The sequence below is a fragment of the Arthrobacter antioxidans genome (genome assembly GCF_023100725.1).
Classification (GTDB): domain Bacteria; phylum Actinomycetota; class Actinomycetes; order Actinomycetales; family Micrococcaceae; genus Arthrobacter_D; species Arthrobacter_D antioxidans.
On record NZ_CP095501.1, the window covers coordinates 848,840 to 962,118 of the forward strand.

General features: G+C 70.8%; 108 protein-coding genes and 1 pseudogene (2 of these 109 running past the window's edge). 55 read left to right on the forward strand and 54 right to left on the reverse strand.

From position 1 onward, the window contains the following. The 6 genes from MWM45_RS04005 to MWM45_RS04030 all read right to left on the reverse strand — a co-directional run. Positions 1–834, reverse strand: the 5' portion of a protein-coding gene (locus MWM45_RS04005) for a PIG-L family deacetylase (protein ID WP_247828337.1). It extends 534 nt beyond the left edge of the window; 834 of the gene's 1,368 nt are visible here — the first part of the coding sequence; its start codon is at positions 832–834; the stop codon falls past the left edge of the window. Next, a complete protein-coding gene (locus MWM45_RS04010) occupies positions 828–1,967 on the reverse strand; it encodes an acyl-CoA dehydrogenase (protein WP_247828338.1) in 1,140 nt (379 codons plus the stop codon). Before MWM45_RS04010 ends, MWM45_RS04005 begins: the two co-directional genes overlap by 7 nt. Positions 1,968–2,108: 141 nt before the next feature. After that, positions 2,109–2,558: a hypothetical protein gene (locus MWM45_RS04015; protein ID WP_247828339.1), complete on the reverse strand. Its 450-nt coding sequence runs from the start codon at positions 2,556–2,558 to the stop codon at positions 2,109–2,111. 61 nt (positions 2,559–2,619) lie between these two features. Further along, positions 2,620–3,465 carry an NAD(P)-dependent oxidoreductase gene (locus MWM45_RS04020; RefSeq protein WP_247828340.1) on the reverse strand — a complete coding sequence of 282 codons (846 nt, stop codon included), beginning with the start codon at positions 3,463–3,465 and terminating at the stop codon, positions 2,620–2,622. 45 nt (positions 3,466–3,510) lie between these two features. Next, entirely contained in the window at positions 3,511–4,176 is a 666-nt protein-coding gene (locus MWM45_RS04025; protein ID WP_247828341.1) for an SDR family NAD(P)-dependent oxidoreductase, read from the reverse strand. Positions 4,177–4,230: 54 nt separating this feature from the next. Beyond that, complete coding sequence (locus MWM45_RS04030) at positions 4,231–5,370, reverse strand: ROK family transcriptional regulator (protein WP_247828342.1); 1,140 nt, start codon at positions 5,368–5,370, stop codon at positions 4,231–4,233. A gap of 205 nt (positions 5,371–5,575) precedes the next feature. Between MWM45_RS04030 and MWM45_RS04035 the strand changes: the two genes are divergently transcribed. The 5 genes from MWM45_RS04035 to MWM45_RS04055 all read left to right on the forward strand — a co-directional run bounded on the left by MWM45_RS04035 (position 5,576) and on the right by MWM45_RS04055 (position 11,213). Further along, positions 5,576–6,862, forward strand: a complete 1,287-nt coding sequence (locus tag MWM45_RS04035; protein WP_247828343.1) for an ABC transporter substrate-binding protein — start codon at positions 5,576–5,578, stop codon at positions 6,860–6,862. Between the two features lies 1 nt (position 6,863). Next, entirely contained in the window at positions 6,864–7,787 is a 924-nt protein-coding gene (locus MWM45_RS04040) for a carbohydrate ABC transporter permease (protein WP_082046195.1), read from the forward strand. Next, positions 7,787–8,686 carry a carbohydrate ABC transporter permease gene (locus tag MWM45_RS04045; protein WP_247828344.1) on the forward strand — a complete coding sequence of 300 codons (900 nt, stop codon included), beginning with the start codon at positions 7,787–7,789 and terminating at the stop codon, positions 8,684–8,686. Before MWM45_RS04040 ends, MWM45_RS04045 begins: the two co-directional genes overlap by 1 nt. A gap of 116 nt (positions 8,687–8,802) precedes the next feature. Continuing rightward, positions 8,803–10,437, forward strand: a complete 1,635-nt coding sequence (locus MWM45_RS04050; RefSeq protein WP_247829121.1) for a glycoside hydrolase family 13 protein — start codon at positions 8,803–8,805, stop codon at positions 10,435–10,437. Between the two features lie 161 nt (positions 10,438–10,598). Further along, positions 10,599–11,213, forward strand: coding sequence for a DnaJ family domain-containing protein (locus MWM45_RS04055; protein WP_247828345.1), 615 nt, complete (start codon positions 10,599–10,601; stop codon positions 11,211–11,213). Here the strand turns inward: MWM45_RS04055 and MWM45_RS04060 are convergent. The 3 genes from MWM45_RS04060 to MWM45_RS04070 all read right to left on the reverse strand — a co-directional run bounded on the left by MWM45_RS04060 (position 11,210) and on the right by MWM45_RS04070 (position 15,884). After that, positions 11,210–13,279 carry a glycosyltransferase gene (locus tag MWM45_RS04060; protein ID WP_418909726.1) on the reverse strand — a complete coding sequence of 690 codons (2,070 nt, stop codon included), beginning with the start codon at positions 13,277–13,279 and terminating at the stop codon, positions 11,210–11,212. The genes MWM45_RS04055 and MWM45_RS04060 overlap by 4 nt on opposite strands. A gap of 242 nt (positions 13,280–13,521) precedes the next feature. Then, positions 13,522–14,280 (reverse strand): response regulator, encoded by a 759-nt coding sequence (locus MWM45_RS04065; protein ID WP_247828347.1) that lies wholly within the window; start codon positions 14,278–14,280, stop codon positions 13,522–13,524. Beyond that, on the reverse strand, positions 14,277–15,884 hold the full coding sequence (locus tag MWM45_RS04070; RefSeq protein WP_247828348.1) for an ATP-binding protein: 1,608 nt from the start codon (positions 15,882–15,884) through the stop codon (positions 14,277–14,279). The genes MWM45_RS04065 and MWM45_RS04070 overlap by 4 nt, the downstream gene beginning before the upstream one ends. A gap of 195 nt (positions 15,885–16,079) precedes the next feature. On the opposite strand from MWM45_RS04070, the gene MWM45_RS04075 reads away from it, so the two are divergent. From MWM45_RS04075 to MWM45_RS04090, 4 genes are read left to right on the forward strand one after another with little or no spacing between them, the layout of a single operon-like run. Then, entirely contained in the window at positions 16,080–17,087 is a 1,008-nt protein-coding gene (locus MWM45_RS04075) for a Bug family tripartite tricarboxylate transporter substrate binding protein (protein WP_247828349.1), read from the forward strand. 3 nt (positions 17,088–17,090) lie between these two features. Then, the gene (locus MWM45_RS04080) at positions 17,091–17,630 is read left to right on the forward strand and encodes a tripartite tricarboxylate transporter TctB family protein (protein WP_247828350.1); all 540 of its coding nucleotides are present in this window, start codon (positions 17,091–17,093) and stop codon (positions 17,628–17,630) included. Beyond that, on the forward strand, positions 17,623–19,311 hold the full coding sequence (locus MWM45_RS04085) for a tripartite tricarboxylate transporter permease (protein ID WP_247828351.1): 1,689 nt from the start codon (positions 17,623–17,625) through the stop codon (positions 19,309–19,311). Before MWM45_RS04080 ends, MWM45_RS04085 begins: the two co-directional genes overlap by 8 nt. Then, a complete protein-coding gene (locus MWM45_RS04090) occupies positions 19,308–19,703 on the forward strand; it encodes a universal stress protein (RefSeq protein ID WP_043444211.1) in 396 nt (131 codons plus the stop codon). The genes MWM45_RS04085 and MWM45_RS04090 overlap by 4 nt, the downstream gene beginning before the upstream one ends. 227 nt (positions 19,704–19,930) lie before the next feature. On the opposite strand, the gene MWM45_RS04095 is transcribed toward MWM45_RS04090, so the two are convergent. After that, on the reverse strand, positions 19,931–20,494 hold the full coding sequence (locus tag MWM45_RS04095; protein WP_247828352.1) for a DUF2231 domain-containing protein: 564 nt from the start codon (positions 20,492–20,494) through the stop codon (positions 19,931–19,933). Between the two features lie 134 nt (positions 20,495–20,628). Then, positions 20,629–22,167 carry an HNH endonuclease gene (locus tag MWM45_RS04100; RefSeq protein WP_247828353.1) on the reverse strand — a complete coding sequence of 513 codons (1,539 nt, stop codon included), beginning with the start codon at positions 22,165–22,167 and terminating at the stop codon, positions 20,629–20,631. Between the two features lie 432 nt (positions 22,168–22,599). Between MWM45_RS04100 and MWM45_RS04105 the strand changes: the two genes are divergently transcribed. After that, on the forward strand, positions 22,600–23,133 hold the full coding sequence (locus MWM45_RS04105; RefSeq protein WP_247828354.1) for a GAF domain-containing protein: 534 nt from the start codon (positions 22,600–22,602) through the stop codon (positions 23,131–23,133). A gap of 36 nt (positions 23,134–23,169) precedes the next feature. On the opposite strand, the gene MWM45_RS04110 is transcribed toward MWM45_RS04105, so the two are convergent. Continuing rightward, positions 23,170–23,670 (reverse strand): VOC family protein, encoded by a 501-nt coding sequence (locus MWM45_RS04110; protein ID WP_247828355.1) that lies wholly within the window; start codon positions 23,668–23,670, stop codon positions 23,170–23,172. A gap of 16 nt (positions 23,671–23,686) precedes the next feature. Next, entirely contained in the window at positions 23,687–24,301 is a 615-nt protein-coding gene (locus MWM45_RS04115) for a phosphatase PAP2 family protein (RefSeq protein ID WP_247828356.1), read from the reverse strand. Positions 24,302–25,055: 754 nt separating this feature from the next. On the opposite strand from MWM45_RS04115, the gene MWM45_RS04120 reads away from it, so the two are divergent. Then, on the forward strand, positions 25,056–26,075 hold the full coding sequence (locus MWM45_RS04120; protein ID WP_247828357.1) for an LLM class flavin-dependent oxidoreductase: 1,020 nt from the start codon (positions 25,056–25,058) through the stop codon (positions 26,073–26,075). 105 nt (positions 26,076–26,180) lie between these two features. Next, positions 26,181–27,011 carry a GAF domain-containing protein gene (locus tag MWM45_RS04125; protein ID WP_247828358.1) on the forward strand — a complete coding sequence of 277 codons (831 nt, stop codon included), beginning with the start codon at positions 26,181–26,183 and terminating at the stop codon, positions 27,009–27,011. 18 nt (positions 27,012–27,029) lie between these two features. On the opposite strand, the gene MWM45_RS04130 is transcribed toward MWM45_RS04125, so the two are convergent. After that, positions 27,030–27,911, reverse strand: a complete 882-nt coding sequence (locus MWM45_RS04130; protein WP_247828359.1) for a hypothetical protein — start codon at positions 27,909–27,911, stop codon at positions 27,030–27,032. A 9-nt stretch (positions 27,912–27,920) separates the two neighbouring features. Next, on the reverse strand, positions 27,921–28,691 hold the full coding sequence (locus MWM45_RS04135) for a DUF429 domain-containing protein (protein ID WP_247828360.1): 771 nt from the start codon (positions 28,689–28,691) through the stop codon (positions 27,921–27,923). A 123-nt stretch (positions 28,692–28,814) separates the two neighbouring features. On the opposite strand from MWM45_RS04135, the gene MWM45_RS04140 reads away from it, so the two are divergent. Both MWM45_RS04140 and MWM45_RS04145 read left to right on the forward strand, forming a co-directional pair. Further along, the gene (locus MWM45_RS04140) at positions 28,815–29,624 is read left to right on the forward strand and encodes a hemerythrin domain-containing protein (protein ID WP_247828361.1); all 810 of its coding nucleotides are present in this window, start codon (positions 28,815–28,817) and stop codon (positions 29,622–29,624) included. Beyond that, complete coding sequence (locus MWM45_RS04145) at positions 29,624–29,779, forward strand: hypothetical protein (RefSeq protein ID WP_247828362.1); 156 nt, start codon at positions 29,624–29,626, stop codon at positions 29,777–29,779. The genes MWM45_RS04140 and MWM45_RS04145 overlap by 1 nt, the downstream gene beginning before the upstream one ends. Before the next feature lie 29 nt (positions 29,780–29,808). Here MWM45_RS04145 and MWM45_RS04150 read toward each other — a convergent pair whose 3' ends face one another. Both MWM45_RS04150 and MWM45_RS04155 read right to left on the reverse strand, forming a co-directional pair. Continuing rightward, a complete protein-coding gene (locus MWM45_RS04150; protein WP_247828363.1) occupies positions 29,809–30,036 on the reverse strand; it encodes a hypothetical protein in 228 nt (75 codons plus the stop codon). A 104-nt stretch (positions 30,037–30,140) separates the two neighbouring features. Beyond that, a complete protein-coding gene (locus MWM45_RS04155; RefSeq protein WP_247828364.1) occupies positions 30,141–30,584 on the reverse strand; it encodes a hypothetical protein in 444 nt (147 codons plus the stop codon). A gap of 73 nt (positions 30,585–30,657) precedes the next feature. Here MWM45_RS04155 and MWM45_RS04160 point away from each other — a divergent pair, with 73 nt between their 5' ends. Next, the gene (locus MWM45_RS04160) at positions 30,658–31,470 is read left to right on the forward strand and encodes an SDR family oxidoreductase (RefSeq protein ID WP_247828365.1); all 813 of its coding nucleotides are present in this window, start codon (positions 30,658–30,660) and stop codon (positions 31,468–31,470) included. 31 nt (positions 31,471–31,501) lie between these two features. Here the strand turns inward: MWM45_RS04160 and MWM45_RS04165 are convergent, their stop codons facing one another. The 3 genes from MWM45_RS04165 to MWM45_RS04175 form a co-directional block, all read right to left on the reverse strand. After that, positions 31,502–33,190 (reverse strand): amidohydrolase, encoded by a 1,689-nt coding sequence (locus tag MWM45_RS04165; protein WP_247828366.1) that lies wholly within the window; start codon positions 33,188–33,190, stop codon positions 31,502–31,504. Between the two features lie 31 nt (positions 33,191–33,221). Further along, entirely contained in the window at positions 33,222–34,196 is a 975-nt protein-coding gene (locus MWM45_RS04170; RefSeq protein WP_247828367.1) for an aldo/keto reductase, read from the reverse strand. A gap of 186 nt (positions 34,197–34,382) precedes the next feature. Further along, positions 34,383–35,051 carry a ScbR family autoregulator-binding transcription factor gene (locus tag MWM45_RS04175; protein ID WP_247828368.1) on the reverse strand — a complete coding sequence of 223 codons (669 nt, stop codon included), beginning with the start codon at positions 35,049–35,051 and terminating at the stop codon, positions 34,383–34,385. 45 nt (positions 35,052–35,096) lie between these two features. Between MWM45_RS04175 and MWM45_RS04180 the strand changes: the two genes are divergently transcribed. Then, on the forward strand, positions 35,097–36,395 hold the full coding sequence (locus tag MWM45_RS04180; protein ID WP_247828369.1) for an AI-2E family transporter: 1,299 nt from the start codon (positions 35,097–35,099) through the stop codon (positions 36,393–36,395). Further along, the gene (locus tag MWM45_RS04185; protein WP_247828370.1) at positions 36,388–37,359 is read left to right on the forward strand and encodes a D-2-hydroxyacid dehydrogenase; all 972 of its coding nucleotides are present in this window, start codon (positions 36,388–36,390) and stop codon (positions 37,357–37,359) included. The genes MWM45_RS04180 and MWM45_RS04185 overlap by 8 nt, the downstream gene beginning before the upstream one ends. 32 nt (positions 37,360–37,391) lie before the next feature. On the opposite strand, the gene MWM45_RS04190 is transcribed toward MWM45_RS04185, so the two are convergent. Beyond that, positions 37,392–37,781: a VOC family protein gene (locus tag MWM45_RS04190; protein WP_247828371.1), complete on the reverse strand. Its 390-nt coding sequence runs from the start codon at positions 37,779–37,781 to the stop codon at positions 37,392–37,394. Between the two features lie 108 nt (positions 37,782–37,889). Between MWM45_RS04190 and MWM45_RS04195 the strand changes: the two genes are divergently transcribed. Then, the gene (locus MWM45_RS04195) at positions 37,890–39,149 is read left to right on the forward strand and encodes a glycosyltransferase 87 family protein (RefSeq protein WP_247828372.1); all 1,260 of its coding nucleotides are present in this window, start codon (positions 37,890–37,892) and stop codon (positions 39,147–39,149) included. On the opposite strand, the gene MWM45_RS04200 is transcribed toward MWM45_RS04195, so the two are convergent. From MWM45_RS04200 to MWM45_RS04215, 4 genes are all read right to left on the reverse strand, one after another. Next, complete coding sequence (locus tag MWM45_RS04200; protein ID WP_247828373.1) at positions 39,136–39,981, reverse strand: SDR family oxidoreductase; 846 nt, start codon at positions 39,979–39,981, stop codon at positions 39,136–39,138. The two genes, MWM45_RS04195 and MWM45_RS04200, sit on opposite strands and share 14 nt — an antisense overlap. A 39-nt stretch (positions 39,982–40,020) precedes the next feature. Next, entirely contained in the window at positions 40,021–41,835 is a 1,815-nt protein-coding gene (glsA, locus tag MWM45_RS04205; RefSeq protein ID WP_247828374.1) for a glutaminase A, read from the reverse strand. A 47-nt stretch (positions 41,836–41,882) separates the two neighbouring features. Continuing rightward, the gene (locus tag MWM45_RS04210; protein ID WP_247828375.1) at positions 41,883–42,338 is read right to left on the reverse strand and encodes a hypothetical protein; all 456 of its coding nucleotides are present in this window, start codon (positions 42,336–42,338) and stop codon (positions 41,883–41,885) included. A 67-nt stretch (positions 42,339–42,405) separates the two neighbouring features. Next, positions 42,406–43,767 (reverse strand): APC family permease, encoded by a 1,362-nt coding sequence (locus tag MWM45_RS04215; protein WP_247829122.1) that lies wholly within the window; start codon positions 43,765–43,767, stop codon positions 42,406–42,408. Between the two features lie 262 nt (positions 43,768–44,029). On the opposite strand from MWM45_RS04215, the gene MWM45_RS04220 reads away from it, so the two are divergent. After that, complete coding sequence (locus MWM45_RS04220; protein WP_247828376.1) at positions 44,030–44,701, forward strand: pentapeptide repeat-containing protein; 672 nt, start codon at positions 44,030–44,032, stop codon at positions 44,699–44,701. Between the two features lie 24 nt (positions 44,702–44,725). Here MWM45_RS04220 and MWM45_RS04225 read toward each other — a convergent pair whose 3' ends face one another. The 3 genes from MWM45_RS04225 to MWM45_RS04235 are packed head-to-tail and all read right to left on the reverse strand — an operon-like array spanning position 44,726 to position 47,355. Next, complete coding sequence (locus tag MWM45_RS04225) at positions 44,726–45,607, reverse strand: NmrA family NAD(P)-binding protein (RefSeq protein ID WP_247828377.1); 882 nt, start codon at positions 45,605–45,607, stop codon at positions 44,726–44,728. A 40-nt stretch (positions 45,608–45,647) separates the two neighbouring features. Next, positions 45,648–46,628, reverse strand: a complete 981-nt coding sequence (locus tag MWM45_RS04230; RefSeq protein ID WP_247828378.1) for a CPBP family intramembrane glutamic endopeptidase — start codon at positions 46,626–46,628, stop codon at positions 45,648–45,650. A 4-nt stretch (positions 46,629–46,632) separates the two neighbouring features. After that, on the reverse strand, positions 46,633–47,355 hold the full coding sequence (locus MWM45_RS04235) for a YoaK family protein (RefSeq protein WP_247828379.1): 723 nt from the start codon (positions 47,353–47,355) through the stop codon (positions 46,633–46,635). 128 nt (positions 47,356–47,483) lie between these two features. Between MWM45_RS04235 and MWM45_RS04240 the strand changes: the two genes are divergently transcribed. Next, on the forward strand, positions 47,484–49,298 hold the full coding sequence (locus tag MWM45_RS04240) for a gamma-glutamyltransferase family protein (RefSeq protein WP_247828380.1): 1,815 nt from the start codon (positions 47,484–47,486) through the stop codon (positions 49,296–49,298). A gap of 35 nt (positions 49,299–49,333) precedes the next feature. Beyond that, entirely contained in the window at positions 49,334–50,095 is a 762-nt protein-coding gene (locus tag MWM45_RS04245; RefSeq protein WP_247828381.1) for a GntR family transcriptional regulator, read from the forward strand. On the opposite strand, the gene MWM45_RS04250 is transcribed toward MWM45_RS04245, so the two are convergent. Genes MWM45_RS04250 through MWM45_RS04265 form a run of 4 tightly spaced genes read right to left on the reverse strand, consistent with a single transcriptional unit; the run spans position 50,064 to position 53,333 of the window. Then, positions 50,064–51,320: a phospholipase D-like domain-containing protein gene (locus tag MWM45_RS04250; protein ID WP_247828382.1), complete on the reverse strand. Its 1,257-nt coding sequence runs from the start codon at positions 51,318–51,320 to the stop codon at positions 50,064–50,066. The two genes, MWM45_RS04245 and MWM45_RS04250, sit on opposite strands and share 32 nt — an antisense overlap. 51 nt (positions 51,321–51,371) lie before the next feature. Then, on the reverse strand, positions 51,372–52,115 hold the full coding sequence (locus MWM45_RS04255) for an MBL fold metallo-hydrolase (protein ID WP_247828383.1): 744 nt from the start codon (positions 52,113–52,115) through the stop codon (positions 51,372–51,374). A 32-nt stretch (positions 52,116–52,147) separates the two neighbouring features. Next, the gene (locus MWM45_RS04260; protein ID WP_247828384.1) at positions 52,148–52,882 is read right to left on the reverse strand and encodes an SOS response-associated peptidase; all 735 of its coding nucleotides are present in this window, start codon (positions 52,880–52,882) and stop codon (positions 52,148–52,150) included. Between the two features lie 40 nt (positions 52,883–52,922). Then, a complete protein-coding gene (locus MWM45_RS04265) occupies positions 52,923–53,333 on the reverse strand; it encodes a hypothetical protein (protein ID WP_247828385.1) in 411 nt (136 codons plus the stop codon). Positions 53,334–53,611: 278 nt separating this feature from the next. Here MWM45_RS04265 and MWM45_RS04270 point away from each other — a divergent pair, with 278 nt between their 5' ends. Continuing rightward, positions 53,612–54,481, forward strand: coding sequence for a phosphodiesterase (locus tag MWM45_RS04270; RefSeq protein ID WP_418909727.1), 870 nt, complete (start codon positions 53,612–53,614; stop codon positions 54,479–54,481). Here MWM45_RS04270 and MWM45_RS04275 read toward each other — a convergent pair. From MWM45_RS04275 to MWM45_RS04290, 4 genes are all read right to left on the reverse strand, one after another. Then, complete coding sequence (locus MWM45_RS04275) at positions 54,468–55,334, reverse strand: MSMEG_6728 family protein (protein WP_247828387.1); 867 nt, start codon at positions 55,332–55,334, stop codon at positions 54,468–54,470. The two genes, MWM45_RS04270 and MWM45_RS04275, sit on opposite strands and share 14 nt — an antisense overlap. Before the next feature lie 41 nt (positions 55,335–55,375). Beyond that, positions 55,376–56,791, reverse strand: a complete 1,416-nt coding sequence (locus MWM45_RS04280; protein WP_418909756.1) for a stealth family protein — start codon at positions 56,789–56,791, stop codon at positions 55,376–55,378. A 298-nt stretch (positions 56,792–57,089) separates the two neighbouring features. Beyond that, on the reverse strand, positions 57,090–58,283 hold the full coding sequence (locus tag MWM45_RS04285) for a glycosyltransferase family 4 protein (protein ID WP_247828388.1): 1,194 nt from the start codon (positions 58,281–58,283) through the stop codon (positions 57,090–57,092). Positions 58,284–58,379: 96 nt separating this feature from the next. Continuing rightward, entirely contained in the window at positions 58,380–59,012 is a 633-nt protein-coding gene (locus MWM45_RS04290) for a DUF1684 domain-containing protein (RefSeq protein ID WP_247828389.1), read from the reverse strand. Positions 59,013–59,084: 72 nt separating this feature from the next. On the opposite strand from MWM45_RS04290, the gene MWM45_RS04295 reads away from it, so the two are divergent. Both MWM45_RS04295 and MWM45_RS04300 read left to right on the forward strand, forming a co-directional pair. Continuing rightward, positions 59,085–59,837: a sulfite exporter TauE/SafE family protein gene (locus tag MWM45_RS04295; protein WP_247828390.1), complete on the forward strand. Its 753-nt coding sequence runs from the start codon at positions 59,085–59,087 to the stop codon at positions 59,835–59,837. Positions 59,838–59,928: 91 nt separating this feature from the next. Continuing rightward, complete coding sequence (locus MWM45_RS04300; protein WP_247828391.1) at positions 59,929–61,209, forward strand: cell division protein PerM; 1,281 nt, start codon at positions 59,929–59,931, stop codon at positions 61,207–61,209. A gap of 36 nt (positions 61,210–61,245) precedes the next feature. Here MWM45_RS04300 and MWM45_RS04305 read toward each other — a convergent pair whose 3' ends face one another. Further along, positions 61,246–61,707 (reverse strand): hypothetical protein, encoded by a 462-nt coding sequence (locus MWM45_RS04305; RefSeq protein WP_247828392.1) that lies wholly within the window; start codon positions 61,705–61,707, stop codon positions 61,246–61,248. Between the two features lie 39 nt (positions 61,708–61,746). On the opposite strand from MWM45_RS04305, the gene purN reads away from it, so the two are divergent. Both purN and MWM45_RS04315 read left to right on the forward strand, forming a co-directional pair. Beyond that, positions 61,747–62,337 (forward strand): phosphoribosylglycinamide formyltransferase, encoded by a 591-nt coding sequence (gene purN / locus MWM45_RS04310; protein WP_247828393.1) that lies wholly within the window; start codon positions 61,747–61,749, stop codon positions 62,335–62,337. A 1-nt stretch (position 62,338) separates the two neighbouring features. Continuing rightward, positions 62,339–63,355: a magnesium and cobalt transport protein CorA gene (locus tag MWM45_RS04315; RefSeq protein WP_247828394.1), complete on the forward strand. Its 1,017-nt coding sequence runs from the start codon at positions 62,339–62,341 to the stop codon at positions 63,353–63,355. 77 nt (positions 63,356–63,432) lie between these two features. On the opposite strand, the gene MWM45_RS04320 is transcribed toward MWM45_RS04315, so the two are convergent. Then, a complete protein-coding gene (locus MWM45_RS04320; RefSeq protein ID WP_247828395.1) occupies positions 63,433–66,150 on the reverse strand; it encodes an alpha-amylase family glycosyl hydrolase in 2,718 nt (905 codons plus the stop codon). A gap of 286 nt (positions 66,151–66,436) precedes the next feature. Here MWM45_RS04320 and MWM45_RS04325 point away from each other — a divergent pair, with 286 nt between their 5' ends. Then, on the forward strand, positions 66,437–66,649 hold the full coding sequence (locus MWM45_RS04325) for a hypothetical protein (protein WP_247829302.1): 213 nt from the start codon (positions 66,437–66,439) through the stop codon (positions 66,647–66,649). On the opposite strand, the gene MWM45_RS04330 is transcribed toward MWM45_RS04325, so the two are convergent. After that, a complete protein-coding gene (locus MWM45_RS04330; protein WP_247828396.1) occupies positions 66,612–67,964 on the reverse strand; it encodes an MFS transporter in 1,353 nt (450 codons plus the stop codon). The two genes, MWM45_RS04325 and MWM45_RS04330, sit on opposite strands and share 38 nt — an antisense overlap. A 150-nt stretch (positions 67,965–68,114) precedes the next feature. Between MWM45_RS04330 and purH the strand changes: the two genes are divergently transcribed. Further along, positions 68,115–69,716, forward strand: coding sequence for a bifunctional phosphoribosylaminoimidazolecarboxamide formyltransferase/IMP cyclohydrolase (purH, locus tag MWM45_RS04335; protein ID WP_247828397.1), 1,602 nt, complete (start codon positions 68,115–68,117; stop codon positions 69,714–69,716). 112 nt (positions 69,717–69,828) lie between these two features. Then, a complete protein-coding gene (locus MWM45_RS04340) occupies positions 69,829–72,051 on the forward strand; it encodes an NADP-dependent isocitrate dehydrogenase (protein WP_247828398.1) in 2,223 nt (740 codons plus the stop codon). A gap of 79 nt (positions 72,052–72,130) precedes the next feature. Here MWM45_RS04340 and MWM45_RS04345 read toward each other — a convergent pair whose 3' ends face one another. From MWM45_RS04345 to MWM45_RS04380, 8 genes are all read right to left on the reverse strand, one after another. Beyond that, positions 72,131–73,210, reverse strand: a complete 1,080-nt coding sequence (locus tag MWM45_RS04345) for a Gfo/Idh/MocA family protein (RefSeq protein ID WP_247828399.1) — start codon at positions 73,208–73,210, stop codon at positions 72,131–72,133. A 116-nt stretch (positions 73,211–73,326) separates the two neighbouring features. Then, positions 73,327–74,421 (reverse strand): substrate-binding domain-containing protein, encoded by a 1,095-nt coding sequence (locus MWM45_RS04350; RefSeq protein ID WP_418909728.1) that lies wholly within the window; start codon positions 74,419–74,421, stop codon positions 73,327–73,329. A 69-nt stretch (positions 74,422–74,490) separates the two neighbouring features. Next, entirely contained in the window at positions 74,491–75,792 is a 1,302-nt protein-coding gene (gene mmsB, locus MWM45_RS04355; RefSeq protein WP_247828401.1) for a multiple monosaccharide ABC transporter permease, read from the reverse strand. A 24-nt stretch (positions 75,793–75,816) separates the two neighbouring features. Continuing rightward, the gene (mmsA, locus tag MWM45_RS04360; protein ID WP_247828402.1) at positions 75,817–77,355 is read right to left on the reverse strand and encodes a multiple monosaccharide ABC transporter ATP-binding protein; all 1,539 of its coding nucleotides are present in this window, start codon (positions 77,353–77,355) and stop codon (positions 75,817–75,819) included. A 125-nt stretch (positions 77,356–77,480) separates the two neighbouring features. Next, positions 77,481–78,704 carry an ROK family transcriptional regulator gene (locus MWM45_RS04365; protein WP_247828403.1) on the reverse strand — a complete coding sequence of 408 codons (1,224 nt, stop codon included), beginning with the start codon at positions 78,702–78,704 and terminating at the stop codon, positions 77,481–77,483. A 32-nt stretch (positions 78,705–78,736) separates the two neighbouring features. After that, positions 78,737–79,258 (reverse strand): gamma carbonic anhydrase family protein, encoded by a 522-nt coding sequence (locus tag MWM45_RS04370; protein WP_247828404.1) that lies wholly within the window; start codon positions 79,256–79,258, stop codon positions 78,737–78,739. 41 nt (positions 79,259–79,299) lie between these two features. Further along, entirely contained in the window at positions 79,300–80,160 is an 861-nt protein-coding gene (gene purU / locus MWM45_RS04375; RefSeq protein ID WP_247828405.1) for a formyltetrahydrofolate deformylase, read from the reverse strand. Beyond that, a complete protein-coding gene (locus tag MWM45_RS04380) occupies positions 80,161–81,285 on the reverse strand; it encodes an FAD-dependent oxidoreductase (RefSeq protein WP_247829124.1) in 1,125 nt (374 codons plus the stop codon). It abuts the gene before it with no gap. Between the two features lie 307 nt (positions 81,286–81,592). Between MWM45_RS04380 and glyA the strand changes: the two genes are divergently transcribed. From glyA to MWM45_RS04405, 5 genes are all read left to right on the forward strand, one after another. After that, entirely contained in the window at positions 81,593–82,894 is a 1,302-nt protein-coding gene (gene glyA, locus MWM45_RS04385; protein WP_272496059.1) for a serine hydroxymethyltransferase, read from the forward strand. 149 nt (positions 82,895–83,043) lie between these two features. After that, a complete protein-coding gene (locus MWM45_RS04390; protein ID WP_247828406.1) occupies positions 83,044–83,937 on the forward strand; it encodes a bifunctional methylenetetrahydrofolate dehydrogenase/methenyltetrahydrofolate cyclohydrolase in 894 nt (297 codons plus the stop codon). Positions 83,938–83,990: 53 nt separating this feature from the next. Continuing rightward, entirely contained in the window at positions 83,991–84,932 is a 942-nt protein-coding gene (locus MWM45_RS04395) for an ABC transporter ATP-binding protein (RefSeq protein WP_247828407.1), read from the forward strand. Then, entirely contained in the window at positions 84,925–85,797 is an 873-nt protein-coding gene (locus MWM45_RS04400; RefSeq protein ID WP_247828408.1) for an ABC transporter permease, read from the forward strand. Before MWM45_RS04395 ends, MWM45_RS04400 begins: the two co-directional genes overlap by 8 nt. Beyond that, entirely contained in the window at positions 85,794–86,627 is an 834-nt protein-coding gene (locus MWM45_RS04405; protein ID WP_418909729.1) for an ABC transporter permease, read from the forward strand. Before MWM45_RS04400 ends, MWM45_RS04405 begins: the two co-directional genes overlap by 4 nt. A gap of 17 nt (positions 86,628–86,644) precedes the next feature. On the opposite strand, the gene MWM45_RS04410 is transcribed toward MWM45_RS04405, so the two are convergent. Both MWM45_RS04410 and MWM45_RS04415 read right to left on the reverse strand, forming a co-directional pair. Continuing rightward, positions 86,645–87,346 carry a sortase domain-containing protein gene (locus tag MWM45_RS04410; protein WP_247828409.1) on the reverse strand — a complete coding sequence of 234 codons (702 nt, stop codon included), beginning with the start codon at positions 87,344–87,346 and terminating at the stop codon, positions 86,645–86,647. A gap of 15 nt (positions 87,347–87,361) precedes the next feature. Further along, positions 87,362–88,144 carry a CHRD domain-containing protein gene (locus tag MWM45_RS04415; protein ID WP_247828410.1) on the reverse strand — a complete coding sequence of 261 codons (783 nt, stop codon included), beginning with the start codon at positions 88,142–88,144 and terminating at the stop codon, positions 87,362–87,364. 170 nt (positions 88,145–88,314) lie between these two features. Between MWM45_RS04415 and MWM45_RS04420 the strand changes: the two genes are divergently transcribed. From MWM45_RS04420 to MWM45_RS04440, 5 genes are read left to right on the forward strand one after another with little or no spacing between them, the layout of a single operon-like run. Then, positions 88,315–88,809, forward strand: coding sequence for a hypothetical protein (locus MWM45_RS04420; RefSeq protein WP_247828411.1), 495 nt, complete (start codon positions 88,315–88,317; stop codon positions 88,807–88,809). A 43-nt stretch (positions 88,810–88,852) separates the two neighbouring features. Further along, a complete protein-coding gene (locus MWM45_RS04425) occupies positions 88,853–89,686 on the forward strand; it encodes an exodeoxyribonuclease III (protein WP_418909730.1) in 834 nt (277 codons plus the stop codon). A 16-nt stretch (positions 89,687–89,702) separates the two neighbouring features. Next, positions 89,703–90,746 (forward strand): tryptophan--tRNA ligase, encoded by a 1,044-nt coding sequence (gene trpS, locus MWM45_RS04430; RefSeq protein ID WP_247828413.1) that lies wholly within the window; start codon positions 89,703–89,705, stop codon positions 90,744–90,746. 3 nt (positions 90,747–90,749) lie between these two features. After that, positions 90,750–91,349 carry a 2'-5' RNA ligase family protein gene (locus tag MWM45_RS04435; RefSeq protein ID WP_247828414.1) on the forward strand — a complete coding sequence of 200 codons (600 nt, stop codon included), beginning with the start codon at positions 90,750–90,752 and terminating at the stop codon, positions 91,347–91,349. Beyond that, positions 91,309–92,397, forward strand: a complete 1,089-nt coding sequence (locus tag MWM45_RS04440) for a YihY/virulence factor BrkB family protein (RefSeq protein ID WP_247828415.1) — start codon at positions 91,309–91,311, stop codon at positions 92,395–92,397. The genes MWM45_RS04435 and MWM45_RS04440 overlap by 41 nt, the downstream gene beginning before the upstream one ends. Positions 92,398–92,519: 122 nt before the next feature. Here MWM45_RS04440 and MWM45_RS04445 read toward each other — a convergent pair whose 3' ends face one another. From MWM45_RS04445 to sdhC, 4 genes are all read right to left on the reverse strand, one after another. After that, positions 92,520–93,308, reverse strand: a complete 789-nt coding sequence (locus MWM45_RS04445; protein WP_043444111.1) for a succinate dehydrogenase iron-sulfur subunit — start codon at positions 93,306–93,308, stop codon at positions 92,520–92,522. Then, positions 93,308–95,086, reverse strand: a complete 1,779-nt coding sequence (gene sdhA / locus MWM45_RS04450) for a succinate dehydrogenase flavoprotein subunit (protein WP_247828416.1) — start codon at positions 95,084–95,086, stop codon at positions 93,308–93,310. Before sdhA ends, MWM45_RS04445 begins: the two co-directional genes overlap by 1 nt. Before the next feature lie 90 nt (positions 95,087–95,176). Then, entirely contained in the window at positions 95,177–95,644 is a 468-nt protein-coding gene (locus MWM45_RS04455; protein WP_247828417.1) for a succinate dehydrogenase hydrophobic membrane anchor subunit, read from the reverse strand. Between the two features lie 6 nt (positions 95,645–95,650). Next, on the reverse strand, positions 95,651–96,034 hold the full coding sequence (gene sdhC, locus MWM45_RS04460; RefSeq protein ID WP_052274151.1) for a succinate dehydrogenase, cytochrome b556 subunit: 384 nt from the start codon (positions 96,032–96,034) through the stop codon (positions 95,651–95,653). A gap of 224 nt (positions 96,035–96,258) precedes the next feature. Here sdhC and MWM45_RS04465 point away from each other — a divergent pair, with 224 nt between their 5' ends. The 12 genes from MWM45_RS04465 (at position 96,259) to eno (ending at position 110,546) form a co-directional block, all read left to right on the forward strand. After that, positions 96,259–97,413 carry a mannose-1-phosphate guanylyltransferase gene (locus MWM45_RS04465; protein ID WP_247828418.1) on the forward strand — a complete coding sequence of 385 codons (1,155 nt, stop codon included), beginning with the start codon at positions 96,259–96,261 and terminating at the stop codon, positions 97,411–97,413. A gap of 134 nt (positions 97,414–97,547) precedes the next feature. Next, a complete protein-coding gene (locus tag MWM45_RS04470; RefSeq protein WP_247829127.1) occupies positions 97,548–98,696 on the forward strand; it encodes an amidohydrolase in 1,149 nt (382 codons plus the stop codon). Positions 98,697–98,946: 250 nt separating this feature from the next. Then, on the forward strand, positions 98,947–100,059 hold the full coding sequence (locus MWM45_RS04475; protein WP_247828419.1) for a BMP family lipoprotein: 1,113 nt from the start codon (positions 98,947–98,949) through the stop codon (positions 100,057–100,059). Positions 100,060–100,232: 173 nt separating this feature from the next. Further along, entirely contained in the window at positions 100,233–101,777 is a 1,545-nt protein-coding gene (locus MWM45_RS04480; protein WP_247828420.1) for an ABC transporter ATP-binding protein, read from the forward strand. Further along, a complete protein-coding gene (locus tag MWM45_RS04485; RefSeq protein WP_418909731.1) occupies positions 101,774–103,171 on the forward strand; it encodes an ABC transporter permease in 1,398 nt (465 codons plus the stop codon). The genes MWM45_RS04480 and MWM45_RS04485 overlap by 4 nt, the downstream gene beginning before the upstream one ends. Beyond that, positions 103,168–104,463: an ABC transporter permease gene (locus tag MWM45_RS04490; RefSeq protein ID WP_247828421.1), complete on the forward strand. Its 1,296-nt coding sequence runs from the start codon at positions 103,168–103,170 to the stop codon at positions 104,461–104,463. Before MWM45_RS04485 ends, MWM45_RS04490 begins: the two co-directional genes overlap by 4 nt. 11 nt (positions 104,464–104,474) lie before the next feature. Next, positions 104,475–104,882, forward strand: a complete 408-nt coding sequence (locus MWM45_RS04495; RefSeq protein ID WP_247828422.1) for a cytidine deaminase — start codon at positions 104,475–104,477, stop codon at positions 104,880–104,882. Positions 104,883–104,937: 55 nt separating this feature from the next. Further along, positions 104,938–106,224, forward strand: a complete 1,287-nt coding sequence (locus MWM45_RS04500) for a thymidine phosphorylase (protein ID WP_247828423.1) — start codon at positions 104,938–104,940, stop codon at positions 106,222–106,224. Between the two features lie 281 nt (positions 106,225–106,505). Continuing rightward, the gene (locus MWM45_RS04505) at positions 106,506–107,192 is read left to right on the forward strand and encodes a DedA family protein (RefSeq protein WP_247829129.1); all 687 of its coding nucleotides are present in this window, start codon (positions 106,506–106,508) and stop codon (positions 107,190–107,192) included. A 24-nt stretch (positions 107,193–107,216) separates the two neighbouring features. Continuing rightward, the gene (locus tag MWM45_RS04510; RefSeq protein WP_247828424.1) at positions 107,217–108,374 is read left to right on the forward strand and encodes an adenosine deaminase; all 1,158 of its coding nucleotides are present in this window, start codon (positions 107,217–107,219) and stop codon (positions 108,372–108,374) included. 8 nt (positions 108,375–108,382) lie between these two features. Next, positions 108,383–109,108, forward strand: coding sequence for a MazG nucleotide pyrophosphohydrolase domain-containing protein (locus MWM45_RS04515; protein WP_247828425.1), 726 nt, complete (start codon positions 108,383–108,385; stop codon positions 109,106–109,108). A 157-nt stretch (positions 109,109–109,265) separates the two neighbouring features. Then, positions 109,266–110,546, forward strand: coding sequence for a phosphopyruvate hydratase (eno, locus tag MWM45_RS04520; RefSeq protein WP_247828426.1), 1,281 nt, complete (start codon positions 109,266–109,268; stop codon positions 110,544–110,546). A gap of 260 nt (positions 110,547–110,806) precedes the next feature. Here eno and MWM45_RS04525 read toward each other — a convergent pair whose 3' ends face one another. Then, positions 110,807–111,103, reverse strand: coding sequence for a hypothetical protein (locus tag MWM45_RS04525; protein WP_247828427.1), 297 nt, complete (start codon positions 111,101–111,103; stop codon positions 110,807–110,809). On the opposite strand from MWM45_RS04525, the gene MWM45_RS04530 reads away from it, so the two are divergent. The 4 genes and pseudogenes from MWM45_RS04530 to MWM45_RS04545 all read left to right on the forward strand — a co-directional run. Further along, complete coding sequence (locus tag MWM45_RS04530; RefSeq protein WP_247828428.1) at positions 111,078–111,485, forward strand: FtsB family cell division protein; 408 nt, start codon at positions 111,078–111,080, stop codon at positions 111,483–111,485. The two genes, MWM45_RS04525 and MWM45_RS04530, sit on opposite strands and share 26 nt — an antisense overlap. An 89-nt stretch (positions 111,486–111,574) precedes the next feature. Further along, a pseudogene (locus tag MWM45_RS04535) lies at positions 111,575–112,072 on the forward strand (DUF501 domain-containing protein); the annotation flags it as partial. A 216-nt stretch (positions 112,073–112,288) separates the two neighbouring features. Beyond that, positions 112,289–113,233, forward strand: coding sequence for a Ppx/GppA phosphatase family protein (locus tag MWM45_RS04540; RefSeq protein ID WP_247829130.1), 945 nt, complete (start codon positions 112,289–112,291; stop codon positions 113,231–113,233). Between the two features lie 4 nt (positions 113,234–113,237). Further along, positions 113,238–113,279 carry the beginning of a S8 family serine peptidase gene (locus MWM45_RS04545; RefSeq protein WP_247828429.1) on the forward strand. The gene runs 1,407 nt beyond the window's last position, so the window shows 42 of its 1,449 coding nt (coding positions 1–42); it begins with the start codon at positions 113,238–113,240; the stop codon falls past the right edge of the window.

Below are 113,279 nucleotides of genomic sequence, written 5' to 3' on the forward strand. Positions count from 1 at the left end.
GAACCGCTCGGCGACCTCCCACGGATCCGCCCGGTCGCGGTGCAGGCGCTCGAAGGCCGATGGCACGGCGGTGACGAAGAAGGACTCGAAGCTGCGGGCGAAGTGCTCGAGGACGCCGGGTGTCAGCAGGACCTCGTCGCCCGGCGCGTCGGAGAGGGGCAGGGTCTGGGACACGTGGGTGGCGAGGGCGGAGCCCTTGCGGGCGTGGTCGTCGGCACCGAGGTGGTGCAGCGCCAGGTCGGCGAGCTGCTCCGCCTGCTCCTCCGCCGTTCCCCAGTGCCAGAGCCAGATGGGGTATTCGAGCAGCGTGATGGCGTGGTCGCCGCAGAACCGCGCAACGGCAGCACCGACGGCGTCGTGGTCGGCGTGTCCGTCGTGGCGCCACGGTGCGGCCACCAGGGTGCGGGCGGTCTCGCCGTCGCCGAGCTCGCGGGCCAGGACCGCCGCGACGTCCTCCGGCGTGATCCCGCCGTCGGGCAGGCCCTCGAAGACGAGCCGGGCGGCCGGGGCCAGGACCTGCAAGGCGCTGGTCACCTCGCTGCGCCGCAGCTCGGCGAGCTGGTGCGGTGAGTAGGTGGGCGAGGACGGGTGGGACGCCTCGCCGTCGCTGAGGACGACGACGTCGCACCGTACGCCGTCGCGCGCGAGCCGGGAGAGCAGGCCTCCGGCACCGAGCGTCTCGTCGTCCGGATGCGCGGCGACGAGGATGAACCGGGAGGGCAGCCGCCCGTCGAAGAGCTCCTCGACCTGGAGGTCGCGTGGTGCGCGGTCCTGCTCCCAGGTGCGCCAGTGGCTCTCCGGCGTCCCCTCGCCGTCGTGCGTGAAGCTCACCACGCCGCACCGTCCTGCGGCGTTCCCTCGAGCACGCGCCGGCCCAGCGAGGCGTCGTCACGCTCTGCGTGGTGCTGCCGCAGGTAGAGGTGCAGGTCGGAGACGCGGGCGGCGTGGCGCTCGTCGAAGGCCAGGGGCGCCGGGCCGAGCCCGTGGGCCGCCGCCTCGAGCACCCGTTCCGCGCAGTCGAACGCCAGGGAGCGCACGCGGGCCGCGAGCAGGGCGCCGTCCTGCCCACCGGCGCGTCCGTCGTCGACGGCGTGCGCGGCTGCGGCGAGTGCCGTCCGGGTGGCGTGCAGGGCGGCGTCCACGCGGCCGAGGTGCATGAGCGCGATCTGGTCCGGCGTGCGGTGCCGGGAGGCTGCGAGGAGGGTGCGCGCGACGCCGAGGGCGCCCCCGAACCAGCAGGCCGCGACGCCGATCCCGCCCCACGCGAAGCCGTCGCGGGTGAGGTACCAGTCGGCCTCTCCGACCGGGACGGCGACGACGGCGTCGAAGCGCACCGAGCAGCTGGTCACCGCCGCGAGTCCGTGGCTGATCCAGGCCTCGGCGGGCTCCGGCGTGACGCCCTCGGCGTGGAGATCCACGGCGAAGGCCCGGCGTCTCCCCTCGCGCACGTGGGCGGTGACGATCGCGGAGTCGAGGTGGTCGGCGAGGGAACACCAGGGTTTGGTGCCCGTGAGGGTCCAGGTGCCGTCCGGCCCCTCCGAGGCCGTGAGTGCGACGCCGGGGCCCTCCGCCGCGAACACGCCCCACGTCCCGGCGCCGTCGTGCAGGCCGGTGGATCCGGCCGCTCCGGGGGGCGGGCCCATCCCGGCCTGGTCGAGGATGGCCAGGGCGTCGAGGTGGGGTTCGACGACGCGCGCCGCGGTGAGGTCCGTGGCGGCGAGGGTGGTGAGGAGCTGCCAGGTGAGGGCCGTCCTGCCCGATCCCGGCAGGGGCACCGCGGCGCCCAGCTCTCCGGCGAGGGCCAGGGCGCCCGGGAGGGAGCCCCGCGCGGCATCGACGCGGTCGGCGAGGAAATCCAGCGGGTTGCCGGCGGTGGGGCGGGGCCCGCTGTGCTGGGGCCCGCTGGTCCGGGTCTCGGTGTGCTCCGGGGACGGAACTGCAGGGGGTCGGTCGTCGGAGCGCAACATATCCGAAGTCTACTGAGATCCCGGCAGTCACTTGCGCACCACCGCGGGGGTTGACGCCGTGGTGGTGCCGCCGACCGGGACCGGATCGGCCACGACGAGTCCATCCGGAGCCTGGACGGTCCGGGCGCTGAGGCGGGCTGCTCAGGCTTCGGGCGGCAGCGCCTCGTGGTGTGGCCGGCCCTTGGTGCGGCGCTCCTCCTTCATCTCCGCTTCGAAGAGGTGGCGCTTGCCCCCGACGAGGGAGTCACGGGCCTCCTTCTCGAAGGACTTGAACGCGGAGAAGTAGTTGTCGTCGTAGTCCTCCACGATCTGGAACGTCCATCGGCCCTCGATCACGTTGCGGCCGATGATCTCGGTGGCGAGCCGGTCCGCGATCCCGGGATGGCCGGCCTTGCGGAACAGCTCTTCGGCCTCGGAGAGGTTGAGGTCGGCCTTGCCGGTGAGGCGGTGGAACCCGTACAGGTAGCCGCGGGCGTGCTCTGCGACCTCGAGGGCTTCGGAGAGCTTGCCGAGCGCCTCGACGGTGAGGTCGGAGACGCCGTCGGGACGCTGGTGGTTGGAATCGGGACCGGGGACATCTGGGATAGCCATACCGATCACGGTACCCAGATCCACCGGCATCCGGACAGCATTTCCGGGCCGGACGGCACGGTCAGCCCAGTTCGGGCTTCGCGATCACCGCGATGTCGTCGTCGCCCGCGCCGGCGCGCTGGGCGTCGGTGAGGGACTGCAGGACTGCCGTCACCGCAGGCAGGGGATCGGGCGTGGAGCGCAGCATGAGCCGGGCGTCCTTGGCGAGCAGATCCGCGGAGAACTGGGTGTCGCCGAAGGTGCCCCCGGTGATGACCGGCCCCTTCAGCGCGGCGACGGCACCCAGCCCCGTGCCCTGCAGCAGGTCGAGGACCGCGGCGGCGTCGAGCCCGTTGGCCCTGCCGAGGCGCAGGGCCTCCACGAGCCCCTGGAGCGTGACGGCCAGGGCGAGGTTGGCGAGCAGCTTGCCGGTCGCGGCATCCCACGGCGTCGCCACGCGGCGCAGGCGCTCCGCATCACCCCACAGTGCGGCGAGCGGCTCGACGACGTCGACATCCCCGGCCGCGCCGCCGAGCAGGACCCCGAGCGTGCCTGCCCGCGCCGGGGCGAGGCTGCCGATCACGGGCCCGTGGACGTAACGGACACCGGCCGCCGCGGCGTAGTCGGCGAACTCACGGGCGTCCTCGGGGGACACCGTGGTGATGTCCAGCCAGGCGGCCTCGGCCGGGATCCCGAGCCCGGAGAGCACCACCTCGCGGACCGCGTCCGGTCCGAAGAAGACCGTCATGACGACGTCGGCGTCCTGCACCGCTGCCTGGGCCGACCCGGCCCGGGCGGCGCCGGCGTGGTGCAGGCGGTCGACGGCGCCGGCCGTCCGGTTCCAGGCCGTGACCTCGTGGCCGGCCTGCAGCAGGTGCATGCCGAGTTCGTGGCCCATGCGTCCTACGCCGAGCAGTGCGATCTTCATGGCGGTCCTCCGGGTAGCTGTCGGTGTCCCCAGGCGGGCGAGGTGTCAGTCGGCGCTGATCTGGTGGCGGAAGGTGTCCCGCCGGGCGTGGAGGCCCCAGATGACGTCCGCGAGGACGGTCGGGTCCTTCTCCGGATCACCCTCGATGATGCGGCCGCCGATGATCAGCTGCGAGACGTGGATGCCCTCCTCGCCGAGCACCTCGTGCAGCAGTTGCGCGTAGGCGGCCTGGCCGGCGAAGGCCACGGAGGTGCCGGTCACGGAACGGCCCGGCTTCACGGCCGAGCCGCCGTTGATGAAGAGGATGGTGCCCCGGTTCTCGCCGAGGAACCGCATGCCGGGCAGGACCTGGTGCACGGCGGCCACGGGGCCGTAGATGGAGAACTCCACCGGGCCCACGAGGTCCGCCGGCGTGGTCTCGAGGACGGGCCGCATGAAGTCCTTCTGCGGGAGGGGGCTGTACTGCAGCACCTCGATGGGGCCGAGGGTCTCGGTCGCCGCTTCGAGGGCGGCGGCGAGCGATTCCGGGCTCCGGACGTCCGCGGCGAAGCCACGGGCCTGGATGCCCTCCTTGCCGAGGTCCTCGGCGAGGGCGTCCATCTTGCCCTGGCTCCGGGAGATGAGGGCGACCGAGAAGCCCTCCACTCCGAAACGACGTGCCACTGCGGCGCCGAGGCCGCGTCCTGCTCCGATGATCGCGATAGTAGTCATACCCGGTGCAATTCATCAGGGTGCTGAATAATTCCGTGCCGGGCGCGGCGCGCGTCAGCGCAGGGTCCCGAGGATGGTGCGTTGGATGACGACGGCGGCGGCCCCGCGTGCCCACTGCGCGAAGTCGGTCGGCTGCCGGCGCAGCCGGACGGGGGACGCCTCCGGGTCCCGGTAGTAGTCGATCGCGGCATGCAGCGAGGGGCCGGCGGCGTCGGCGAGGTCCATGCCCTCGCCGGAGAGGATGACGAGCTCCACCATCGTCAGGTTCGCGACGGCGGACACCAGCAGGCCGAGGGCGGCACCGGCGGCCTCCACCACGCTGCCCGCCACCGGATGCCCCTGGCCCGCGAGCGCGAGGATCTCCTCGTAGGAGCGCTGCTCACCGGTGGAGGCCGCGAACTGGGAGCAGATGGCCGGGATGGTGAGGACGGCCGACGAGCAGCCGCGGTGGCCCTCCATGCAGCGCGGCCCGTTGGGATCGAGCGGATAGTGCCCCACGAGGCCCAGTCCGGCGTCCGGCGGGGCGATGACGACGTCGTTGATGACGAGCCCGTAGCCCACGCCGGCGCCGACCGTCAGGACGGCGAAGTCCTTCTCGCCGCGCCCGGCACCGAACCACTGCTCCGCGATGGTGAGGGCCACGACGTCGTTCTCGACGACGACGGGCAATCCCGTCCGCTGCTGCACGAGGTGGGCGAGGGGGACGTCGCGCCAGCCGAGGAAGGGCGCGCGCAGCACGGAGGAATCGGCGTTGACCCTGCCCCCGATGCTGATGCCGATGCCGCTGAACCGGTCGATCGCGCCGAGGCCGGCCACGGCGTCGACGATGGCGCCGACCACGTCCTCCACGGCGTGCCCCGGCAGCGCGCGCTCGCCGGCCCCGACGACGTCGGCCTTGAGGTTCGTGGCGACCGCCGAGGCGGTGTCACCGGTGAGCTTGATGCCCACGAAGCGGTGCGCGTCAGGGCTGATCTCGAGGGGCCGGACGGGGCGCCCGATCGAGGCGGCCCCGGCCTCCTCCGACTCACGGAGCACTCCCGCGTCGAGGAGCGGTTTGCTGAGCCGGGTGAGGCTGGCGACCGACAGACCGAGCCGTCTCGCGAGGTCCCCGCGGGAGATGGGGCCGTGGATCAGGACCTCGCGCGCCAGCGCCCGGGCGGGGCTGGAGGGGGCGAGCGACGTGACCGCGTCCATGGGCTTCCGTTCCGGAGGGAGTAGTTATTTCCAAAGTATAGGTAAAGGGGTAACGCGGACGCCCTCCAGTGGAGCGGCGTCGGGAAGAAACGAGTCGAAGGTGACGGTTGACACAGTTGTTATTTCTGTCGTAAAAATAACTCGTGTCGCTCGAGGGTTGTCCAGCCTGCGGCCACCCATCACACCGCACGAAGGAGAGCCTGTTGTGAAGCTTCCCCCCGGCCCCGCGCTGCGAGCCGTCCGATGCCTGGCCGGAGGGACGGCCCTGGCGCTGGTCCTGTCCGCCTGCGCCCCCCAGGACGACGTCGTCACGCTGGACTTCTTCCAGTTCAAACCCGAGGCGGTGGCGGACTTCGGTGCCATCATCGACCGGTTCGAGGCGGCGAATCCCGGCATCCGGGTGGTGCAGAACCACGTCCCCGACGCCGACACCGCGATCCGCACGCTGCTCGTGAAGGACAAGACGCCGGACGTCCTGACGCTCAACGGGAACGGGCGGTACGGCGAGCTCGCCGAGGCGTGCGTGTTCGCGGACCTCTCGGACCTCCCGGTCGTCGAGCAGGTCCGGCCGGCGGTCGGCGACATCATCGGCGACCTCGGTTCCTGCAGCGCCGACGAGGTGAACGCGGTGCCCTTCTCGAACAACGCGAGCGGCATCCTCTACAACAAGGACCTCTTCGAGCAGCACGGCGTCGAGGTCCCGACCACCTGGGACGAACTGCTGGCGGCGGCGCAGACCTTCGAGGACGCCGGCGTCACGCCGTTCTACACCACCCTCAAGGACGCCTGGACGGTGAGCCCCGCGTTCGTGAACCTCGGCGGGGCCCTCCAGCCGGAGGGCTTCTTCGACCGGCTCCGCGCCGAGGGACTGGACGTGGCATCGGGGGAGGTGTCCTTCTCCCAGGACTACCCGGAAGCCATGGAGAAGCTGACGACGCTGTACGGTTTCGGGCAGGACGGCGCCGCCAGCCGCGACTACAACGCAGGCAACGCGGCGTTCGGGGCGGGGGAGTCCGCGATGTACATGCAGGGGAGCTACGCCATCCCCGCGATCCGTGCCTCGAACCCGGACGCCAACATCGGCTCCTTCCCCTACCCGGCCACGAACTCGCCGGAGGACACCGTCGTCGTGTCCGGCGTCGACGTCGCCGTGTCGGTGGGACGCGACACCGAGCATCCCGAGGAGGCCAGGCGGTTCGTCGAGTTCCTCATGTCACCGGAGGTGGTGCAGCAGTACGCGGAGGACCAGAGCGCGTTCTCCCCCCTGGCCACCGGCGCCGAGACCACCGACCCGGCCCTGGCCGGCCTCGCGCCGTACTTCGACGACAACCGGATCATCGGGTTCATCGACCACCAGCTGCCCGCGAGCCTGCCCCTCCCGCAGTACCTGCAGGAGCTGGCCCTCGGCGGATCGGTGGAGGACTTCCTGTCCGTCATGGACCGCGAGTGGAGCAAGATCGCCGCCCGCACCATCCCCAACGAGAAGGACTGACATGAGCACCGACGTGAGCCGACCCGCCCGCCCGGGCACGCCACCTCCCGCGCTGCGGCAGGACCGGCGGGTGCCGCGGGTCTTCTACCTGATGGTCCTCCCCGCGGTGGCGCTGTTCGCCGTGTTCCACACGCTGCCGCTGCTCACGGGCATGTTCTTCAGCCTGACCAACTACGCCGGGTACGGCGAATGGTCCTTCGTGGGCCTGCAGAACTACGCCAACCTGTTCGGCGACGACCGCATCTACGGCGCCTACGGGTTCACGTTCCTGTTCGCGATCGTGTCCACGATCGCGGTGAACATCATCGCGCTCGCGGTGGCGATCGCCCTCAACGGCAGGATCCGCTTCAAGACCGGGTTCCGCGGGATCTTCTTCATCCCGAACATCCTGTCCATCCTGATCGTCGGGTACGTCTTCAACTACCTGTTCTCGAACTCGGTCCCGGCGATCGCCGAGGCCCTGGGCATCACCTCCCTGACCACGAGCATCCTCGCGAGCCCGGACACGGCCTGGATCGGCGTCGTGATCCTGTCCGTGTGGCAGGCGGCGGCGTTCAACATCATCATCTACCTCGCCGGGCTGCAGACCATCCCGACCGAGCTCTACGAGGCGGCTGCCCTCGACGGCGCCTCCCCGTGGAAGCAGTTCACCTCGATCACCTTCCCGATGATCGGCGCGTTCTTCACCATCAACATGGTGCTGAGCCTCAAGAACTTCCTGCAGGTGTTCGACCAGATCATCTCGCTGACGGCGGGCGGGCCGGGGACCTCGACCGAATCCATCTCCGTGCTGATTTACCGCGGAGGCTTCCAGGGCGGGGAGTACGGCTACCAGACCGCCAACGCCGTGATCTACCTGTTCGTGATCATCGCCATCTCATTCATCCAGCTGCGCATCCTGCAGCGCAGGGAGGCCTCGTTCTGATGACTGCCACATCGCAATCCGCGGGCCCCGTGCTCGTCGACACCCCCCGGCCCGACGACGTCGGGCCGGTCTACCGCCCCGACCGCCGCAGCGTGAACTGGTGGCTGACGGCGCTCGTCGCGGTCTGCGCCCTCACGGTGCTGATCCCGCTCTATTTCACCGTGGTGACGGCGCTGAAGACGCCGGACCAGCTCGGCGGCACGGGGTTCGGGCTGCCGACGTCGGCCCGCTGGGAGAACTTCGCCGAGGCGTGGACGCTCACGAGCTTCCCCCGGGCCCTGCTCAACACCGGGCTGGTCACCGTGGGGGCGGTGCTGCTGACGCTCCTGACCAACTCCATGGTCGCCTACGCGATCGCCCGCAACCTCCACCGGCGGTTCTTCAAGGGCCTCTACCTCTACTTCATCGCCGCCCTGTTCGTCCCGTTCCCGATCATCATGCTGCCCGTGGTGAAGCAGACCGCCATCCTCGGGCTCGACAACCAGCTGGGGCTCATCCTGCTCTACACGGTGTACGGGCTCTCGTTCAACATCTTCGTGTACGTGGCCTACATCCGGTCCATCCCCCTCGAACTCGAGGAGGCCGCGCTGACCGACGGCGCCACCACATGGACGGTCTTCTGGCGCATCATCTTCCCGCTGCTGGGCCCCATGAACGCGACCGTCGGCATCCTCACCTGCCTCTGGGCCTGGAACGACTTCATGCTGCCGCTGGTGATCCTCTCCGACCCGTCGGCGCAGACCCTGCCGCTGGCACAGTTCATCTTCCAGGGCCAGTTCAATACGAACTATTCGGTGGCATTCGCCTCCTACCTCATGGCAATGGCACCGTTGTTGATCGTGTACATCTTCGCGCAGCGCTGGGTCATCTCCGGCGTGATGCGCGGATCCTCGAAGTAGCCCCACCGACCGACCAACGAAAGGGAACCACCTTCGTGACTTCCACCGTCAATCCCGACGTCGACTCCGCCGTGGACGCCGCCACCGAGCTGCCCGCCGAGGCGCTCGCGGAGCGCATGCAGGACCCGGACTGGTGGCGCCAGGCCGCCGTCTACCAGATCTACCCCCGGAGCTTCGCCGATTCCAACGGCGACGGCATCGGCGACCTCAAGGGCATCACGTCCCGCATCCCGTACCTGAAGTCGCTCGGCGTGGACGCCGTCTGGCTCAGCCCCTTCTACCCGTCCGCGCTCGCCGACGGCGGGTACGACGTCGACGACTACCGGGACGTCGACCCCAAGCTCGGCACGCTCGAGGACTTCGACGAGATGATCGCCGCCCTGCACGCCGCGGGCATCAAGCTCGTCGCGGACATCGTCCCGAACCACACCTCCGACCGCCACGAGTGGTTCCGGGAGGCCCTCGCCTCGCCGAAGGGGTCCGCCGCCCGTGACCGCTACATCTTCCACGACGGCAAGGGCCCCGACGGCTCGGAGCCGCCGTCGGACTGGGACTCCGTGTTCGGCGGTCCCGCCTGGGAGCGCACGGAGGACGGGCAGTGGTACATGCACATCTTCGCCCGGGAGCAGCCGGACCTGAACTGGGACAACCGCGAGGTCCGCGACGACTTCCTGAAGACCCTCCGCTTCTGGTCCGACCGTGGCGTCGACGGCTTCCGCGTGGACGTGGCCCACGCCCTCACCAAGGACATGAGCGAGCCGCTGCCGTCCAAGGCCGACCTCGGCCCCGAGGGCGGGAACAACCAGGGCAAGCACCCCTTCTGGGACCGCGACGAGGTCCACGAGGTCTTCGCCGAATGGCGCCGGGTGTTCAACGAGTACACGCCGCCGCGCACCGCCGTGGCCGAGGCGTGGGTCCACGCCGACCGCCGCGCCCGCTACGCGAGCCCCGAGGGGCTCGGCCAGGCGTTCAACTTCGACCTCCTCAAGGCCGACTGGAACCCCGGCCAGTTCCGCGACATCATCACCAAGAACCTCGCCGAGGCGACCTCCTCGGGCGCATCGTCCACCTGGGTCTTCTCCAACCACGACGTCGTCCGGCATGCCACGCGCTACGGCCTGCCGCCCGCCGGCGCCGACAGCGAGGACGGCCAGGACGGCTCGGCCTGGCTCATGAGCGGCGGCCAGGAGCCCGCGCTGGACCACGCGCTCGGCGAGCGTCGGGCCCGCGCCGTCTCCCAGCTCATGCTCGCCCTGCCCGGCTCCGCCTACCTGTACCAGGGCGAGGAGCTCGGCCTGCACGAGGTCGCGGACATCCCCGACGAGCACCGGCAGGACCCCACGTTCTTCCGCAACGCGGGCGTCGACGTGGGCCGTGACGGCTGCCGCGTCCCGCTGCCGTGGACGCGCGACGGCGAGTCCTTCGGCTTCGGGTTCCAGGGTGCGCACCTGCCGCAGCCGGCGTGGTTCGGCGAGTACGCCGTCGAGGTGCAGGAGGCGGACCCCGCCTCCCACCTCAGCTTCTACCGCCGCGCGCTCGCCCTGCGCCGCGAACTGCAGGGCGAGGAGGACTTCGCGTGGGTCGACGAGCCCTCCGCCGACGTCCTCCACTTCACGCGCCCGAACGGCTGGCGCTCCGTGACCAACTTCGGGTCGACGCCGGTGGACCTGCCCGAGGGCAGGGTGCTGCTGAGCAGTTCGCCGCTCGAGGACGGCAGGCTGCCGGGCGACACGACGGCCTGGCTCGTCTAGCACGCCCTTCGTGCGGGTCGCCCTCCCGGGGGTGGCCCGCCGTCGTCGTTCCCGACTGCGGGAGTGCCGCGGCGCCCGTTCGTCCGCAGGGGAATCGGTTGCGGCCGGATTCGGCGCGTCGGAATACTGGAGGGACGGCACGGGCGAGGGAGGGCAGCGGCATGGGCGGGTCACAGGACCACGAGGAGAGGCTGCGCAAGGCAGCCCAGTACCGTGCTGCCCAGGGCGACGAGGGCGCCGCCATGGCCGAACTGGAACGCCAGAACGACGACGGCGGTGAGGCGGACGGGGAGATGGCGCCGCTGCGCCGGGGCGAGGACGAGACCAGGCGGGCCCGGCTCATCGTGGATCGCGCCGTGGCGCGCGGCGACTTCGACAACCTGGCCCTCGCGGGCAAGCCGATCCCCGGGCTGGGGGAGGCGCACGATCCGGACTGGTGGGTCAAGGGCCTGATCCAGCGCGAGAACATCACCGGCCTCGGCCCCCGCGCCATCCTGCTGCGCACGGAGGACGCCGAACTCGACGCCCGGCTCGACCGCCAGTACACCGAGCGCCAGGTCCGCGAGGTCCTGGAGGACTTCAACCACCGGGTGGTCGACGCCCGGCGCCAGCTCCTCGGCGGTCCACCCGTGATCACTCCGCTCCGCGACGTGGACGCCGAGGTGCAGCGCTGGCGCGACCGCCGGGAGGCGGCCCGCCGTGCCGCCGAGGCCCAGTCCCCGCCGGTCCAGCCCCCGACCTCGTTCTGGCGGCGTCTCTGGCGGGGCCGGAGCTAGCTCCCGGCGCCCTGCGCGGCCTGCCGGGCCTTCGCCGTGGCGATGTCCGCCTGGTAGTGCTCGTACCCGCGGTAGCGGACGGCCTCGATGACGACGCTGAAGATGACGAGGTCGAAGATCACCCACACGATGTTGACGGACGTCCCGAGGATGTCCGCCTGCCCGAGGGCCAGGCGGATGATGCCGACGACCGTCGCTCCGGCCAGCAGGCCCATCGCCCACAGCTGCGGCTTCACGAGGTCCCAGCGCAGCGTGTCGTCCTGCTGCAGGGTCTTCGGCGTCACGGCGAAGTCCAGGTCGCGGCCCAGGTAGACGTTGCCGAAGGCCGAGGTGATGGATCGGATCCAGACGGGGAACAGGGCGAGGGAGTACTGCTGGCCGCGCCACGTCCTCACGCCCTTCCCGACCACGAGGAACAGGAGCTGGTTGACCACGAGGAACGGGATCAGCCGCAGGAAGAACTCGGTGCTGATGGAGTCCACCGGGAGGATGCCGAAGAGGAGGTAGATGATGGGCGCGGCGATGTAGATGATCGCGGCGAACCCGGAGAGGTAGCTCCACATCGTGGCCCCGTACATGAGCTTCTGGGCGAACGTCAGGCCCTTCTGCGCGAACGGGTTCTCGCGGAACAGCACCTGGATGGTGCCCTGCGCCCAGCGCAGCCGCTGGGTCAGCATGGAGCTGAGGTCCTCGGGTGCGAGCCCGTCGGCGAGCTTCTCGTGATGGTAGGCGGACTCCCAGCCCAGGGAGTGCAGCCGCATGCACGTGGCCATGTCCTCGGTGACGGAGATGGTGGCCATCGGCATGACGGCCTGCGCCTCGCCGGTGCGCTCCGCGCTGACCGACTCGATGAGGACGCGGACGGCGTCGATCGCCGCGAGCGGGGACCAGGAGCGCTGGGCCAGCTGGTCGAGGGCGGTGTCGTCGACGACGGCGAGGGCGGGGGTGCTCGCCGCTGCGCCCTGCAGCCCGGGCTCCAGGCCTTCGATGCCGAGGTCGGCCAGGGAGGCCAGGTCGTCGTGGAACGCGGCGATGTCCGCGGCGACCAGGCTGCGGGTCACCGCCACGACGCGCTGCTGGAACTCGTAGGTCACCTCGGAGATGCCGTGGCCCTTCTGCAGGCGGCGGCGGACCCGGCGGAGGTCCTTCGCCACCAGGTCCAGTGCCTCGGTCACCCGCTCGTTGTCCTCGCCGAGGTTCTTCTTGGCCCTCGCGATGACCTTGTCGGAGGTCCGGAGCGCCTTGTGCAGGGCGAGTTCGATCTCCGTGACGTAGCGGGTGACCCCGAGCTGCATGAGCGCCTCACGGCGGATGATGGCGTTCGAGCCGCAGAAGAAGGCGGCGTTCCAGCCGTCCTTGCCCTGCTGGATGGGACCGTAGAAGAGCGGCGCCTGGCTTCCCAGGGGGTCCGAGTCCGGCACGTTGACGAAGACCTGCGGGGTCTGGACCAGGGCCATCTTCTCGTTGGTGAAGTACCCGAGGGTCCGGTCCAGGATGAGGGGGTCGGGGATCTGGTCCGCATCGAGGATGACGAGGAACTCGCCGTCCGTGGACATGAGCGCGTTGTTCAGGTTGCCGGCCTTGGCATGGCGGGGCATGTCCTTCCAGTCCGCCGAGCGCGTGATCCAGCCGATGCCCTCGGCCTCCGCGGCCGCCCGGACGTCGGCGCGGTTGCCGTCGTCGAGGATCCAGGTCTGGTGCGGATAGCGGATGGCCTTCGCGGCCCGCGCGGTGGTCAGGACGAGGTCCAGCGGCTCGTTGTAGGTGGTGATGAAGACGTCCACGGTGAGGCCGGCGGGTGCCTCCGGGGGTTCACGCCTCTTGAGCCTCCACACGGTGAAGCCGAACAGCAGCGAATCGATCAGGGAGTACGTCTCCGCCAGGACCAGCGGGATCGCGATCCACCAGGCGTCCCAGCTGATCGAGAAGAGCCATCGCCAGACGATGTAGTTCAGGCCGAGGACCGCCGTCACGAGCACGATGGCCCGGATCAGGAGGGTGCGGCCCCCGAAGGAGCGGTCCCGGCGTGAAGGATCCACGGAGCGATCGGTTGTCACTGTCCCCATGCGGCAGCACGTTCCACTTCTGCTTCCGTGCACGCAGGCACTGTCGGTGACTTGTGTGCGCCGGGGTGGCCGCACTGAGACGCTCACCGGGTCCCGGGGACCATGAAGCACTGGGACCAAAGTACCCGAGGACCCGCCGGGCCGGGCGGAGGTCCCTCCCATGTCGGCGTCGCGCTGGAAGCGCCGGCCCTCCGCGAGCCGCGTCCTCGGCGGTGCCGGCCGCGACTCCTCCCCGCAACCCCTCAGCCGCGGGTAGCGCCGTCCGTCCACACGTAGAACTTCTCGGGCCGGCCCGCGGACCCGTACTGCGGGACGATCCGCGCCTGCCCGCGCGAGACCAGGAACTCGAGGTAGCGACGGGCACTCACGCGGGCCATGCCGAGCCGGGCTGCGACCTCGGACGCCGACGTCCCGCGGCCCTGCCCCGCCAGGTCCAGGACGACGGCGTCGAGCGTCGGCGCGGAGAGTCCCTTCGGGGGAGCGAGCGTGGTGTTACCGGTCGGTTCCCTCGGCCCCGACAGCGCACCGCCCGCTCCCGCCGTCGTGCCGAGGAGCTGGTCGATCCGGTGCTGGTCCAGCGCCGGCGCGCTGTCCCCGGCCTGGGCGTCGAGCTCGCGCCGGTACGCCACGTAGTGGTCGAGCCGCTGGTTCAGGACCGCGGCGCCGAAGGGCTTCACGAGATAGTGCAGCACGCCGCCGGCCACCGCGGCCCGTACGGTGTCGAGCTCGCGGGCGGCGGTGATCGCCATGACGTCGAGGGGCTCGCCCGGCCGGTTCCGCAGGGCCCGGAGCACCTCGATCCCGGACATGTCCGGGAGGTGGATGTCCAGCAGCACGAGCCGGGGCTGCAGCTCCTGCACGAGGTCGAGGGCGCGGGCGCCGGTGTGCGCGGCGCCGACGACGTCGAAGGCGCCGTGGGCCAGCAGGAACCCGGTGTGGATGCCGGCGACCTCGTGGTCGTCGTCGACCACGAGGGTGGGGATCAGCGCGGGGGAGCTCACGGCACCTGCAGGGTGGGGCGGGGCACGTCGGCGAGCGACGGCGCGAGCCAGACCGTGAACTCGGCACCGCCGAGCTCGGAACAGTCGACGACGACGTGCCCGGAGCGCCGGCGCGCGATCCGGTCCACGAGCGCGAGGCCGAAGCCGCGGGTCCCGGTCCGGCCGCCGTCCTTCGTCGAGTACCCGGAGGAGAAGATGCCGGCGACGTCCTCGGGCGGGACGCCGGGACCGTTGTCGGAGACCGTGATGCGCACGCCGTCGTCGGTCGTGTCGAGGTGTACGGAGACCTGCCCCGGACCGCCGTCGGCCACGGCCTCCAGCGCGTTGTCGATCAGGATGCCGAGGATGGTGACCACGTCGGTGGTGCCGTCGGACTCCAGCGTGGAGGTGTCGTCGATGGACAGGGTGATGCCTTTCTCCGCGGCGATGGTGCTCTTGGTCATGAGCAGGCTCGCGGCGTCCGGGTCCCGGATGCCCGGGGCGATCGAGCCGGAGACCAGGGACCCGCCGTGCCCGGACCGCTGGATGAAGTCCACGGCCTGCTCGGTGCGGCCGAGCTCCAGCAGGCCGGAGATGGTGTGCATGCGGTTCGCGAACTCGTGCGCCTGCGCGCGGAGGGCCTGCGTGGCGTCGCGCTCGCCGTCGAGGTCGGTGAGCAGCTGGTAGAGCTCGGTGCGATCGCGGAGGATCATGACCCGCCCCACGCGGACGCCGTCCACGAGGGCGTCGGAGGTGCGGGCGAGCAGCACGCGCTCCCCGGAGAGCACCGTCTCGTCGGTGTCCGCGGGGTCGGTGAGGAGCCGGGCGAGGGCGGGTTCCATGACATCCGCGGCGGGGCGGCCCGTGGCGTCGTCGTCGAGACCGAGGAGCCGCTTCGCCTCGTCGTTGAGGAGCGCGATCCTGTGGTGGGCGTCGACGGCGACCAGGCCCTCGCTGATGCCGTGGATCATGGCGTCGCGCGTCTCGAGGAGGGAGGCGATCTGCTCGGGTTCGAGGCGGTAGATGCGCCGCCAGACGAGTCGCGAGATCCAGATGGCGCCGGCGGAGCCGACCAGCGCCGCGACGATCAGCCAGGCGAGCAGGCGGGGGAGGTCCTCGTAGAGGACGGCGTCCAGCTCGGACTCGAGGACACCCACCGAGGCGGTGCCGATGATGTCCCCGGCGGTGGTGCCGTCCTCGTACACGGGGACCTTGACGCGCCAGGACTCGCCGAGCGTGCCGGTCTGTGTGCCCACGAAGGTCTTCCCCGAGAGCGGGACGGAGGGATCGGTGGAGACGGCCTCGCCGATCAGCGCAGGGTTGGGGTGGGAGTACCGGATGCCCTCGGCATCGGTGACGACGACGTAGGTCACCCCCGTGGACTGGCGGATGAGGTCGGCGATCGGCTGGATGGTCGCGCTGGGGTCCTCCTGGCCGAACGCCTCGATCACGGAGGGCAGCTGTGCGACGGACTGCGCGACGCCCACCATGCGGTCCTGGTACTGCTCCCGGATCTGCAGCCGCTGCATGGTGACGGCGGTGGACCCGGCGACGGCGACGATGACGAGCACGATGGCCAGCTGCAGCAGGAAGAGCTGCGATCGAAGAGGCAGCGTCCTGATCATCCCCATAGTGTGACACGCGCCGTCGCGTCACAATCGTCTGTTTCGCCGAGCGGTCGTGACCACAAAGACCACTACGAGCACTACGACCGCATGCTTTACCGCCGCTCGGCGGGGTTCCTAGCCTGAGGTCAGCAGTGGTGACCCGCATCACATCTGGCAGTCCATCCGCAGTACCTCTCAAGGAAGAGAAGAACCATGACGATCGATCGCACAACGGCGCGCCGTTCGACCCTCACCGCCCTCGCCCTCGCCTCCGCACTCGCCCTCTCGGCCTGCGGCTCGATGACGGAGAGCACCACCGCCGGGGAGGCGGAAGGAACCATCGAGAAACTCAACATCGTGGTCCCCGCCGACCCCGGGGGAGGGTGGGACCAGACGGGCCGGGCCATGGAGACCGACCTCAAGGAGAACGAGCTCGTGGGCAACGCGTCCGTCGTCAACGTCGGCGGCGCCGGCGGCACCAACGGCCTCGCGAAGCTCGCCACCGAGACGGATCCGAACACCCTCATGGTCATGGGCTACGTCATGGTCGGCGCCGTCGAGACCAACAACGCGGCCAACCGCATCGAGGACACCACGCCGATCGCCCGCCTCACCGAGGAGCCCCTCGTGATCGTGGTGCCTGCGGATTCGCCCTACCAGACCGTGCAGGACCTGCTCGACGACATCGAGGCCAAGGGTCAGGGTGTCTCCATCACGGGTGGCTCGGCCGGCGGCGCGGACCACATCCTCGCCGGTTCCGTCCTGAAGGAAGCCGGCATCGCGCCCGAGAACCTGAACTACATCCCGTACTCGGGCGGCGGCGAGTCACTCGCCGCCCTGCTCGGCAACAAGGTCAACGTGGGCATCTCCGGCGTGGGGGAGTACGCCGAGCAGGTGAATGCCGGCAAGCTGCGCGCGCTCGCGGTGTCCGGCGAGGACGCCGCACCCCAGCTGCCCGACACCCCGACCCTCACCGAGGAGGGCATCGACCTCGTGCTGACCAACTGGCGCGGCGTCGTCGCCCCCGGCACCATCGACGACGCCCAGGCGGAGGCCCTCACGCAGCTCGTCACCGACCTGCACGCCACCGACACCTGGAAGGCCACCCTCGAGGAGAACAATTGGGCCGACGCGTTCCTGGCGGGCGAGGAGTTCGAGACCTTCCTCGACGAGGACATCGCGAGCGTCAAGACGACCCTCACCGACATCGGACTGCTGTAGACCATGAGTACCTCGGTCCAGAACGCCGGGAGCGGCACGGCCGCCGCTCCCGGGAAGCCGATCGGTGAGCTGGTCTTCGCACTCATCATCGTGAGCATCGGTGTGCTCGGTTTCGTGGCGGGCGCCGGTATCCAGACGCCGCCGTCGGCCAGTGACATCGGGCCACGGGCCTTCCCGTTCGCCGTCTCCGCGTTGCTCCTCGTGGTCGGGGCGGGCCTGGTGTTCCAGGTGCTCCGCGGTCACCGGGGTGCGGCGGACGAGGGCGAGGACGTGGACCTCGAGGCGAAGACCGACTGGCTGACCGTCGGGAAGCTCGCGGGGTTCGTGCTGCTGCACGCCTTCCTGATCGTCCCGCTCGGCTGGCCCCTCGCCGCCGCGATCCTGTTCTTCGGCGCAGCCTGGTCCCTCGGCGCCCGCCCGTGGTGGCGCAACCTGGTGACCGCCGTCGTCCTGGCCCTGGTGCTGCAGTTCGTCTTCGCCGGGCTCCTCGGTGTCTCGCTGCCCCCGGGCTTCCTCGAAGGGTTCGGTGTGTTCGGTGGATAACTTCTTCCTGCTGATGGAGGGCTTCGCCACGGCGATGCAGCCCATCTACCTGCTCTTCGCGCTCGGCGGCGTGCTCGTCGGCACGGCGGTCGGCGTCCTGCCGGGCATCGGCCCGGCCATGACCGTCGCGCTGCTCATGCCCATCACCTACAGCCTCGAGCCGACGGCGTCGATCATCGTCTTCGCCGGTATCTACTACGGCGGCATGTACGGCGGGTCCACGACCTCGATCCTGCTGAACACCCCGGGGGAGTCGTCCTCGATCGTCACGGCGCTCGAGGGCAACAAGATGGCCAAGGCCGGGCGGGGCGCGGCGGCGCTGGCGACGGCGGCGGTCGGCTCGTTCGTGGCAGGCACCATCGCCACGGTGCTGCTCAGCTTCGTGGCACCGTACGTGGCCGCGTTCGCCGTGCAGATCGGCCCCGTCGAGTACGTGGCCCTCATGGTCGTCGCGTTCCTGACGGTCGGTGCGCTCCTCGGATCCTCCGCGTTGCGCGGCCTGGCGTCCCTGGGGCTCGGCCTGTTCATCGCGCTCGTCGGCTTCGACGCGCTCACCGCCCAGCAGCGGTACACGTTCGGCAGCCCGTTCCTGGCGGACGGGATCGACGTCGTCCTCGTGGCCGTCGCGCTGTTCGCCGTCGGCGAGGCCCTCTACGTGGCCTCGCGTCTGCGCCACGGACCCATCAAGGTCATCCCGGTCACCGGGGGCTGGACCAGCTGGCTCCGCAAGGAGGATCTCCGCCGGTCCTGGAAGCCGTGGCTCCGCGGCACCCTGATCGGGTTCCCCGTGGGCACCATCCCTGCGGGCGGCGCCGATGTGGCGACGTTCCTCTCCTACGCCTCCGAGCGCAAGCTCGCGAAGGGCGAGCACAAGAAGCAGTTCGGCAAGGGTGCCATCGAGGGAGTGGCCGGTCCGGAGGCGGCGAACAACGCGGCGGCCGCCGGCGTCCTCGTCCCGCTGCTGACGCTCGGCATCCCGACGACGGCGACCGCCGCCATGATGCTCGTGGCGTTCCAGCGCTACCAGATCCCGGTGGGGCCGCAGCTCTTCGAGTCCAACAGCACGCTCGTGTGGGCGCTCATCGCGAGCCTCTACGTCGGCAACCTGATGCTGCTGGTGCTGAACCTGCCGCTCGTTGGCATCTGGGTCAAGATCCTGCAGATCCCGCGGCCCTACCTGTACGCGGGCATCCTGGTGTTCGCGGTGCTGGGTGCGTTCTCGGTGAACTTCACGCCGATCGATGTCATCATCCTGCTGATCGTGGGCATCCTCGGGTTCTTCATGCGCCGCTACGGCTATCCGATCGCGCCGATGGTGGTGGGCCTGATCCTGGGGCCCATCTTCGAGAGCCAGCTGCGGCGCTCGCTCGCGATCTCGCAGGGTGATCCGGTGGCGCTCATCCAGTCACCGGTTGCGGCGACGATCTACGTGGTCCTGATCGTCATCTTCGCGCTGTCCCTCCTGCTCAAGCGCCGTCAGCGGCAGTTCGAGGCCATGGTGGCTGCCAATGCCGACACGAGCGCCGACACCGGCGCCGACTCCGGCGTTCATGCCGCAGCCGATTCCGGCGCTCCTTCCGTCGCGCGGGGAAGCGGATCCGAGGCCGGGGTCACGAGCACCGCGCCGCCGACCTCCGCGACGCCGGCAGACCAGCCCAACCGAGAGGACACCGACCGATGAGCACGATCGTGGTGGGCTACGTGCCCAACGCCCTGGGGGAGGCTGCCGTTTCCGCGGCCGTCGAGGAGGCCGGCCGGAGGGAGGCCGACCTCGTGGTCATCAACACCACGCGCGCCGACCGCCTCGTGAACCCGGCCTACGCCGACGACGAGGACGTCTCGAAGCTCGACGCCCTGCTCCGGGCCACCGGCGTGCCGTTCTCGGTCCGCCACAGTATCTCCGAGGCCACGGCGGCCGAGGAGGTCGTGGACACGGCGGAGGAACTGGGCGCCGAGCTGATCGTGATCGGGCTGCGGCACCGGACGCCCGTGGGCAAGCTGATCATGGGCTCGACGGCGCAGACCATCCTGCTGTCGGCGCGCTGCAACGTCCTGGCGGTGAAGCTGCCCTGACGGTTGGTTCTGACGGCTGATTTCGACGGTTGATTCCGCCGGCCGATTCTGATGACACGACGACGGCGGGTTGCCCAGCCCGCCGTCGTCGCCTGCCGTCGTGCCTCGGCGGACGTCCGCGTCCGTCGTGCGGCGCTGCCGTTCACGGTGCCGGGGCTGTCCTCGCTCCTGCCGTGTCCTCTGTGCCGTGTCCTTTGTGCCGTGTCCGTCGCCATGCAACCGGACCCTCAGGATCTGTCGGCCGTGCTTCCATCGGTGGCTGATGCGGTCCGCCGGGCGGTCCCGCGATTGAGAGCGAGATGGCCGCCGAGGAACCCGGATCCTGCCACGATCACGTTCCCGGCGAGTCCAAGGCTCGTGCCCAGGGCGAAGCGTCCGCGCCTGCGGGCGATCAGCGACCCCAGGAGAAGGAAGACGGCGAGGTCCGTGCCCAGTGCGTGCACTGCAGCGATGCGGCGTTCCGCTCCTTCCATGCCCGCCCAATCACCGGCGCCCGACAGGGCCGTCGGCACGGCGGCCACCACCCCGGTTCCGACCAGGAGCGTGGCACCGCTGCGGGACTGTTCCCCGCCGGCCAGATCGAGGATGGATGCACTCAGCCAGCACCCGAGCGTCACGTCGGTGAGCAGCGGATGGATCGAGTGGCCGAGGACGCCGGTGTGGAACGGGCTGCGCCGTGCCCAGCCGATCAGCGGGCCGTACAGGACCTCCTGCGTGTGTGCCACCTTCTCCGAGAGGGGGCTCACCCCGACGGACCGGGCGAGGCGTTGCGGAAGCGGCAATCCATTCACGCTGCAGGACTATAGGCACATTCGACGCCGCGACACAGGGCCGGAAGTCCCACGGCACTGAGGAACTGAGGAACTGAGGAACTGCTCATCCGACGCGACGGGCCCGTCGGGATGCGGGGTCCACTGCGCGGTCGTCACGCGGCGAACGGGGAAAGGATGAAGTCGATCACCGAATGCACCGGCCGGGGTGTCCTCCTCGACAGGGACGTTCCAGGCGGGGGCGTTCCCGGTAGGGGTGGCGCTTTCGAGACGTACGCGTGCCCGGTGGGAGTGCGCCGTTCGATGGCGTGTCGTCCTCCGGGCAGTGGTTGCGACGACCAGCCGAGAGCCTCCTTGACGTAGTTGCAGCTCTCGCACAGTCCCTGCCCACCATCGGCGCTCGTGGAGCCGGAGAGGCGCCACGGGACGATGTGGTCGGTATGCCGGATCGGCGCGTCACAGTACGGGGTTCGGCAGGTCGCGTCCCTCGCGGCGATCAGGCGGCGGAGCCCGGGTGGAAAGAGCCGGGCCCGGGAATCCATTGCCACCAGTTCTCCGGTGTCCGGGGCGGTGTAGAGCCGCCGGAGCCACGCCTGAGCGGCGCGGTCGGAGGTGCTATCGGCCCCGCCGGTACTATCGGCCCCGCCGGTACTACCGGCCCCGCCGGCGCTGCGGCCACTGCCGGCCCCGCTGGTGCGACTGGTCTCGCCGGCGTTGCGGTCACCGCCGGCCCCACCGGCCCCGCTGGTACTACTGTCCCCGCCGCCGGCCCCACCCCCACCGGTACTGCTGGTGCCCCGACCGCTCATACGGCGGCCGGCCTTGCTGTCCTGAGAGTCCTGCGCGTCCCGGACGTCCGCCGTGTTCGCCCCCGAACCTCCCTGATTCCCGGGACAGCTCCGGAGGAGGTCCCGGGCGTACTGCGCCGGAACAGACCCGTACCCCGGCAGGTACGCCGGTTCACTGTCACCTTGCAGCAGGGTGCGGTCGGTCATGATCAGCTGCACGTCGGTCCGGACCGATCCCGCGGGTGCGCCGGTCAGGCGTTCGACGACGGCATCGGCCATCAGCTGTCCCCGTCCGCGCCCCCGATCGTCCCCGGCATTGAGCTGAGCGTCGGCATGGCGGGACAGGGCAGAGTAGGCGCTGATGGCTTCGGCGGCGGGAAGCAACGCAGTCAGGTAGGCCATGGTGTCCGGGGCAGGCCGGCAGCTGACGTAGCGCTCGGTCGCAGCCTTGCGGGCCCTGGCAACAGCGGCTTCGGGCTCCAGCCGCAGGGCGATCTTCCGCGCCCTGTTCTTCAGTCCCTGGGTCCCGACGCCTTCGAGGGCTCCCGGGTGAGCCGCCAACTCCGTGTCCATGGCGTGCCGGTTCTCGGCGCTGAGGCAGATGGTCTCACGGACGATCAGCGTTGCTCGCCACTCGTTGATGACGCCGGACTCCAGGGCCGCGAGGGTGTGGGGCATGTCGGCGACGAGCGTCCGGGCCAACCCCAGCAGTCGCGAGCCCTGGTGCGGGGACTCCCTCCTTGCCAGGGCGACTTCTGCGCCCACGCCCCGGCCGCGCTGGTCGGCCGGCATGCCGGCGGACGCCTCAGCGCGTCGTCGGGCGGTATCCAGCGCCAGGGCCGTGCGCGCCTGGTCTGCCGCCACCGCACTCTTCAGGTCCTCGAGCGCTCGTATGCGCGAGACCAACGACTCCTCGTAGCCCTCGACGGGTTCAGCGGTGTCGACGGAATCTGCAGTGCCGACAGGCCCTGCAGGGGAGGGGGCCGGCGTGGAACCACGAGCCGCGGACGGTCGAGGGGCCAGATCCGCGATCCATCCACGCACGGTGGAAGCGGTCACTGCCGGCATATAAGCGCCGGAGGAGGACTTCCCAGGCGTGGTATAGAACATGTGTTCTATTGTATTCCATATGAAATAGAACACAAGAGCGATTACCGACCCTCTGCCTCGCCTGCCAGGCTCAGGGGGGCGGGCGGCATGCAAGGAAAGGTTCGCCAAAACTTCAGGTTCGCAGTGCCGTTTGCGGCCGTCGGCTTGAGGTCGGTCAGCCAGTATGGATATATCCGTTGCTTTGGTCAACGGATGGTCTCCCACCCCCCCACTTGAGCGGACTTCTTCTTGCCCACCCCCTTAGCCCTTGTCGCACCGCTCCCACCGGAACTGCCGGCGTCGCTCACGGCCCGTGCGGCCGAACGCGAGAGGCTGCGTTCCCTTCATCGTTCGAACCTCCTCGATTCCGGCGACGAGGAACGCTTCGACCGCCTGACGCGTCACGCCCGGATCCATTTCGCGGTGGCGACGGCGATCATCTCGCTCATCGCCGAGGACCGGCAGTACCTCAAGTCCTTCGTGGGGTCCTTCCCCCGCACCGTCCCGCGGGAGGCCGCATTCTGCAATGTGACCATCGAGAGCGAGGACACGCTGGTGGTGCCCGACCTGCTAGAGGACGTGCGCTTCCAGAACAGCCCCTTCGTCGTGGGCCCGCCCTTCATCCGCTTCTATGCGGGCGTGCCGTTGCGTGGACCCGGCGGCTGGTTCGTGGGCAGTCTGTGCATCCTCGACACCGAGCCCCGGCGTCTGGGCCCCCGTGAGCTCCTGCAGCTCCGACGCCTCGCCGACCAGGCCGAGCTCGAGGTCAACAGCACGAGCTGATCGTCCGGCCGAGGACCGGGCGGGCGGGTTCCGTCCCTAGGCCGTAGGTGCGAAGAGCTCGAGCGCGATGCCGTCCGGGTCCCGGAATTCCAGGATGTGACCCATGTCGATGTCCTTCACCCCGGCGTGCTGAATACCGCGGTCGTCCAACTGCTTCACGGCGTCGTCGAGCACGTCCTTGTCCTCCACGGTGAAGGCGAGGTGGTCGAGGCCCACGCGGTTCTCGTCGAAGGCGTCGTCCGCCATCGGCCGCAGACCGAGCAGGGTGTCCCCGAGCCGGTAGATCACGCCGCCGAACAGGAAGCCGAGCTGTCCACACGTCTCCGCGTCCGCGTCCTCCGGTACCGCGAAGGCGACGGGCAGCCCGAAGAGGGCGTCGTAGAACGCGCGGGAGGCGTCGATATCGGTGACCGTGAGACGGACGTGGGCGTAGGCCGTGATGGGGATCGTCGCCGTCTTGCACGCGGGCCGGTGGGCGGGGGCGCGGGATCGGAGCTTGCGCAGCCCCGCCCACCGCCAGGCCCTGCTCGTGCTCACGGCGCAGGGGCTGCCGTCAGGGCAGGAGGAGCGCCGCGGTCACGAACGCCAGGCAGCCCACGGCGTGGCCGGCCAGGACCTGCCCGGGCGTGTGCGCGCCGAGCCGGATCCTCGACCAGCCCACCGATGATGCGAGCAGCAGGGCGAGCGCCGGACCGATGAGCGGAACAGGGGCCAGCAGGGCCAGTGCGACATACGCAGCGACAGCGGCATGCACGGAAAGCTTCCATGCGAGGTTCACCACGAGGCACAGCACCAGGCCGATGAAGACGCCACCGATCTCGCCGAAGAGTGCGGCGGGCGCGTCCAGGAGGGCCAGCAGAAGAGCTCCGGCCCCCAGGGAGAGCGCCGCCGCGACCAGGATCGGCGCGCGCTGCTCGCGGACGCTGACGTGGTGATCGGTCACGGTGCCGCGGTGCTTCAGCACGAGGATCAGCGCGAAGGGCAGGCCCACGGTGAACACTGCCGCTGTCGCAGCCTGAAGCAGGGTGACTCCGGACGTGAGCCAGGGCTGGGCGAGGAGCAGTACCCCCACGAGCACGGTCGGCGCGAAGAGCTCGGTGATGGTCCGCGCCAGGGTGAGGCTCGCCGTGCCGGTCTCGGCTGCAGGAAGCTGCTGGATCTCGGGCATCAGACGATCATACGAGCAACCGTGGACCTGGCGGCCGCGAGCGGGCCGCCGCTGCTGGGCTGCGTGCTGTCCATAGGATTCCAGGATGAGCAGGAAGCCGGAAACCATCGAGTCCGTCCAGGGCGACGTCATCGCCGTCATCGCCCAGGTCCGCGCTGTTGCTCACGTGGAGCGGGACGAGCAGCGGAGCCGTGCAGCTGACTGACTCGACGAGCTGGTCGTCGACATCAGGGGCGAACACCATCTCCGGGAAGCCGCCGCGGAGGCTTCGACCCTGGACGGAGGCATGGCGTCGTTCTCCGATGCCGGAACTGCCGGGTCGTCCTCCGCCGTCACCCGGTTGGGCACCGTGCTGCGGCACGCCCGGACCTGGTCGACCCGGGATCATGCGCCGATCGCGTTCCGCGTGACCGCGTGACCGCGTGACCGCGCATCACCCGATGGCTGCGTCGCGAGGCTCGCGGCTTCCGCTCCGACGCACCCTGGAGCGACGGCCGCGTGGACCGTGACATCACCATGAGCAGGTCGACGTACGGAGGCCGGTCGGCCGACAACGAGACCACTGCGACAGCCATGCGGGCCTCCTGCCCGGACGTGGGGACCGGGCCGTGGATCGAACATGGCACGGGCCATCCGATCGAGAGCCCCGCGTAGTCCGCAGCGGTCGAGGTGGAGGGCCGGCGTGCGCTCGGAGCCACCCGCTCCCCGGACCCCGGGCGGGAATGGGGACGTCCTCCCGAGCGCTGCACCCGGCATGACGAAAATCGGGTTCCTGTCCTTCGGCCACTACCAGGATGTGCGGGGCTCGCTCGTCCCCACCGCGCAGGAGGCCCTTGTCCAGGCCATCGAGCTGGCCGTGGCGGCCGAGGAGCTCGGCGTGGACGGCGCCTACCTGCGCGTGCACCATTTCGCACCCCAGTATTCGGCGCCCTTCCCGCTGCTCGCGGCGATGGCCGCGCGGACGAAGACCATCGAACTGGGGACCGGCGTCATCGACATGCGCTACGAGAACCCGCTCTACATGGCGGAGGAAGCCGCCGTCACCGACCTCGTCAGCAATCGCCGCCTGCAGCTCGGGATCAGTCGCGGATCTCCCGAGACCGCCCTCGACGGCTGGCGCGCCTTCGGCTATTCCCCCGCGGAGGGCTCCGACGAGGCGCGCATGGCACGCGACAAGGCGTTGCTCTTCCGTCAGGCGATCGCGGGCTCCGGGATCGCCGATCCCAACCCGCGGATGTCCGGCAGTACCGGCAGGCTCCCGATCGACCCGCTCTCGCCGGGATTGCCGGAGCGTATCTGGTGGGGGTCGGGCACAAGGGCCACGGCCCAGTGGGCGGGGGAGCAGGGGATGAACCTCATGAGCTCGACCCTTCTCACCGAGGACACGGGCGTCCCCTTCGACGAGCTGCAGGCCGAGCAGATCGCCGTCTTCCGCAAGGCATGGGCGGAGGCGGGTCACGGGTGGACCCCGAGGGTCTCCGTCAGTCGCAGTATCCTGCCGATCGTCAGCGAGACCGACGAGTACTACTTCGGTGTCCGCGCCCAGCGCGAATCACGGGATCAGGTGGGAATCCTTGACGGCGCCCGGTCCCGTTTCGGCCGCAGCTACATCGGTGCCCCCGACGTCATCGCCGCAGAGCTCGCCGCCGATGCGGCGGTGCAGGCGGCCGACACGCTTCTGGTGACCATCCCGAACCAGCTGGGTGTGGATTTCAATGCCGCGCTCCTCGGGAACATCGTGCAGCTGGTGGCTCCCGCTGCCGGATTGCGCTGAAAATGAGCCCGTACTTCTCCTCGACCCGATCCTGGGCTACCGTGTAACCATAAGCATGCTGATCTTCTTGGGGGACAGCATGACCCAGTAGCTCGAGGAGAAGCCGTGCACCAGGTCCAACTGGAGCTGATGCTCACCGCGTTGTCGGCGGGCGGCTTCTCCCCCGAGCAGGTGTGGCTCCGCTGCTGCGCGATGGGCGGACGGCTGACCGAGGCGCAGATGGTCCGCTTCCTGTACTCCGATCAGAGCCACGCCGACCCGGGCATCACCGATCTCGACCGGGACATCCTCGCGCATTCGATCAACGAGATGTTCTGGGACCGGGACCTGCCCAGCTGCGTGCCCTACGTCCTGGACTCGATGGGTAGTGCCCGGACCGCCGACGGCCCGAGCATCAGCGCCGCAGCGGCCTGGTTGCTCACCGACGCGGAGGCCGAGACCGAGCGCCTGCGCTCGCTCACCGCGAGCGGCCTGCTCGCCTCCGGTCCGGCCCCGGCGCTCGACGCCCTCGTGGTCGAGGCCCGCGATACGTTCGATGTGAGCTCGGCGAGCGTCTCCCTGATCGGCGCGGACCATCAGTTCCTCAAAGCGTCGGTGGGGCCCCTGTGTCGGCTCCTGCCCAGGCGGGAGAGCTTCTGTGACGAGGTCATCCGCACGTCCGCGCCCCTCGTCCTTCCCGATACGGTGGGCGACGAGCGTTTCCGTCACCATTCGCTGGTGGTCAGCGAGCCCTCCCTGAGGTTCTACGCGGCGTATCCGCTGCGCGGCCCCGGAGGGTGGAACATCGGGACCTTCTGCATCCTCGATCAGCACCCCCACGGCTTCTCCGCCGGCGATCGCCGCGTCCTCCACACGTTCGCGAACCGTGCGCAGCGGGAAGTCTGGACGCACCTGCCCGTCGGCGCTGCCCTGCTCGACGACGCGGACGTTTCCTGACCGGACAAGCGGACGGCGTCAGCCGTCCAGCAGCGTCCGGGCCGTCTCCTCCGCCGCTTCCGCCTCCTCCATTGAACGCGTAGCGGCTTCCGTCTCGCGGGCCAGTGCGGAGACCTGCTCGTCGGCGTCGGCCAGCTCACGACGCAGCGCACCCAGGCGTTCCTCGAGGTCCTCGATCGAGGCGCTCAGCCCCTCCCGCCGCACCCTGATGCGTTCCGTCGCCTCTGCCGCCGTCGCCAGCCGGGCCCGCGCGTCGGTGAGCGCTTCGCGTGCAGCGGCGAGCCCCGCCTCGGCCTTCTCACGCTGACGTGCGGAGGGTCTCCGCGGCGTCGTGTGCGGCTTGCCGTCGTCGTCGCCGGTTCCCCCCGCTCCCGCCGGACCGGACGCCGGCGCCGTGAAGGGGCCCGCGACGGCGCCGTCGAGGTCCACCGGATCCCAGCCGCTCGCCTGGAGGGGGCGCACGAGCCGCCCGGTCAGGACGGCGGCCGCCGCCGCGGGATCGGCGAGGGCGGCGCGCAGGGTCTGCTCGACGTCGGGGAGCGCCGCGGGACCGACGTCGTGCCCCACCTCTGCGGCGGCGTCCAGCGCCTGGCGGGCGACGGCGGCGAGGAGCCGCTGCCGCTGCTGGCCGAGCGCGTGCAGTTGGGCCCGGTCGAGGCTCGCCTGCGCTTCCTCGAGGGACGCGGCGAGCTCCAGCACCTGCTCCACCTCGCCGCGCCGACGGTCGACGAGCACGTTGACGAGCCACGCGGCCGACGACGGCTTGGGGAGCGCGCGGAGGGCGGCGGCGAGGTCCTTCTCGCCGTCCTTCGCCGCCTCCTTCGCCGCAGCGTTGCGGGCGGCCGTGAAGCGGTCGAGCGGCAGGACGTACAGGGCGCCGGCCCGTTCGGTCAGGTCCATGACCGCCTCCTACCCCTCGTCCCCGGGCCGCGCACCCTCCGGTGCGAGCTCCTCCAACCGTCCCACGGGCAGGGCGATCCAGCCCTCCCGGCGCGCCTGCTCCCGATACCCGGGCGGCACCGGATGTGTCCGGCCGAGGGCGTGAGCACGGGCGGCGAGGGCGGCGATCACGGCGTCGAAGGCGTCGTCCGAGGAGATCATGAGGTGCCGGTCGGCACTCCGGAGGTCCAGCCACGGCGCCCCTGCCAGGAGCCGGTCCAGGAGGGCCTCACGCACGCCGTGGTCGGTCTTGTATCCGCGGGTGTCGAGGCCCCAGCCCCGCAGCGTGGCGGCGGGATACACCTCCACGGCGGTCCCGCCGCCGGCACGGTCCACGGGGGTGCCGAGGGCGTCACCGATCGCGTCCAGCAGCACGGCGCAGTGCATCGCCGTGAGGCCGAGCCGGTCCGTGGCGACACTCAGCGGCCAGCGGCCCGTGATGTCACGGGTCACGCGGTCCGTCGCCCGGTAGGCCAGGCGGCGGCGCCACGCCAGGCCCTCGTCCGCACCCCCGTCCACGCGCAGGCCCTCGGCGTGGCGCGTGACGAAGGTGACGAAGTCGTCGGGCCATCCGAAGGCGCAGTCGATCCCGAGGCGGTCGACGTCGGGGGCCACCCGTGCGATTTCGGCGTCCCGGACGCCGAGGCGTACGTCCACGGTGACCGTGGGCCGGGACCAGTCGAGTACTGCGAGGGCGGTGCCCTTCGATTCTGCTGCGAGATCCACGCCGGCGGTGAGCACGCCTGATTATAGGCACCTGCGGCGGCGCCCTCCAGTGACGATCGCTCCTGCCGCGGGCAGCGGTCCGGGGGTAGAGATGGAGGGACGCCGTCCGCCACCGACCCGAGAGGTACCAGGAGACCAGTGCATCCCTCGATCGCAGACCAGACCACCGATCAGCTCGGCGGGCCGCTCAGCGTGCTCGTGCGGCAGAAGGAGGACCACATACGCCTCCACGATCTGATGGGCCGGTTGAGGGGCACCGGCGGCGAGGAACAGGCGCGGGTCCTGCTGGAGATCTACCGCCTCGTGTTCCCGCACGCCTTCGCGGAGGAATCAGTACTGTGGCCCGTGATGCGCCGCGTCCTGCCCGACGGCGACGCGCTCACCCTCCAGGTGGAACAGGAACACCAGGAGGTCAACGAGCTCGTGAGGACGCTCGAGAAGCTTCCGGCCGGCGCGCCCGGGCGCGCGGACGTCCTGGGGCGGCTCACCGAGGTGCTCGACGACGACGTCCGCGACGAGGAGGACGCCCTCCTCCCGCGGCTGCAGGCGCGGATCTCCCGCCGCGACCTGCAGGTCCTCGGCGTGCTCTGGGAGCTGGTCCGCCGGATCGCCCCCACCCGGGCCCACCCCGTGGTGGCGCGACGCCCGCCCGGGAACGTCGTCGCCGCCCTGCCGCTCTCGGCCCTCGACCGGGCCCGCGACGTCGTGGACCGGGCGCTGCCCGGCGCGCCCGGAAAGGTGACCCCGGTGCTGCACCGGGCCGGTTCGGCACTGGAACGCGCCTCACACGCCGTCGAACGGCTGCCCGTCCTGCGCTCGGGCGAGGACCCGTCCACGCGCTCCATTCCTGGCAGGCCCCCGTTCCCCTGGGGGACGGTCGTCGTGGGCGCCGCCGCTGCGGGCCTGGTGGCGGCGACCATCGGTTCACGGAGGAAGGAAGGACCCTGATGGATGCACGATGCCCCAGTTGCGGTTCCACGCTCGTCGAACTCGGCGAGGATCAGTGGCCCGCGGAAGGGCCGGTCCCACCCGGCACGCTCGCCGTGTTCCAGTGCGAGCAGAACCACAGGATCACCGTGGGGCAGACCCAGGTGCAGGCCTGACGGTGCAGGCCTGAGGGAACCGCCCGGCGTCACGCCCCCGAGGCGTCGTCGATGATGCGCGTCAGCTCGTCCCGCAGGGCCGCGGCCTCGTCCAGGGTGAGTTCGAGCTGCTGGCCCTGCTCCACCCAGCCGACACTGACCGCCGGCCGGCCCTCGCCGTCCGCCGAGGAGGTCAGGCCCACCGCGAGGGCCCGGCCGCCCGTGTGCGTGACGTCTCCGACGATCAGCTCGCCGCCGTCATCCCCTGCAACCGCCATGGCCCCTCCGCCGTCGTCCGTTCATGGTGCTCCCATGCTAGGCACGGCCGGGACAGGAGTGTCCACCCCTTCCTGCCCGGGGGCGTGCTCCCTCGGGTGCCGGACTACCCTGCGTCGGCCGGCCGGATCGCGAGATTGGGGTGCAGCAGCCCGAAGCCGTCGTCCGTGATGGCGTTGCGGTCGATGTCGTCCGGCAGCAGCACCACCGTGGCCCTGCTGTCGCGCATCACCGGGCCGGCCGTCCCGCGCTCGAGCGGCGCACATTCCAGGCCCACCCCGATGCCCTCCTCCGCGAGGAGGCACACGGTGTCCTCGCTCGCGCTGCCGGCGGTCGGCCGGGCCGCGAAGTACTCGACGCCGTCCTGCTCGGCGAGGAACCGCGTGGTCGCGAGGTCGATGCCGTCGAGGTCCGTCTGGATGGTCAGGACGTCCTGCTCCGCCTGGTCCTGCTCCAGCACGTCGAGCACGGGCCCGCCCGCGCAGCCGGCCAGCCCGAGGACCGCACCCGCGCCCGCCATCAGGACGCCGATTCTCGTGGTCGGACGCATGGATCTCCTCGGCGCAGCAGGACGATGGGTGGTGCCTCCAGCCTAGCGAAGCCGGCGCACCTAGGCTGGGGCCATGGACTCCACCTCCGCCCTGTCGGGGCGCACGTTCGTGGTCACCGGGGTGAGCCGGCGCCGGGGCATCGGCTACGCCGTCGCCTCCCGCCTCGCCGCGATGGGCGCCAACCTGTTCCTCCACCACTTCGCCCCGCACGACGACGAGCAGCCCTGGGGTGCGGACAGCATCGACGACGTCGTCGCCGGCATCCGCGGTCGGCTGCGGGACGGCGCCGGGCTCGCCCACGCGGAGATCGACCTCGCTGAGCCCGACGGCGCCGAACAGCTCATCGCGGCCGCGGCGGGAGCCCTCGGTCACCTGGACGGCCTCGTCTGCAACCATGCGAGGAGTGGGGGTGACGGGCGGCTCGGCGAGATCTCGTGGCAGGACCTGGACGCGCACTGGCAGGTCAACACGCGGTCCACCCTCCTGGCGACGAAGCACTTCGCCGACCAGCACGACGGTCGGGAGGGCGGCCGCGTCCTCTGGATGACCTCCGGCCAGGTGGCCGGCCCCATGTCCGGGGAGATCGCCTACGCGGCGTCCAAGGCCGCGCTCGCCGGGCTGACGGCGTCGGTCGCCGACGACCTCGTGGACCGGCGCATCCTGCTCAACACCGTCAACCCGGGGCCGGTGAACACCGGGTACCTGGACGAGGACACGACGGACCGCCCGTCGGAGGTGCTGCAGGGCGTCCTCGCCCACTGCCCGTCCGGGCGCTTCGGCGAGCCGGACGACCCGGCACGGCTCATCGCCTGGCTGTTGAGCGACGAGGGCCGCTGGATGGTGGGTCAGGTGCTCAGCACCGAGGGCGGGTTCCGCCGCTGGTGACCTGCCGGTGACCCGCCGGTGAGATCTCCTGCTACCGCTCGAAGACCACGCGCCCACCCACGATCGTCAGGTCCACCGCCACCGTGTGCAGGTCCGAGGCGTCGACGCCGAACGGGTCGACGGTCAGCACCGCGAGGTCCGCGGGCAGGCCTGCGCGTACCCTGCCCGCCGTGGACCGGGTGACCCGGGCGGAACCCGCCGTGTACGCGGACAGCGCCGCCTCGAGGGTCAGCGCTTCCCCCGGCACCAGGGGCGGGATGCCCGGATGGTCGGGGTGCGTCCGGTTGACCGCGACATGGATGGCCTGCCATGGATCGGCGTCGGACACGGACCAGTCGGAGCCCATGGCGAGCGGCGCCCCGCCGGACACCATCGACGCGAACGGGTACTGCCACCGCGCCCGGTCCTCGCCGATCAGGGGCACCGTGAGGGACCGCATCTGCTCGTCGCTGCAGGCCCAGAGCGCCTGCGCATTGACGGTCACCCCGAGGTCGCCGAAGCGCGGGACGTCCTCGGGATGCACCAGCTGCACGTGGGCCATGGTGTGCCGCGGACGCCAGGAGCCGTCGGGCGGCACGTGGGCCCGGGCATGCGCGACGGCGTCGAGGCCCGTCCTGACGGCGCGGTCGCCGATGGCGTGCAGGTGGAGGTCGAACCGCGCGGCCTGCAGGGCGGCGACGACGGCGTCGAGCACCTCCGGCGGCAGATAGGTGGGGCCGCGGTCGGCCTCGGTCGGGGAAGGAGCCACGCAACCGCAGCCGACGGGCTCGTAGGGGTCCAGGAGCGCAGCGGTCCGGTTCTCGGGCACGCCGTCGACCATGATCTTGGCGCTCGACGTCGGGAAACCCGCCTCCGCATTGACGCGTCGGCGCTCGCTGAAGTCCTTGATCAGGTCCGGGACGTCCTGCACGGTGAGGCCCCGGGGCACCCAGAGCGCGCCGGTCGCCCGGCCCGTCAGCCGGCCGGAGGCCGCAAGCGAGCGGTAGGCGGGCGCGGCGTCGGGATAGCCGGCGTACTCGCCGATGATGGCCTCCTGCCACCCCGTCACGCCGAGGGCGTGGAGGTGGCGCTGGCCGTGCAGGATGCCGGCCTCGACGGCGGCCCGGGTGATCGGCGGCAGCAGCCGGGCGACGAGGGCCATGGCCCCCTCGTGCAGGATGCCGCTCGCCGATCCGTCGGCGCGGCGGCCGATCCGCCCGTCCGGCGGGTCGGGGGTGCGCCCGTCGATGCCCGCCCGCCCGAGCGCCGCCGTGTTGACCCAGGCGCTGTGGTGGTCCCGGTTGATGAGGTAGACCGGCCGGTGCGGCGCGACGGCGTCGAGCACGCGGGCGTCGGGGAACCCGCCGTCGTAGTCGCCCTTGTACCAGCCGGCCCCGGTGATCCAGTCCTGCCCGTCCGTCGCGTCGGCATAGGCGGCCACGGCGCGCTGCACCCCGGCGGCCCCGCGGTGGTCCGCGAGATTGCACGCGAGGGCCTCGATGCCGCCCATGAAGGTGTGCGCGTGGGCGTCCGTGAAGCCGGGCGTGAGCAGGCGTCCCCGCAGGTCGACGACGTCGGTGCGCGGTCCGGCCGCGGCCAGGGCCTCCGCGTCCGTCCCGACCGCCGAGACGGTGCCGCCGGTGACGGCGACCGCCGTCGCGGTGGGGTGGAGGGACCGGCCGTCGAAGACGCGGCCATTGACGAGGACGAGGTCCGGGTGGACGACGAGGCGGGCGGGCATGCGGGTCAGCGGACGCTGGGGCGGACCGGCATCAGAACCCGACGAGGGGGTGGGGCACGTAGTGCTCCTCGAGGGCGAGGACCTCGGCGTCCGTCAGGTCGAGGTCGAGGGACGCGAGGGCGTCCTCGAGGTGCCGGGGCTTGCCGACCCCGACGATCGGCGCTGACACCACGGGATTGCGCGACACCCAGGCGAGGGCCACCTGGGCGCGGGTGACGCCGCGGGCCTCCGCCACGGTCCCGACGGCGTCGGCCACGCGGCGGTCGGCGTCGAGGGTGCCGTAGAGCGTCCTGCCGAACTGGTCCGATTCCGAGCGCGACGTCGTCTCGTCCCACGGACGGGTGAGCTTCCCGCGCGCGAGCGGGCTCCACGGCAGGACGCCGATGCCCTGGTCCGCGCACAGTCCGTACATCTCGCGCTCCTCCTCGCGGTTGATCAGGTTGTAGTGGTCCTGCATGGTGACGAAGCGGGTCCAGCCGTTGATGCGCTGCAGGTAGAGCGCCTTCGAGAACTGCCAGGCGAACATCGAGGACGCCCCGAGGTAGCGCACCTTGCCCGCCTTCACGGCGTCGTGCAGTGCCTCCAGGGTCTCCTCCAGGGGAGTCGCCGGATCGAACCGGTGGATCTGGTAGAGGTCCACGTAGTCGGTGCCGAGGCGGCGCAGGCTGTTGTCCAGTTCCGTCAGGATCGCCTTGCGCGAGAGCCCGGCGCCGTTCGGCCCCTCGTGCATGCGCCCGTGGACCTTGGTGGCGATCACGGTGTCCTCGCGGCGCGTGAAGTCGGCCAGCGCGCGGCCCACGATCTCCTCGCTGGAACCGTCCGAGTACACGTTGGCGGTGTCGAAGAAGTTGATGCCCGCCTCCACGGCGGCGCGGATCAGGGGGCGGCTCTGCTCTTCCGGCAGGGTCCAGGCGTGGTTGCCGCGGTCGGGGGAGCCGTAGCTCATGCAGCCGAGGGCGAGCGGGGAGATGTCGAGCCCGGTCGAGCCGAGTTTCACGTAGCGCATGCTTCACCTTTGCTGGCGGGAATGTCCCGTCAGCCTAGTTCGGGCGGCCCACGGTTGCGAAGCGCAACCGTGGGCGCCCGGGGCACGGTCCCTCGGGACCGGGCAGGGTGCTTCCCCCACGGAGACCCTGCAGTGCCAGCAGCAACAATAGCGATGATCGGCCGGAAAACAAACCGTTCGACCGGTTTATTCCGAGGGGCCGTCCCGGAACAGGGCCACGAGGTGCGGGACGCGCTCCTGCCGGTCCGGACCGACGACGCCCGGCAGGAGCATCTGCCACAGGTCGGCGAGCCGCTCGATCACGTCCGCCCGGCCCGTGAGCACGTTGGACACCATCTGCACGCCGGTGTAGGACCCGACGACCACCTGCGCGAAGGCGTCGGAGTCCAGGTCCGGCCGCAGGTCGCCGTCCTGCTGGGCCATCCGGGCCAGCTCGCCGAAGCGCGCTGCCCAGTCGACGTAGGGCCGGCGGACGTCGTGCCCGAAGGCCGACGCCTCGAAGGTCAGGCGGATCCCGGCGCGCATGACGGAGTGCTCGATCAGCTGCAGGGTGAAGCCGCGGCAGATCAGCACCATCGTCTCCAGCGCCGGTCGCCCCAGGGCCTGGACGCGCGCTCCGTCCGCCGAGGCGATCGCGTGCTGCTCCTCGATCACCGCCACCGCGAGGGCGTCCTTCGACGCGAAATGGAAGTACAGCGCGCCCTTGGTGACCTCGGCCGCGGAGGCGACGGCGGCCAGCGAGGTGTTGCCGTACCCGTGCTCCTCGAAGACGCCGGCCGCGGCGAGGATGATCGCCGAGCGGGTGGACCGGGCGCGCGCCTGTTGCCGGGCCGGGGGGAGTGTCGCTTGCCTCATGACGCAATTCTCCGGCACAACCGGGTGGTAGGGCAGGATGGCTGTGTGACACGCGAGAATCCCGAGAACGACAGCGCCCGGAGCGACACCGCCACCCCCACCGACACCCCCGCCGACACCGGACCGTCCGCCGCCGACGGCGCCCGGGGTGCCGAACCGCACGGATCCACGGTGGCCCGCCGTTTCCGCCCCCGTGCGCTCGCTGACGGACTGCGCGTCAGCGCGGTCTGGACCGCCCGGGCGCTGATCGTCCTCGCAGGCCTCGTGGTCCTCTGGTACGTCACCGGGGCGCTGTGGTCGATCGTGCTGCCCACCCTCTTCGCGCTGCTCCTCGCCTCGGTCCTCTGGCCCGTCAACCGGTTCCTGCGCAAGGGCCTGCCGAAGGTCCTGGCGGCCCTCCTGACGCTGCTCGGTTTCCTCGGGGTCGTCGTCGGCATCGGGGCGGCGACCATCCCCGCGATCGCGAGCGGCGTCACCGAACTCTCCGGCCTGGCCCGCGACAACGTCGCCGACCTCGTGGACTTCGTCGGCGGGCCGCCGCTGAACTTCGACGCGGCCAGCCTCGACGAGGTCGTCGACACCGCCCTGACCCAGCTCCAGGCGAACGTCGGGAACGTGGTCACCGGGATCACGGCGGGCCTGAGCGAGCTGACGTCCCTGACCGTCGTCGTGCTGCTGGCGCTCGTCTTCACGTTCTTCTGCCTGAAGGACGGCGACCGCTTCATGCCGTGGGCGTCCCGCTGGACGAACTCGGCCGCCTTCGGCCACGCCTCCACGATCGCCAGCGGGACCTGGAAGACGCTGTCCTCCTACATCTTCGCCCAGGCCACCGTGGCACTCGTCGATGCCCTCTTCATCGGGCTCGGCCTCGTGCTGCTGGACATCCCGCTCGCCATCCCGCTGGCCGTCCTCGTGTTCTTCTCCGCCTTCATCCCCGTGGTCGGGGCGATCGTGTCCGGGCTCGTGGCGACCCTCGTCGCCTTCCTCGCGTACGGCTGGGTGAGCGCCCTCGTGGTGCTGGGACTGGTGATCCTGGTCCAGCAGCTCGAGAGCAACTTCATCCAGCCGCTGCTGGTGGGCCGTACGCTCGAGATCCACCCCGCCGTCGTCCTCGCCTCCGTGACCGTGGGCGGCACCCTGTTCGGGCTGATCGGTGCGTTCCTCGCGGTCCCGACGACGGCGGTCGCGATCGTGGTGCTCCGCTACCTCCGCGACCTGTCCACCGAGAACCGGCCGGAGCGGGGAGCCGGGGCCGACGGCCCGCCGCAGCAGTCGCAGGGCACCGGGGTGACGACGACGGAAGCAGGACCCCTCGCGCACAGCCCCGAGCAGTCCGGTGCGTAGCCGCCCCGTGGTGGCCGTGCTCGAGGGGGCGCGGCCCGTGCGGGGGCTCGAGCGTGTCGCCGAGCTCGCCGAGGTGAGGGTGGCGCAGGCCGCCGACCTCGACCGCGCGCTCGACGGCGCCGAGGTGCTCTACCTGTGGGACTACTTCTCCGGGGCTCTGCCTGCCGCCTGGCATGCCGCCGGATCGCTGCGCTGGCTGCACGTCGCCGCGGCCGGCGTGGACAAGCTCCTGTTCCCCGGCCTCGTGGCCTCCGACGTCGTCGTCACGAACGCGCACGGCATCTTCGACCAGCCGATGGCGGAGTACGTGCTCGGCGCCATGTTGCACTCCGCGAAGGGCTTCGGCCCCCTGCGCGACCAGCAGCGGGCGGGGCAGTGGACGTGGCGTGAGGGCCGGAACATCGCCGGGACCCGGGCGCTCGTCGTGGGCACGGGCAGCATCGGCCGGCACACGGCGCGGCTCCTCCGGGCGGTCGGGGTGCGGGTCGAGGGGGTGGGCCGCACCGCCGTCGCGCACGACGACGACTTCGGCCGCATCCACGCCTCCGCCGACCTGGCGGGTGTGGTGGGTGACGTCGACTGGCTGGTCCTCGTGGCGCCCCTGACCCCGGCCACCGAGAACCTCGTGGGTGCGGAGGTCATCGGGGCGCTTCCGGCCTCGGCGGTGGTGATCAACGCGGGCCGGGGTCGGCTCGTGGACGAGGAGGCCCTCGTCCGCTCCCTCGTGGGCGGGGCGATCGCGGGCGCCGTGCTGGACACGTTCGCCGTCGAGCCGCTCCCGCCGGAGCATCCGCTGTGGTCCCTGCCCACGGTCCTCGTCACCCCGCACATGGCGAGCAACGCCGATTCCTGGCTGGACGACCTCGCCGCGCAGTTCGAGCGGAACTTCCTGCTGTGGCTGGAGGACCGGCCCCTGCCCGGCGTCGTCGACAAGGCCCTCGGCTACGTGCCCTCGAGGGGGTAGTCCCGGTCGGAGGCCCCGACCCCCGGGAGCGCCTACGCAGGCGCCTGGATGACCAGCAGCATGGTGCCCTCCGGGTCGCGGACGTAGGCCACCGTCTCACCCCACGGCATCGGCGACGGACGCAGTGGCACCTGCGCCTCCGCCTCGCGCGCGGCGTCGACGACGGCCGCGAGGTCCTCCACATAGAGGCAGACGTCGACCGCGTGGCCGGTGGCCGGCAGGGGCGTGGCGCCGTACAGGGCCGGCGACGTGCCGACCCCGAGCGCGAGCTGCCCGTCCCCGATGCGCAGCGTGACGTAGACCGGCTCACCCTCCTCGGGGAACCGGTAGATCTGGCCGGCCGCGAACACGCGTTCGTAGAACGCGCACGTGGACGCCAGGTCGCTGCAGTTGATGATCGGGAACACCTCGCGCCGTGTCATCGCCCAAGGGTATGCCCCGAGGTCCCGAGGGCGCCGGGTAGATTGGCGCGGGCCACGCGGCGGGTGAGACGATTGCCGCTGCCGCCACCCGCCGATCAGGAGCCATCCGTGCGCATCCGCCTGCCCCGTCCGGAGACCCGCAACAGCGCCCGCACGGTCTGGTTGTTCTTCGCCCTCGTCCACGCCGGATTCCTCGCGCGGCTGCTGCCCTTCATCATCGGCGGGGGGGTGCTCAGCGACGTCCGCTTCTACCGGGAGTGGGCCTACCAGGCGCTGGGTGACGGGGTGTGGCAGGGCATCGACACGGCGTGGGTCTACCCGGCCGGCGCCCTCGCCCCGATGCTCGTCGCCGCGGCGTTCGGGCCGTATCTGTACCAGCTCGCCTGGTTCGTGCTCTTCGCGGGCCTCAACGCCGTCGGTGTCGCCGCGCTGATCCGGCGGGGCACGCCGTCGTCGTACACGGCCGCCTACTGGTGGCTCACCGTGACCGCGCTCCTCGGACCCGTGGCCGTGGGCAGGATCGACGGGCTGACCGCGCCGCTGGTCATCACCGCGCTGCTGATCGTCGCCGCGCGCCCGTTCGTCGCGTCCCTCCTGCTCAGCGCCGCCACGTGGATGAAGGTGTGGCCGGCCGCGGTGGTGCTCGCGGCGCTCGTCGTCGTCCGTGAGGGACGGCTCCGGGTCCTCGCGGCGGGCGTGGCGCTCACGGCGGGCATCGCCGTCGTGGTGGCGGTGTTCGGCGACGTCCGCAACCTCACCGGCTTCCTGAGCGCGCAGGGCGCCCGCGGCATGCAGCTCGAGGCGCCGCTCAGCACGCCGGGCGTGTGGCAGGCGATCACCGGGACCTCCGGCGCCTACTTCTTCGAGGACGAGGTCATCAACACCATGGAGGTCCGCGGTGCCCTGAGCGGGCTGGTGGGGGACCTGATGTCCCCGCTGCTCGCCCTCACGGTGCTCCTGGTCGCCGTGTTCCTCGGGATCGCCCTGCACCGCGGCGCCGAGCCGGGCGCACTGCTCGCCACCGGGTCGCTGGCCCTCGTCAGCACCCTCGTGGTGTTCAACAAGGTGGGCTCACCGCAGTTCATGCTGTGGATCGCGGCGACGATCGCGGCCGGCCTCGTGCTGGACCGGGCGGCGGAGTGGCGCTACCCGGCCGTCGCGATGCTCGCCACGGCCGCCCTGACCACACTCGTCTATCCCGTGTTCTACGACGCCCTGCGCTACGACCTGAACCCCGCAGTCGCCGTCCTGCTGACCCTGCGGAACCTGCTCGTGGTGAGCATCTTCGTGTGGTCGCTCGTGCGGTTGGGGCACCTCACGGCGCGGGCGCGGTCGGCCGCGGAGGCCGCCGCACCTAGGAGTGCCTGACGCCCTGCCCGGCGAGCACCGCCCGGTAGCCCTCGCGGTAGGTCGGGTAGCCGAAGGTGAAGCCGGTCCCGCGGAGCAGGCTGCTGTCCACGCGGCGGGCACCACCACGGCCCGACGTCGGCTCGCCCGGGGGCGGGACCGGCAGGTCCAGTTCGGCGGCCAGGAAGCGCAGCACCTCGCCGAGATCCACGGGCAGTTCGTCGCTGCCGAGGTAGATCGGCGCGGGGGAGGCCACCTCGGTGACCAGGTGCACGATCGCGGCCGCGGCGTCGTCGCGGTGGATCCGGTTGGTCCACTGCGGTTCCACCGGCAGCACCGCGCTCCCGCTCCGCACCTGGTCGATCAGGCGGGTGCGGCCGGGGCCGTAGATGCCCGAGAGGCGGAGGACCGTCCCGTGGGCCGAGCCCTCGAGGAGGACCTGCTCGGCCTCCCGGACCAGCCGGGCCGTGGGGGCCGTGCTCTCCGCGGGTGACTCCTCGGTGACGAAGGCGCCGTCGAAGTCCCCGTACACCGCCGTGGAGGACACGAAGAGGATCCGCCGGGGCATGACACCGTCGCGCTCGAGTGCGGCCAGGACGTTGCGGGTGGCCTCCACGTAGGCGCTGCGGTAGGCGGCCTCCGTGCGGTCTCCCGCGGCGGTGGCGATGAGGACGACGTCGGTGTCCGCCGGGATGGTCGGCAGGTGCTGCGTCAGGTCGACGGACACGCCCTCGATCGCGGCGGGGAGGCGTCCGGCGGAGCGGCGCCAGCCGACCACGCGCTCGCCCCGTGCGGCCAGTCGCAGCCCCACCTCGGTCCCGAGATCCCCGCAGCCCGCTATCAGCACCGTCATCGCACCACTCTAGTCACGGATCCTCCAGTCACGGATCCTCTAGTCACGGATCCGCACCGCGGTCTCGCGCAGGTACAGGTCCACGCGCGTGTAGGCGTCCCGGGTGAGCGCCTTCCAGAGTTCGACGGCGAGGTTCGGGTCCTCCTTCTCGATGGCCCGGATGGCCTGGGCCGTCAGCACCTTCACGTGCACGTCCTCCAGCGCCTTGACGGTGGTCTCCTGGCGGTCGTCGCTGCCGAGCGCCAGCTCGCCGAACGTCATGCCGGCGCTCAGGGTGGTCAGCTTGAGGCGCTCGCCGGAGGGCCCGGGCACCGACGTGACGATCTTGCCGGAGAGGATGAAGTAGACGCCGCCGAAGGACTGCCCCACGCGCCGCACCACGTGGCCCTTCTCGTAGGTGCGGTCCTCCATCCGGAGCGTCAGGGCCTCGACCTCCCCGCGGGTGAGCGGGCTCAGCGCCGGGCACTGGGACACCTCGACCTTCGAGGGGAGCAGGAGGTCCCCGCCGTACCGCGTGATGAGCTCGTTCTCGCACCATTCGACGGCGGCGGTGCGCGTGTCGAAGGTGGGGACGGGCCGGTCCACGTCCTTGAAGGTCTCCGCGAGGGTGCCCTCGCCGTCGATCAGCACGAGGTCGCACCCCACCTTCGTGAGGTTCTCCCGCACCTCGCCGAGCAGGCGCAGCGAGACGTCGGCGACCTCGTCGACGCGGCGCAGGTCGAGGATCACGAAGTCGACGTCGTCGTCGAGTCCGCTCAGCTCGCGCACCATGGACTCCGTCCCCGCGAAGAGCAGGTCGCCGTTGAGTTCGATCACCCTGGCCTGGTGCGCGTGGTCGCGGAGGACGTCCATCGCCTCCTCCGTCCGCCGGATGCCCGACGGCGCGGCCAGGATGTCGTAGGTGGCGCGGATGGCGGACTTCCCGGCGCGCGCGGCCCGGACGAAGTGCAGTTCCATGTCGCGGGAGAGGCGCTGGCTCGTGGCCATGCCGCGGACGCTGCTGCCGTGCTCGTCGAGGGGCGGCGAGTAGATGGCGAGGCCCACCTGGCCCGGCAGGACGGCGATCGTCCCACCGGCCACGCCGCTCTTGGCGGGCATCCCCACCGTGCTGATCCAGGATCCGGCGTCGTCGTACATGCCGCACGTGGTCATGACGGACAGCACGCGTTCCACGGAGAGCAGGTCCAGCGCCTCGACGCCCGTGATCGGGTTGCGGCCCGAGTTCGCGAGCGTGGCGGCCATGACGGAGAGGTCCATGCAGTTGACCATCACCGAGCACTGCCGGAAGTAGTCCTCGATGACGGGCGTCGGATCCGACTCGATGATGTCGAAGGATCGCAGCAGGTAGGCGAGCGCGCGGTTGCGGTGGCCGTGGTCGAGCTCCGAGCGGAAGATCTCCTCGTCGACGCCCAGTTGGCGGCCCGCGAACTGCGAGTAGGTGCTGAGGATGCGCTTGAAGCGCGTGTTGCCGCCGCGCGACCGGACGAGGGACGTGGCCGTGAGCGCGCCCGCGTTGATCATGGCGTTGGAGGGCCGGCCGCTCCCGGGTGCGAGGGAGATCTCGTTGAACGTGTCCCCGGAGGGCTCGACGTCGACCTTCGCGTCCACGGCCTCCATGCCGAGGTCGGCTAGGGCCAGCCCGTAGGTGAAGGGCTTCGAGATGGACTGGATGGTGAATTCCTCGCGGGTGTCGCCGACCTCGTACATGTAGCCGTCCACCGTCGTCAGGCAGATCCCGAAGTTGTCGGGATCGACGTTCGCCATCGCCGGGATGGAGCTGTAGGGCTTGCCGTCCCTGAGTTCGGAGATCTCCCGGTGGATGGTCTTCAGGTAGCTCTCGATCGGCGATTCCATGCCTTCCACACTACGGGTGCGGCGACCGGCAGCCGACCGGTGGCGGATCAGCGGCCGGTGAGCGTGTGCCGGACCGAGAGCACGAAGAGCTGGACGACGGCGGTGGCCACACCGAGCATCAGCAGGATCGGGGCGGCCATGCTCACGTAGCTGAACCAGGGCGCGGCGTAGGGGCCCATCTGCCCGGCCGGGAACGTCTCGGCATACTGCTGCGCGTGGATCATCGGTGCCGCGAGGAGATAGGCGCCGAGTGCCACGAGGACGCCGGCGACACCCCAGATCCAGGGGTCGTAGGGATTGCGGGGATGCGCCGGTCCGGTGGCCCGGACGCCCGGCTCCGGCCCCACCTCCCGGATCACGGAGGTGCCGGGGCCCGGCGGTTCGGCGACGGGCGCGACGGGGGCCGGTGAGCCCGTCCCCGCGGATGCATCGGTGACACCGCCACGCTGGTAGATGCCCTCGTAGCGTGGATCGTGCGTGGACTGCGGGCCACCACCGGTCATCGGTTGTCCTCCCCCTGGATCGACGAATGCCCCCAGTAAACCATGCCCGCCGCCGCGGGCCGCGGAGTCAGCGGACCTGCCCCGGGCGGGCGGCGAGCCGCTCGAGGAGCCGTTCCTCGGCGTCGTGCCCGGGCGCGATCCCGCGGGGGATCCGCAGCAGGAAGACGAGCCCCAGGACCCACCACAGGCCGAACAGGATCCACGGCGGGGGCGTCAGTGCCGCGGGCATGCCGGGCAGGTACAGGCTGAGCAGGGCGATGCAGAGGACGACGGCGATCCAGCCGATCACCGCGCCGCCGTTGCCCGCCCCGCCGATGCGCAGCGGCCGCTCCATGGCCGGTTCGCGGCGGCGCAGGATCACGAAGACGAGCGAGACCAGGATGTAGGCGAGGACGATGCTGGGGGCGCCGGAGTCGACGAGCCAGCCGAGCATCTGCGTGCCGAAGAACGGGGCCGCGAAGGACAGCGCGCCGATGAAGATCAGGGCGTTGACCGGGGTCCGGTAGCGCGGGTGCAGCACGCCGAACCAGCGGGGGAGCATGCCGGAGCGGGCCATGGAGTACATGAGGCGGGACGCGCCGAGGAGCAGCGAGTTCCAGGAGGTGAGGATGCCCGCGATGCCGCCGGCGATGAGCACGTTGGCCATGAGGTCCGAGCCGAACATCGCGCCCATGGCGTCGGCCGTCGCGATGTCGGCGACGGCGATCTCGCCCGCCGGCATGGCGGACGAGGTGGTGAGGATGGTCATCACGTACCAGATGGTCGCGAGGATCACGGCGACGACGACGAGGCGGCCGATCTGCCGTGCGGGGATGTCCACCTCCTCCGCGGACTGCGGGATGACGTCGAAGCCGACGAACAGGAACGGCACCACGACGAGGACGGCGAAGAATCCGGCCGAGCCGCCCGTGAAGAAGGGCTCCATGTTGGCCGCCGAGCCGCCCGTGACGCTGCCGAAGACCAGGATCAGCCCGATGACGAGGAGGAACACGACCACGAAGGTCTGCGCGGCTCCCGCGATCTTCACGCCGCGGATGTTGACCAGGGTGACGACGACGGCCGCGACCGCACCGACGAGCGCCCAGGTCAGGTGCACCTCGTCGCCGGCGACCGTCCAGAGGGGAATCCTGCTGAGGCCGGGGAAGATGTACTCGGCGGTCCGCGGGAGCGCCACGGCCTCGAAGGCGACGATCGTGACGTAACCGCCGGTGATGGCCCAGGATCCCACGAAGGACCAGCGGGGTCCCATGCCGCGGAGGAGGAAGTTGTGCTCTCCGCCCGCTTTCGGCATGGCGGCGGTCAGCTCGGCGTACGTCAGGCCCACGACGCCCATGATGACGCCGCCCGTCACCATCGCGAGGACTGCCCCGCCGGTACCGGCCGAGGCGATCCAGCCACCGGTCAGGACCACCCAGCCGAAGCCGATCATCGCCCCGAACCCCAGGGCGAGGGCGTCCCAGTTGCCCAGGACCTTCAGGAGGGAGGTGTGCTCGGCCCCCGTCCCGTGCGTGCTGTCAGGTGCTCTGTCAGGTGTGCTGTCGGGTGTCGGCATGTCGGCTCCAGATCGGTTCGAGGTGGTCCAACTTTACGAGGCGGAGCGGTTCGGACGAAGTGTTGCGTCGGTGATTGGATGGAGGACCGGCCGCAGCCCGACCGGTCCGGACCTGATGCGACGACGAACGGATCCAGCCATGCCACCACGCCCCACGCGCGGCACGACGAACGCGCCACGCCTGTCCCTGCAGCCGCCCGGGGGCCTCACGCGCGTCGAGGCGCCGGAACTGCTGGACGGTGATCACCGGGAGGGTGAGCACTACGGGAAGCTGGTGCTCGACGGCGAGGACCTGTCCGGGATCACCCTGCAGGAGTGCCTGCTCGAGGCCGTGTCCCTGAACGACGCCGACCTGCGGGGCGCCCGCTTCCTCGGCTGCTCCTTCGAGGACCTCTTCGCGCCGGTCCTCCGCGCGCCGCGCAGCACCTGGCGTGAGACCTCGCTGCGCGGCACACGGTGGGGATCGGCGGAGCTGTACGACACCAGGCTCGACGGCGTCCACCTCGACGGCGGGAAGCTGGACTACGTGAACCTGCGCAGCGCCCGGCTGACGGACGTCCTCGTGAGCGGATGCATCATCGGCGAGCTCGACCTCACCGGTGCGCGGGCCACCCGCCTGGCCCTGCAGGACTGCACGATCGGCACCCTCACGCTCGACGGCGCCCGGCTGACGGACGTGGATCTCCGCACCAGCAGCTTCCGGGGCATCAACGGCCTCGACGGGCTGCGGGGCGCCACCATCGACGAGCACCAGCTGCTGATGCTGGCGCCCTTCCTCGCCGAGGGCATGGGGCTGCGGGTCGAGGCCTGAGACGGGCACTGCGCCGGGGTATCCCTAGGCGCCGGGCCGCTCCCCGCCCGGCCGTTCCCCGCCGGGCCGTTCCCAGACGGTCCGCTCCCGGTCCACGAAGGACCGGAAGGACAGCGGGTCCTGTCCCGTGACCCGCCGTACGTCGTCCGTGAGGTGCTTCGCGACGCCCAGCCGGGCGGTGGCGTGGATGACGGTGGTGGTGAGAGCCCTGGCCGTGTCCATCCCGAGATCCGCCCGGGCGTGCCGGAAGTACCCGACGATGCCGGGGTCGCGGTAGGTCACGGTTCGGCCGAGCACCTCCGACAGGGTCCGGGCCACCTCCGCGTAGGTGAGCGCCTCACGGCCCGTCGGGGACCAGGACCGCCCGCGGTGGAGGCCGGGGTCGCGGAGCACCGTGGCGGCGACGGACGCGACGTCGAGGGCGTCCACGAACGCCGTCCGGCCTGCTCCCGCCGGGACGAGGATGCGGTCGTGGTCGCGGATGTCCGCCGCGAACACGGTGCTGAGGTTCTGGTCGAAGTAGGACGGCCGGAGGAACGTCCAGGCCATGCCCGAAGCCCGGAGCCACCGCTCCAGCCGGGCGTGCGGCAGGATCGGGACCCGGTCCGCGCCCTGCACGGAGAGCAGGACCACGTGCCGCACGCCGCGGCGGCGCGCCTCCTCGAGGGACGGCACCATGTCCCGCGCGATGTTCGCCAGGTGCGGCGGCCGGACGAGGAACATCGTGGCCACGCCGTCGAAGGCCGACGGCCAGGTCTCCGGGACGCCGAAGTCGAAGGCGATTCCCCCGGGCTCCGTCCCGCGGCGGCTCGCCGGGCGGACGGGGACGCCCATGGTACGCAGGGCTGTCACCAGGGGTCGGCCCACATTGCCGGTGGCTCCGGTGACGAGGACGGGGGAGGACACATCGGGGAGCATAGCCCCTCGAGCTGTCAGTGGTCAGTGGTCAGTGGTCAGGCGTCGGGCGCGAGGGGAGGGGCGGGCCCGGGAACGGGTTCGTCGGCTCCAGCGCCGGCCGCAGGGTGACGGTCCGCGTCCGGGCGACGCCGCGGCGGTCCGCCAGACGGATGATGATCACGGCGGTGACGGCCATCGTCGCGGCGGACAGGACGAGCCCGCTCAGCGACCCCTCGGTGGAGTTCACATCCACGAGGCCGAAGGCTCCGAGGACGAAGATGGTCATGTTGTTGACCGCGTGCACCGCGATCGCAGCCTCGAGACCGCCCGTCCGCCAGGTGATCCAGCCCGCGAAGATCGCGAAGACCGCCACGTCGGCCTGTCCGAGCGGATCGTAGCCGTGGCCGAGGACGAAGAGGGGCACGGGGAGGAGGATCGCGAAGGCGGGGTGGCGGAGCCAGCTGCCGATGGCCTGCATCAGGAACCCGCGGAACACGTACTCCTCCGCGGCGGCCTGGAACGGGACGGCGAGGACGGACAGGGTCAGCAGGATCAGCAGGGTGGACGTCTCCGGGGGGAGGGGCGCCGGTTCCGCCTCCGCAGGGAAGAGCGCGCCGACCCCGAAGGAGACCGCGAGGTTCACGAGGAACACGGCCACGGAGACGCCCGCGCAGACCGCGAGCCACCGCCACCGGATCCGGCCGGCCACGGAGGAGAGCAGGCCGATCGGCCGGGGTCCCATGATCAGGGCGGCCAGGGCGAGCGCGGGGATCATCAGGATCAGGGAGACCAGGGTGAACGCGAACATCACCGGGTTGCTGAGGTCCAGCACCGACAGGGCGTCGAAGTAGGGTCCCACGCCGGCGGGTGTGAGGCTGGCGAGTGCGAGCCCCGTGACCAGGACCATGATGATGAAGACGACGTAGAACGCGCCGCCGAGCAGGGCGGTGAGGAGCGGCTTCCACCAGCGGTGCTGCGGCCACGACCGTGCCAGCCGGTGGAAAGCGAACTGCTCCTCGATCTGTTCCATGCTCCTACCGTAGTGCGGCTTCCCCGACGTTCTCCGTGTGGCCGCCCGACACGTCCTGCCGGTGACGGAGGTGGCCGAGGAGGGTGACGACGGCGGAGAGGAGCGCCGACACCGCGATGCCGAGCCAGAGGTCGACCCTCAGGGTCAGGGCGCCGACCACCGCGCCGGCCATGATCAGCGCGATCGCGGCGGCGCGCCGGGCCCAGAAGGGACTCTTCCCCCCGGCGAGGCGGGAGTCCGAGGCGAGGCCCGTGATGGTGGACGTGACGACGACGGTGGTGATCTCGGCGACCTTGAGGCGCTTGGCGGTCGCGGCCTGGACGCCCATCACGGTGGCGAGCACCGACGTCGTGATGCTGCCCAGGAGTTCGTCGGCGGCGACGTCGACCAGCGCCACGTAGACGGCGAGCGCGGTCAGGCCGACGGTCACCGTGAGGAACGTGATCGAGGTGCGGCCGGACCATCCCTCGGGTCCCTTCCGCAGCACACGGCCGGCGAGCGCGGCACCCACCATGAAGAAGACGAGGGCTAGTGCCGGCCTGAGGATCGGCAGATCGGCGCCACCCGTGAAGGCCATGCCGAGGAGCACCACGTTGCCCGTCATGTTGCCCGTGAAGACGCGATCGAGCCCCAGGTAGCCGACGGCGTCGATCACCCCGGTGGAGAAGGTCAGGATGAGCATGAGCCACAGGTGAAGGCGGTCCGTGACCACCCGGTTCTTCGTCACGACGGTGTCCTTCGGTTACGACTGTGGGCGAATGTATACGAAGCTTATCCTTGGAGTGTCGATTGTATTCAATGCGGACAGTCCCGCGACTGCGGTCGCGCCGTCGATTCCCCTCCGAAAGTGATCCGATGACGTACACACTTCCTCCCTCCTTCACCACCCGTCCCACCCTGCAGGGCACGTTCGGGATGAGCGCCTCGACGCACTGGCTGGCCACCGCCTCCGCGCAGGCCGTCCTCGAGCGCGGGGGCAACGCCTTCGACGCGGCCGTGGCCGGGGCCTTCGTCCTGCACGTCGTCGAGCCCCACCTCAACGGGCCCGGCGGCGACATGACCGGCGTCTTCGCCACCGCCCAGGCGCCCGACCGGCCGGTCGTCCTCATGGGACAGGGCCCCGCCCCGGCCGCCGCCACCCGGGAGCACTACCTCGCCGAGGGCCTCGAGCTCGTCCCCGGCGCCGGCGCCCTCGCCGCCGCCGTACCCGCCGCCGTCGACGCCTGGCTCCTCCTGCTGCGCGACCACGGGACCTGGGAGCTCGGGGACGTCCTCGCCTTCGCGATCGGGTACGCCCGTGACGGCCACCCGGTCCTCGGCCGCGTGGGGGCGACGATCGCCGCCGTGGCGGATCTCTTCACCGACCACTGGCCCACCTCCGCCGCCCTGTGGATGCCCGAGGGCAGGCCGCCGCGGGAGGGCGAGGTCATCCGGAACGAGGCGTACGCCCGCGTGCTCGGCTCCCTCGTCGACGCCGGGGCCGATCCCGCGGCGTCGACGCGAGCCGCGCGGATCGACGCCGCCCGGCGCGAGTGGCGCACCGGGCTCGTGGCGCAGGCTTCCGCCGCGTTCGTGGCGACACCGCACCGGCACTCCTCCGGGCTCGACCACGCCGGAGTCATCACCCTCGAGGACTTCGCAGGCTTCGAAGCGGGCTACGAGGAGGCCACCACCCTCGAGTTCCGCGGGTACACCATCGCGAAGACCGGGCCGTGGGGCCAGGGCCCGGCGCTGCTGCAGACCCTCGCGATCCTCGACGGGTTCGACGACGAGCGGCTCGACCCGTCCACGGCGCTCGGTGCGCACACCATCCTCGAGGCGCAGAAACTCGCCATCGCCGACCGCGAGGCCTACTACGGGGACGCCGACGTCCCGATGGAGTACCTGCTCTCCGCGGAGTACGCCGCCGAGCGGCGCGCGCTCATCGGCGACGAGGCCTCCCACGAGTTCCGACCCGGCGCCGTGCCGGGCCGCACACCCTTCACGCCGCCGCTGCGCACCGGCTACACGCCGCCCGCCCTGGTCGGCGGCGGCGGCTTCGCCGGCGTGGGCGAGCCCACGGTGTCCCGCAGCGGCGAGACGCGCGGCGACACGTGCCACATCGACGTCGTCGACGCGGCCGGCAACATGGTCTCCGCGACGCCGAGCGGAGGCTGGCTGCAGTCCTCACCGACCATCCCCGAACTCGGGTTCTGCCTCGGGTCGAGGCTCCAGATGACGTGGCTCGAGGAGGGTGCGCCGTCCACCCTGCAGCCGGGCAAGCGCCCCCGCACCACGCTCACGCCCACCCTGATCCTCAGGGACGGCAAGCCCGTCGTCGCCCTCGGCTCGCCCGGCGGCGACCAGCAGGACCAGTGGCAGCTGCTCTACATCCTGCGCACCATCGTGGGCGGGTACACGCCGCAGCAGGCCATCGACGCACCGTCCCTGCACACCACGTCGATCCCCGGCTCCTTCTGGCCGCGCACCTGGGAGCCCGGCGGCGCCGTGGTCGAGGACCGGCTGGGCGAGGACGTCGTCGCTGACCTCGAACGCCGCGGCCACGTCGTCACGCGGGCGGGGGACTGGTCGCTCGGCCGGCTCTCCGCCGTCACCCGGGACCCCGGCACCGGCGTGCTCTCCGCCGCCGCCAATCCGCGGGGAGCGCAGGGCTATGCCGCGGGACGCTGAGGCCGTGCCCGACAGCACGCCGCCGGGTGGGCCCGTTGCGGCCTGACCAGGATCCCGGGGCCCCGCAGCGCGTCCTCGACGCCGTCCGCCACGACATCATCTTCGGGGTGCTGGCACCCGGCACCCGTGTCACCGAGGCGGCGCTCGCGGCACGGTACGGCGTCTCCCGCGTGCCCGTGCGGGAGGCGCTGCGGGCGCTCGAGGCGGAGGGGTTCGTGGAGTCCCGTCCCTACGCCGGCTCCACCGTGGCGGCGATCCCGCTCGACGACGCGGAGGAGCTGTTCGCCGTGCGCGGGGTCATCGAGGCCACGATCGCGCGGCGCGCGGCCCGCCGGGCCGCCGCCCAGTTCGGCGCCGACGCGCCGGACGCCGCGTGGTGGGCCGCGCGGCGGGCGCTCACGGACATCCTCGACGACGGCGACCGCGCCGTGGCGGCGGACGCCCTCGCGGAGCTGCCGGAGCTGAACATCCGCTTCCACCTCGGGGTGGCGGAACTCAGCGGCAGCATGTCCCTGGCCGCCCTGCTCCGGCAGATCTCCGGCAAGATCGAGTGGCTGTACGCGGCCGACGTCGACCACCGGGGGAGGCAGTCCTGGGGCGAGCACCGCCTGATCATCGCGGCGGTCGACGCCGGCAACGAGGCCGAGGCCGGGCGCCTGATGGCCGGTCACGTGGACTCCTCGCAGCGCGGCTACATGGAGCGCTTCGCGGTCCCCGGGCAGGTCCGGGCTCGGTCCGGGACGGACCCCGGAGAGCCGTCCGGCGTCACAGGAACGGACGCAGCGGAGCGAGGATGATCTCGCTCGCACGGGCCACCAGATGGCGGCTGTCCCACTCCTCGCGGGTCAGTTCGCGGCTGTTGGAGGAGTCCACGGCGAAGATCTCCTCCATGGTCGCCGCGAGGTCGCGGTCGAAGATCTCGAGGTTGATCTCGTAGTTGCCCGTCAGGCTCAGGCGGTCGATGTTCGCCGTGCCGACCGTGCTCCACTCGCCGTCCACCGTGGCCGTCTTCGCGTGGATCATGGAGTTCTGGTAGAGCAGGATCCGCACGCCGGCACTGATGAGGGAGGAGTAGAACCCGCGGGACAGCCAGTCGGAGATCACGTGGTTGGAGTCCTCGGGGAGGATCACCCGGACGTCCACGCCGCGGCGGCTCGCGCGCAGCAGCGCGTCGAGGATCTGCCGGTCGGGGATGAAGTACGCGGTGGTGATGAAGATGTGCTTGTGGGCGCGGTTGATCGCATCGAGGTAGACGCCGCGGATGGGGTACACCAGCAGGGCCGGGACGTTGTTGACGGCGCGGATCCGTGGTTCCCAGTAGGTGGCGCTGAGGTCCGGCAGCTCGGGGCGCCGGGGGTTGGCCCGGAGGTTCCAGAAGCTGACGAACGCCTCGCGGAGCTCCCACACGGCCGGGCCGCGGATCTCCAGGTGCGTGTCACGCCACTTCGTCGCGTACAGCGTCCCGATGTTGTAGCCGCCCACGAACCCCACCGCACCGTCGACCACGAGGACCTTGCGGTGGTCCAGGCCCGTGCCCCGGATGTTCGTGAAGAAGATCGAGGGGCGGATGACCGGGAAGCGGTAGGCGTTGACGGCGGGGTGGAAGTCGTAGAAGAACGGGTTGACCACCAGGTTGGCGAAGCCGTCGTAGATGACGAAGACGTCCACGCCGCGATCCGCGGCCCGGTTCACGGCGTCCCGGAACCGCGCGCCGACCTCGTCGCCCTTCCAGATGTAGGTCTCCAGGAGCACCTGCTCCTTCGCGTCGTCGATCGCGGCGATCATCGCGTCGAAGAGGTCCTCGCCGTAGGTGAAGACGGTGGTCCCGGTCCCGGCGATCGTGGTGTGGAACGTGCCCGGCTGCGGGAATCCCGGGCGCTTGGTCCGCCGGCTCCTCTGGTACACGTCCACGGCGACGACCCCCACGATGACCACCGCCTGCGCCGTGATCATGGTGAGCACGCCGCGCTTCACCGTTCCGCGGGCGAAGCCCACCATCGTCTGACGCCTCAACCAGCCCATGCCGTCAGCGTATCGCGTCGCCCGGCCCGGCGATCGCGGCCGGCCCCGGGCTCAGTGCCCGCCGACCTCGAGTGCCTGCGCGACCGCCGACTCCACGCCCGCACCCCAGGGGAACCCGTGGCCCGGCAGCACCGTCCTCGCGGCGGTGGAGCGCAGCGCCTCGAGGGACCGCAGTGCCGTCCCCATGTCGGCGGTGGCGGCGCGCGCGACGACCTGCGGGCCGGGGCGGCCGGTGTAGGGGTCGAGCGTCACGAGGGCGTCGCCGCTGATGACGGCGTCGCGGTCCGGGAGGTGCAGCGCGCAGTGGCCCTTCGTGTGCCCGGGCGTGGGGACCAGGAGGGGTGAGCCGGGCAGCGCCGCGGCGGCCTCGGGGGTGAGCGGCAGGGTGTCCTGCACGCCCCTGACCGCGACGGCGCCCGCGGCGGTCATGCGCAGCAGCCCCGGCACGGCCCGCGGGTAGCGCAGCGGGTACAGGAACGGAGTCCGTTCCCGGTCGTAGCTGTAGGGGTGGGCGGCGATCCGGGCGTCGTCGGGGTGGCAGTAGACGGGGATGCCGTACCGCGAGCGCAGGTGCTCGGCGGTCCCCACGTGGTCGAAGTGCCCGTGGGTGAGCACGATGCCCCGGATGTCCTGCACGGTGCGCCCGATCCGGGCCAGTGCGGCCAGGAGGACGTTCTTCGAGCGGGGCAGCCCCGTATCGACCAGGAGGAGGCCGTCGTCGTCCTCCACGAGGTAGACGTTGGTCCTGGCATGCTCGAGGTAGTGGATCCCCGGGGCGATGTCCGTCCTGATCATGCGTCTGTTCCGTCCGTCGTCATCCTCCGACCCTAGGCGTTCGGCGGTGGCTCCGGGAGGGGCTCGATGAGGTCGGGCCCGTTGTTGCGCACGGACCCCACACGCTGTCCGACCGGGCGCGGCACCAGGTGGGGGTCAGGGATGGCGTCCAGCAGTTCCTGCACCGCCGGCCGTGAGTCGTTGCGCGGATCCAGCCAGTCGCCGCGCAGCTCCGGGGGCAGGATCACCGGCGTGCGGTCGTGGATCTCGCCGAGGGCGTCGCTCGCCGGCCGGGTGATGATGGTGCAGCTGACCACCCATTCCCCCTGCGGGTGCTCCGGGGACGCGGTCGCCGGGTTCCGCCAGAACTCGTAGAGCCCGGCGAAGCCCAGAAGGGAGCCGTCCGGGCCGTGCAGGTAGATCGGGGTCTTGGAGCCGTCGTCGTTCTTCCGCCACTCGTAGTACCCGTCCGCGGGGACGATGGCCCGGCGCTTGAGCGCGGCGGCCCGGAAGGAGGGCTTCTCCAGCAGGGTCTCGCTGCGGGCATTGATCATCCGCGATCCCACGGACGCCGATGTCGCCCACGAGGGGATGAGGCCCCAGCGCGCCGGTTCGAGCCGGCGCGTCAGCTCGCCCGTGTGCGGGTCCAGCCGCTCGACGACGAGCCGCACGGTGTCGGTCGGCGCCACGTTCCACGAGGGCCGCACCTCCTCCTCGGCGGCCTCGTCCACGTCGAAGGCGTCGATGAGGTCGGCCCTGGTGCCTGCGATGACGAAGCGTCCGCACATGCCGGGCCTCCTGTCCTCCTGCGTCGTCGTGCGGGCTGGCCTACTTCTTCCGGCGGTCCAGGATCAGGGCGAGGGCGATGCCCGCCAGCCAGCTGTCCTTCGCGAGGGCCACGCCGTCCGGGCTCGGGCGGACGCCGTCCTCCATCGTCATCTCGGGGGTGGTGAAGTACATGGTCAGCATCCCGGCCGAGAAGGCCAACAGCGCGAGCCCGGCCAGCCTGCTGGGGATGAAGGGCGCGAGGAGCGCCGAGCCGATCGTGATCTCGGATGCCGCCAGGAAGGTCGCGAACTGCTGCGCCTCGAACTGGCTGACCTGCGGGAAGGCCCTGGACGCCGCGGACTGCAGATAGGCCGCGGTGCCGTCGTCCAGTGCGGTCTTCCCGAGTCCCGCGTTGAGGATGTAGGCGCCCGTCGCGAGGCGGAGGGGGATGTGGGTGATGCGGAGTCCCATGGTGGTGCCCTTCTGCGCGGATGATGGGTCGCCTGTGAGCCTACGGCGCACGGTGCCGCCCCGCCAGTCTCCAGGGGCGGGCCGGACCCGCGCGGCAGGACCGCGCCGACGGCACATGTTTCCTGAATGTTTCGCGCCGTGCCGTCGGAAGTTCGCAGACAGGGGCCGGGCGTTCTGGTTGGATTGCAGACAAGCCAGCGTGCCCACCAGCTATCGGAGAAGGTCCCATGGTCCCCCGGACAGCAGAACATCCCCGGCCCCAGCACTTCGTCCTCCACATGAGCGACACCCACCTGCTCGGCGGGGACGCCCCGCTGTACGGGGCCGTGGACAGCGAGCAGAGGCTGCGGGAGGTGTTCGAGGACCTCGAGGCGTCGGGCGCGCGGCCGCACGCCATCGTCTTCACCGGTGACCTGGCGGACAAGGGGGAGCCGGGCGCCTACGCGAAGCTCCGCGCCATCGTGGACCCCGCGGCGGAGCGGCTCGGGGCCCGGGTCATCTGGGCGATGGGCAACCACGACGACCGCGCGGCCTTCCGGGCGGGCCTCCTCGATGACGTGCCGGCCGGGCGCCAGGACGCCCCGGTGGACGTCGTGCACTTCGTCGACGGACTGCGCATCATCACCCTGGACTCCACCGTGCCGGGGCGCCACCACGGCGAGCTCGGCGACGGGCAGCTGCGCTGGCTGGCCGCGCAGCTCGAGGTGCCCGCCCCGCACGGGACCATCCTCGCCCTGCACCATCCTCCCGTCCCCAGCGTCCAGGACCTCGCGGTGCTCGTGGAGCTGCGCGACCAGCGTTCCCTCGCCGACGTCGTCCGCGGCTCGGACGTCCGGACGATCCTCGCCGGGCACCTGCACTACTCGACGACGGCGATGTTCGCCGGCGTCCCCGTCTCGGTGGCGAGTGCCACGTGCTACACGCAGGACCTGATGTTCGACGGCGGGGGTACGCGCGGCCGGGACGGAGCGCAGTCCTACAACCTCGTCCACGTCTACGAGGAGACGATCGTCCACTCGGTGGTGCCCGCGGGACGGCACACCACGGTGGGGGAGGTGGTCCCCCGCGAGGAGACCCGGCGCCGACTCCAGGCCCACGGGGTGGTCATCCCCGAGGGCGGCCGCGCGCGGCATCTCACCTCCGCCTGAGCCGTCGCCCCGGCCCGCCATCCCGGGATCGGGCGTGCAGTGCGTCGGGCAGGCCCACGCCGAAGAGCGTCCGCGGGTCTTGCAGCAGGGCCGGCGGGTGGACGTCGGAGCGCTCCAGCCGGCCGTCCAGCCGGGCAGGACGGACCAGGCCGTCCTCGTGCATGAAGACCTTGCCCATGCGGCCGGTCCGGAGGCGCCGGCCGTCCGGGTCGGGGATCGCGACGGGGTCGCCCTCCTCCACGGACTCCTCGAACGCGTGCAGCTGCCGTTCCCACTTCGGGGCGGCGTGCCCTCCCGGTGGTACCGGCGGCATGAGCAGCACGACGTCGTCGGGGTCGTCGGTGGCGGCGGGCGGGGCGCCGGGGAGCCGGTCGGCGCGCCAGATCCACAGGCGCCGTCCCGTGGGCTCGACGGGCATGCGCTCGCGTTCCGGTGCGGGCCAGACGTAGGGGAGGTCCCCGGGGATGCCGGGGAACCGGCCCCGGTAGATCTCCGGTGCCTTCTGGACCAGGTTGGACTGGTGGCTCACGTGCAGGGCGGGGTCCCCGAACCACGGTGGCATCGGCACGTCCGGCTGGTCCAGCACGTCGGGGGCGAACTCGAGGATCTGCCGGTGCGTCGAATCGGCGTGGCCGCGCGAGACCCACTCGGCCACCATGGCCAGGCCGTAGACGGTCAGCGCCGGGACGTAGCCCATCCACATGCGGACGGCCGGGTGCTGCCGCCACCCGTAGTCGGGGATGACGAGGGCGCGCAGCACCTGCAGGGTCTCGACGCGCTGCTTGCCGAGCCTCGCCTGGTCGAGCACCCGGGCGCTGGCCGCGACATCGGGATACGGCAGGAAGGTCTGCATCGCGCCAGTCTTGCACGCGCCCCGGGACTGCGGCGTGGGTCCTAGATCTCCCAGGGGGCCTTGACCGGGAAGTACTTCTCGAGGAAGTCCGTCACGAGGTGGGCGCGCTCCTCGGCCGGGACCTCCGGGAAGCTGCCGTCGTTGAGGCAGAAGAAGTCCTGGTTGCGCTTGTCCAGCATCTTGTTCAGGCTCTTCAGCCCGGACCGCAGCGTGGTGTCCACGTACTTCACCGTCGCCATCTCCTGCGTGACGGCGCGGCCGGTCAGCAGCGCATAGTAGTGGTACAGCGAGTTGGTGACCGAGATGTTGTCCTTCGCGCGGAAGCGCGAGGCCGCCGTCGCCGCGAATTCCGCCGCGAACTCCGCCTCCATCTCCAGCAGGACGCTCTTCCGCAGGGGAGCGGCGGTGTGCTCGAGGTGCCGCGTGGTGATGCGGCCGAAGCGCTCGTGCAGGAGGCGCCGATTGACGCGGGCGGCGTTCTCGAAGCCGCTGCGCTCGGCGTCGTTGTCGCCCAGGCCGATCCGCGTGTCCGCCTCGATGAACTTCGTGACCCCGCCGGGGGAGAAGAACATGTCAGGGGCCACGGGGCGGCCGAAGAACATGTCGTCGTTGGAGTAGAGGAAGTACTCGGAGAGGCCCGGGATGTGCTGGAGCTGAGCCTCGACGGCCTGCGAGTTGTGCGTGGGGAGGACGGAGGGGTCCTTGAAATGCTCCTCGGAGCGCACGAGCGTGACCGACGGGTGGTCGGCGAGCCAGTCGGGGCGGTCCGAGTCGGTCGCGATGAAGATCCGACGGACCCACGGCGCGAACATGTAGACGGAGCGCAGGGCGTACTTGAGCTCGTCGATCTGCCGGAAGCGCGCCTCGTGGTCGTCGCCCTCGCCGACCACCACGCCCTCCATGCGCGCCGCACGCGCCGCCCGGTACTCGGGGCTGCTGCCGTCCACCCAGGAGAACACGAGGTCGATGTCGAAATCGATGTCCGTGGCGTGATCGGCGAACATGTTGTCGATCGTCGGCCAGGAGAGGCCGTGGCGTTCCACCTCGCCGCGCACCACTTCGGCGGCGGGGAGGGTACGGCGGGTGAGGGAGTTCTCCACCGGCAGTTCGATGGCGCTGTCGCCGAGCGCCCACAGCTCGATCTGCACGCCGGCGGACGGCCCGTACGCGAGCCCGCCGAGGGGCTCGATGCGCGGCCGGAACAGGCGGAAGATGCGGGCCTTGCCGCTGCTCGAGAGGTGGCCGTCACTCACCAGCAGGGTGGTGCGGCGCTTCGTGTCCACGGTGCGGGAGTAGAACGGCTCGTCCCGGCAGGCCTCCACGAGCGCGGCACGCAGCCTCTCGCGGTGGTCGAGGTCCACGGCGATCACGGGTCGCTCGTCGTTGCCGCGCACCAGCAGGAAGCCGATGCCGGCGTCGTCGAGCGCCCGGCGGATGAACAGCAGGTCCTCGACCATCGCCTGGTGCGGGGTGCGGTCCTGGTTGATCAGCGTGAAGCGCCGCTTGACGGTCGTGATGTCCGTACGGCCCTCGAGCCGCGCCACCGCCGCGCGCGACGCCGACTCCAGGATCTCGGCTTCGTTCTCCGGCTCGGGCGCGCCGAAGTAGATGTCGTGTTGGGCGGCCGTGTCTGTAATCGGAACCTCCGGAGAGTGGGTGGGTTGCTCCCATGATAGGGCCTGCGCGGACGTCGCGACTGCAACCGCGCACCCTACCCCCTTCGACGGGCCGAGTCCAGCCTTCCGGGGGTGCGGATCACTCGGGCCGGATCGCCCGCCGCGCCCCCGAGCGCCTGTCCGCCCCGGTGCCGGCGAGATGGACCCGTCGCTGCTGCACCGCGATGGCCTTCCCGTAGTAGGTCACGAGCTGCTCGCAGAGCACGGGCCAGGTGCGCCCCTGGACCGAGGCATGGGCCGCCCGGCCGAACGCGCGCCGCTTGGCGTCGTCGCCGACGAGGTCGACGACGGCGGCGCGCAGTCCCTGCAGGTCGCCGGGGGTGTACGTCCAGCCCGTGCGCGACGGATCCACGAGGTCCAGGGGGCCGCCCCGGCCCACGGCGACGACCGGGACGCCGCACGCCATGGCCTCCTGGATGGTCTGGCAGAACGTCTCGGACTCGCCGGGGTGGACGAAGAGATCGAAGGACGCGAGCCTGCGGGCGAGATCCGCTCCTCCCTGGAATCCTGCGAAGTGCGCCCTCGGCAGCCGGGCCCGGAGGCTCTCGTGCTGCGGGCCCGCGCCGACGATCACGAGCCGTGTGCCGGGCAGGGAGTCCAGCACCGCGAGATCCTCGACCTGCTTCTCCGCCGCGAGCCGGCCCACGTAGCCGATGATGCGCTCGTGCGGCTGCGCGACCGTCGCCCGCCATGCGGCGTCGTACCGGGCGGGCGAGAACCGCTCGGTGTCGACGCCGCGCCGCCACAGGTTGAGCCGCTGCACGCCCCGGGACCGCAGCTGGTCCAGGGCGAACGTGGACGGCACGAGGGTGAGGGTGGAGGCGTCGTGGATGTTCTCGACGCGCTGCCACAGGAGCGGCTCGAGCCAGGGGACGCCGTACCGGGCGGCGTAGGCGGGCACCTCGGTCTGGTAGACGGACACCGTGGGGATGCCGAGCTGCGTACACGCCTGCACGGCACGCCAGCCGAGGACGAACGGGGACGCGATGTGGACGACGTCGGGCGCGAACGCGGCGAGGATGCGGCGGACGCGGGCGACCGTCCCGGCGGCCACCCGGACGTCGGCGTACCCCGACAGGGCGACGGACGGGAGGACGTGGACGGGGAAGCCCTCCACCCGGGACGGCGCCGGCTCGTCGAGCCAGGACGATGCCGGCGCGATCACCAGCACGTCGTCGCCGCGCGCCCGCAGGTGGGCGAGCACCTTGAGCAGCGAGTGGGTGACCCCGTTCATGTGGGGCAGGAACGATTCTGCGACGATGGCTATCCTCACACCCCCACGGTCGCCCGCCCAGGCGGAGGGCGGGCCGCCGCAGGGTGACCCCGGGGTGAACGTCGGACGAAATGAGGCAGCGTCCGGTGGCGGGGGTCAGTACTCCCGGTAGAGCTCGCCCACGGGGACGTCGTCCACGAGCCGGTTGTCCGGGCCGGGCAGGGGGCACGCCCACGCCTCGTCGTAGGCGCAGGACGGGTTGTAGGCGAAGTTGAGGTCCACCACGAGGCGCCCGGGCCGCCCCTCGCCCAGGTGGGCGCCCTTGACGCTGTCCAGGACGTAGCGGCCTCCGCCGTACGCGCCGCCGGGCCGGCCCGACGTGCCGTCGCGCAGCGGCAGGAACAGCCCGCCGCCGTAGGAGCCCAGCTTCCACAGGGCGAGCTTCCCGAGCCCGGGCAGCAGCACGCTGCCGAGGCGGCGGAACGGCACCACGCCGTCCGTGCCGGTCGCGACGTCCATCGCCTGCCCCGCCCCGTCGTCGTCCATTTCCGCCTCGAACCGGAAGGCCGGGTCGTAGGGCGCCACCGCGAGCCCGGTGAAGGACTCCCGCGCGCCCTCCCGGAGTGCCGACGCCGGGTGGGTGCGGAACAGCGCGTCGCGGCCCTCCCGCCACGTGGCGTGGGCGGTCTCGGGCGATGCGGAGACGGCGCGCTCGCGGACGTCGTCGTAGAGGCGGAAGACGCGCCGGCGCCAGTCCGCGGTGGCCAGTGCGGTGGTGAGGGCCGTCATGGGCCCAGCGTACCGCCGGGGGGACCCGTCACGGAGGGAGGACTGATGGTTGCCTGGGCGTACTGTGGCTGGGTGACTCTCGGCATCTTCTGCATCGTGCTGGCCTCGATCCTCGTGGGGGCCATCGCCCAACGCATCGCCGGACTGGGCTTCGCGCTGCTGATCGCCCCGTTCCTCGTGATCATCCTCGGGCCGCACGAGGGCGTGCTCCTCGTGAACCTCTGCGGCGTCGTGTCCTCGGCCATCATCGTGGGCCGGGTCTGGAAGGACATCGACTGGAGCATGTTCCGCTGGCTCGTCGTCCCCTCCCTGTTCGGCTCCATCCCGGGGTCGTTCCTCGCCGTGGCCCTCCCGTCCGCACCGCTGTCGGTCACGGTCGGCGCCGTGGTCCTCGTGGCACTGACCGTCTCCCTGGTGCTCCAGCGGTCCGACGTCGTGGTGCGCGGCAACACGCCGAAGGCGGTGGCGGGCTTCGCCGCCGGCGTCACCAACTCGATGGCCGGGGTCGGCGGCCCGGCCGTCAGTGCGTACGCCCTCCTCGCGCGCTGGCCCCAGCGTCCCTTCGCCGCGACGCTCCAGCCCTTCTTCGTCTGCATCGGGTCGGTCACCCTCGTCACGAAGCTGCTCATCGACCCGGACCAGGCGCCCGTCCTCGCGCCGTGGATGTGGATCGCCATCGGGCTGGCCATCGTGGCCGGCATCTTCGCCGGGGAGAAGCTCGGCCGCTTCGTCCGCGACGACCAGGCCCGCCTGTTCGTCATCGTGATCGCGTTCATCGGCGCGGGCCTCGCCGTCGTCAAGGGCCTCCTCGACATCTTCGGGTGACCGGCGCCCCGCCCGCACGCCCGGTCCATCCCGCGTCTCCGTCCCGCGTCGGTGGGCGGCGGGAGCCGACGGCGGTGGCACCATGGGAGGGATGAAAATCCCCACCAAGCCCCGCGCCCTTCCCATGCCCCTGTGGCTCCAGGGGGTGCTCGAACTCGGCCAGGCCGCCGTGATCTCGGCCCTGCTCGTGGTGCTCCCCGTCGCCGCCGTGTGGTTCACCGGGGGCTTCGCGGACCGGACGGCGGAGTCCGCCGCGCGCCTGGCGGGCCAGGGCTGGCTGGTCATGCACGGGGTGCCCCTAGTGCTCCACTTCCCCCCGGGGGTGGCCGGGGCCGAGGCGGTGTCGGGGCTGCTGCACGTGGTTCCCCTCGGCCTGATCCTCGTGCCGCTTCTCCTCGCCTGGCGTGCGGGACGCCGGCTGGCCCGGGCGTCCTACACGGACCAGCTCTGGCAGGCGCTGTTCGGCGCCCTCGTCACCTATGCGGCGATCGGCGCGGGCATCGCGTACGTATCGGGCACCCCGGAGGCCTCCGTCCCGCTCGTGGCCGGCGCCCTGATCCCTCCCGTGTCCGCCGGGGTCGGGCTGATCACCGGCGCCTACCGTGAGGCGGGTGCCTGGAGCCGCCTGGTGGGCGTGGACTTCGCGGCCTGGGTGGGCCGCGCCAGTCAGCACTCCCGCTGGGCGGGGTCCTACGCCTGGTCGATCGTCCGCTCGGGGGTCATCGCCGTGCTGGTCGCCGCGTGCCTCTCGGCCGCCCTGCTCGCCGTCGCGATCGGGCTGAACTGGGCCGGCATCGCCGCGATCTACGAGCGCATCGACGGCGGGATCGCCGGAGCGTCGGTCATCACCCTGCTCCAGCTCGGGCTCCTGCCCAACCTCGCCCTGTGGACGATGTCCTGGTCCACGGGCGCCGGCTTCGCCCTCGGCACGGGCAGTTCCCTCACGCCGCTGGCCAGCACGGTCGGCCCCCTGCCCGCCCTGCCCATCCTCGGCGCGCTCCCCGCGGGCACGCTCGAGTACGGGTACGCGGCGCTCGCCATCCCGGTGCTCGCCGGGCTCCTCGCGGGCTGGTGGTTCTTCCGTGAGGGCGAGAACCACTTCGACGAGTGGCTCGTGCTGCGCAGCAGCAGGCGGTGGCTCACCTCGACGGCGTCGACCCTCGCGCTCGCCGGACTCATCGGCATCACCGCGGGACTGGGCGGCGCCGCCGTCGCCCTGCTCTCGCGCGCCTCGCTCGGCCTGGGCCGCTTCACCGACCTGGGGCCGGACCCGCTGGCGGTCGGCCTGTGGCTCGGCCTGGAGGTGGCCGTCGGCGCCCTGCTCGGGCACGCCCTCGGGCCGCTGCTGGAGCGGGAGCCGCGGCGGCGCTGAGCCTCGCGCCCGCCGGGCCCCGGGCCCTGGGGGACCCTACGAACCGCCGAACCCGTCCAGGCTCCGCAGGCCGTCCTCGCAGTCGCCCTGCGCCTGCAGGGTCAGGGCGCGGGACATGCAGTCCTCGTACGTCTGCGTGATGGGCCAGAGGAGGATCGACGCGGCGGTGCCCGCCGTGAGGAACAGTGCGGCAGCCAGGCCCACGGACGTCGCGAGCACGACGAAGCGGGGGAGCTTCGCGCCGATGGCCTTCACGAGGCCGACGACGCCGGCGGCGAGGGCGAACAGCGCCAGGGCGAGCGCGAGCACCTTCCACGGCAGCACCAGGCCGCTGGTCAGCGACGCACCGAGGAGGGCCAGGAAGAACAGCCGCAGCCAGAACCTGGCGGACGAGGCGCGCGCGGTCGCGGGGTCGTCCGGTGCCGTCGGCCCGGTCCCGGGACCCCGCGGTCCGGCCTGGTCGGTGTCCTGCTGCCTGGTGGTTCCTCGCCTCGCCATGGTTCAACCCTAGGCGAGGCGAGACCCTAAGGTTGAGTCATGCGCATCGTTGTCCTCGTCTCCGGCTCCGGATCGAACCTCCAGGCCGTGATCGACGCCGTCGCCGAGGGCCGTCTCCCCGTGACCATCGCCGCTGTCGGGGCCGACCGTCCGGGCACCGGAGGCGTCCGGCGCGCGGCCCTGGCCGGGATCCCGACGTTCGAGGTGGACTTCCGGCAGTACGGGGAGCGGGCGGACTGGAACCGCGCCCTCACCGGGGCCGTCGCCGCGCACGCGCCCGACTACGTGGTGTCCTCGGGGTTCATGCGGATCGTCGACCAGCACTTCCTCGACACGTTCCCGGACCGCTACCTCAATACCCACCCGGCACTCCTGCCGAGCTTCCCCGGCGCCCACGGCGTCCGTGACGCCCTGGCCTACGGCGTGAAGGTGACGGGCTGCACCGTCATGATCGCCGACGCGGGCGTGGACACGGGCCCCATCCTCGCCCAGGCCGCCGTCGCCGTCCTGCCCGAGGACACCGAGGAGACCCTCCACGAGCGGATCAAGGTGGAGGAGCGCCGGCTCCTGATCGAGACCCTCGCCGGGCTGGCGGGTGCTCCTGCGGGCTCCGACCGGGCCGGGGCCTGAGATGCCGCTGGTCGCGAACGCCGTCTACGTCGGCGGGAAGAAGCGCATCCACCCCGAGACCCTGGACCAGACGTTCGAGCTCATGCGGGACAGCGGCGGCATGGGGTGGATCGGCCTCTACCGCCCCGAGCGGGAGGAGATCCAGGCGGTCGAGGCAGAGTTCGGGCTGCACAATCTCGCCGTCGAGGACGCCACCAACGGACACCAGCGCGCCAAGCTCGAGCGCTACGGCGACACCCTGTTCGTGGTGCTGCGGCCCGCCCGCTACCTCGACGCCGAGGAGAAGGTGGAATTCGGCGAGCTGCACATCTTCATCGGCGAGGACTTCGTGGTCACCGTCCGGCACGCCGAATCACCGGACCTCGGGATCGTGCGGCGCAGGCTCGAGGCGGACCCGGAGCTGCTCGGCACGGGCCCGCAGGCCGTCCTGTACGCGATGCTCGACCAGGTGGTGGACGAGTACGGACCCGTGGTGCAGGGACTCGAGAACGACATCGACGAGATCGAGAACGAACTGTTCGGGGGAGCGCCGGACGTCTCGCGGAGGATCTACGAACTGCACCGCGAGGTCATCGAGTTCCAGCGCGCCGCCCAGCCCCTGGAGGCCATGATGGACGCCCTGCTCCGGGGCTCCGAGAAGTACCGGATGGACGACGAGCTCGCGCGGAACCTCCGGGACGTGCAGGACCACGTGATCCGCATCGTCGAGCGCATCAACACGTTCCGCACGCTGCTGCAGAACGCCCTGACGGTCCACGCCACCCTCGTGGCCCAGCGGCAGAACGAGGAGATGACGCGCATGACGGAGACGTCGCTGCGGCAGGGCGAGGAGGTCAAGCGCATCTCGTCCTGGGCGGCGATCCTCTTCGCACCGACCCTGATCGCCTCGATCTACGGCATGAACTTCGATGTCATCCCCGAACTGCACTGGGGGTTCGGCTACCCGTTCGCGCTGCTGCTCATGGTCGCGATGGGCGGCGGCCTGTACTGGGCGTTCAAGCGCAACGACTGGCTCTAGCCGACCCCTCCACACCCGGACGCACCGACGGCCGGGACCTCGCGGTCCCGGCGGTCAGTGCGTCCTCACCGACGACGCTAGCGCGTGGTGATCACGTGCGTGCGGTGGTCGTACACGAAGGTCACGGGACCGCCCGCGTGCTGGAGCACGATGTTGCTGCCGTCCCGGCCGCCACCGGCACCGTAGTTCTCGGTCCAGCTGCGGTCGAGGGCCGCCTTGTACTCGTAGCTGCCGGCCTGCAGGTCCGCGACCTCGAGGATCCAGGTCTGCGAGGCGGCGTCGAAGGTCATCTGCGCCTGGTCGCACGCCGGGTCCCAGTCGCTGCCGCAGCCCAGCTCGGAATCGAGGCTCCCGGCCACGGCCACGGTGCCCGGCTGCTCGATCACCGACCCGGCCGTCACGGTCCTGGTGTCGCTCACCGATGTCCCGAGCACCGCCCGGTACCGGACCTGGGTGCCTTCGGCGAGGTCGAGCGCCGCGAGATCGTCGACGGCGGTGTAGGTCGGCGACGAGTCGTCCGTGCCGAGGGCCGTCCACGCCCCTCCGGCGATGCTGCGCTCGAGGGTCACGGCGTACTCGGAGTCCTCCGGGCTCGCCGTGGCGGTGACCTCGACGTCGCCCTGGACCTGGGTGCCCTCCGCGGGAAGGCCCATGGTCAGCCGCGGCTGCGGCACGGTGGCCGGTACCGCCGCGGACGTCCGCGTGTGGCGGGCGTTGTCGAGGACCACGGCGCGGTACTCGACGGCCGTTCCTGCGGGCAGGGTGCTCGTGTCGTGATAGACGCTGAACGGTGCGTTGTCATCCGTGCCGATGCTCGTCCACGGCGAGCCCGGGGTGCGGGCCTCGAAGGTGACCTCGTAGAACGAGGAACCTGCGACATCGGCGGCCACCCTCATGCGGCCGTTGTCCTCGGCGGCGGGTGCCGGCTGCTGCAAGCTGATCGCCGGCGCGGCCTTGGAGTGCGGGATCTTCCCCGACAGCTCGTAGACCACGGTGGACAGTGCGGGGACGGTGACGGTGAGGGTGCCGTCGGCCGCTGACTTCGCGCGCTTCGGGGCGTTACCGTGGACGAGGCCGAAGCTGCGCTTGCCGGCGTAGGTGGGGATGGCCGCGGTCTTCGGTTCGGTGCTGTTGTTCAGCGCCACCACGTACTCGCGCTGGTCCTTCGCATCGGTCCGGGAGAAGGCGTAGATGCCGGGGCCGTCCGAGGCGTACCGGTGCTGGTGGGCGCCGTTGCGCAGGGCCGGGTGCTGCGCGGTGACGTCGGCGAGGGTCGCGATGCCCCGGTACAGCGGGTGGGTCGGATCGAAGGTGTCCGTGGCGTGGGTCGCGTCGGTGCCCAGCAGGTCGTCGTCGAGGTACTCGGGGACCTGGCTCGCGAACAGCGTCTGCCGCGCGTTCTGGTCACCGCCGGGGCCCGTGAAGCCCTGCTCGTCGCCGTAGTAGATCACCGGGTTGCCGCGCGAGAAGTACATCAGTTCGTGCGCGAGGGTGTCCCGTGCCACCAGTTCGTCGTCGGCCGCTCCGGGGTTGTCGGTCGCGATGAAGCCGCCGATCCGGCCCATGTCGTGGTTCCCGAGGAAGGTCGGCAGGCTGTAGGCGTTGGAGTCCGCGTCCGTGTACCAGTCGTCGCCGGCGAAGAAGCGCTCGAGATCGGTTGCCGGTGCGCCCTGCGAGGCGTAGCCGCGGGCGGCGGCCTGGAACGGGAAGTCGAGGACCGACTGCATGCGGTTGCGCGTGGTGAACTGCGAGGTGAAGGACTTCGTGGTGTCGAAGACCTCGCCGAACATGAAGAACTCGTCCTTGCCCTGCTCCTGCGCGTAGGAGAGCACCTCGGGTCCGAACTGCTGCCAGAACTCGTCGTCGACGTGCTTCATGGTGTCGATCCGGAAGCCGTCCACGCCGAAGTCCGCGATCCACGTCTTGTAGATGTCGATCATGCCGTCCACCACCACGGGGTGTTCGGTGGAGAGGTCGTCGAGGCCGAAGAAGTCGCCGTAGAAGGAGTCCTCGCCGGCGAAGGTCGTGTCGCCGCGGTTGTGGTAGAGCGTGGGATCGTTCAGCCACTCCGGGACCTTGAGGTCCCGGTCGGCCTCCGGCACCACCGGGACGTACGGGAAGGAGGTCTCGGCGTCGAGCTCGGGGAACGTGCCCGTGCCCGCGTAGTCGCGGTCGTCGAACGCGGTGCCGGCGGCGTCGCGGTACGGCTCCTCGTCCTTGGAGATGTAGGGGGCGCGCTCCCCGGCGTCGTAGCCGATCACGTCCGCGGTGTGGTTGGTGATGATGTCGAAGTAGACCTTCATCCCCCGCGCGTGCGCGGCGTCGATGAGCGTCCTGAGGTCCTCGTTGGTGCCGAGGTGCGGATCGATCTGCGTGAAGTCGGTGATCCAGTAGCCGTGGTAGCCGGCCGAGTCGTCCTCCGGCTGCACGGCACGGTTCTTGAAGCTCGGGGTGAGCCAGATGGAGGTGGTGCCCAGGCCCTGGATGTAGTCGAGCTCCTGGAGCAGGCCCTCGAGGTCGCCGCCGTTGTAGTAGCCCTTCCGGGTGGGGTCGAAACCGGACACCGACGGATCGGGGCCGAGCCCGCCGTCGTCGTTGGCCGTGCTGCCGTTCTGGAAGCGGTCGGCCATGACGAAGTAGAAGTTCTCGTCCGTGACCGCGGAGCGCAGCGAGTGCTGGGCCGAGGCGGCGGAGGAGCCTCCGGGGTTCTTCGGGGCGGCAAGGGCGGGCGGTGCGGCGACGGAACCGGCCACAAGGGCGGTCAGCACGACGACGGTGGCGTGGCGTGGTTTCACGGGGTCTCCTTCGGGGGTCAGGCACCAGCGTGTCCGACGTCACACGGGGAGTCAATCCTCCGCGCGCAATTTACGCGAAAACTATTCCATCCGCGGTTGAGGTGGTAGTGGCCTCAGGCTACTACCGATCCGTCGAGCACCGTTGGGACCACCATGACCTTCCCCCGCCGCCCGGCCACCGCCGCCCTCACCCTGCTGGCCCTCACGGCCTGCGCCGGCACCTCCGCGACGGCCGGCCACCCCGGCCGACGCCTCGCCGTCGCCCGCCGGTTCCTCGGCCGCCGCCGTGAACATCGAGGAGCCCGCCGGCAACGGGCTGGTGGGGGAGGCGAGCGCCGACGTCACCGCCCTGATCCCCGTCAACCCGGACGCGTACACCGAGTTCGCGGACGGCGCCTGGAAGGTCGTCTCCCTCGAGGAGACCCCGGACGCGGAGCTGCCCGAGTCCTGGCCGGGGCCGTTCAGCGCAGCCGGGCGGCCTTCGTCTCGGGCGCGTTGAACGCCATGAACACGACGGCGAGCACCACGAGGCCGCCGATGAGCGCGAACGTCAGCGGCAGGCCGAGCACGGGCCACAGCAGGGTGCCGAAGATCAGCGGCACGAGGCCCGCGCCGATGCGGGAGATGGTCGACGCCCAGCCGAAACCGCTGCCCCGCAGTTCCGTGGGGTACAGCTCGGAGACGTAGGTGTACAGCACGGGGATCGCCACCTGCACCACGAAGCCGAAGGCCAGCAGCCAGGCCGTGGCGACGGCCGGCAGGTCGAGGGTCAGCGCGAAGACCACGAGGAGCGCGGCCGATCCCGGTCCGGTGATCGCCAGCAGCCATTTGCGGCCCACGCGTTCCACCAGCAGGGCCGCGGCGATCACGCCGAGGAAACCGACGCCCGTCATGAACGTGGTGGTGATGAATGCGATGGACTGCGCGTAGCCGGAGGCGATGAGGATGCGCGGCATCCACGTCAGCGCCCCGTAGTAGACGAGCAGGATGGTCAGGAACAGGCTCCAGGCCGTCAGGGTGATGCGCCAGTCGTAGCGCCAGAGGCCCGTGAGCTGCCCGGAGATGCTGCCGAGCGAGAGCCGGGGCGTGTCCTCGGGCTCCGGCAGGCGCCACGGGCGCTGCTCGGCGCCGGTCCTCACCACGAGGTCGTCGATCACGGCCCGGGCGTCGTCGACCCTGCCGCGCTGCACGAGGTACAGCGGCGACTCGGGCACGCCGCGGCGCACCCAGAACACGAGGAGCGCCGGCAGCACCATGACCAGCATCGCGTGCCGCCAGTCGCCGGTCTGCGCCACGATCGCCGTCGTCACCACGCCGCAGAGGAACGCGCCGATCGGCCACCACGCGTCCATCGCCGTCAGGACCCGGCCGCGCTGGCGGCGCGGCGTGAACTCGCCGACGAGCGCGTAGTCCACGGGGATGCAGCCGCCGAGGCCGAAACCGGCCAGGAACCGGAACACGCAGAACCAGACGATGTCCGGGGAGAACGCCCCGAGCACCGTGAACAGGGCGAAGACGAGCAGGGTGAGGGTGAACGCCTTCTTGCGGCCGATGATGTCCGCGACGGATCCCCACGCGAAGGCGCCGACGGCCATGCCGATCAGGTTCGACGTCGCGATCCACGCGGCCTGGCCCGAGGTGAGCCCCCAGTCGCCGATCAGCAGCGGGATCAGGTAGGCGTTGAGGGTCACGTCCCAGGCATCGAACATGAAGCCGAGGCCGCCGATGAGGAAGATCTTCCCCTGGACCTTCCAGCGCCACGGGAGGTCCTGTACCACCTGGTCGCCGGTGGGGAGTCGCGTATCGATGCTCATGGTGCCTTCGGGGAGGGTGCGGGTCCTGCGAGAACTGTACGCCAGGGGCCGTCCCTGCCCGCTCGGGCACCGTGCGTCATCCGGGGGTGCCGCGGAAGGCGCCCCTATAGACTGGAGGGCGACCCAGCGAAGCGACCTACGGAGATCTGCGTGAGCCTGCCCCACCTCGACCGTGTCCCCATCCGCCGAGCACTCATCTCGGTGTTCGACAAGACCGGCCTGGAGGAGCTGGCGCAGGGCCTGCACCGCGCGGGCGTCTCCATCGTCTCCACGGGCTCGACCGCGCAGCGCATCGCCGCCGCGGGCGTGCCCGTCACGGAGGTTTCCGAGGTGACCGGGTTCCAGGAGACCCTCGACGGCCGCGTGAAGACCCTCCACCCCAAGGTCCACGCCGGCATCCTCGCCGACCGCCGCCGCCAGGAGCACATCGACCAGCTCGCCGAGCTCGACATCGAGGCGTTCGACCTCGTGGTCGTGAACCTCTACCCCTTCGTGGAGACCGTGCGCTCGGGCGCGGAGCCCGACGCCGTCGTCGAGCAGATCGACATCGGAGGGCCGGCGATGGTGCGGTCCGCGGCGAAGAACCACCCGTCGGTCGCCGTCGTCGTCGATCCCGCACGCTACGGCGACGTGGTCGCCGCCGCGGCGGAAGGCGGCTTCGACCTCCAGGCACGACGCCGGCTGGCCGCGCTCGCCTTCGCGCACACCGCCGCGTACGACACCGCCGTCGCCTCCTGGACCGCGGAGCAGTTCGAGATCGACGAGGAGGTCAGCTGGCCCGGCTACGCGGGCCTCGCCCTCGAGCGGTCCGAGGTGCTGCGCTACGGCGAGAACCCGCACCAGCAGGCCGCGCTGTACGTCGAGAAGGGTGCCACGCCGGGCATCGCGCAGGCGGACCAGCTGCACGGCAAGGCCATGAGCTACAACAACTTCGTCGACGCGGACGCGGCCCTGCGCGCGGCCTTCGACTTCGACGAGCCCGCCGTCGCGATCATCAAGCACGCCAATCCGTGCGGCGTCGCCGTCGGATCGGCCGAGGCGGAGGACCCGATCGCCGACGCCCACGCGAAGGCCCACGCCTGCGACCCCGTCTCCGCGTTCGGCGGCGTCATCGCCGCGAACCGCGAGGTCACCGCGGGCATGGCGAGGACCGTCAAGGAGATCTTCACGGAGGTCGTGATCGCCCCGGCGTTCTCCGCCGAGGCCGTCGAGATCCTCTCCCAGAAGAAGAACATCCGGCTGCTCACCCTGCCGGAGGGCTACGGGCGGCACCCGGTGGAGTTCCGCCAGGTCTCCGGCGGAGTGCTCATGCAGATCGCCGACACGCTCCACGCCGACGGCGACGACCCCGCGGGCTGGACGCTCGCCGCAGGCGACGCCGCCGACGACGCGACGCTCGCCGACCTCGCCTTCGCCTGGAAGGCGTGCCGCGCCGCGAAGTCGAACGCCATCCTGCTCGCCCACGAGGGCGCCTCCGTGGGCGTCGGCATGGGCCAGGTCAACCGCGTCGATTCGTGCAGGCTGGCCGTGGAACGCGCCAACACCCTCGGCGGTACCGAGCGCGCCCGCGGTTCGGTGGCGGCGTCGGACGCCTTCTTCCCCTTCGCCGACGGCCTCCAGATCCTGCTCGACGCCGGTGTCCGCGCCGTGGTGCAGCCGGGCGGGTCGGTGCGCGACCAGGAAGTGATCGACGCCGCGAACGCCGCCGGCGTCACCCTCTACCTGACGGGCGCGCGCCACTTCTTCCACTGACACCGCCCGACATCCGCCGTTAGGCGGAGCCCGACGAAGCTCGGTAGGTTAGAGCCGATGGGCAACCCCCAACCACCCGCACAACGCCTGACCACCAGGGAGACGCCAACCCATGGCCAAGATCATCTACACCCATACCGACGAAGCGCCGATGCTCGCCACCTACTCGTTCCTGCCGATCGTCGAGGCGTTCGCCTCCACGGCGGGCGTCGAGGTGGAGACCCGGGACATCTCGCTGTCGGGGCGCATCATCGCCCTCTTCGGTGACCGCCTCACCGAGGACCAGCAGATGGAGGATGCGCTCGCGGAGCTCGGCGCACTGGCGAAGACGCCGGAAGCGAACATCATCAAGCTGCCGAACATCAGCGCGTCCGTCCCCCAGCTCAAGACGGTCATCGCCGAGCTCCAGGGCCAGGGCTACGCGCTGCCGGACTACCCCGACCACCCGTCGACGGACGAGGAGAAGGACGTCCGCGCCCGCTACGACAAGGTCAAGGGCAGCGCCGTGAACCCGGTCCTGCGCGAGGGCAACTCGGACCGCCGCGCCCCGGCGTCCGTCAAGAACTACGCCCGGCAGAACCCGCACAGCATGGGTGCCTGGACGCCGGAGTCACGGACCAACGTGGCACACATGACGAGCGACGACTTCCGCTCCAACGAGAAGTCCGTGGTCATCCCCGCGGACGGCACCGTCTCGGTCCGGCACGTCGCCGCCGACGGCACCGTCAGCGTGCTCAAGGACGCGTTCCCCGTGCTCGCCGGCGAGGTCGTGGACGGCACCGTGATGCGCGCCACCGCGCTCAACGAGTTCCTGAAGGCGCAGGTCGCCCGGGCGAAGCAGGAGGGCGTGCTCTTCTCGGCGCACCTGAAGGCCACCATGATGAAGGTCTCCGACCCCATCATCTTCGGCCACGTGGTCCGCGCCTTCCTGCCCGAGCTCTTCGAGAAGTACGGCGCCGAGCTTACCGCCGCCGGCCTCAGCCCGAACAACGGCCTGGCCTCGATCCTCGGCGGCCTCGACAAGCTCCCGGAGGACGTCCGCGAGGGCGTCCAGCAGGCCATCGCGCAGGGCATGGAGGACGGGCCCGCGATCGCCATGGTGGACTCGGACAAGGGCATCACCAACCTGCACGTGCCGAGCGACGTGATCGTGGACGCGTCCATGCCCGCCATGATCCGGAGCTCCGGCCACATGTGGGGGCCGGACGGCGAGGAAGCGGACACGCTCGCCGTCCTCCCGGACAGCAGCTACGCCGGCATCTACCAGGTGGTCCTCGACGACTGCCGCGCCCACGGCGCCTTCGACCCGACCACCATGGGCACCGTCCCGAACGTGGGCCTCATGGCGCAGGCCGCCGAGGAGTACGGCAGCCACGACAAGACCTTCGAGATCCAGGCCGCGGGCACGGTGCAGCTGGTCGGCGGCGACGGCACGGTGCTGATCGAGCACGACGTCGAGCCCGGCGACATCTGGCGCGCATGCCAGACCAAGGACGCCGCGATCCTCGACTGGGTGAAGCTCGCCGTGACGCGTGCGCGCGCCTCCGCGACGCCCGCCGTGTTCTGGCTCGACGAGGCCCGCGCCCACGACGCGCACCTCATCGCGAAGGTCAGGGAGTACCTGGCCGAGCACGGGACGGACGACGTCACGCTCGAGATCATGACGCCCGTCGACGCCACGGCGTTCACGCTCAAGCGCATCCGCCGGGGCGAGGACACCATCTCCGTCACGGGCAACGTGCTCCGCGACTACCTGACGGACCTGTTCCCGATCCTCGAGCTGGGCACCAGCGCCAAGATGCTCTCCGTGGTCCCCCTCATGAACGGCGGCGGCCTCTTCGAGACCGGCGCCGGCGGATCGGCTCCGAAGCACGTGCAGCAGCTCGTGAAGGAGAACCACCTCCGCTGGGACAGCCTCGGCGAGTTCCTCGCCCTGGCCGTCAGCTTCGAACACCTGGCGACGACGACGGGGAACGCCCGCGCGCAGATCCTCGCCGACACGCTGGACCGGGCGACGGGCACCTTCCTGCTCGAGAACAAGTCGCCCAGCCGCCGCGTCGGCGAGATCGACAACCGGGGGAGCCACTACTTCCTCGCCCGCTACTGGGCCGAGGAACTGGCCAGGCAGGAGCAGGACGCCGAACTCGCGGAGAGCTTCGCCCGGGTGGCCGAGGCGCTGACGGGCAACGAGGACACCATCGTGTCCGAGCTGCTCGCCGTCCAGGGCTCACCTGCGGACATCGGCGGGTACTACCACCCCGACGTCACGAAGGTGACCGAGGTGATGCGTCCGTCGGCGAAGCTGTCGGAGGTCCTGGCGATCCTCGCCCGGTAGGCACCGCTCTCGCACCGAAGCCGGTGTACCGCCTCCGCGGTGCACCGGCTTCTGCGTGTCCGGCTCGTGCGTGGACCGGTCAGGCCGCGTCGTTCGCGTAGCGGAGGCCGATCTGGGCGCGCACGCCGTCGAGCAGGCGCATCGTCCTCACCGTGTCGGCGATCGGCATGGTCGGGCTCTCCGTGAGGCCCTCCTGGATGCAGCGGGTCACCTCGCGCAGCTCGTACGTGTACCCGGCGCCGGCCTGCTCGAAATGCTCCACGCGGGCCTCGGTGTCGCCGGCCTTGATCGTCAGTTCCGTCGGGTTGTGCAGGTTCCCGCCGCCGGTCTTCAGCCAGCCCTTGGACCCGCACACGGTCGCCTGGCCGGGGCAGGAGGCGATGAACGACGACGACAGCTGGGCGTAGGCGCCGCTCCCGTAACCCAGCGTCACCGCGTTCTGCAGGTCCACGCCGTCGCTGTTCAGCGTGCCGACGGCGGACACCGAATCGGGGAAGCCGAGGGATCCCAGCGCCCAGGTGAGCGGATAGACCGTGAGGTCCAGGAGTGCGCCGCCGCCGGCCGCCGGGTCCCAGAGCCTGCTGGCCGGGTCCTCCGGGGCGGTGAAGCCGAGGTCGGCCTGCACCCACCGGATCTCGCCCAGCTCTCCGGAGTGGATGATCTCCCAGGCCCGGTTCACGCTGGGCAGGAAGCGTGTCCAGACCGCTTCCATGAGGAACAGCCCATTGTCGGCGGCGATCGCGGCGAGTTCCTCCGCCTCGGCCGCGTTGATGGTGAAGGGTTTCTCGCACAGGACGTGCTTGCCCGCCGTGAGGGCGGCCTTCGCGACGTCGTAGTGCTGGCCGTGCGGTGTGGTGATGTAGACGACGTCGACCTCGGGGTCGTCCACGAGGCGCTGGTAGCCGGCCATGCCGCCGTCGTTGCCGTAGCTGGTGGCGAATCCGAAGCGGTCCGCGAACGCGGCGGCACTGTCCGCGCTGCGGGAGCTGACCGCGTGGAGCACGGCGTCCTCGAGCAGGGCGATGTCCTGTGTGACCTTGGACGCGATACCGCCGGTGGCGATCACGCCCCACTTCAGCGGCCTGCCGGTGGCGACGACGGGACTGGGGGCTCCTGCTTCCGCGCAGGGGGGAACGATGATGCGGTGCTGTGGGTTCATGGACCCATCCTCGCCGCTGGTCGGAGCGGCGTCCATCCCCGGCGCCGGAACGACGAAGCGCCCCGGCCGTAGCCGGGGCGCAACAGGTCCTGCTGCCGGAGGATTCCGGGTGGGCGCTACTGGGTGAGCGGAGCCAGCTCCTCGTTGTCGGCGTACGCCTCCGCTGCGTTCTCCTGCGTGACGATCTGCGGCTCGAGGAGGTACGCGGGGACCGTCTTGACGCCGTTCTCGTAGGAATCGGGATCGTTGATCTCGAGTTCGTTCCCGGCCTGGAGGTCGTTGACCATCACGATCGCATGTTCCACGAGGGCACGGGTGTCCTTGTTGATCGTGGAGTACTGCTCGCCCGCCATGATCGACTTCACGGATTCGACCTCGGAGTCCTGGCCGGTGACGACGGGGATGGGCTTGCCGGCACCCTTGACCGAGGTCAGGATCGCACGGGCGAGCGTGTCATTGGGCGAGAGGACGCCGTCGAGCTCCTCGGAGCTGTAGCTGCCGGAGAGCAGGGTGTCCATGCGCCTCTGGGCGTTCTCCGCTTCCCAGCCCTGGGTGACGACCTGGTCGAAGGTCTCCTGGCCGGACACGACGACGAGGTTGCCGTTGTCGATCTCGGGCTGGAGGATGCTCATGGCGCCGTCGAAGAAGACCTTCGCATTGGCGTCGTCCGGCGAACCGGCGAACAGCTCGATGTTGTAGGGTCCCTCGGGCTTCGCGGCCTTCATGCCGTCCAGCAGGGCCTGGCCCTGGAGTTCGCCGACCTGGAAGTTGTCGTAGGCCACGTAGTAGTCCACGTTCTCCGTGTTGGTCAGGAGGCGGTCGTAGGCGATGACGGAGATGCCCGCATCCTTGGCCTGCTGGAGCTGGGTGCCGAGCTGGGCGCCGTCGATGGCACCGACGACCAGGACCTTCACGCCATTGGTGATCATGGAGCTGATCTGGTTCTGCTGCTCGGAGACGCCGCCGTTGGCGAACTGCACGTCGGGGTCGTAGCCGGCCTCGGTCAGGCCCTCGTTGAAGAGCTCCTCGGCGAGGACCCAGTTCTCCGAGGTCTTCTGCGGGAGCGCGACGCCGATGGCCGATCCTGCCTCGAACCCTGCAGCGGCGGTCTCGCCGTCGGCAGAGGGCGCCGCTTCTTCGCGGCCGCACCCGGTCAGCGTCAGTGCTGATACTGCAGCGATCGCTGCGAGGGATTTTGCGAAAGTACGCATTCTCATTCTCTTTCTCTTGCTCTTATGGACGGGGAGAGCTGTGGTTCCGGGAACCGGGTATGCCGGGTCCTAGACGTCGTGGGAGATGACCTGCTTCGTTCCGACGGCCTGCTCGGTCGGGGAGGGAGTGGGGACCTCGGTGTCGACCTTCTTGCCGCCGTCGCCTCCGCCGAACCGCCTGGTGATCAGCCCGATGATGGACGGCTTGCCCTGGCTCTTGCTGTAGACGTCGAAGGCGACGGCGATGAGCAGGACGAGGCCCTTGATGATCTGGGTGTCGTCGGCGCCGGCTCCGAGGAGTTGCAGCCCGTTGTTCAGGACGGCCATGACGAGGCCTCCGATGATGGATCCGACCACGGTCCCGACGCCACCGGTGACGGCTGCGCCGCCGATGAACACGGCAGCGATCGCATCGAGCTCCCAGCCGACGCCGTCCGACGGCCCGGAGGCGGTGGAGCGGCCGACGAAGATCATGCCGGCGAGGGCCGCGAGGATGGACATGTTCATCATGACCATGAAGTTCACGCGCTTGCCCTGCACACCGGACAGCTCGGCCGCGTGGCGGTTGCCACCGACGGCATACACGTGGCGGCCGGCGATCGTCTTGTTGGAGATGAACGCGTAGATGATGACGAGGACGCCGAGGATCAGGCCGGGGACCGGGAAGGACGTCCCGGGACGCCCCGTCGCGAAGAGGTAGGTCGCGTAGAGGATGACCGCGGAGAGCAGGACCACCTTCGTGATGGGAACCCACATGGGGGGCACCTCGGCGTTGATCTTCTCCAGCTTGCGGCGTCCCCGGACCTCGTTGTAGATCACGAAGGCCACGAGGGCGAAGCCCATCAGCAGGGTCAGGTTGTTGTAGCCGATGTTGGGACCGACCTCGGGCAGGTAGCCCGCGCCGAGCTCTCGGAAGCCCTCGGGGACCGGGACGGTGAGGGAGTTGCCCACGGACTGGTTGGCGCCGCGGAAGATGAGCATCCCGGCGAGGGTGACGATGAACGCGGGGATGCCGACATAGGCCACCCAGAAGCCCTGCCACACCCCGATGAGCGCACCGAGCGCCAGGCCGAGCACCACCCCGAGGTACCAGGGGATGCCCCAGTCGCGCATCGCGATCGCGACGACGATGCCGACGAACGCGGCGACGGAGCCGACGGAGAGGTCGATGTGCCCGGCGATGATGACCAGCACCATCCCGATCGCGAGGATGAGGATGTACGAGTTGCCGTTGAACAGGTTCATCATGTTGACGGACGTGAGCATCTTGCCGCCCGTGCGCCACTGGAAGAACAGGACGAGCGCGACCAGGGCGAAGATCATCCCGAACTGGCGGGTGTTCCCGCCGAAGATTTGCTTGAGGGAATTCATGGTGTCTTTCCTAGGGTCGACGGGTCAGGCAGATTTCCTGCTGGCGGTCATGAGTTTCATCAGGGATTCCTGGTTCGCGTTCTCGCGTTCCACCTCACCGGTGATGGCGCCCTCGAAGATCGTGTAGATCCGGTCCGAGAGGCCGAGCAGTTCGGGCAGCTCGGAGGAGATGACGATGACGCCCTTCCCCTGGTCCGCGAGTTTCTGGATGATGCCGTAGATCTCGTACTTGGCTCCCACGTCGATGCCGCGGGTGGGCTCGTCGAGGATCAGCAGTTCGGGATCGGTGAACATCCACTTCGCGAGGACCACCTTCTGCTGGTTGCCGCCCGAGAGCTTCGCGACGCCCTCGTTGACGCTCGGCGTCTTGGTGCGCAGCGACTTCCGGTACTCCTCGGCGATCCTGAACTCCTCGTCCCTGTCGACGACGAGCCCGCGCGTGATCTTCTGCAGATTCGCGGACACCGTGGTGGTCTTGATGTCGTCCAGCAGGTTGAGGCCGAGCGATTTGCGGTCCTCGGTGACGTAGGCGAGGCCGGCGTCGATCGCCTGGGGCACCGAGCGGAGCGTGATCTCCTTGCCGTCCATGACGATCTGGCCGGACTTGAAGGTGCCATAGGAGCGGCCGAAGACCGAGCGCGCGAGCTCCGTCCGCCCGGCGCCCATCAGCCCCGCGAACCCGACGATCTCGCCGCGCCGCACCTTGAAGCTCGAGTTCTTGCACACCAGGCGGTCCGGCACGGTGGGGTGTCCTACGGTCCAGTTCCGTACCTCGAAGAAGGTCTCACCGATCGTCGGGGTGTGGTCCGGGAAGCGGGACTCGAGCGAACGGCCCACCATCCCGCGGATGATGCGGTCCTCGTCGACGCCGTCCTCCTTGACGTGCAGGGTCTCGATGGACCTCCCGTCGCGGATGATCGTGATCGAGTCGGCGATCTGCTCGATCTCGTTGAGCTTGTGGGAGATCATGATGCAGCTGATGTTCTTGGACCGCAGGCCGGCCATCAGGTCCAGGAGGTGCTGCGAGTCGGACTCGTTCAGCGCCGCGGTGGGCTCGTCGAGGATGAGCAGCTTCACCGACTTGCTGAGTGCCTTGGCGATCTCGACGAGCTGCTGCTTGCCGACGCCGATGTCCTTGATCTTGGTGGTCGGGTCCTCGCTCAGGCCCACGCGGGCCATGAGCTCCAGGGTGGTCCGGTTGACATGGTCCCAGTCGATGACGCCGAAGCGGGCGGGCTCGTTGCCCAGGAAGATGTTCTCCGCGATCGAGAGCTCCGGGATCAGCGCGAGTTCCTGGTGGATGATGACGATCCCCGCGGCCTCACTCGAGCGGATGTCCTTGAACCGGACCTCTTCGCCCTGGAAGATGATGTCGCCCGAGTAGTCGCCGTACGGGTAGAGGCCCGAGAGGACCTTCATGAGGGTCGATTTCCCGGCGCCGTTCTCACCGCAGATCGCGTGGATCTCGCCTGCGCGCACCTCGATCGAGACGTCTGCGAGGGCCTTGACGCCCGGGAACTCCTTCGTGATGGAGCGCATCTCGAGGATGATGTGGTTCTTCATGGATTCTCCCGCAGTGACGGCGTTGTCTTGGTGCAGGTCCGATCACGACCCGAAAAGAATTGAACATGCCCCGGCCCTTGCAGTCAACTGTTGAACGCATGACTCCGGGAAAACAGAGGAAATCTTTAGGTTGAACCCACGAGTGCGGGGGAGAGCCCCGACTGGGCGAGGACGACGGCGGCGCCTCCGAGCGCCTCGGCGCGGTCACCGAGCGAGGACATGCAGACGGAGGTCGTCTCACCGATGATGGGCACGGCGTGGCGGGACAGCCCGCGCCGGATCGGCCCGAGGAGGATCTCGCCGAGATCGGTGAGCGGGCCGCCGACGACGATGGTCTCGGGGTTGATCAGGTTGGCCATGTGGGCGAGCGCCCGGCCGATGGCGATGCCGGCGTCGTCGATCACGCGCAGGGTCGCGGTGTCGCCGGTGAGCGCGCGGTCGATGATGCGCCGGGTGTCCACGGGTTCGCTGCCCCCGCGGCTGAGCAGTTCGATCATGGTGGAGGTCGAGGCGACGGTCTCGAGGCAGCCGCGGTTGCCGCACCGGCAGATCAGGCCGTGTTCGTTGATGGTGGTGTGCCCCAGTTCCCCGGTGATCCCGACGTTGCCGTAGAACAGCGCTCCGTTGAGGACGAGCCCGGAGCCGATGCCGGACCCCACCTTGATGAACATCAGGTTGTCCACCGCGCCGTGCGGCCCCCAGGTCACCTGCGCCAGGGCCCCCAGGTTGGCGTCGTTGTCGATGAGGACGGGCACGCCGAGCCGTTCGCTGAACGTCTCGTGGATGTTGATGCCCACCCACTCGGGCAGGATGGCCCCCTGCACCACGGTCCCGCTGCGACGGTCGATGGGGCCCGGGATGCCGATGCCGGCGCCGAGGAGCGCACCCCGGGAGATGCCGCCGTCCTCGAGCAGGGTGTCCAGGAGGTCCGCGGCGGCGGCCAGTCCGTCCTGGGCGCTGTGGCCGAGCGGGAGGGGGACGGAGGCCTCCTGCAGGACCCGGTAGTTGGGGCTCGCGAGGACGACGCGGAGGTGGCGGCGTCCGATGTCGATGCCCGCCGCGACCTGTCCGTTGTCGTTGAGGACCACGGACAGGGCCCGGCGCCCCGAGCTGGTGGTGGGCACGGTGCTGACGATCCCCGTCACGGCCATGGATTTCACGATGTTGGAGACCGTCGCCGTCGAGAGCCCCGTCTGCCGGGCGAGTTCCGCCTGGGTCCGGGGCCCGCCGCTCATGAGGGCCGCGATGACGCGATGCTGGTTCCGCTCGCGCAGGGCGGACTGGGATCCCGGTTTCGGAGGCGGGCCGCTCGGGCTCGACCTCGCCGTCGAGGGGGATTCTGCGGGCATGGGATCAAGGCTGCCGCACCCGGTGCCTGTCGTCAAGAAGTGAACGCTTCGCGGTGTTCCTGGGCGAGAGCCTTGTAGCGGTCGGCGTTGGCCTGCACGGCCCTGACCTCGTCGTCGTCGAGCTGCCTCCGCACCTTCGCCGGGACGCCGGCCACGAGCGACCGCGGCGGGACGACCGTTCCCTCGAGCACGACGGCGCCGGCGGCGACCAGCGACCCGGCGCCGATGACGGCGCCGTTCATGACCGTGGCGCTCATCCCGATGAGGCAGTCGTCCCCGATCGTGCACCCGTGCACCACGGCGCCGTGCCCCACGCTGACGCGGTCCCCGATCGTGGCGGGGAAGCCCGGGTCGGCGTGGACCACCACGTTGTCCTGGAGATTGCTCCCGTCCCCGATCGAGATCGGGGCGGTGTCGGCGCGGACGCGGGCACCGTAGAAGACGCTGGCGAACTCGCCGAGGGTCACCTCTCCGATGAGGGATGCGGTCGGCGCCGTGAAGGCCGAATCGCTGATGACGGGGGTCCTGCCGCGGAAGGGGATGAGATGTGCCATGGCGCCAGCCTAGGCGACACCCTCCCGGCGCGGGTGCTGCGTCAGTTGAAGACGATCGTGCGGCGGCCGTCGAGGAGGACGCGGTGCTCCGCATGCCACTGGACCGCCTGCACCAGCGCGCGTCCCTCCAGCTCCCGGCCGATCGACGTCAGCTGTTCGGCCGTGCGCGCATGATCCACGCGGATGACCTCCTGCTCGATGATCGGTCCCTCGTCGAGGGCCCCGGTGACGTAGTGGGCGGTCGCGCCGATCAGCTTCACGCCGCGCGCATGGGCCTGGTGGTAGGGGCGGGCACCCTTGAAGGACGGCAGGAACGAGTGGTGGATGTTGATGGCACGGCCGAGCAGCTCCTCGCAGAGCCGGTCGCTGAGGATCTGCATGTACCGCGCGAGGACCACGAGTTCGATCCCGTGCTCGTCCATCAGCGCGCGCAGCCTGTCCTCGGCGTCGTCCTTGGTCTCGGGCGTCACCGGGATGTGGTGGAACTCGACGCCGTAGAACGCGGCGAGTCCCTCGAGGTCGCGGTGGTTGGACACGATCACGGGGATGTCGATGGCGAGCGTGCCGGAGCGGTGCTGGAAGAGGAGGTCGTTGAGGCAGTGCGCGGCCTTGGACACCATGATGAGCGTCCGCGTGCGGCGTGCGGCCGGGGTCAGCGACCAGTCCATCCCGAACTCCCCGGCCACGGGCTCGAGCGCCGCGCGGAGGTCCTCCTCCGAGGCGACGGTGTCGAGTGCCACGCGCATGAAGAAGGTGCCCGTGTCAGGGCTCCCGTACTGCTGCGACTCGGTGATGTTGGCGCCCACGCCGACCAGGGCGCCCGAGACGCCGTGGACGATCCCGGGCCGGTCGGGGCAGGACAGCGTCAGGGAGAAGGAGCTGGGAGCAGCGGGGGAGGTCACCTACGCCAGATTACCGGCGGCCGCCGATTGTGACGCGATCCCGCGCAGCCGGGCCGCGGCGGCCGTCGCCGCCGCCCGCCCTGCCCGTGACGCGCCGAGCGTCGACGCCGAGGCGCCGTAGCCGACGAGCAGGAGCCGCGGTTCCTTCAGCACGTGCACACCGTCCATGACGATGCCGCCGCCGGGCTCCCGGAGGCGCAACGGTGCGAGGTGGTCCAGGGCGGCACGGAAGCCGGTGGCCCACAGCACGGCGTCGACGGGCTCCTCGGTGCCGTCCGTGAACACCGCCGATCGCTCGCGCAGCCCGGCCAGGGGGCCGCGCGACACGAGGATCCCGGCGTCGATGCCCGCCCGGTAGCCGGCCGTGAGCGGCAGGCCCGTCGCCGACACCACGCTGGCCGGCGGGAGTCCCGCACCCGTCCGGGCATCGACCGCGGCCTCGACCTCGCGGCCCCATTCGGCGTCGAACGGCCGGCGGGTGAACGACGGCGGCCGGCGGGTGGACCAGAGGGGCACGGCTCCGGCGGCGTGGAGCTGGAGGACGAACTGGACGGCGGAGGTCCCGCCGCCCACCACGAGGACGCGCCGGCCCGTGAACTCGCCGGCCGAGCGGTAGTCGTGCGTATGCAGCTGGCGTCCCTCGAAGACGTCCCGGCCGGGGTAGTGGGGCCAGTAGGGGCGGTCCCAGGTGCCGGTGGCACTGATGACGACGTCGGCCAGCCACGTGCCGTCCGGCGTGGACACGCGGAGGGGGCCGTCGCCGTCGTCGGCCTCCACGCGGAGCACCCGGACCGGCCGGAGCACGGGCAGGGCGAAGGTCCGCTCGTAGTCGCCGTAGTACCGGGTGACCACCCGGGAGGCGGGCTCCTCCGGGTCCGGCGTCCCGAGGCGCAGGCCCGGGAGGTCGTGCAGGGCGTGGGCGGCGTCGAAGGTGAGGGCGGGCCAGCGGTGCAGCCACGCGCCACCGGGAGCGGGGTTGGCGTCGAGCACCACGACGTCCCGGTGCGGGGTGAGCCCCCGGCGTGCCAGGTGGTAGGCGCTGCTGAGCCCCGCCTGGCCGGCGCCGATCACGACGACCCGGACGCGCCGGACCGGTACATCCACGTCCCGTGCCGGACCGTACATGGCGACGACCTTCCCGTTGCGGCGTCGGCCAGCGCCGAGCTGATGTTCCACTGATGCGGAACCTGTCCCGCCGTCCTCGTATTCCGGCTAGCATGGGAGCGTCGCGACTGGCGTAGGGTGGGCAACCACCAGGAAGCGGCGGGAGGTCGGGATCCCCTGCGGGGCGCCCGCGCTTCCAGTGCAGACCACGGATCGCACGCCTGGGCCGCGGGTCACGTTTCATGAGCGGCCGGGGCGCGGACTGCGGTCCCGACCCCCGCCCGCGATTCACGCTGACCCCTTGCGAGACCCAGAGAAGGATCGACCGATGACCACTTCGCCCATGGCTCCCTCCCACGCCGACTCCGTCACCAACGCCCCCCTGTCCGAGGTGGATCCGGAGATCGCCGCCGTCCTCCGGGACGAGCTCGCACGGCAGCGGGACACCCTCGAGATGATCGCCTCGGAGAACTTCGCACCGCGCGCCGTCCTCGAGGCCCAGGGCAGCGTGCTCACCAACAAGTACGCGGAGGGCTACCCCGGGCGCCGCTACTACGGCGGCTGCGAGCACGTCGACGTCGCCGAGAACCTGGCGATCGAGCGGGTCAAGGCGCTGTTCGGCGCCGAGTTCGCGAACGTCCAGCCGCACTCCGGTGCGCAGGCCAACGCGGCGGCGCTCTCGGCCATGATCAAGCCCGGCGACAGGATCATGGGGCTCTCCCTCGCGCACGGCGGCCACCTCACGCACGGCATGAAGCTGAACTTCTCGGGCAAGCTGTACGAGGTCGCGGCCTACGGCGTCGAGGAGGACACCCACCGCCTCGACATGGAGCGCGTGCGCGAGCAGGCGCTCGCCGCGAAGCCCCAGGTCATCATCGCCGGCTGGTCGGCCTACCCCCGCCACCTCGACTTCGCGGCGTTCCGCGCGATCGCCGACGAGGTCGGCGCGCTGCTCTGGACCGACATGGCGCACTTCGCGGGCCTCGTCGCCGCCGGCGTCCACCCCAGCCCCGTGCCGTACTCCGACGTCGTCACCTCCACGGTCCACAAGACCCTCGCGGGTCCCCGCTCCGGCGTGATCCTCGCCAAGCAGGAATGGGCCAAGAAGATCAACTCGAACGTCTTCCCCGGCCAGCAGGGCGGCCCGCTCATGCACGTCATCGCGGGCAAGGCCACGGCCTTCAGGATCGCCGGGTCGGCCGAGTTCAGGGAGCGCCAGGAGCGCGTCCTCGAGGGTGCGCGCATCATCGCCGAGCGCCTCACGGCGTCGGACGTCACCGAGCACGGCGTGTCGGTGCTCACGGGTGGCACGGACGTCCACCTGGTCCTCGTGGACCTGCGGCACTCCTCGCTCGACGGCCAGCAGGCCGAGGACGTGCTGCACTCGGTCGGGATCACCGTGAACCGCAACGCCGTGCCGTTCGATCCCCGTCCGCCGATGGTCACCTCGGGCCTCCGGATCGGCACCCCAGCGCTCGCGACCCGCGGCTTCGGGGCCGTCGAGTTCACGGAGGTGGGCGAGATCATCGCCGCGGCCCTCAAGCCCTCACCCGACGTCCAGGCGCTCCGCGCCCGCGTGTCCGCGCTCGCCGCCGACTTCCCGCTGTACCCGGGCCAGGAGGAGTGGTAGCCGCGGTCCCGCCCGGCGCCCTCACCTCCGAGGCCGCCGCGTCGACCGGTTACGACATCCCCGCCGGGGAATGCTGCTTCACCGGCTGCTGCGACCGCGGCAAGGCATTCCTGCTCGAGCAACTGGACACCCCGAGAAGGACGATTCGCATGACGACCACAGCACGCATCCTCGACGGCAAGGCGACCGCCGCCCGGATCAAGGAGGAACTCGCCGAGCGTGTGGCAGTCCTCCGCGAGCGCGGTGTGACGCCGGGCCTCGGCACGGTGCTCGTGGGGGACGACCCCGGCAGCCACTCCTACGTGGCGGGCAAGCACCGCGACTGCGCCCAGGTGGGCATCACCTCGATACGCCGCGACCTCCCGGCCACCGTCACGCAGGAGGAACTCGAGGCGGTCCTCGACGAGCTGAACGACGACGACGCCACCACCGGCTACATCGTGCAGCTCCCGCTGCCCGCGCACCTCGACACCAATGCGATCCTCGAGCGCATCGACCCGGCGAAGGACGCCGACGGCCTGCACCCGATGAACCTCGGCAGGCTCGTCCTCAACGTCAACGCCGCGATGGACTCGCCCCTGCCGTGCACCCCGCACGGGATCGTCGAGCTCCTCCTCCGGCACGACGTCGCCCTCACGGGGCTGAACGTGCTGGTCGTGGGACGCGGCGTCACCGTGGGCCGGCCGCTCGGGCTGCTCCTGACGCGCAAGCAGATCAATGCGACCGTCACCCTGGCCCACACCGGGACCGTCGACCTCGCCGACCACCTCGGCCGCGCCGACGTGGTCGTGGCGGCCGCCGGCATCCCGCACATGATCACGGCGGATCAGCTCAAGCCCGGCGCGATCGTCCTCGACGTGGGCGTGAGCCGCGTCGAGGACCCGGAGACCGGGAAGGCGAAGCTCACGGGCGACGTCGACCCCGCCGCGGCGTCCGTGGCCGGCTGGCTGTCGCCGAACCCCGGGGGGGTGGGGCCCATGACCCGGGCGATGCTGCTCACGAACGTCGTCGAGGCCGCCGAGCGCAGGGCCGTCCAGGCCTAGACACGCGAGGCTCCCACCGGATCCTGCCCGGGGGCATCGCCTAGGCTGGGCGGGTGCCCACCCACCCGTCCCGACCACCGGTCATCTCCGCGCAGCAGCTCAGCAAGCACTACGGCGGGTTCAAGGCCGTCGACGGCCTCTCCTTCGAGGTGCCGGCGGGGGAGTCCTTCGGCCTGCTGGGCCCGAACGGCGCGGGGAAGTCGACCACCATGCGCATGATCGGCGGGGTCTCGCAGCGGACCTCGGGCCGGCTCACCATCATGGGCCTCGACCCCGAGGACCACGGGCCCGAGGTGCGCGCCCACCTCGGGGTGGTACCGCAGCAGGACAACCTCGACGAGGAACTGAGGGTCCGCGACAACCTCATCGTCTACGGCCGCTACTTCGGGCTCCCGATGAGCTACCTCAGGCCCAAGGCCGACGAGCTGCTGGAGTTCGCCCAGCTCACCGACAAGGCCGGTGCGAAGGTCGACGCGCTGTCGGGCGGCATGAAGCGGCGCCTGACCATCGCGCGCTCCCTCATCAACGAGCCGAAGATCCTCCTGCTGGACGAACCCACCACGGGCCTCGACCCGCAGGCGCGACACATCCTCTGGGACAGGCTGTTCCGCCTCAAGGAATCCGGGGTGACCCTGATCCTCACCACGCACTACATGGACGAGGCGGAGCAGCTCTGCGACCGGCTCGTGGTCGTGGACAAGGGCCGGATCATGGCCGAGGGGTCACCCGCGCAGCTCATCCGGGAGCACTCCACCCGCGAGGTGCTCGAACTGCGGTTCGGTTCGGCACGCAACACCACGGTGGCGGGCGAACTGCACGGGATCGGGGAGCGCCTCGAGCCGCTGCCGGACCGCGTGCTGATCTACGCCCAGGACGGCGAGGCGGCCCTGGAGCAGGTCACCTCCCGGGGGCTGAAGCCCATCACCTCCCTCGTCCGGCGGTCCTCCCTCGAGGACGTGTTCCTGCGCCTGACCGGGAGGAGCCTCGTTGAGTGAGAGCGAGCCCGCCGTCCAGGACGCCACCACCGGCCCGCCCTACCGCCTCCACGCCCACGCGCCGGAGGTCTCCGCGCGCCGCGCCCGGTCGTTCGGGTCCTGGTACTACGCCGAGCACGTGCTCCGCTCCATGCAGGGCTACCGCTGGACGCTGCTCGCCTCCAGCGTCGGCACCCCGGTCATGTACCTCTTCGCGATGGGCGTGGGCCTGGCCTCGCTCGTGGACGCGAACTCGGCCGCGGCCTTCGGCGGCGTCGGCTACCTGGCCTTCATCGCCCCGGCCCTGCTGGCGTCCGCGACGATCATGACGGCGGCCACGGAGTTCACCTACCCCGTCATGGACGGTTTCAAGTGGCGGCGGGTCTACTACGGCCCGCACGCCTCGCCGCTCGGCACGGGCCAGATCGTCAACGGGCACGTGCTCGCGATCACCGTCCGGCTGACCGCGACCACCATCGTCTACTTCCTCATCGTCGCCGCCTTCGGTGCGTCGCCGTCCGCCACGGGGGCGGCCGTCATCCCCGTCGCCGTCCTCAGCGGCCTGGCGTTCGGCCTCCCGCTGATGGCCTACTCGGCGAGCGTCGAGGAGGACAAGGGCCAGTTCGCGCTCGTCATGCGCTTCATCGTGACCCCGCTGTTCCTGTTCTCCGGGACGTTCTTCCCGCTCGACACCCTGCCGGTCTTCCTGCAGTGGATCGGCTGGATCTCACCGCTGTGGCATGGCACGGAACTGGGCCGGAGCCTCACCTACGGGCAGGTCGTCCCGCCCTGGCTCGCCGTGGTCCATGTGCTGTACCTGGTGGTCCTCGCCGTCGTCGGCCTGCGCCTGGCACACTCCGTCTACGCGAGGAGGCTCGGCCGGTGAGCGCCCCGCTGACCCTGCAGGACTACGCGCTGGACGGCTCGAAGCGCCCCCTCGCCGCGCTGTACTCGCGCAACGCGAAGGCCGTCATAGCGCGCGGGCTCCTGGCGACCCGCAGCAGCAACTGGCTCATCATGGTGTCCGGCTTCTTCGAGCCGGTGCTCTACCTGGTCTCCATGGGCGTGGGCCTCGGCGCCCTCGTCGGGACGGTCGAGGGGCCCGACGGCCGGCCGATCAGCTACGCCGCCTACATCGCGCCGGCCCTGCTGGCGGTCTCCGCCATGAACGGGGCCGTCTACGACAGCACGTGGAACGTCTTCTTCAAGATGAACTTCGCCAAGCTGTACCAGGGGATGCTGTACACCTCGCTCGGGCCGCTCGACGTCGCGATCGGCGAGATCTTCCTGGCCCTCCTGCGCGGAGCCCTGTACGCGACGGGCTTCACCGCGGTGATGGCGCTCATGGGGCTCATCACGACGCCGGTGGCGCTGCTCGTGATCCCGGCGTCCGTGGTCATCGCGTTCGGGTTCGCGTCCTTCGGCATGGGGATCACCAGCTTCATGAAGACGTTCCAGCAGATGGAATGGATCAACTTCGTCATGCTGCCGATGTTCCTGTTCTCGGCGACCTTCTACCCGCTCAGCGTGTACCCGCAGGGCATCCAGTGGTTCATCCAGGCGCTGCCCCTCTGGCACGGGGTGGAACTGCTGCGCCAGATCAGCGTCGCCTCGTTCACCCCGGCGACGGTCCTCCACCTCGGCTACTTCCTCGTCATGAGCGCGGTGGGCATGCTGCTGACCACCCTGCGGTTGCGGAAGCTCTTCCTGCGGTAGCGCCCGGAGATCCGGCCCTAGGGGACGAGCGTCGCGTAGACGACGTAGTTGTCGTCGAATTCGCCCGTGTCGGGGTTGTAGCCGTCGCACGTGATGAGGCGCAGCTCCGACCCCGGGGTGTTCCCGTACACCTCGAGGGTGGGGAACTCGTCCTTCCCGTAGGCCTCGCCGCGCTGGAACTCGAAGACCGCCGTCGTGCCGTCCTCCCGGGTGACGCTCATGCGGTCGCCGGCGGTGAGGGTACGGAGATCGGCGAAGACGCCCTTGCCGCCGTCGGTGGCGTTCACGTGGCCGAGCAGGACGGCCGGGCCGCGATCGCCGGGCGTGGGGGACTCGTCGTACCAGCTCGCGGGAGCCCCCGGGCCGTCGGGCGGCACCTCGAGGCTCCGGTTCTCGCGCAGGCCGAGCCTCAGCAGGTCGGTCCGGACGCCGATCGACTCGATCTCCAGCGTGACGGGCGCGGAGGCCGGGAGCACGGCGGGCAGGGGAGTCGGCGAAGCGGGGGCGCCCGACGACGGCGCGGTCGCCGTCGCGGACGGTGCGGCAGAGGGTGGGGCGGACGCCGGGGCGGAGGGAGCCGGCGCATCCGCGCTCGAGGAGACGGCGGGCGCCGGGGCGGTCTCCGGCGTGCTGGCGGCCCCGCACCCGGTGAGGAGGAAAAGGGCGGCCACCGCCGGGGCCGTGAAGCCCCAGCGGTGGCCGATCACTCTATCGATCATCGTGGATGATCTGGATCACGCGTTGTCGGCCGTACGGCGACGGACCACGTAGGTGCCACCGGCTGCTGCGGCGAGGACCAGGCCGCCGCCGAGGGCGATCATGCCCGCGGTGTTGGTGGAGGACTCGGTGGCGACACCGGTGTCGGCTCCACCGTAAGGCATTTCACCCATCTGGGTCTTCACGAGGGTGCCGCACAGTGCGGGGGAGGTCGCGCCGAGGGGGAGCTCGGGAGCGATCTCGGAGGGGCTGCCGAAGACATCAGCGGGAACGCCCGCAGTTTCGGGATCAAGGCCGTGGACGACGACGACGGCGGTGCCGGCGGCGAGTGCCTTCTGGGTGGCGTCATCGATGGTGATGGTGCGCTGGACGGAGTAGGTCCCGCCCTGTCCGCCGAGTGCCAGGTTCAGGCCCTCGGCAGGCGTGGCCGCACCGGACGTGGTCAGGGTGGTCAGGATGTCGCCGTAGCCCGGGACGCCCTCGGCCACGTTGACGATGCCGTTGCCGTCGGCGTCGTCGGCGGGGGTGGGGCAGACGCCCTTGGCTCCACCGTGGATGTGCTGGACGTGGGGGTACGGTGCGTCCATGAACGTCTCGGCGAGGCCGGACACCTGGAGGTTGACCGTGGCCTGGTCACCGGCGACGTCGAGGGTGATGGAGCCGGTGCCCGTGGTGCCGTTGAGCTGGCCGAGGGTGGACGAGTAGGCACCGTCATGGGCGGCCATCGCGGGGGACGCGGCGAGAGCGACAGCGCTGATCGCCAGTGCCGGTACTGCCAGGAGACGCATCTTCTTGTTCATGGGTGTTCCTCCATAGTACGAGTGAAGCGCACCGAGTGGGCGCGCATGGGAGTACTTCGGGGTGAGCGCCATCACGGATGGGAGAACTGGGAGGAAACTTATCAAAGCCTGACAGTTCGCCCGCGGTGGAAGCACCGGGGGTGGGGCTGCCGATGCGGGAGAATGGTGGGATGCAGTCACTAGGGAGTAATGGGAGGCCTGCGGGCCGGGGTCCGAGCATGCGCATGGGAAGTGCCGGGATGGCCGTCATGCTGATCGTGTTCCTGGTCGCCGTGGTGTTCGCGGCGAACCAGAACGACGTCGTCGGCTGGCTGGTGGTGATCGTCTCCCTCGGCTGGCTCCTCATCTTCAGCTACGTGGTCCTCAGTCTCCGGGGAGCGGCGCGGAAGGCGACGGCGCGCCTGGAGGCCCAGGGGGTCTTCGGGCCGGGCCTGTCGGGGCAGGACCAGGTGAAGCCTGCCGCCACGGACAGGGCCCGGGACCTGAAGCTCGACCACAGCTTCAAGATCGTCCAGGTGCAGGTCGGTGTGGTCAGGGACTACCTCGGCAAGGACGAGGGGATGGTGGAGCGTGCCCTCGAGACGATCGAGATCACCTCGCACAACGCCCGCTCCATGATGAAGGGCTCCACCGAAGGGCCGGTCGAGGGCACCATTGTCGACTGAGGGACCCGCCCGCCGCATGAATCGGAATACCCTGCCGGGTACAGTGGATCGAGTGAGTCCGGCCTCGAATCCCCCACAGAAAACCCTGCGCATCGCCTCGGTGAACGTCAACGGAATCCGCGCCGCCTACAAGCGCGGGATGCAGGAATGGCTGGACGGGCGGGACATCGACATCCTCTGCCTGCAGGAGGTCCGCGCCCCCGACGCCGTCGTCCGGGCCCTGCTGGGCGGGGACTGGCACATCCTCCACACCGAGGCCGAGGCCAAGGGACGCGCCGGGGTGGCCGTCGCCTCCCGGCAGCAGCCGACGGCGACGCGGACCACGATCGGCGATTCCTACTTCGACACGTCCGGCCGCTGGGTGGAGGCCGACTTCGACGTGGACGGCGCGAATCTCACCGTCGTGAGCGCGTACGTCCACTCCGGCGAGGTCGGCACGCAGAAGCAGGACGACAAGTACCGCTTCCTCGACGCCATGACCACCCGGCTGCCCCAGCTGCGCGACGGCGCCGACCACGCCGTGGTCATGGGGGACCTCAACGTGGGCCACACCCGGCTGGACATCAGGAACTGGAAGGGCAACGTCAGGAACGCGGGCTTCCTGCCCGAGGAGCGGGCGTACTTCGACCGTTTCTTCTCGGACGAATGCGGCTTCGTGGACGTCGCGCGTCTCCTCGCTGGAGAGGTCGACGGCCCCTACACGTGGTGGTCCTGGCGCGGCAAGGCGTTCGACAACGACACCGGCTGGCGCATCGACTACCAGCTGGCCACCCAGGCCCTCGCCAAGAGCGCCGTGAGTTCCGACGTCGACAGGGCACCGAGCTGGGACACGAGGTTCTCGGACCACGCGCCGCTCGTCGTCGACTACCAGATCTAGATTCAGGACAGCCTCCATGACACAGTCCACGTCCGCCGCCCTCCCGGAACGGCGGCAGCGCATCCTCTCGGGCATGCAGCCCTCGGCGGGTTCCCTCCACCTCGGCAACTACCTCGGCGCGCTCGTGCAGTGGGTCCGCCTGCAGGAGACCTACGACGCCGTCTTCTTCATCCCCGACCTGCACGCGATCACCGTGCCGCAGGACCCGCAGGAACTGGCGCACCGCACCCGGCTCACCGCGGCGCAGTACATCGCCGGCGGCGTCGACCCGGACCGGGCGACGCTCTTCGTGCAGTCGCACGTCCCGGAGCACGCCCAGCTCGCCTGGGTGCTGAACTGCATCACCGGGTTCGGTGAGGCCTCGCGCATGACGCAGTTCAAGGACAAGGCGTCGAAGCAGGGGACGGACGCTGCGAGCGTAGGCCTGTTCACCTACCCGGTGCTCCAGGCCGCGGACATCCTCCTCTACCAGCCCGACGGCGTCCCGGTGGGGGAGGACCAGCGCCAGCACGTGGAGCTCAGCCGTGACCTCGCGCAGCGCTTCAACACGCGGTTCGGCGAGACCTTCGTGGTGCCCGAACCGTTCATCCAGAAGGGCTCCGCGAAGATCTACGACCTGCAGAATCCGACGGCGAAGATGTCCAAATCGGCGTCGTCCCCCGGCGGCCTGGTCAACCTCCTCGACGACCCGAAGGTGACCGCCAAACGGATCCGGTCCGCCGTCACCGATGCCGGGACGGAGATCCGCTTCGACAGGGCGGAGAAGCCCGGGATCTCCAATCTCCTCGCGATCCATGCCGGCCTGTCCGGGCGGACCGTCGCCGAGCTCGAGGCCGAGTACGAGGGGCGCATGTACGGCCACCTGAAGGTGGATCTCGCGGAGCTGGTGGTGGAGTCGCTCGCGCCCATCCGCAGCCGGGCGGAGGAACTGCTGTCCGATCCCGCGGAACTCGACCGACTCCTCGCCAAGGGCGCCGCGAAGGCACGCAGCCTCGCCGCGCCCACCCTCGCCGAGGTCTATGCGCGTGTCGGTTTCCTGCCGGCCGCAGGATCCCTCTGACCGATGTGCGCCTCGACCATCCCATCCCGCGGGGCGGCGGACGCCGTGTCCCTCCCCAGCGTGACCGGCAGCTCCGTGGGGGTCACCATCCCAATCCCGGAGCCCCTCGCCGGCACCCTCGAGCTGTGGCGGGCATCCTTCGGTGATCCGATGGCGGCGGTCGTCCCGCCGCACATCACCCTCATCACGACGACGCCGGCCACGGACTGGGACGAGACCATCGACCACGTGCGGGCGGTGGCTCGCACCCAGGCTCCGTTCACCGTGCGGCTCCGCGGCACCGGATCCTTCCGTCCGGTCTCCCCGGTGATCTTCCTCCGGCTCGTGGAGGGCTTCGACGAGTGCGTGGGCCTCCATGCCAGGCTGCAGGCCGGGCCGCTCGAGCGTGAGCTCGCCTTCCCCTTCCACCCGCACGTCACCGTGGCCCACGACGTGTCGGACGCCGCCATGGATGCCGCCGTCGAGGAGCTGCAGACCTTCGAGGCCTCGTTCGAGGTGCGATCCATGGGACTCTATGAGCACGTGCCGTCAGGGCTCTGGAAGCTGAGGGAGGAGCTGCATTTTGGCCAGGACGTTGACGGCTCCCACACCGCCGCAGGATGACCCGCCCTCCCCGGCCGACCTGCCGGGGCTGCACCGCAGGGTCGCCGAGGCCCGCATCCGGCTGGGTCGGCTGACCCGTTCCGGCGGTGGCGGCATGGGACTCGTCGCCGCACGGGTGGACCTCGCCCTGTCACGCATCAATACCGTCCGCGCGGTGCGGGTCTTCCAGCTGTACCTCCGGAGGCGTGGCCCGCTCATGGCTGCAGGCCTCGCCTACCGCCTCTTCTTCGCCATCGCGGCGCTGCTCGTGGTCGTCTTCGCCGCCCTGGGCATCGTCATCGCCGGGAACGAGGCCCTGCAGGACATCGCCGTGGACGTGCTCGACCAGGCCGTCCCCGGCCTGATCGACCAGGGGGAGGGGCAGGCCGGCCTCGTGACGCCCGACGCCCTCTTCGAGGCCACGAGTGGTCTCGGCTGGACCATCGTCATCTCCGCGGGCGTGATGGTGGTGACCTCCCTCGGCTGGATCGGTGGGATGCGCCAGGCGATGCGGGGGATCTTCGGCCTGCGCCCGGTGGCCGTGATCCCGCTGGTGCTGTGGGCCAAGGACCTCCTCACCCTGGCCCTGCTCGGGATCGTGATGCTCGTGACGACGGCGCTCGGCGTGATCGCCACCAACACCCTGGGTGCACTGCTCACCTTCCTCGACCTGGGCGGGGCCACCCAGGGGCTGACCCGGGCCGCGGGTTTCGCGGTCATGATCCTCCTGGACACCTTCGTGGTCGTGGTCCTGCTCCGATCCTCCTCCGCGATCACCATGCCGAAGCCGATCCTCCTGCAGGGGGCGCTCATCGCGGGCCTCGGGACCTCGGTGCTCCGCTTCTTCTCCACGCAGATCGTGGGCCTGTTCGGCAACAGCGTGATCCTGCTGTCCGTCGCGGTGGTCGTCGCCCTGTTCGTCTGGTTCTACCTGCTGAGCCAGGTGTACCTGCTCGCGACGGCGTGGTGCGCCGTGGGGACGGCCGATGCGGCGGCCGAGTCCGCGCGCCTCCATCATGCGAAGGCCGGATCGCTGCGGCAGCGGAGCCGGCGGAGGAAGCACACCTAGACCTGCGCGGGCGACCTCCGGCTCGGAGCCGTGCCCCCGCGGACGCAGGAAAGGGCGGTCCGTCGGGACGGACCGCCCTTCCACGGGCCCTGCAGCGCCGGATCGTGCCCGGCGGTGCAGGATCAGATCTTGCGGGTCAGGATCGCCTGCTTGACCTCGGAGATGGCCTTCGTGACCTGGATGCCGCGAGGGCACGCCTCGGAGCAGTTGAAGGTGGTCCGGCAGCGCCAGACGCCTTCCTTGTCATTGAGGATCTCCAGGCGCATGTCCCCGGCGTCGTCCCGCGAGTCGAAGATGAACCGGTGGGCGTTCACGATCGCGGCGGGGCCGAAGTACTGGCCGTCGGTCCAGAACACGGGGCACGACGACGTGCACGCCGCGCACAGGATGCACTTGGTGGTGTCGTCGTAGCGGTCGCGCTCCTCGGCGGACTGCAGGCGTTCCTTGCTGGGCTCGTGGCCCTTGCTGACGAGGAACGGCATGATCTCCCGGTAGGACTGGAAGAACGGCTCCATGTCCACGATCAGGTCCTTCTCCACGGGGAGGCCCTTGATGGGTTCCACGAGGATGGGCTTGGAGGTGTCCAGGTCCTTCAGCAGCGTCTTGCAGGCGAGGCGGTTGCGGCCGTTGATGCGCATCGCGTCCGAGCCGCACACGCCGTGGGCGCAGGAGCGGCGGAAGGACACGGAGCCGTCGTGCTCCCATTTGACCTTGTGCAGGGCGTCCAGCACGCGGTCCGTCCCGTACATGGTGAGCTGCCATTCGTCCCAGTGCGCCTCGTCGGACACCTCGGGGTTGTAGCGGCGGACCTTCAGGGTGATGTCGAACGTGGGGATCTCTCCTCCGCCGCCGACGCCGGGTGCCAGCTCGATCTTGGAGGCCGGCTCCTTCTCCATCGTTTCGGTGCTCATCAGTACTTACGCTCCATGGGCTGGTATCGGGTGAAGATCACCGGTTTGGTCTCGAGGCGGACGCCACTGGTCCCGGTGGCGCTGGGATCCTTGTAGGCCATGGAATGGGTCATGAAGTTCTCGTCGTCCCGTTCCGGGAAATCCTCGCGGAAGTGGCCTCCGCGGGACTCCCTGCGGTGCAGGGCCGCAGCGGTCATGACCTTCGCCATGTCCAGGAGGAACCCGAGTTCCACGGCTTCGAGCAGGTCCAGGTTGAATCTCTTGCCCTTGTCCTGCACCGTGATCCGCGTGTAGCGCTCCTCCAGCGTGTCGATGACGCGCAGGGCCTCGAGGAGGGTCTCCTCGGTGCGGAACACCTGGACGTTGGCGTCCATGATGTCCTGCAGTTCCTTGCGGATCAGCGCGACGCGCTCCCCACCCTCCGAGCTGCGCGCCCGGTTGAGGAGCTCCTCGGTCTCGGCCGTGGGGTTCTCGGGGATCTCGACGAAGTCGGCGGTGAGGGCGTACTCGGCGGCGGCCAGGCCGGCCCGCTTCCCGAACACGTTGATGTCGAGCAGTGAGTTCGTGCCGAGGCGGTTCGAGCCGTGGACGGAGACGCAGGCCACCTCGCCGGCGGCGTACAGGCCGGGCACCACGGTGTCGTTGTCCGCGAGGACCTCGGCCTTGATGTTGGTCGGGATGCCGCCCATGGCGTAGTGCGCCGTCGGGAAGACCGGGACCGGCTCCGTGTAGGGCTCCACACCGAGGTAGGTGCGGGCGAACTCGGTGATGTCGGGCAGCTTCGCGTCGATGTGCGCGGGCTCCAGGTGCGTCAGGTCGAGGAGGACGTAGTCCTTGTTCGGACCGGCACCGCGGCCCTCGCGGACCTCGTTCGCCATGGACCGCGCCACGATGTCACGGGGCGCGAGGTCCTTGATGGTGGGTGCGTACCGTTCCATGAAGCGCTCGCCCTCCGAGTTGCGGAGGATGGCGCCCTCGCCGCGGGCGGCCTCCGAGAGGAGGATGCCCAGGCCTGCGAGGCCGGTCGGGTGGAACTGGAAGAACTCCATGTCCTCGAGGGGGATCCCGCGGCGGAATGCGATGCCCATGCCGTCACCGGTCAGGGTGTGGGCGTTCGAGGTGGTCTTGTAGACCTTGCCGACGCCGCCCGAGGCGAAGACGACGGACTTCGCCTGGAAGATGTGCAGCTCTCCCGAGGCGAGATCGTAGGAGACGACGCCGGCGACGCGCTTCTCGATGCGCGTCACGCCGTCCACCGTGACTTCCTGGTCCACCATCAGGAGGTCCAGGACGTAGTACTCGTTGTAGAACTCGACGTTGTGCTTGACGCAGTTCTGGTAGAGCGTCTGGAGGATCATGTGCCCCGTGCGGTCGGCCGCGTAGCAGGAGCGTCGGACGGGCGCCTTGCCGTGGTCGCGGGTGTGGCCGCCGAAGCGCCTCTGGTCGATGCGCCCCTCGGGCGTCCGGTTGAACGGCAGGCCCATCTTCTCGAGGTCGAGGACGGCCTCGATGGCCTCCTTCGCCATGACCTCGGCGGCGTCCTGGTCGACCAGGTAGTCGCCGCCCTTGACGGTGTCGAACGTGTGCCACTCCCAGTTGTCCTCTTCGACGTTGGCGAGGGCCGCACACATGCCGCCCTGCGCGGCTCCGGTGTGGGAGCGGGTGGGGTAGAGCTTCGTCAGGACGGCGGTGCGGGCGCGCTGGCCGGACTCGATGGCCGCGCGCATTCCTGCGCCGCCCGCGCCGACGATGACGACGTCGTACTTGTGGACCTGCATGCTGGTCGCTCTTTCTGTTGAAACCGTTGTGGCTGCATGAGTGCGGCCCGGTGGGCCCGTCATGCGGGAGGTGCCGGCCTGCGGCGGGTGTTACGGGGCGGGGCAGTAGTCCGCGACGTGGGCCACCCCGTTGATGACGGGGCAGGGATCGAAGGTGAAGATCACGAGCGTGCCGAGGACCACGATGACGACGGTCGACGTGTACAGGACACCCTTCAGCCACATGCGCGTGCTGTTCTTCTCCGCGTAGTCGTTGATGATCACCCGGATGCCGTTGGTGCCGTGGAGCATGGCCAGCCACAGCATGGTCAGGTCCCAGATCTGCCAGATGGGGCTGGCCCACTTCCCGGCGACGAAACCGAAGTCGATGCCGCTGATGCCGTCACCCGCGACAAGGTTCACGTAGAGGTGCACGAAGATCAGCACCACCAGGATGGCCCCCGAGATGCGCATGAACAGCCAGGCGATCATCTCGAAGTTGCCGCGCGAGCCGGGGGTGCGGGAGTAGCCCGGGGACACCCGACCGGAGCGGGGGGTTTCAATGGTTGGCGTAGCCATGGGGACCTAACCTCCGAAGACGTGCGAGAGATGGCGGATCGAGAAGGCGATCATGACGACCGCCCAGAGGCCGACGACGCTCCAGAGCATCTGGCGGTGGTACTTGGGGCCCTTCTTCCAGAAGTCCACGAGGATGACGCGGATGCCGTTGAAGGCGTGGAAGACGATCGCGGCGACGAGGCCGAGCTCTCCGAGACCCATGATCGGGTTCTTGTAGGAGGCGATGACGGCGTCGTACGCCTCGGGGGAGACCCGCACGAGCGAGGTGTCCAGGACGTGGACGAGGAGGAAGAAGAAAATCACGACCCCGGTGATGCGGTGGGCCACCCAGGACCATTGGCCTTCCCGGCCACGGTAGAGGGTGCCCGTTGGTGACAGTGTCTTCGGCATTGAATTGACCTCCCTGCATCGCGAGGGCGTTAGCGCGATATACGCAGGGATTACGCCGGTGCGACAGCACTCTTCAGATAAGAATAATCTAGGCCGGTGACATTCCCGGTTCAATTTAGGGGCCCCTCACCTGTGACCTCCCTAACACCGGCACCGGCAGGGGCCCGCTGCCGGTCCCGGGTGGAGGGAGCCCGGCCCGGCATGCGTCGGTTACCGTGGAACGGATGAGTACCGAGAGGGCGGTTGCCCACACCCCTGACACCGAGCCCGCGGACGATGCTCTCGCGCGCTTCCACGGCGTGATCCCCGCGGGAGGCACCGGCACGCGGCTGTGGCCGCTCTCGCGAGCGGCCGCACCCAAGTTCCTGCACGACCTCACCGGGTCCGGCAGCACGCTGATCCGTGCCACCTACGACCGCCTCCGTCCGCTCTGCGACGGCCGGATCATGGTCGTCACCGGTATCGTCCACCGACGCGCGGTGCTCGAGCAGCTGCCGGAGATCGAGGACCTGAACCTCGTCCTCGAATCGGAGCCGAAGGATTCCGGGGCGGCGATCGGGCTCGCCGCCGCCATCCTCCACCGGAGGGACCCGCGCATCATCATGGGGTCCTTCGCCGCCGACCAGGTGATCTCGCCGGTCGACGTCTTCCAGGACGCGGTCCGCGAGGCCATCCAGACGGCCGCCCGCGGCTTCATCGTCACCATCGGCATCAAACCGACCCACGCGTCGACAGGCTTCGGGTACATCCGCGCCGGCGAGCCCCTCGCCGTGGACGGGGCGCCGAGCGCGCACGCCGTCATCGAGTTCGTGGAGAAGCCGTCGCAGGACGTCGCCGACGGGTACATCGAGAGCGGCAACTACTCCTGGAACGCCGGCATGTTCGTGGCGCCGGTGGACCTCATGCTCAAGCACCTGTCCGCCAACGAGCCCGAGCTCTACGCGGGCCTCACCGAGATCGCGGAGGCCTGGGACACCCCCCGCCGCGTCGAGGTGGCCCGCCGTATCTGGCCGACGCTGCCGAAGATCGCCATCGACTACGCCGTCGCGGAGCCCGCCGCCGCCGCGGGCGACGTCGCCATGATCCCGGGCGAGTTCAGCTGGGACGACGTGGGCGACTTCGCGGCCATCGGCCGGCTGAACCCGGCCGAGGAGAACAGCGAGCTCACGGTGATGGGAGAGGGCGCGCGCGTCTTCTCGGAGAACGCCTCGGGCATCGTCGTGTCGGACACGAAGCGGGTCATCGCGCTCATCGGGATCGACGACGTCGTCATCGTGGACACCCCCGACGCCCTGCTCGTCACCACCAAGGAGCACGCCCAGGAGGTCAAGACCGCCGTCGAGAGGCTCCGCGCCAGCGGCGACACCGACGTGCTCTAGGAGGGCAAGCGAACAGGGGCCGAGGCACGGGAGCAAGGAAATGCCGCCTGCGGGCCGCCGGTCGGTAGGCTGAGGACGTGGAAACGTTCAGCGCCCAGAGCCCTCCTGCCTCACGGGCGGGTGTATCCCTCTCCCTGTTGCTCGATGAGCTGACCGGTATCCGGCGTGACATCCACCGCAACCCCGAGCTCTCCTTCAAGGAACACCGCACCACGGACCTGCTCGTCGCGCGGCTCCGGCAGGCCGGGCTCGTCCCGCAGCGGCTGGTGGGCACCGGCGTCTTCGTCGACGTCGGCGAGGGTCCGCTCCGCCTCGGTCTGCGGGCGGACATCGACGCCCTGCCGATCATCGAGGAGACGGGCCTGACCTACGCCTCGGCCTCCACCGGGGTGACGCACGCCTGCGGCCACGACATCCACACGACGGTGATGCTCGGCGTCGCCCTCGTCCTCGCCGACCTCGACCGCGAGGAGCCCCTGCCCGGCAGGGTGCGGATCATCTTCCAGCCCGCCGAGGAGATGATGCCCGGCGGCGCGCTCGACGTCATCGACCAGGGAGTGCTCACCGGCCTGCCGCGGATCCTCGCCCTGCACTGCGACCCGAGGATCGACGTCGGCCTGGTCGGCACGCGCATCGGCGCCATCACGTCGGCGTCCGACACCATCCGCGTCGAGCTCAGCGGTCGCGGCGGCCACACCTCACGCCCGCACCTCACCGAGGACCTCGTGTTCGCGCTGGCGTCCATCGCCGTGAACGTCCCGGCCGTGCTCTCCCGCCGGATCGACGTGCGCAGCTCGGTCTCCCTCGTCTGGGGACAGATCCACGCCGGGTCCGCCCCCAACGCCATCCCGGCGCACGGCTACATGTCGGGTACGCTCCGCTGCCTCGACGCCGATGCCTGGAAGGCCGCCGGTGAGCTGCTCGACCGCGCCGTCCGCGAGGTCGCGGCGCCGTTCGGGGTGACCGTGAAGCTGGAGCACACGCGCGGCGTGCCGCCCGTGGTGAACCAGGAGGCGGAGACCGGCCTGCTCGAGGCCGCCGCCCGCGCCGAACTCGGCCCGGGCGCCGTGGTCCTGACGCCGCAGTCCATGGGGGGCGAGGACTTCGCCTGGATGACCCAGGAGGTGCCAGGTGCCATGATGCGGCTCGGGACGCGCACGCCCGGCGGGGAGACCTACGACCTTCACCGCGGCGACTACAGGCCGGACGAGCGGGCCATCGGCTACGGCATCCGTGTCATGACCGCCGCAGCCCTCCGGGCCGTGGCCGGCGCCGACGCCTAGCGGCCGGCCGGGCGCCGCCGGGACGGGTGCTCAGCCCCCTGTGCATAACGAAACCCGAACGATCGGCGCCCGCGATGTGCCCGTGTAGTGTTCCCCGTCACTTGGCCCTTAGGATGTTCGCATACGTGCTGCACCGACGGTGTCGCGGCGCCACGGTCTTCCAGTGACAACAGAGCCCCGGATCAATCGTGACCGGGATGGACACTCGCTGGAGTTCCTTCCCGTGGCGCATTTCTCTCCTGGAGGCATTTTGAAGAACTCACTGCGCAAAATTTCGCGCGGCACCGGCCTGTCCGCGGCCGTTCTCGGCGTATCGGCCCTCGTCCTCTCCGGCTGCGGGGCACCGCCGGCCGAGGAGTCGTCGGCCGGCGGCGCGAGCGCCGAGGCGAATTCCGACTACCTCGGCTGCATCGTCTCCGACTCCGGTGGATTCGACGACCGCTCGTTCAACCAGTCCAGCTACGAGGGTCTGAAGAAGGCCGAAGCGGACCTCGGCATCCAGATCAACCAGGCGGAGTCGCAGGCGGAGACTGATTTCGGTCCCAACGTCGACAGCATGGTCCAGGCGGGCTGCAACCTCACCGTCACCGTGGGCTTCCTGCTCGCCGACACCACCAAGGCCGCCGCCGAGCAGAACACCGAGGCCAATTTCGCGATCGTCGACGACAACTCGATCGACCTGCCGAACGTCAAGCCGATCATCTACGACACGGCGCAGGCCGCGTTCCTGGCCGGCTACGCGGCGGCCGCGACGAGCGAGACCGGCAAGGTGGCCACCTTCGGCGGCATCAACATCCCGACCGTGACCATCTTCATGGACGGCTTCGCCGACGGCGTCACCTACTTCAACGAGGAGACCGGCGGCGACGTCCAGCTCCTCGGCTGGGACAAGGAGAGCCAGAACGGCACCTTCGTGGGCAACTTCGAGGACCAGGCCGCGGGCAAGACCAACACCCAGAACTTCATCAACGAAGGCGCGGACATCATCATGCCCGTCGCCGGTCCGGTCGGTTCGGGCACGCTCGACGCCGTCATCGAGGCCAACGCGGGCGGCAAGGACGTCAAGGCCATCTGGGTCGACTCCGACGGCTACGAGACCGCGGGCAAGGGCGAGGAGTTCATCCTCACCTCGGTCATGAAGCTCATGGGCGACGCCGTCGAGGACGTCATCAGCACCGACGTCGAGGGCAACTTCGACAACACCCCGTACGTGGGCACCCTGGAGAACGGTGGCGTGGCACTGGCGCCGTTCCACGACCAGGAGGCCAACGTCCCCGCCGACCTGCAGGCGACGCTCGACGGGCTGAAGGAGCAGATCGTCTCGGGCGAGATCACGGTCGATTCGGCCGCCAGCCCGAAGTAGCACGGCAACGCACCAGGACCGCCTTCCTCCCGCGGGTAACGCCGGGAGGAAGGCGGTTTGCGTTTGACGCCGGTCGGTGCACCGATGCCCCGCCCGGTATCCTTCACGTGGCTTCCGCTCGATCCAGCGACGAGCCAGGACACGACAAGAGAACAGAACAGGTTGGATGAGTTGTGAAACTCGAACTGATCGGCATCACGAAGCGATTCGGATCGCTCGTCGCCAACGACTCCATCGATCTCGTCGTCGAACCGGGACAGGTGCACAGCCTGCTCGGTGAGAACGGGGCCGGGAAGTCGACGCTCATGAACGTGCTGTACGGACTGTACGACCCGACCGAGGGCGAGATCCTCGTCGACGACGAGCCGGTGACCTTCAAGGGTCCCGGGGACGCCATGGCCGCCGGGATCGGCATGGTGCACCAGCACTTCATGCTCGTGCCGGTCTTCACCGTGGCGGAGAACGTGGCGCTCGGCAACGAGGCCACGAAGGCGGGCGGCATGCTCGACCTGCAGAAGACGCGCACGCGCATCCGGCAGATCTCCGACCAGTACGGGTTCGACGTCGATCCCGACGCCGTGGTCGAGGATCTTCCGGTCGGTGTGCAGCAGCGCGTCGAGATCATCAAGGCCCTCGTGCGCGACGCCGAAGTGCTGATCCTCGACGAGCCCACCGCCGTGCTGACGCCCAAGGAGACCGACGAGCTGCTCGGCATCATGGGCCAGCTCAAGGCCGACGGGAAGTCCATCGTCTTCATCTCGCACAAGCTCCGCGAGGTCAAGGCCGTCTCCGACGTCATCACCGTCATCCGCCGCGGGAAGGTCGTCGGCACCGCCGATCCGAGCGCGTCGACCACCGAACTCGCGTCCCTCATGGTGGGGCGATCGGTCAGCCTCACGCTCGACAAGAAGCCTGCGACCCCCGGCGAGGTGACCTTCAGGGTCCGCGACCTCACGGTCCAGGCCGCCAACGGCCAGCGCGTCGTGGACGGCCTCAGCTTCGAGGTGGCGAAGGGGGAGATCCTTGCCATCGCCGGCGTCCAGGGCAACGGGCAGACCGAACTCACCGAGGCCATCATGGGGCTCCAGGGCCACGTCACGGGCTCGGTCACGCTCGGCGGCGAGGAACTCCTGGGCCGCAGCGTCAAGGACGTCATCCGCGCCGGCGTCGGGTTCGTCCCCGAGGACCGCAGCGTGGACGGGCTCGTCGGCACGTTCTCGGTCGCCGAGAACCTCGTCCTCAACCGGTACGACGACGCCCCGTTCGCCCGGGGCATGTCCATGTCGCCCGCGGTCATCGAGAAGAACGCCGAGGAGAAGATCGCGGAGTACGACATCCGTACGCAGTCGGCGTCCGCCGCGGCGGGAACTCTGTCCGGCGGGAACCAGCAGAAGGTCGTCATGGCCCGGGAGTTCTCGCGGCCGCTCGAACTGTTCATCGCCTCGCAGCCCACCCGCGGCGTCGACGTCGGATCCATCGAGTTCCTGCACCGGCGCATCGTCGCGGAGCGCGACGGCGGCACGCCCGTCATCATCGTCTCGACCGAGCTCGACGAGGTCCTGGAGCTCGCCGACCGGATCGCCGTGCTGTACCGCGGACGCCTCATGGGCATCGTGCCCGGCACGGCGTCGCGCGATGTGCTCGGCCTCATGATGGCCGGCATGGCCGGCGACGAAGCACTGGCCCAGGTACACGACGTTCAAGGAGGAACCCTGTGAGCCCGCAGGACGACAGGCCGGCCACCCCGGCGACCGACGGCGACGCTCCGCTGAGCCGTCGGGAAGCGAAGGAGGCCGCGCGCAAGGACGAGGTGCGGCTCGAGACCGCGGCCGAGACGGCGGGCGGGGAACTGCCCCCGCCCGCCGTGCCCGCCACCGCGGCCGGTCTCGGCGGCGGACCCGCGCCGGAATCGACGCTCCTGCAGCGCATCATGACCGGGAACGCGCTCGTCGCCTTCCTGTCCGTGGTCCTCTCCCTGGTCCTCGGCGGCCTGCTCATCGCCGTCACCGACGAGAACGTGGCCCGGGCGTCGTCGTACTTCTTCAGCCGGCCCCAGGACACCCTGGCGGCGGCCTGGACGGCGGCATCGGGCGCGTACATCGCCCTCTTCCAGGGCGCGGTGTTCAATTTCCAGGGGGAGACCTTCGCCCGGATGATCTACCCCCTGACGCAGACGCTGACGGTCGCCACGCCGCTCATCTGCGCCGGCCTGGGCGTGGCGCTCGCGTTCCGCGCGGGCCTGTTCAACATCGGCGCGCAGGGCCAGATCCTCATCGGTGCGACCTTCGCGGGCTGGGTCGGCTTCACGCTCCACCTCCCGGCCGGCATCCACCTGCTCCTCGTGATCCTCGCCGGCATGATCGGCGGTGCGATCTGGGCGGGGATCGTCGGAGTCCTCAAGGCACGCACAGGCGCCCACGAGGTCATCCTGACCATCATGTTCAACTACATCGCCGTCAACCTGGTCCTCTACTTCCTGAGCACCCCGGCGTTCCAGCGGCCGGGCTCCACGAACCCCATCAGCCCCCAGCTGGACGCGACGGCGCTCTACCCGCCGCTGCTCGGCGCGGGGTTCCGCCTGCACTGGGGCTTCGTCGTCGCCGTGCTGGCGACGTTCTTCGTGGCGTGGCTGCTCAACCGCTCGACGGTCGGCTTCGAGCTGCGCGCCATCGGGGCGAACCCCAGCGCCGCCCGCACCGCGGGCATCAGCGTCGGCAAGGGCTACATCCTGGCGATGGCCATCGCCGGAGCCCTCGCGGGACTCGCGGGCGTGGCGCAGGTGTCCGGCACCGAGAAGGTGCTGACCTCGGGCGTCGCGGCGAGCTTCGGCTTCGACGCGATCACCGTCGCCCTGCTCGGGCGTTCCACACCGTGGGGCACCTTCGCGGCGGGCATCCTGTTCGGCGCGTTCCGCGCCGGAGGCGTGACCATGCAGGCGTCGACCGGCACCAGCATCGACATCGTCCTCGTGGTGCAGTCGCTCATCGTCCTCTTCATCGCAGCGCCGCCGCTCGTCCGCGCGCTGTTCCGCCTCCCCGCACCCGGTGCCTCCCGCACCGGCAAGGGCGGTTCCACGACCCGTACGCCAGCCTCGACCGGAGCAGCAGCATGAGCACAGCAACCACCGAAGCGCCCGCGCGCGGCGACCGCGACGGCGGCGACGCCGGCGTGCGCAGCTGGAAGACACCGATCATCCTCGCCGTCGTCGCGCTCTTCTCCCTCCTGGTCTTCGCGATCGGGGCCCCGGACAACGACGTCACGTTCCGCCTCTCGGAGGACGGCGACGCGATCGTCCTGCCCGCGATCGTGGTGTCGGCGCCCGTCGTCGGCTGGATCACCGCCCTCGGGATGACCGCCCTGGCCGTCGTCGCGTTCCTGCGGACGCGCTCCGGCCGGACCGTGCCCACCTGGGTGCCGGCCGTGTTCGCCGTCCTGTTCCTCATCGCCTTCCTGACCTGGGTGGTGGGCAGCGCCCGCACACCGAACGTCGCCCTCTACGGCCTGCTCGCCGGGTCGGTGACCCTCGCTGTCCCGCTCATCTTCGGGTCGCTCTCGGGCATCCTGTGCGAGCGCTCCGGCGTCGTCAACATCGCCATCGAGGGGCAGCTGCTGTTCGGCGCCTTCGCCGCGGCCGTCGCCGCGTCGCTGTCCGGGAACGCGTTCGTCGGTCTCCTCGCGGCGGCCGTCGCCGGTGTCCTCGTGTCGCTCGTGCTCGCCGTCTTCAGCATCCGCTACGTCGTCAACCAGGTGATCGTCGGCGTCGTGCTCAACGTGCTGGTCTCCGGGCTCACCGGCTTCCTGTTCTCCGCCGTCCTCACCGAGGACCCGGAGCGGTGGAACTCGCCGCCGCGCCTGCCCATCATCGAGATCCCGCTGCTCTCGGACCTGCCCGTGATCGGGCCGATCCTCTTCGAGCAGACCATCGTGGGCTACCTGATGTACGTGGCGGTCGCCGTGATCTACGTGGCACTCTTCCATTCCCGCTGGGGCCTGCGGACCCGCGCGGTCGGGGAGCACCCGAAGGCCGCCGACACCCTGGGCGTCAACGTCAACCGGATGCGCTTCACCAACGTGCTGCTCGCCGGTGTCGTCGCGGGTATCGGCGGGTCCTTCTTCACGCTCGTCGCCGTCTCGGGCTTCGGACGCGACATGACGGCGGGCGCGGGCTACATCGCCCTGGCGGCCATGATCTTCGGCCGGTGGAACCCGATCGGGGCGTTCTTCGCGGCGCTGCTGTTCGGCTTCGCGACCAACCTGTCCAACGTGCTCAGCCTGCTCGGCACCCCGGTGCCGGACCAGTTCCTGCGCATGCTGCCCTACGTGGTGACGGTCTTCGCCGTCGCGGGCCTCGTGGGCCGCTCGAGGGCACCGGGAGCCAGCGGCATCCCGTACATCAAGGGCTAGGAGTACCCGTCATGACCGAGACCACGACCCCGGCCGGGATCCCCTGGGACACCCTCACCGCCGCCGCGACGGAGGCGATGAGGAATGCCTACGTCCCCTACTCGAAGTTCCCCGTCGGAGCGGCGGCACTCCTCGACGACGGCCGGATCATCTCCGGCTGCAACGTGGAGAACGCGTCCTACGGGCTGACCCTGTGCGCCGAATGCGCGCTCGTGAGTGCGCTGGCCATGAGCGGCGGCGGGCGCATCCGGGCCTTCAGCTGCGTGGACGGCGAGGGCAACACCCTCATGCCGTGCGGGCGCTGCCGCCAGCTGCTGTACGAGTTCCGGGCACCCGACATGGTGCTCCTGACCGTCAGCGGCATCCGCACCATGGACGAGGTCCTGCCGGACGCCTTCGGGCCCCAGCACCTCGCCTGAGCACCACCTTGCCTGAGCACCACATCCCACCCCCGAACAGATCCGAGGATCCTCCATGACCGAAGCCTTCGACGCCGTCGACATCATCCGTATCAAGCGCGACCGCGGCACCCTCTCGCCCGCGCAGATCGACTGGACCATCGACGCCTACACGCGCGGCGCCATCGCCGACGAGCAGATGGCCGCCCTCAACATGGCGATCCTCCTCAACGGCATGGACCGCGCGGAGATCTCCCGCTGGACCGCCGCGATGATCGCCTCGGGCGAGCGCATGGACTTCTCCTCGCTCGGCCGCCCGACGAGCGACAAGCACTCCACCGGCGGTGTGGGGGACAAGATCACGCTGCCGCTCGCACCCCTGGTCGCCGTGTTCGGCGTCGCCGTGCCGCAGCTCTCCGGCCGGGGCCTCGGCCACACCGGCGGCACCCTGGACAAGCTCGAGTCCATCCCCGGCTGGCAGGCGCACCTCAGCAACGAGGACATGCTGCGCCAGCTCGCCGAGGTCGGCGCGGTCATCTGCGCGGCCGGCACGGGCCTGGCGCCCGCCGACAAGAAGCTGTACGCGCTCCGCGACGTGACCGGCACCGTCGAGGCCATCCCCCTGATCGCGTCCTCGATCATGAGCAAGAAGATCGCGGAGGGCACCGGCTCGCTCGTCCTCGACGTCAAGGTGGGCAGCGGCGCGTTCATGAAGGACGAGGCCCGTGCCCGCGAGCTGGCCGAGACCATGGTGGCGCTCGGCAAGGACGCCGGCGTGAACACCGTCGCGCTCCTCACCGACATGAGCACCCCGCTCGGGCTCACCGCCGGGAACGCGATCGAGGTCGAGGAGTCCGTCGAGGTCCTCGCGGGCGGGGGCCCGTCCGACGTCGTCGAACTCACCGTCCGCCTCGCCGAGGAGATGCTCGCGTGTGCGGGCGTGCACGACGCCGATCCCGCCGCCGCCCTGAAGGACGGCCGCGCCATGGACGTGTGGAACAGGATGATCGAGGCGCAGGGCGGCGATCCGCGCGCAGCCCTGCCGGTCGCGAAGGAGTCCGAGGTCGTCCTCGCCCCGGCCGACGGCGTGCTCGTGGGCCTGGACGCACTCGCGGTCGGTGTCGCCGCGTGGCGCCTCGGCGCCGGCCGCGCCCGCAAGGAGGACCAGGTGCAGGCGGGCGCCGGCGTGCGGATGCACGCCAAGCCCGGCGCCACGGTGCGTGCGGGGGAGCCGCTGATGACGCTGCTCACCGACACCCCCGAGCGGTTCGAGCGTGCGCGCGAGGCGCTGGCGGACGCCGTCGTGATCGCGCCCGAGGGATCGCGCCCGGCGCAGCGGCTCATCATCGACCGCATCGCCTAGGCGTGCGCCCGGCAGGGTGAACCCCTAGGGGAGGTGCGGCCGGTCTCATCCGTGGGGGTGAGGCCGGCCGCCGCGTATCTCACCCGGAAGGCCGACGACCCGGCCCGCGGTGCGCCGGTAGCGTCGGAGCCGGACGCGGGAACGGAGGACGCGGCCCCGGGGGTGTCCGCGGGACCGCGGTCCGTGAGGCGTCAGGTCCCCGACCGGGCCGCCCACCCGGGCGGCCCGAGGCGCGGGGGCGACGGCGACAGGAACCCACGATGGATGCGATCACCACCGCACTGGACGGCATCAGCGACGGCGTCCTCGCGGCGGCCGGACAGCCCTGGGTGTACCTCCTCGTCCTCGCCTGCTGCGTCGTCGACGGCTTCTTCCCACCCGTGCCCAGCGAATCCGTGGTCGTCGGCCTGGCGTCCCTGATCGTCACGCAGGGTGTGCCCGACCCCTGGCTCCTGATCCTGGCTGCAGCGCTCGGAGCCTTCCTCGGCGACAACATCGCCTTCCTCCTCGGCCGATGGATCGGCACCGCGCGCTTCCGGTGGATGCGGCGGCCCCGGATGCAGCGCTCCTTCACCTGGGCGGGCAGGGAGCTCGCCAGGCGCGCGGCCTCGCTCATCCTGGTGGCGCGCTTCATCCCGATCGGCCGGGTCGCGGTGAATCTCACCGCGGGCGCGACCGGCTATTCCCGCCGCCGCTTCGTGGCCCTCACGGCCCTGTCCGGGGTGGTGTGGGCCGGGTACTCGGTCGGGATCGGCGCCGTCGCGGGCACCTGGTTCCAGCACAACCACCTGCTCGGGGTCGCCGTGGCCGTCGGGATCGCCGTCGTCATCGGTCTGGTGATGGACCGCGTGATCGCGCTCGTCCGCGGCTCCACCCCGCTGCAGGCCAGGCTCGGGGAGCCCGACGGGGAGCCCGCCGGCGGGCGCCGGGACCAGCCCGAACCGGCACGCGGGACGAGCCCGCGCTGATGCGCATCGCGTAGGCTGGGCAGCGTGACCCAGACCCAGAACGACGCCGTCCCCGACGCTGCCATCGACATCCGAACCCTCCCCAAGGTCTCCCTCCACGACCACCTCGACGGCGGGCTGCGGCCGGCCACCATCCTGGAGCTCGCCGCCTCGATCGGCCACGAGCTGCCGGCCTCCGACGCCGAGTCGCTCGGTGCCTGGTTCCGCGAATCGGCCGACTCGGGATCCCTCGAGCGGTACCTCGAGACGTTCGACCACACGATCGCCGTCATGCAGACCAGGGACGGGCTCATCCGGGTGGCACGCGAGTTCGTCGAGGACCTCGCGCTCGACGGCGTCGTCTACGGCGAGGTCCGCTGGGCCCCCGAACAGCACACGCAGCAGGGCCTGAGCCTGGACGAGGCCGTCGAGGCCGTGCAGGAGGGGCTCGAGGCGGGCGCCGCCGCGGCGATCGCCGCCGGCCGCGTCATCCAGGTGGGCCAGCTCGTCACCGCGATGCGGCACGCCGACCGCGCCCAGGAGATCGCCGAACTCGCCCTCCGCCACCGCGACCGCGGCGCCGTCGGCTTCGACATCGCCGGGGCGGAGAACGGCTTCCCCGCCTCCCGCTTCGCCGACGCCTTCACCTTCCTCGCCTCCGAGCAGTTCCCCGTGACCGTCCACGCCGGCGAGGCAGCGGGCCTGGACAGCATCCGGGACGCGCTCGTCTCCGGCCGCGCCCTGCGCCTCGGCCACGGCGTCCGCATCGCCGAGGACATCGAGATCGAGGAATCCGCGGACGAGCAGGCCGCCGACGGCGAGGAGATCGGCATCGCGAACCTCGGCCTGGTCGCGTCGTGGGTCCGGGACCGGGGGATCGCCCTCGAGCTGTGCCCGTCCTCGAACCTGCAGACCGGGGCCATCGAGGCCTTCGGCACCACGATCGACGCCCACCCCTTCGACCTCCTCTACCAGCTGGGCTTCAAGGTCACCGTCAACACCGACAACCGCCTCATGAGCGGAGTCACGCTCACCGGTGAGTTCGAGCTGCTCGTCGACACCTTCGGCTACGACCTCGGCGACCTCCTCGCCCTGACCCTGAACGCCGTCGACGCCGCGTTCCTGCCGCTCGAGGACCGCGAGGCCCTGGCCGAGTACGTCGCACAGCGGTTCGACGCCGCCGCCGGGCTGGCGTCCACCTGAGCCACCCCGTGCAGCACGCGGCAGCACCACGCGACGCCGTGCCCGGGAACCCGCCGGGCACGGCGGTGGAGCGCCTCGTGGAGGTGGTCGACCTGCTGCGCCGCCACTGCCCGTGGACGGCCGCCCTGGACCACGCGGCGCTGCTCGAGTACCTCGTGGAGGAGACGTACGAGCTCTACGAGGCGGTCGACGACGTCGCGCGCGCCGAGGCGCCGGAGCAGGAACTCCTCGACGAGCTCCGGGGCGAGCTCGGCGACGTCCTGTTCCAGGTGGTCCTCCATGCACAGCTCCGGGCCGAGGCCGGGTCCTTCGGGTTCGCCGTCGTGGCCGAGGGGCTCACCGACAAGCTGGTGCGCCGGAACCCGCACGTGTTCGCGGCGGACGGGAGCCTGCGCACCGCGACGCCCGCGGACGGGGGGACCGGGACACCGCCGTCGGTCGACGGCATCGTCGCGACGTGGCGGGCCGTGAAGGCGCAGGAGCGGCCGGCCCGCACCTCGCCGTTCGACGGCATCCCCCACCACCTCCCCGCGCTGGCCTTCGCGGCGAAGACCCTCGGGCGCGCCGGAGACGGGCGCGCAGGGGAGGGCCGGCAGGAGCAGGGGAGCGAGGCCGAGCTCGGCAAGGAGCTGCTCGCCGTGGTCCGCCGGGCGCTCGGTGCGGGCCTCGACCCGGAGCGCGCCCTGCGCCGCGCCGTCCTGGACTACCAGCGGGACGCCCTCGACAGGGCGTGAGCCCGGCCCGGACCCGCCCGTCCATGTCACAACCGCGTGACCCACGGCACCGCCGGGACGGACGTGAACTAGGCTGGGAGCAACACCTCCGTTGCTTATGACAAAGACGTCCCAACAAGATGTTGACCCCTACACTCCAACGAAGAGGAGCTATTCCATGGCCATTATCGATGCCATCCACGCGAGGGAGATCCTCGACTCCCGCGGAAACCCCACGGTCGAGGTCGAGGTACTGCTCGACGACGACACCTTCGGCCGCGCGGCCGTCCCCTCCGGCGCGTCCACCGGTGCGTTCGAAGCGAACGAACGCCGTGACGGCGAGAAGGACCGCTACCTCGGGAAGGGCGTCCTGCAGGCCGTCGAAGCCGTGATCGAGCAGATCCAGCCGGCCCTCCTCGGATTCGACGCCGCCGACCAGCGCGCGATCGACCAGGCGATGATCGACCTGGACGGCACCGAGAACAAGTCCAACCTGGGCGCCAACGCGATGCTCGGTGTCTCCCTCGCCATCGCCCGCGCCGCCGCGGAGTCCTCGACCCTCCCGCTGTACCGCTACCTCGGCGGCCCGAACGCGCACGTGCTGCCCGTCCCCCTCATGAACATCCTCAACGGCGGATCCCACGCCGACTCCGACGTCGACATCCAGGAGTTCATGATCGTGCCGCTCGGCGCGCAGACCTACTCCGAGGGGCTCCGCTGGGGCGTCGAGGTGTACCACGAGCTCAAGTCCGTGCTGAAGGAGAAGGGCCTGGCCACGGGCCTCGGCGACGAGGGCGGCTTCGCCCCGAACCTGCCGTCCAACCGCGACGCCCTGGACCTCATCACCACCGCCATCGAGCGCGCCGGCTACACGCCCGGCACCGACATCGCCTTCGCCCTCGACGTCGCCGCGTCCGAGTTCTACAAGGACGGCGCGTACCAGTTCGAGGGCAAGTCCCTCAGCACCCAGGAGATGAGCGCCTACTACGAGGAGCTCGTCCGCGACTACCCGCTCGTCTCCATCGAGGACCCGCTCGACGAGGACGACTGGGAAGGCTGGAAGCACCTCACCGACGCGCTCGGCGACAAGGTGCAGATCGTCGGCGACGACCTCTTCGTCACGAACCCCACGCGCCTCGCCAAGGGCATCTCCACCGGTACGGCGAACTCGCTGCTGGTCAAGGTCAACCAGATCGGCACCCTGACCGAGACGCTCGACGCCATCTCGATGGCCCAGCGTGCCGGCTACACGACGATCACCTCGCACCGTTCCGGCGAGACCGAGGACACCACGATCGCCGACATCTGCGTGGCCACCAATGCCGGCCAGATCAAGACCGGCGCACCCGCCCGGAGCGAGCGGGTCGCGAAGTACAACCAGCTGCTCCGCATCGAGGAGGAGCTCGACGACGCCGCACGCTACGCCGGTCGCAGCGCCTTCCCGCGTTTCACGGCCTAGGTGATCCGCAGTTGATCGAGAGGGCGGCTACCCTCGTTAGACGGGCTCCGTGAGGGACCCGCGCGACTACACGCGACAGCATCGACGAGGAGCTCCATGACCGTCCGCCGCCCTAACGTGCCGCGAGCCGGCCGCCCGACGCCTGCGGCGGAGGAGCGGCCGGCCGCGGGTGCGTCCAAGGGCCAGCCCCCTGCCCACGGCTCCCGGTCCGCCGGGGCATCGGCGCAACCCGGGTCCGGTGCCGGTGGACGGGGTCCCGATCATGCGCCGGCGAGCCCACGCTCCGCCGGATCCCCGCCGCGGACGCCGTCCACCCCGCGCGCCGCGGGTCCGTCGGCGACGAAGGATCCGCGGACCGCCCCGGGCTCCGGCGCACCGCGCGTCCGCGCAGGAACGACCGGGACGACGCCGGCCCGACCACCGCGCCCGAACGCCGCCGCGGCGTCGGCCTCCGCGGCGAGGGCGGCGGAACGGTCCCAGCTCGCCGGCAGCATCCGGCGCGGGCGGCTCGGCTCCAGGCGCGCGGAGTCGGTGATCGAGCCGGCCGAGGAAGCCACACCCATCCCGGCGAAGGCCTTCTCGGGGCGCCTGTTGGCCCTCGCCGTCGTCCTCGTCGCAGTCATCGTGCTGCTGGCGCCGTCGGTGAGCCGCTACCTGCAGCAGCAGACCGAACTCGAGGCCCTCCGCGCGGACATCGCCGCGCAGCAGCAGCAGCAGGCCGACTACACGGCGGAACTCGCGCGCTGGGACGATCCCGCCTTCGTGAAGCAGCAGGCCCGCGAGCGGATCTTCCTCGTGATGCCGGGGGAGACCCGCTACCTCGTCAAGGGCGGCGACGGCATCGAGGAGAGCACGGGCGAGGGATCGGCCGTCGAGCCCACCGACCTGCCCTGGGTGGACTCCCTGTGGAACTCGGTCGCCCGCGCGGCGACGGACTGAGCGACGGCGCCCCGCCCCGGGGGCGAGGCCCCGTCGGATCGGGTGCTGCGACGGACCGCACGCCCGCCGCGCACCAGGAAAGGAACAGCGTGACCCAGCACCGCCAGCACGACGCCCCCGAGGACCGACGGGCGACGGATCCCAGGACCCCGAGCGCGCGCGACCTCGACGTCCTCAGCCGCCAGTTGGGGCGTCCCGTCCGCGACGTCGTCGAGATCGGAGCCCGGTGCGTCTGCGGGAACCCGCTCGTCGCCACCACGGCTCCGCGCCTGTCCAACGGCATCCCGTTCCCCACCACCTACTACCTGGCGCACCCCGTCGTCACGGCGGCGGTCTCCCGCCTCGAGGCCGACGGCGTGATGACCGCGATGAGCGACAGGCTCACCCGGGACCCCGACCTCGCGGACCGCTACCGGGCGGCGCACCTCGCGTACCTGGCGGCGCGCGACGCGGTCGGGGAGCGCGCCGGCACGGGCCCGGTCCCGGAGATCGACGGCGTCTCCGCCGGCGGGATGCCGACGCGCGTCAAGTGCCTCCACGTGCTGGTGGGCCACTCCCTCGCAGCCGGTCCCGGCGTGAATCCGCTCGGTGACGAGGCGATCATCGCCATCGCCCCCTGGTGGACGCCGGACCGCTGCTCCTGCGACGGGGCGTGGGACACCACGGGCCAGGCACCCCACTCGGACCTGAGCCGACACACCAGGACGCAGGGACTCGGCCCCGAGGAGCTCGAGGCGAAGCGGGCTGCACGCCGACGCAGCGCCGCCGGCGCGTCCACCACCCCACCCCCGCGAGGAGACGCCATGCGCACCGCTGCCATCGACTGCGGCACCAACTCGATCCGCCTGCTCATCGCCGACGTCCAGGACGGCGTCCTGACCGACGTCGTGCGCCTCATGCGCGTGGTGCGCCTCGGTGAGGGCGTCGACGCGACCGGGCGCCTGTCCGAGGCCGCCCTCGCGCGCACCTTCGCCGCGACCGAGGAGTACGCGGCGCTGATCGCGCAGCACGGGAACCCGCCGGTGCGCTTCGTGGCGACGTCGGCATCGAGGGACGCCGAGAACCGGCAGGACTTCGTGGACGGCATCCGGGCACGCCTCGGCGTCGAGCCCGAGGTCGTCTCCGGGGACGAGGAGGCGCGGCTGTCCTTCGACGGTGCCGTCAGCGTGCTGGCGACGGACGCCCACGAGACCGTCCTCGTGATCGATCTCGGCGGCGGCAGCACGGAGTTCGTGGCGGGCACGGCCGAGGGGCTGGTCGGAGCGCTGAGCACGGACATGGGCTGCGTGCGCTTCACGGAGCGTTTCCTCCGGGACGATCCGCCGTCCGGGGAGCAGATCACGGCGATGGAGGCCGAGGTCGGGCGGCTCATCGACCAGGCGGCCGCCCGGGTGCCGCTGGACCGTGTCACGAAGATCGTCGGCGTGGCCGGCAGCATCACCACGGTGACCGCGCACGCCCTCGATCTCCCCGCCTACGAGGCCGAGCGCATCCACGGCGCCGAACTGCCCATCCCGGCGATCTCCGGGGCGGCGTCGGACCTCCTCCACAGGCCGCGCGCGGAGCGCGCGGCACTGCCCTACATGCATCCCGGCCGGGTGGACGTCATCGGCGCCGGCGCCCTGATCTGGAGGACGATCCTGGAGCGCGTGGCGGTCCTGACCGACGGGCGGGTCGCCACCGCCATCGCGAGCGAGCACGACATCCTCGACGGCATAGCGTTGAGCGTCGCCCGGCAGGGCTCGTGAGTTGATGCCCACGCCACGCCGCGCGGCCGCCCGGACGGGGACAGCC

What these genes read in the sequence shown, in the direction of transcription:
- MWM45_RS04010 (WP_247828338.1), bottom strand. Translation starts at nt 1,967, where the DNA reads ATGTTGCGCTCCGACGACCGACCCCCTGCAGTTCCGTCCCCGGAGCAC.
- MWM45_RS04015 (WP_247828339.1), bottom strand. Translation starts at nt 2,558, where the DNA reads ATGGCTATCCCAGATGTCCCCGGTCCCGATTCCAACCACCAGCGTCCC.
- MWM45_RS04020 (WP_247828340.1), bottom strand. Translation starts at nt 3,465, where the DNA reads ATGAAGATCGCACTGCTCGGCGTAGGACGCATGGGCCACGAACTCGGC.
- MWM45_RS04025 (WP_247828341.1), bottom strand. Translation starts at nt 4,176, where the DNA reads ATGACTACTATCGCGATCATCGGAGCAGGACGCGGCCTCGGCGCCGCA.
- MWM45_RS04030 (WP_247828342.1), bottom strand. Translation starts at nt 5,370, where the DNA reads ATGGACGCGGTCACGTCGCTCGCCCCCTCCAGCCCCGCCCGGGCGCTG.
- MWM45_RS04040 (WP_082046195.1), top strand. Translation starts at nt 6,864, where the DNA reads ATGAGCACCGACGTGAGCCGACCCGCCCGCCCGGGCACGCCACCTCCC.
- MWM45_RS04045 (WP_247828344.1), top strand. Translation starts at nt 7,787, where the DNA reads ATGACTGCCACATCGCAATCCGCGGGCCCCGTGCTCGTCGACACCCCC.
- MWM45_RS04050 (WP_247829121.1), top strand. Translation starts at nt 8,803, where the DNA reads ATGCAGGACCCGGACTGGTGGCGCCAGGCCGCCGTCTACCAGATCTAC.
- MWM45_RS04055 (WP_247828345.1), top strand. Translation starts at nt 10,599, where the DNA reads ATGGGCGGGTCACAGGACCACGAGGAGAGGCTGCGCAAGGCAGCCCAG.
- MWM45_RS04060 (WP_418909726.1), bottom strand. Translation starts at nt 13,279, where the DNA reads ATGGGGACAGTGACAACCGATCGCTCCGTGGATCCTTCACGCCGGGAC.
- MWM45_RS04070 (WP_247828348.1), bottom strand. Translation starts at nt 15,884, where the DNA reads ATGATCAGGACGCTGCCTCTTCGATCGCAGCTCTTCCTGCTGCAGCTG.
- MWM45_RS04075 (WP_247828349.1), top strand. Translation starts at nt 16,080, where the DNA reads ATGACGATCGATCGCACAACGGCGCGCCGTTCGACCCTCACCGCCCTC.
- MWM45_RS04080 (WP_247828350.1), top strand. Translation starts at nt 17,091, where the DNA reads ATGAGTACCTCGGTCCAGAACGCCGGGAGCGGCACGGCCGCCGCTCCC.
- MWM45_RS04090 (WP_043444211.1), top strand. Translation starts at nt 19,308, where the DNA reads ATGAGCACGATCGTGGTGGGCTACGTGCCCAACGCCCTGGGGGAGGCT.
- MWM45_RS04115 (WP_247828356.1), bottom strand. Translation starts at nt 24,301, where the DNA reads ATGCCCGAGATCCAGCAGCTTCCTGCAGCCGAGACCGGCACGGCGAGC.
- MWM45_RS04120 (WP_247828357.1), top strand. Translation starts at nt 25,056, where the DNA reads ATGACGAAAATCGGGTTCCTGTCCTTCGGCCACTACCAGGATGTGCGG.
- MWM45_RS04130 (WP_247828359.1), bottom strand. Translation starts at nt 27,911, where the DNA reads ATGGACCTGACCGAACGGGCCGGCGCCCTGTACGTCCTGCCGCTCGAC.
- MWM45_RS04145 (WP_247828362.1), top strand. Translation starts at nt 29,624, where the DNA reads ATGGATGCACGATGCCCCAGTTGCGGTTCCACGCTCGTCGAACTCGGC.
- MWM45_RS04150 (WP_247828363.1), bottom strand. Translation starts at nt 30,036, where the DNA reads ATGGCGGTTGCAGGGGATGACGGCGGCGAGCTGATCGTCGGAGACGTC.
- MWM45_RS04155 (WP_247828364.1), bottom strand. Translation starts at nt 30,584, where the DNA reads ATGCGTCCGACCACGAGAATCGGCGTCCTGATGGCGGGCGCGGGTGCG.
- MWM45_RS04160 (WP_247828365.1), top strand. Translation starts at nt 30,658, where the DNA reads ATGGACTCCACCTCCGCCCTGTCGGGGCGCACGTTCGTGGTCACCGGG.
- MWM45_RS04165 (WP_247828366.1), bottom strand. Translation starts at nt 33,190, where the DNA reads ATGCCCGCCCGCCTCGTCGTCCACCCGGACCTCGTCCTCGTCAATGGC.
- MWM45_RS04170 (WP_247828367.1), bottom strand. Translation starts at nt 34,196, where the DNA reads ATGCGCTACGTGAAACTCGGCTCGACCGGGCTCGACATCTCCCCGCTC.
- MWM45_RS04175 (WP_247828368.1), bottom strand. Translation starts at nt 35,051, where the DNA reads ATGAGGCAAGCGACACTCCCCCCGGCCCGGCAACAGGCGCGCGCCCGG.
- MWM45_RS04190 (WP_247828371.1), bottom strand. Translation starts at nt 37,781, where the DNA reads ATGACACGGCGCGAGGTGTTCCCGATCATCAACTGCAGCGACCTGGCG.
- MWM45_RS04200 (WP_247828373.1), bottom strand. Translation starts at nt 39,981, where the DNA reads ATGACGGTGCTGATAGCGGGCTGCGGGGATCTCGGGACCGAGGTGGGG.
- glsA (WP_247828374.1), bottom strand. Translation starts at nt 41,835, where the DNA reads ATGGAATCGCCGATCGAGAGCTACCTGAAGACCATCCACCGGGAGATC.
- MWM45_RS04210 (WP_247828375.1), bottom strand. Translation starts at nt 42,338, where the DNA reads ATGACCGGTGGTGGCCCGCAGTCCACGCACGATCCACGCTACGAGGGC.
- MWM45_RS04215 (WP_247829122.1), bottom strand. Translation starts at nt 43,767, where the DNA reads ATGATCGGCTTCGGCTGGGTGGTCCTGACCGGTGGCTGGATCGCCTCG.
- MWM45_RS04220 (WP_247828376.1), top strand. Translation starts at nt 44,030, where the DNA reads ATGCCACCACGCCCCACGCGCGGCACGACGAACGCGCCACGCCTGTCC.
- MWM45_RS04230 (WP_247828378.1), bottom strand. Translation starts at nt 46,628, where the DNA reads ATGGAACAGATCGAGGAGCAGTTCGCTTTCCACCGGCTGGCACGGTCG.
- MWM45_RS04240 (WP_247828380.1), top strand. Translation starts at nt 47,484, where the DNA reads ATGACGTACACACTTCCTCCCTCCTTCACCACCCGTCCCACCCTGCAG.
- MWM45_RS04250 (WP_247828382.1), bottom strand. Translation starts at nt 51,320, where the DNA reads ATGGGCTGGTTGAGGCGTCAGACGATGGTGGGCTTCGCCCGCGGAACG.
- MWM45_RS04255 (WP_247828383.1), bottom strand. Translation starts at nt 52,115, where the DNA reads ATGATCAGGACGGACATCGCCCCGGGGATCCACTACCTCGAGCATGCC.
- MWM45_RS04260 (WP_247828384.1), bottom strand. Translation starts at nt 52,882, where the DNA reads ATGTGCGGACGCTTCGTCATCGCAGGCACCAGGGCCGACCTCATCGAC.
- MWM45_RS04265 (WP_247828385.1), bottom strand. Translation starts at nt 53,333, where the DNA reads ATGGGACTCCGCATCACCCACATCCCCCTCCGCCTCGCGACGGGCGCC.
- MWM45_RS04270 (WP_418909727.1), top strand. Translation starts at nt 53,612, where the DNA reads ATGAGCGACACCCACCTGCTCGGCGGGGACGCCCCGCTGTACGGGGCC.
- MWM45_RS04275 (WP_247828387.1), bottom strand. Translation starts at nt 55,334, where the DNA reads ATGCAGACCTTCCTGCCGTATCCCGATGTCGCGGCCAGCGCCCGGGTG.
- MWM45_RS04280 (WP_418909756.1), bottom strand. Translation starts at nt 56,791, where the DNA reads ATGGTCGAGGACCTGCTGTTCATCCGCCGGGCGCTCGACGACGCCGGC.
- MWM45_RS04290 (WP_247828389.1), bottom strand. Translation starts at nt 59,012, where the DNA reads ATGACGGCCCTCACCACCGCACTGGCCACCGCGGACTGGCGCCGGCGC.
- MWM45_RS04300 (WP_247828391.1), top strand. Translation starts at nt 59,929, where the DNA reads ATGAAAATCCCCACCAAGCCCCGCGCCCTTCCCATGCCCCTGTGGCTC.
- MWM45_RS04305 (WP_247828392.1), bottom strand. Translation starts at nt 61,707, where the DNA reads ATGGCGAGGCGAGGAACCACCAGGCAGCAGGACACCGACCAGGCCGGA.
- purN (WP_247828393.1), top strand. Translation starts at nt 61,747, where the DNA reads ATGCGCATCGTTGTCCTCGTCTCCGGCTCCGGATCGAACCTCCAGGCC.
- MWM45_RS04315 (WP_247828394.1), top strand. Translation starts at nt 62,339, where the DNA reads ATGCCGCTGGTCGCGAACGCCGTCTACGTCGGCGGGAAGAAGCGCATC.
- MWM45_RS04330 (WP_247828396.1), bottom strand. Translation starts at nt 67,964, where the DNA reads ATGAGCATCGATACGCGACTCCCCACCGGCGACCAGGTGGTACAGGAC.
- MWM45_RS04340 (WP_247828398.1), top strand. Translation starts at nt 69,829, where the DNA reads ATGGCCAAGATCATCTACACCCATACCGACGAAGCGCCGATGCTCGCC.
- MWM45_RS04345 (WP_247828399.1), bottom strand. Translation starts at nt 73,210, where the DNA reads ATGAACCCACAGCACCGCATCATCGTTCCCCCCTGCGCGGAAGCAGGA.
- MWM45_RS04350 (WP_418909728.1), bottom strand. Translation starts at nt 74,421, where the DNA reads ATGCGTACTTTCGCAAAATCCCTCGCAGCGATCGCTGCAGTATCAGCA.
- mmsB (WP_247828401.1), bottom strand. Translation starts at nt 75,792, where the DNA reads ATGAATTCCCTCAAGCAAATCTTCGGCGGGAACACCCGCCAGTTCGGG.
- mmsA (WP_247828402.1), bottom strand. Translation starts at nt 77,355, where the DNA reads ATGAAGAACCACATCATCCTCGAGATGCGCTCCATCACGAAGGAGTTC.
- MWM45_RS04365 (WP_247828403.1), bottom strand. Translation starts at nt 78,704, where the DNA reads ATGCCCGCAGAATCCCCCTCGACGGCGAGGTCGAGCCCGAGCGGCCCG.
- MWM45_RS04370 (WP_247828404.1), bottom strand. Translation starts at nt 79,258, where the DNA reads ATGGCACATCTCATCCCCTTCCGCGGCAGGACCCCCGTCATCAGCGAT.
- MWM45_RS04380 (WP_247829124.1), bottom strand. Translation starts at nt 81,285, where the DNA reads ATGTACGGTCCGGCACGGGACGTGGATGTACCGGTCCGGCGCGTCCGG.
- glyA (WP_272496059.1), top strand. Translation starts at nt 81,593, where the DNA reads ATGACCACTTCGCCCATGGCTCCCTCCCACGCCGACTCCGTCACCAAC.
- MWM45_RS04390 (WP_247828406.1), top strand. Translation starts at nt 83,044, where the DNA reads ATGACGACCACAGCACGCATCCTCGACGGCAAGGCGACCGCCGCCCGG.
- MWM45_RS04410 (WP_247828409.1), bottom strand. Translation starts at nt 87,346, where the DNA reads ATGATCGATAGAGTGATCGGCCACCGCTGGGGCTTCACGGCCCCGGCG.
- MWM45_RS04415 (WP_247828410.1), bottom strand. Translation starts at nt 88,144, where the DNA reads ATGAACAAGAAGATGCGTCTCCTGGCAGTACCGGCACTGGCGATCAGC.
- MWM45_RS04420 (WP_247828411.1), top strand. Translation starts at nt 88,315, where the DNA reads ATGCAGTCACTAGGGAGTAATGGGAGGCCTGCGGGCCGGGGTCCGAGC.
- trpS (WP_247828413.1), top strand. Translation starts at nt 89,703, where the DNA reads ATGACACAGTCCACGTCCGCCGCCCTCCCGGAACGGCGGCAGCGCATC.
- MWM45_RS04435 (WP_247828414.1), top strand. Translation starts at nt 90,750, where the DNA reads ATGTGCGCCTCGACCATCCCATCCCGCGGGGCGGCGGACGCCGTGTCC.
- MWM45_RS04445 (WP_043444111.1), bottom strand. Translation starts at nt 93,308, where the DNA reads ATGAGCACCGAAACGATGGAGAAGGAGCCGGCCTCCAAGATCGAGCTG.
- sdhA (WP_247828416.1), bottom strand. Translation starts at nt 95,086, where the DNA reads ATGCAGGTCCACAAGTACGACGTCGTCATCGTCGGCGCGGGCGGCGCA.
- MWM45_RS04455 (WP_247828417.1), bottom strand. Translation starts at nt 95,644, where the DNA reads ATGGCTACGCCAACCATTGAAACCCCCCGCTCCGGTCGGGTGTCCCCG.
- sdhC (WP_052274151.1), bottom strand. Translation starts at nt 96,034, where the DNA reads ATGCCGAAGACACTGTCACCAACGGGCACCCTCTACCGTGGCCGGGAA.
- MWM45_RS04465 (WP_247828418.1), top strand. Translation starts at nt 96,259, where the DNA reads ATGAGTACCGAGAGGGCGGTTGCCCACACCCCTGACACCGAGCCCGCG.
- MWM45_RS04490 (WP_247828421.1), top strand. Translation starts at nt 103,168, where the DNA reads ATGAGCACAGCAACCACCGAAGCGCCCGCGCGCGGCGACCGCGACGGC.
- MWM45_RS04495 (WP_247828422.1), top strand. Translation starts at nt 104,475, where the DNA reads ATGACCGAGACCACGACCCCGGCCGGGATCCCCTGGGACACCCTCACC.
- MWM45_RS04500 (WP_247828423.1), top strand. Translation starts at nt 104,938, where the DNA reads ATGACCGAAGCCTTCGACGCCGTCGACATCATCCGTATCAAGCGCGAC.
- eno (WP_247828426.1), top strand. Translation starts at nt 109,266, where the DNA reads ATGGCCATTATCGATGCCATCCACGCGAGGGAGATCCTCGACTCCCGC.
- MWM45_RS04540 (WP_247829130.1), top strand. Translation starts at nt 112,289, where the DNA reads ATGCGCACCGCTGCCATCGACTGCGGCACCAACTCGATCCGCCTGCTC.